This window comes from Streptomyces sp. NPDC046985 (genome assembly GCF_040644415.1).
Lineage (GTDB): Bacteria > Actinomycetota > Actinomycetes > Streptomycetales > Streptomycetaceae > Streptomyces.
Genome location: NZ_JBEYWK010000007.1, coordinates 1 through 112579, shown reverse-complemented (window position 1 = coordinate 112579; position 112579 = coordinate 1). Strand labels below are relative to the sequence as shown.

The window sequence follows — 112579 nt, the reverse complement described above, 5'->3', positions numbered from 1 at the left end:
GGGGAGTTCGGCCGGATGACCGCGCTGCGCGGCACGGAGATCGTGATGGTTCCGCTGGCCGAGGCGGTCGCGACCCTCAAGACGGTGCCCGCCGACCGGTACGCCGAGGCGGACTGCGTGGTCTAGGAATGCGTGGTCCGGGGGCGCGTGGTCTAGGAGCACGTGGCCTGGGGGCCCTCTCCCCCAGGGCCCTGTGCCGCTGTGCTGAGCCGCCCCCGGTCGCCGTCGCGATCGGGGGCGGTTCTAGTCTGGGTCCGGACAGACGGCGGCGGACACGCCCAGCTCTGGTCAGACAGCGCGCAACCCCCACGAATCAGGAGCCGGCGGATGGATCACAGCGGGCATGGCATGACCATGGACCTGCCGCCGTTCACGCTGGGCCGCGGCCTCACCTGGTCCGCCGACCCGTTCTTCCTCGTCGCCTGCCTGCTCGGCCTCGGCCTGTACGGCTGGGGCGTGCTGCGGCTGCGGCGCCGCGGTGACTCCTGGCCGGTCGGCCGTACGATCGCGTACGCCGTCGGCGTGCTGACCGTGGCGCTGGTGACGTGCACCGGGCTGAACGACTACGGCATGGTCATGTTCAGCGTGCACATGGTGCAGCACATGGTCATCAGCATGCTCTCGCCGATCCTGATCCTGCTCGGCGCGCCCATCACCCTGGCCCTGCGCGCCCTCCCGGTGGCCGGACGGGGCCGCAAAGGGCCGCGCGAGCTGCTGCTGGCCCTGCTGCACAGCCGCTTCACGCGCGTCGTGTCGCACCCCGCGTTCACCATCCCGCTGTTCATCGCGAGCCTCTACGCGCTGTACTTCACGCCGATCTTCGACTTCCTGATGGGGTCGCGGACGGGGCACACCGCGATGATGGTGCACTTCCTCGCGGTGGGCGTGGCGTTCTTCTGGCCGATCATGGGCGTCGACCCGGGTCCGCACCGGCCGGGCCACCTGCTGCGGATGCTGGAGCTGTTCGCCGGCATGCCGTTCCACGCGTTCTTCGGCATCGCCCTGATGATGGGCTCCACCCCCTTGGTCGGGACCTTCGCCCACCCGGCCGGCTCGCTCGGCATCGACGCGCTGTCCGACCAGACGGCGGCCGGCGGCATCGCCTGGGCGTTCAGCGAGGTCCCCTCGGTCCTGGTGCTGCTCGCCCTGCTGTACCAGTGGTACCGCTCCGAGCAGCGGCAGGCCCGGCGCACGGACCGGGCCGCGGACCGGGACGGCGACAAGGAGCTGGAGGCGTACAACGCCTATCTGGCCTCGCTCCAGGCCCGCGGGAACTAGCCGCCCCGGCCGCGCCGCCTCCCGGGGCTTCCTCCCGGGCCGCCCTCCGGGGCCCCCTCCCGCGCCGCCCTCCGTACACCCGCCTCCCGGGCCGCCCCCCGCACACCCGCCTCTCACAGCCTCCCGGCCGCCCCCGCGCACCCGGCGCCCCGGCCTCTCACCCTGCACCGGCGCCGCGGCCGGTTTCCGCGACGGCGGTGCCCGGCCCGGGGATCCGGGGCACCATGAGGGGAGGCGATCCGAGGAGGCTGCGGCGATGCCCGGTGCGACGGACGGTTCCACCAAGGCGATGGGGGTGCTCACGACGGGCGCCCTCGTCGTCGTGTCGGCCTACTCGGTGGCCCTCGGGGGCGACGGCTGGCTGTGGTTCGGCTGGGTGGTGCTGGGCCTGATCACCCTGGGCATGGCGGTGATCCGCGGCGCCTGAGCCTCACCGCCCGGCGAGCGGGTCGCGCCGCCCCGTGGAGTGCACGCCCGGCTGGTACTTCGGCAGCCGGACGGTGATCTTCATTCCGGCGCCCGGGGCGGTCTCGACGACCAGGCCGTGGTCGTCGCCGTAGACCTGGCGCAGCCGGTCGTCGACGTTGGACAGTCCGATGCCGCCGGACGGGCTGTCCTCGCCCGCGAGGATGCGGCGGAGCAGGTCGGGGTCCATGCCCGCGCCGTCGTCCTCGATGACCACCAGCGCCTCGGCCCCCGCGTCCTGCGCGGTGAGCCGGATGCGGCAGGCCCCGGCCTTGCCCTCCAGGCCGTGCTTGACGGCGTTCTCCACGAGCGGCTGGAGGCACAGGAAGGGCAGCGCGACCGGAAGCGCCTCCGGGGCGATCTGGAGGGTGACGGTCAGGCGGCTGCCGAAACGGGCGCGCACCAGCGACAGGTAGTGCTCGACGGCGTGCAGCTCGTCGGCCAGGGTGGTGAAGTCGCCGTGCCGGCGGAACGAGTAGCGGGTGTAGTCGGCGAACTCCAGCAGCAGCTCGCGGGCCCGCTCGGGGTCGGTGCGGACGAACGAGGCGATCACCGCCAACGAGTTGTAGACGAAGTGCGGGGAGATCTGGGCGCGCAGGGCCTTGATCTCGGCCTCGATGAGCCGGGTGCGGGAGCGGTCCAGCTCGGCCAGCTCCAACTGCACGGAGACGAACCGGGCGACCTCGGCGGCGGCCCGGACCAGGACGGCGGACTCCCGGGGCGCGCAGGCCACCAGCGCGCCGTGCACGCGGTCGTCCACGGTGAGCGGGGCGACGACCGCCCAGCGCGCCGGGCAGTCAGGGGTGCGGCAGTCCAGCCGGAACGCCTCGCCGCGCCCGGTCTCCAGGGGGCCGGCCAGGCGGTCCATGATCTCGGCGCGGTGGTGGGCGCCCGCCCCGTCCCAGGCCAGCACCCTGCGGTCGTCGGTGAGGCAGAGCGCGCCGGTGCCCAGCAGGGAGCGCAGCCGCCGGGCCGAGCGGCGGGCGGTGTCCTCGGTCAGGCCGGACCGCAGCGGGGGCGCGGCCAGGGAGGCGGTGTGCAGGGTGCGGAAGGTGGCGTGCTCCACCGGGGTGCCGAGGTCGCCGGGGCGCCGCGGGCGGGCGGTGCGCCGGCCGAGCCAGAAACCGGCGGCCAGCAGCGGCAGGGCCGCCCCGCACAGCCCGGCGAGGAAGCCGCTCACGCCCGCACCTCCGCGCGCAGTCGTTCGGGCAGGTGAAGGCGGGCGAGGACGGCCGCCGTGCCGGGCGGGACGCGGCCCGGGGTGGCCAGCGAGACCAGCGCCATGATGAGGAAGCCGAGCGGCGCCGACCACAGGGCGGGCCAGGCGAGCAGCGTGCGCAGCGGTTCGGGGGCGCGCACCCCGGCCATCGTGACGGCGGCCGCGACGAGCGCGCCGCCCCCTCCGGCGAGCATCCCGGCGGCGGCGCCCGGCGGGGTGAGCCCGCGCCACCAGATGCCGAGCACGAGCAGCGGGCAGAAGGACGAGGCGGACACGGCGAAGGCGAGCCCGACCGCGTCGGCCACGGGCAGCGAGCCGGTCAGCGCGCTCACGGCGAGCGGCACGGCCATGGCGAGCAGGACGCCGTAGCGGAAACGCCGCACGCCCCGGGCGGGCAGCGCACCGCGGGAGGGCAGCACGTCCTGGGTGATCACCCCGGCCACCGCCATGGTCAGCCCGGAGGCGGTGGACAGGAACGCGGCGAAGGCGCCGCCCGCGATCAGGGCGCCCAGCAGATCGCCGCCGGGGCCGCCGATCAGCCGGCCGGGCAGCAGCAGGACGGCGGCGTCGGCGTTCCCGGTGAGCGTCAGCTCCGGTGTGTAGAGGCGGGCGAGCGCGCCGTACAGGGGCGGCAGCAGGTAGAAGGCGCCGACCATGCCGAGCACGGCCACAGTGGTGCGGCGGGCGGCGGCGCCGTCCGGGCTGGTGTAGAAGCGGACGACGACGTGCGGCAGGCCCATGGCCCCGAGGAAGGTGGCGAGGATGAGGCCGTACGTGGCGTACAGCGGGCGGTCCGCGCGGCCTGCGGCGAGCGGGCCGGACACCGCGCCGGCGTCGGCGGGCTCGGGGACGGCGGCGCCCGGGGCGAAGGTGAGGCGGGCGCCGCCCTGGACGCGGTGGACGCCGGCGGCCAGCGTGACGGGGCGGTCGCCGTGGTGGCTCCGGCCGTCGACGGTGCCGTCGACGGCAGCGGTGAGCGGTGCGGCCAGCCGCAGGTCGACGGTGGCGCCGACGGTGACGGTGTGCCGCGTGCGGAAGGCGGCCGGTTCGTCGAAGGCGTGCCGGGGCGCGCCGTCGCCCTGCCAGGCGAGGACCAGGAACAGGGCGGGGACGAGCAGCGCGGTCAGCTTCAGCCAGTACTGGAACGCCTGGACGAAGGTGATGCTGCGCATGCCGCCCGCGGCCACCGTGGCCGCCACGACGACGGCGACGATCAGCCCGCCGAGGTCGTCCGGCGCGCCGGTGAGCACCGTCAGGGTCAGTCCCGCGCCCTGGAGCTGGGGCAGCAGGTACAGCCAGCCGACCCCGACGACGAAGGCGCTCGCCAGCCGCCGCACGCCCGGGGAGGCGAGCCGGGCCTCGGCGAAGTCGGGCAGGGTGTAGGCGCCGGAGCGGCGCAGCGGGGCGGCGACGAAGAGCAGCAGGACCAGGTGGCCGGCCGCGTAGCCGACCGGGTACCAGAGCATGCCGGGCCCCTGGACCAGGACCAGTCCGGCGATGCCCAGGAAGGAGGCGGCGGACAGGTACTCGCCGCTGACGGCGGCGGCGTTCAGGCGCGGGCCGACGGTGCGCGAGGCGACGTAGAAGTCGGAGGTGGTGCGCGAGACGCGCAGACCGAACGCGCCGATCAGGACGGTGGCCGCCACGACCAGGGCGACGGCGGGGACGGTGTAGGCGGAGTTCACGGGCGGGGCGTCCTCAGCGGTCCTCGACGAGCCGGACGAAGTCGCGTTCGTTGCGTTCGGCGCGGCGCACGTACCAGCGGGCCAGCAGCAGGAGCGGGGCGTAGAGGCCGAAGCCGAGGACCGCCCACTGGAGGCGGCGGGCGCCGGGGACCGCGGCGAAGACCAGGGGCAGCGGGGCGACGAGCAGCGCCAGCACCGCGAGGGCGGCGAGCGCGGCGCGCAGTTGACTGCGCATCAGGGAGCGGACGTAGGTGTGGCCCAGGGTGGTCTGCTCGGCTATCTCGGTGCGCGGACGGGAGTGCGCCGGGGCCCGGCGGGTCCGGCGCGGCGGCCCGGTGACGACGACGCGGCGTTCGCCGGCGTCCTGCGGCATGGCGTCTCCTCCTAGTGCCGCGGCCGGCGCAGCAGCAGTTCCCTCAGCTCGCGCGCGTGGCGGCGGCTGACCTGGAGTTCCTCGCCGCCCACCCGCAGGCTCACCGCGCCCGCGTCCAGCCGGAGTTCGTCGATGTGCCGCAGCGCGACCAGATGGCGGCGGTGGACGCGGACGAAGCCGCGCGGACGCCAGCGCTCCTCCAGGGCGGACAGCGGTATGCGGACCAGGTGGCTGCCGGTGCGGGTGTGCAGGCGGGCGTAGTCGCCGCGGGCCTCGACGTGGGTGATGTCGTCGACGGGGACGAAGCGGGTCACCCCGCCTAGTTCCACCGGCAGGCAGTCGGGGTCGGGCTCGCTGACGCTGATCCGGGCGGTGGTGCGGCGCAGGTGGGCCGCGCGCCGGACCGCCTCGGCCAGCCGTTCGGCGCGCACGGGTTTGAGCACGTAGTCGACGGCCCCCAGGTCGAACGCCTGGACGGCGAAGTCCTCGTGGGCGGTGACGAAGACGATCAGCGGCGGCTCGGCGAATCCGGACAGCAGCCGGGCGAGGTCGAGGCCGTCGAGGCCGGGCATGTGGACGTCGAGGAAGACCGCGTCGATCGCGTCGGGGCCGCCGGGCCCGGACTCCAGGGCGCGGTTGATGCGGCGCAGCGCCTCGGTGGCGTCCCCGGCGCCCTGCGCGTCGGCGATCCGCGGGTCCGCGCTCAGCAGGTAGAGCAGCTCCTCCAGCGAGGGGCGTTCGTCGTCGACGGCGAGGGCGCGCAGCATGACCCCGGAGTCTCGCGCAGCGCGTACCGGGAGTCCAGGGGGCGTGAGGCGTGCGGGGCGTCGCGGGCCGGTGAACCTCTCCGGTCACCGCGCCGGCTGTCGGGGGCGGCCGGGCCCGCTGGATACAGTGCCCCCATGAACAGCAGGCCGGCGCCGTTCGACGAGCTCGACCGGAAGATCCTCACCGCCTTGATGGCGAACGCCCGGAGCAGTTTCGCCGAGATCGGCGCGGGGATCGGGCTGTCCGCGACGGCCGTGAAGCGCCGGGTGGACCGGCTGCGCGAGACCGGGGTGATCACCGGGTTCACGGCCACGGTGCGGCCCTCGGCGCTGGGCTGGCGGACGGAGGCGTACGTCGAAGTCTACTGCGAGGGCGCGGCGCCGCCCCGGCGGCTGGCCGAGGTGGTGCGCAACCATCCGGAGATCACGGCGGCGATGACGGTGACCGGCAACGCGGACGCGCTGCTGCATGTGCGGGCGCGGGACGTGGAGCACTTCGAGGAGGTGCTGGAGCGGATCCGCACGGAGCCTTTCATCCGCAAGACGATCAGCGTGATGGTGCTGTCCCATATGCTGCCGGAAAGCCCGGAGGCGGGCGCCAGCCAACCAGCCCCCGACGGCGCAGCAGACCTGCGCTGAACGGCGCCTATACGCAGCATCGCTGCTCAGACACGCAGCTATCGTTGCTTGTCGAGCGTACGGCTCGCTTCCTACCGTGGTGTCAGCCCTCACGACGCTCCCAGGAAGCGGAGGAACCCCTCTGTGCCCGAGTCCCGTGTGCCGCGCCGACGGCGCTTCCTCGTCTGCGAACCCAGACACTTCGCCGTGCAGTACGCGATCAACCCCTGGATGCATCCGGAACGTCCCGTGGACGTGCCGCGCGCCCAGGCCCAGTGGAAGGCGCTCGTCGACGCCTACCGCGCCCACGGTCACACCGTGGAGACCGTGGAGCCGCTGCCGGCCCTGCCCGACATGGTCTTCGCCGCGAACTCCGCGGTCGTGGTCGGCGGCCGGGTCTTCGGCTCCCTGTTCCTCGCGCCCGAGCGGCGCCCCGAGTCCCTCCCCTACGACACCTGGTTCAAGTCGGCCGGCTTCGACGTCTACCGGCCGGAGTCGGTGTGCGAGGGCGAGGGCGACTTCGTCCCGGCCGGGCGCTGGCTGCTGGCGGGCGCCGGCTTCCGCACCACTCGCGAGGCCCACCGCGAGGCGCAGGAGTACCTGGGCGTCCCGGTGATCGGCCTGACCCTGGTGGACCCGTACTTCTACCACCTGGACACGGCGCTGTTCGTCCTCGACGACGGGGCGGACGGCGGGGACGGGAACATCGCCTACTACCCCCAGGCGTTCTCGCCCGGCAGCCGCGAGGTGCTCGCCCGGCTCTACCCGGACGCGGTGATCGCCACCCGCGAGGACGCGATGGCCTTCGGCCTCAACTCCGTCAGCGACGGCCGCCACGTCTTCGTCTCGCCCGGCGCCGAGGCCCTCACCGCCCAGCTCGCCGACCTCGGCTACCTGCCCGTGCCCGTCGACCTGTCGGAGTTCCACAAGGCCGGCGGCGGCATCAAGTGCTGCACCCAGGAGATCCGCTGATGACCGCATCCGCGTCCGCCCGCACCTCCGACGAGCTGATCCAGGCCGAGGCGCCGGTCCTGGCGCACAACTACCATCCGCTTCCGGTGGTCGTCTCCCGTGCCGAGGGCGCGTGGGTGGAGGACGTCGAGGGCCGCCGCTACCTGGACATGCTGGCCGGTTACTCGGCCCTGAACTTCGGCCACCGCCACCCCGCCCTGATCGAGGCGGCCCACCGCCAGCTCGACCGGCTCACGCTCACCTCGCGGGCCTTCCACCACGACCGGCTCGCCGGGTTCGCCGAGCGGCTGGCCGCGCTGACCGGGCAGGACATGGTGCTGCCGATGAACACCGGCGCGGAGGCGGTGGAGAGCGGCATCAAGGTGGCCCGCAAGTGGGCGTACGAGGTCAAGGGCGTGCCGGCCGACCAGGCGACGATCGTGGTCGCCGCCGACAACTTCCACGGCCGGACGACGACCATCGTCGGCTTCTCCACCGACGAGACGGCACGCGCCGGCTTCGGGCCGTTCACTCCGGGCTTCCGGGTCGTCCCCTACGACGATCTGACGGCCCTGGAGGCGGCGGTCGACGAGACGACGGCGGCCGTGCTGATCGAGCCGATCCAGGGCGAGGCCGGAGTGGTCGTCCCCGGCGACGGCTACCTCCGGGGCGTCCGCGAGCTGACCCGCCGGGCCGGGTGCCTCTTCGTCGCGGACGAGATCCAGTCGGGTCTGGGCCGCACCGGGCGCACCCTCGCCGTGGACCACGAGGACGTGACGCCGGACGTGGTGCTGCTGGGCAAGGCGCTGGGCGGCGGCATCGTGCCGGTGTCGGCGGTGGTCGGCAGCCGTGACGTGCTCGGGGTGCTGCGGCCGGGCGAGCACGGTTCGACCTTCGGCGGCAATCCGCTGGCCGCGGCGGTCGGCGCCGCGGTGGTGGAGCTGCTGGAGACGGGCGAGTTCCAGCGCCGGGCCGCCGCACTGGGCGGCGTCCTGCGCGAGGGGCTGACCGCGCTGGCCGGCCGGGGCGTGGTGGGATTCCGCGCGCGCGGCCTGTGGGCGGGCGTCGACGTGGACCCGGCCATCGGCACCGGCCGGGAGATCAGCGAGCGGCTGATGGGCGAGGGCGTCCTGGTCAAGGACACCCACGGCTCCACGATCCGGCTGGCCCCGCCGCTGACCATCACCGAGACCGAACTGCGCTCTGCGCTGGCCGCTTTGGAGAAGGTGCTGGCGGGCTGAGCGGGTGAGGGTGCTGTGGGGGCACCGGGGCGCGGGAGCGTGTTCCCGGCGCCCCGGCGCCCCCTGCATGCCGACCGCCCCGGCACCGGCCCTACGCGTGTAGGCACACGTGGGCGTCGCGGCGCGGCGAGGGCGCCGGGGGCGAGAGCCCGCGGCGGGGCGCCGGGGTGAGAGCGTGTTCCCGGTGCCTCCCGCGTGTCGCGGGACCTGCCCTACGCGCGTCGGCTTATACGGTGCGGCGGGGGGCCCGGGGCGCGAGAGCGCGCTCCCCGTGCCTCCCGCGTGCCGACCGCCCTGGGCGTCAGGCGGTTCGTGGGTCGCGCTTGTGCGCGGCGGGCGTCAGGCGTCCGTCGCGCCTCGTTCACTCGTTGGGCCGGGCCGCGCTGATGTCCCCGAGCGCGGACTCGGGATCGCCCTCGATGGCCAGGTCTCCGATGGAGACGATGCCCACGAGATGGCCGTGGTCGACGACGGGGACGCGGCGCACGGAGTGCTCCCGCATCAGCCGCACCGCTTGGACGACGTCGTCGTCGGGACCGACGGTGAACAGGTCGCCGCTGCACGCGGAGGCCGCGGTGCGCTCTCCCTGGTCGCCGCCCTCGGCGAGCGAGCGCACCACCAGGTCGCGGTCGCTGACCAGGCCGCGCACCTCGTCGCCCTCGGTCACCAGGACGATGCCAATGTCCTCGTCGCGCATCTTCTGCGCCACCGCCGTGACCGATGCCTGGGGTTCCACCGTCACCAGCCGACTGGTCATGATGTCGCGTATGTGCTGAGCCATGACGCCTTCCTTCGTCGGGTCCCGCGGTGCAGTTCACCGCCCTGTGCCGCCCGGGTACCCGGGCGGACGGCGGCGCCACACCCGCTAGTTGGTCCCGGATGTCGCGGGTACCCGGGCGGCGACGCACTCTCTGAGGAGATGACTTCCATGCTGCTACTCGGCCTGCTCCTCCTCGCGGCCACGGGCGCCTTCACCGGACTGGCCATCGCGGGCAACCTGTCCGGCGGCCCCGACTACACGGTGTCGATCCTCGGCAACGACCTCGTCACCATGAACACCCTCGCGATCTTCAGCACCGGTCTGGCCCTCGCCCTCCTCTTCTGTCTGGGCCTGTCCCTCCTGACCGGCGGCGCGACGCATCACCGGCACACGCACCGCGTCGCACGGCACTACGGCGCCCGCGGATCCCGGCCGACCAGCCCGCCGGGCGGAGCGGCGGGACCGGACGACCGCCGCTACACGTGACCCGGCGCCGCTGAGCACCACTGACCACCGCGGCACCGGGCGCCTCGGTACGCGAACCGACCCGCCGCCTCGGCGCGCGGACCGGTCCCCCGCCCCTGCCGGGGCCTACCGCTCGCCGAGCAGCCGCTTCATCTCAGCGATCTCCGACGACTGCCCGGCGGCGACCGACTTCGCCAGCGCGGCCGCCGGGCCGTAAGCGCCTTCGTCCCGCTCGGTGCGCGCCATGGCGACGGCGCCCTCGTGGTGGCCGATCATCATGCGCAGGAACGCCCGGTCGAAGGCGTCGCCGGAGAGCTTGCGCAGCCCCGCCATGTCGGCGTCCGGCATCATGCCGGGCGCCGGCGAGCCGGAGCGGCCCGAGCTGGAGCCGTCCGAGCTGGAGTCGTCCGAGCTGGAGGGCATGCCCGGCATGCCCGGCGCCTCGGCGTCCGGCGCCTGCGCGCCCCAGGCCCGTAGCCAGCCGGACATCTCGGCGATCTCCGGGGCCTGGGCCTTCCTGATCCTCTCGGCGAGTTCCCGCACCTGCCGGGACCCGGCGCGCTGCGGCACCAGGGCGGCCATGGCGAGGGCCTGACGGTGGTGAGGGATCATCTGCCGCGCGAACGCCACGTCCTGCGCGTTGTGCCCGGACGGCGCGGCGCCGTCGGCCGTCCGGCTCGCCTGCCAGGCGGACCCGGAAGGCCCTGGGCGCCCCGGCGCGGCGCCGCCTCCTCCGCAGGCGCTCAGCACGACGGCGGCGGTCACGGCGGCGACCGTCACCGCCGTACGACGGAGACGGGCACGGCTCTGGGCGGAACGAGGAGTCGACCTGGTCGGCGTAGTGGGCGTAGTCGGCATAGTCGTCATGAGGGAGCACTCCTTGACTCGCCCGCATGCGGAAGCGCACGGGTTCGTAGGTTCTCGGGTCCGCTACGGACGGAACCCGCGCGCCGAACGGCCCCCATGGGCGTTCGGTGCGCGGGTTCGGTGGTGATGACAGTGGTTCTGGTCTGGCGCCGATGAATGCTCGCGCCCTGGCGCGTGCAGGCGCCGAAGTCGGGAGCCGAGCACTGACCAGGCGTGAGGGCCGACGACGCCGTCGACCTCCCGGCCTTCGCTGGTCTGGAGGCGATCACCGCGCTCCGCGCCGCCGGACCGAATGTACCGTCCACGGTGACGGGATCGGCGGGGCGCGCGGGGGCGGGCGCAGGACCGTCGCACGAGTCGGGTCGCCGACGGCCTTCGAGACGGCCACCGGCCGAGCCGGGTTCCACAGGACCGGGTTCCCGGAGTGCAGGCGGGTACGGCCCTGCTCGTGCCGCACCAGCAGGGACGCCCGCGACACTGGTGTCAGAGGCCAGGTGACCGATCCGCTGACCGCCTCTCGCGCGGCGAACGCCGCCGACACGCGGCACCGCGGCACCGCGACGCGTACCCCCGCGCGGAGCGCGTCGTCGGCGTCCGCCGGTGACCGGCTCGGTCGGGAAGCGCGAACGAGCGGACGAGGCGGGTGGGCGGAGCGAGGCGGGTGGGCAGGACGAGGCGAGCGGCGAGGCGGGGCCCGGCGCGGCTAGCCGGCGAGGTGCGCCTGGATGGCCGCGCCCGTCGCGTCGCGCTCGCGCTTGATCTTCTCCAGGTCGGCGCGGTGCCGGGCGATGTCCCGGACCTGGTACGCGGACTCCACGGCAAACCACACCTGGACCAGGCCGGTCCGCTGCTTGCAGGCGACGTCTGTCACCGCCTGGGCGATCTCGGCGCGCTCGGGTCGCGCGTCGTTGAGTGCGCGCAGGCCGGCCGGAGCCTTGAGCGGATTGGTCGGCAGGTGATAGCCGTGACCGCGCATACAGGAGTTCCAGGCGGCGAAGACACGCGTCACCCGCGGATCGGCGGCGGAGGCGGCGAAACTGTCCGACTTGATCGTGGCGACTATCTGGCCGGGCGCCGTTCCCGGCCCCTGCGGGCTCGCCACGTCGGGGAACAGGTCCTCGCTCTCCGCGGAGCAGCCGCCCGCGGGAAGGGCCTTCCCGCGGAAGCGGGTGACCGCCTCTCGGGTGCGCGGGTCGGTACCACCGAAGACGGTGCTCTGGGCGTCGGTCAACGGGGCCGAGGCACGCGGTGACGCCGACGAGGGCGCGGGACGCGCGAGGTGGTAGCCCCACACCGCCGCGGCCGAGGGCGTGGCGATGCCGTACCGGCGGTTCGTCACGGCGAACTCCTGCCCGGCGTCCGCGCCCGAGGGGGGCGGCCCCTCGTGGGGGTAGCCGAGCCCGAACCGGGCCATGCACGCACGCAGCGCCCGGTCCTGTTCCCAGCCGATCCGCGCGCTTTGCAGCGGCGTCAGCATGTAGGCCTCGATGGGCAGGTGAAGCGCCGAGGCCGGGATGTCCCTCGGGACGGCGGCCTCGATCGGGGGCGGCGCGGCGGCGCCGCTCGTGCTGTTCGTGCACCCGGCGAGGACGCTGATGCTGGTCGCCAGCAGCGCGGCGGTTGCGATGCCTGCGCGGGATGACGCGGCAGCCATGAGTTCTCCGGTAGGGGGTCGTATCGGTGTTTCAGGGCTCACACGTGTTCTTCGGAGCGCGACGGGGGTGACCGACGCGCGGACACGGCGGGCCGGGAGCGCGCGGCGCCCCCGGCCCGGACGAACCGTCGTGTGCCGGTGTCCGACTGTCCGCGCTCAGGGGGTGGAGCAGCCGCTGCGTTTGTCGTCCACGGCGACGGACTGGTTGTGGTTGCGCAGGGCGGGCCCGAGGTTTCCGCCCTTGTGCGGGCTCAGCCAGTCGGAATCGCCGTAGTAGTAGGTGTCGCTCCAGATGGCGACGTTGCAGCCGGTGTTGTTGTCCGCCGAGGCCGCGTCGTTGTAGACCCTGTCACCGACGCCGGCTCCTGACCCGCCGAAGACGAAGCCGTTCAGGTCTTTTTGCTCGGAGTACTTGGTCCCGAACCGCCCCCCTGTGCCGCCGGGCGAGTAGAACAGGCAGATCTTGAAATAGGTCGGGCAGGAGCTGGAGCTGACCGTCCATGCCGAGATGTTCGCGCTGTCCGCGTGCGCAGAAGCCGCGAAGCCCCCCACGGCGAGCGCGGCGCCCGCGGTGAGCACCGCGGACCGGCTCAGCAGTTTCTTCCCGAACCCGGGAGTAATGTTCATGTGCATGCCACTCCGTTCCATGGGACGCGGCGCGTAGGTGCGCCGCGTTCCGGCTAGAGAGTCCAGAGGGCGATGACCGGGTGCGCTCCACGACGGCTTCTGGGCGTCCTGTGCCAGGACGTGCGCCGGGATTCCCGGGGTCTCGACCCTTGCGACAACAGTGCCGACCGTTCCCGCCGCCGTCTTTGCCCGCTGGCGAAACGCCTTTGACGTACCGCGAACCGAAGCGCGCGCAGCGCCCGGCGGGGGCGGGCGCCGGACGTCACGGGCCCGTCGCAGGGACCGACAGGGCCGCTCAGCGGACGTCACCCGCCGCGTCCCTGCGGCGGCACCGGCGGCGCAGCAGGCGCCGGACGATCAGCGCGACCACGAGGACGCCGAGCGCGGCGAGCACGAACACCTCGTACTGCTTGACGGCGGCGTAGACGGAGCCGATGTGCGTGCCCGCGGCGTAGGCGAGGGTCACCCACAGGCCCACCCACAGCGCCGCGCCGAGCGCGTTGAAGGCGAGGAAGCGCAGCCAGTGCATCCCCGTGGCGCCGGAGACGATCCCGTTGGCCTGCCGCAGTCCCTCCACGAAGCGGGCCACCGTGACGATCTTGCCGCCGTGCCGGGCGAAGAACCGTTCGGCCTTCTCGAACCGCTCCGGCGTCAGGAACACGTACCGGCCCCAGCGGTGGACGAAGGGGCGGCCGCCGAAGTGGCCGATCAGGAAGCCGATGTTGTCGCCGAGGACGGCGGCGAAGAATCCGATCACGCCGACGGCCACGACGTTCAACTGGCCGGCGCCCGCGTACACCCCGGCGGCGATCAGAATCGTCTCGCCCGGTGCGGGGATCCCGAAGTCCTCCACGAGGACCACGCCCCCGACGGCCCAGTAGCCGTAGTGGGCGAGCAGCGGCGCCAGGTGCTCGAGCGGACCCGGCAGAGGAGGGGCCATGCGCCCCACCGTACGCGGCCGGACGCCCGGGATCCGGCAGGCGCGGACCCGCCCGGCGCCCGGCGCGGACGCGGCCTCCCCCGCCGCTCGCGTCCCGCCGCGGAAATCAACGCTTCCCTTGCCCCGAGGTCAGCTCACCTGGAGTGCCGGCGGGCGGGGATCCCCTGACGGCTCCCTCCGGCCGCTTCTCCCCCGATGGAAACTGCCCGCGTCCGGGCGGTTGCGGGCCGGCTCGGCGCAAGGTCAGCATGAGCACGGCCGAACAGGGTTACAGATGACACCAGGGATGCCCGTGATCAGGCCGGCCTCGCCTCGGCCCGCCGGCCTGCGGCGGCCCCGGCGCGAAGCGGACCTGTGGAATGAGGGGAGAGTCGTGTTCTACAGCCTTCTCAAGTACGTGCTGCTGGGCCCGCTGCTGAGGGTGCTGTTCCGGCCGCGCATCGAAGGGCTGGAGCACGTGCCGGACTCCGGGGCGGCCATCGTCGCGGGCAACCACCTCTCGTTCTCGGACCACTTTCTGATGCCCGCGATCCTCAAGCGGCGCATCACCTTCCTGGCCAAGGCCGAGTACTTCACCGGTCCGGGGATCAAGGGCAGGCTCACCGCCGCCTTCTTCCGCAGCGCCGGGCAGATCCCGGTCGACCGGTCGGGCAAGGAGGCGGGGCAGGCCGCGATCCGGGAGGGGCTCGGCGTGCTGCGCAAGGGGGAGCTGCTCGGCATCTACCCCGAGGGCACCCGGTCGCACGACGGCCGCCTCTACAAGGGGAAGGTCGGGGTCGCGGTGATGGCGCTGAAAGGCGGGGTCCCGGTCGTCCCGTGCGCGATGATCGGCACCTTCGAGGCCCAGCCCCCGGGCAGGACCGTCCCCCGGCTGCGCCCCGTCGCCGTTCGCTTCGGCGCACCGCTGGACTTCTCGCGCTACGCGGGGAGGGAGGACGAGAAGTCGGTGCTGCGCGCCGTCACCGACGAGATCATGTACGCGATTCTGGCGCTGTCCGAGCAGGAGTACGTCGACCGGTACGCGGCCGAGGTCAAGACCGAGCGGGACACGGTGCGGGGCGTCAGGGAGCGCAGGTTCCCGCGCGCTCCCCTCGGCTGACGACGGGTCCCGATCCCCGCGTCCCGAGCCCCGCGTCCTGACCCCCGGGTCCCGGGTCCCAGGCGCACGCCGGGACGGGCGGCGAAGAGGGGCGGCCGGAGACCTCCGGCCGCCCCTGTCCGCGCGCCTTCGCCGTTACGGCTGCGGGGTCGCGTGCGGAGCGCAGGTGACGTCCGCCCGGTTCACCGCGCCGGTGAGCAGGTAGGCGTCCACCCGGTTGTTGATGCACGGGTTGACCAGCCCTGTGACGCCGTGCGAGCCGGCGCCCTTCTCGGTGATCAGCCGCGAGCCCTTGAAGCGCCGGTGCAGCTCGACGGCGCCCTGGTACGGGGTGGCGGCGTCCCGCGTGGACTGCACGATCAGCACGGTCGGCAGGCCCTTGCCCGTCTTGACCTCCACCGGGGACTGCTGCCGGACCGGCCAGGTGGCGCACGGCAGGTTCATCCAGGCGTTGGACCAGGTGAGGAACGGGTACTGCGCGTTCAGCCGCGTGTTGTCCCGGTCCCACTTACGCCAACTGGTCGGCCACTTGGCGTCGGTGCACTCCACGGCCGTGTAGACGGCGTTGCTGTTCTCCGACGTGATGTTGCCCTTGGTGTCGGACATGTCCGGGGCGGCGGCGTCGACCAGCGCCTGCGTGTCGCCGGCCTCGTACTTGCTGAACACCGTGGCGACCGGCACCCACGAGGAGTCGTAGTACGGGGCGCTCTGGAAGAAGGCGAGCAGTTCGGCCGGGCCGACGACTCCGCCGATCGGGTGCTTCTTGGCGGTGGCGCGCAGCGCGAGCCACTTGGCCTGGACGGCGGCCCGGGTGGTGCCCAGGTGGAAGGCGGCGTCGTTCTTGGCCACCCAGTCCTGCCAGTCCTTCCAGCGGCCCTCGAAGGCGACGTCCTGGCCGAGGTTGGCCTCGTACCAGATGTTCTCCCGGGCCGGGTTGACGACGCTGTCGACGATCATCCGGCGCACGTGCTTCGGGAACAGCGTGCCGTAGACGGCGCCGAGGTAGGTGCCGTAGGAGACGCCCAGGTAGTTGAGCTTCTTCTCGCCGAGCGCGGCGCGGATGACGTCCAGGTCGCGGGCGGTGTTCGGGGTGGTCATCTGCTGGAGCATCGCGCGGCCGGTGCGCTCGTAGCAGCCGTCGGCGTACTCGCGGGCCAGCTTGCGCTGGGCGCGCTTGTCGGCCTCGGAGTCGGGCACCGGGTCCAGCTTCGGCGCCTTGACGAACTCCTGCGGGTCCTCGCAGGAGATGGGCGCGGAGTGGCCGACGCCGCGCGGGTCGAAGCCGACGAAGTCGTACGCCTTGGAGACGTTCGTCCACAGCGGGTTCTTGTTGGTGACCCGGGTCGGGAAGCGCATGCCCGAGCCGCCGGGACCGCCCGGGTTGTAGACCAGGGCGCCCTGGCGCTCCTGGGCGGTGCCGGTGCTGACGACGCGGTCCAGGGCGAGCTTGATCTGCTTGCCGTAGGGGCGGGCGTAGTCGAGCGGCACGGAGACGTAGCCGCACTGGATGGGCTTGGCGAAGCCCCAGTCGGCGGGGCAGTCCTGCCAGTCGATGCCGGTGCTCGCGGCGCGGGCCGCGGCGATCGCCGCTCCGCGGGCCTCGCGGTCCTGGCCGTGGCGGCTGTCCGCGCTGGCGGAGGGGGCGGCCACGGCGCCGGCTATCAGCGTCGCCGTGACCAGCGCGCCGGCCGAACCGAGCGCCATGCTCCGGTTCATCGGTCTCATATCCCTCAAGTGGGGCCTCCCCGTACATGGTTGCGATATGGCACGGGGATCCTCGCGGCTGTGAGCCGTCTGAGAACAGGGGCTGTTGACCTTCTTTGCCAATCCGATAACCGGCGTGCGGCAGTCCGCTCAGCGGGAATCGCGAGAGTGCTCCAGGGTCGCCAGCGCCTCGTCCAGCAGGCGGCGCAGCCGCAGCGCGTCGGGGGCGACCGCGGTGACCAGGGCCGCCGGTCCCGCGAGCGGGACGAGCGCGGCGCCCTCGCCCAGCGTCCGGGGAGCGACCGGCGCCTGTGCGAACTCCGGTTGCACGACGATCAGTTGCCCCACGGCACGGTGTCCGGCGAGCACGGCCGCGCCGTCCCAGCCGCCCGGTGCGCCGGGGCCGCAGGCCAGCTCCTGGTCCAGTACGGTGCGCCCGGCGACGCGGACGGCCAGACGGGTGGTGAGTCGTCCGGGCGGCTCGCCCGCCCGGCCGAGCACCTGCTCCTCGCGCAGCACCAGCCGGGCCGTGGGGGCCAGGTCGGCGCGCGTGGTCACGCGCAGGTCGCTGCCTCGGGCCGAGATCACCGGCTCGGGCAGCCAGTGCAGTTCGGCTCGCTCGCCGACGGTGAGGCGGACGTCGTAGCGGGCCTCGCCCGGATGCTGTCCGGGCAGCGCGAGGGTGGCGGCGGCCGAACCGACCCGGAGCCGGGCACCCTCCCGCGCGTGCGCCTCGACGGTGAACCGGTCGCCGCCGAGCGGTCCGCTCATCGCGCCGACCAGCAGCACCCGCGCCTCGGCGCCGCTGCCGCGCACGCGGCGGAGGGCGAGCGGCCCCTCGCCCCGCAGCACGGGCAGCGCTGTGCCGCCCCGGCCGTCCTCGCGGGCCACGATCCGCGCGGTTGCCCGCACGCCCGCCGTCGCGGCCGGGGCGGCGCCGGTCCCTGCCGCGCCCGTCTCTGTCCCACCGGTCCCTGCGGTGCGGCGGGTCTCTGTCCCGCCGGTCCCCGCCGCGCCCGTCTCTGTCGCGCTGGTACCTGCCACGCCCGTCTCTGTCCCGCCGGTCCCTGCCACGCCGGTCCCTGTCCCACCGCTCCCCGTCGCGGCGGTGGCCGTCACGGTCGGGCCGTCCACTGCGCGAGCCGTGCCCGTACCCAGTCGGCGACGTCCGCCACGCCCGCCTCGGCGCGCAGGGACTGGAAGACCACCGGCAGGCCGCCGCGGGCCGCGTCGGCGTCGGAGGCCATCCTGGCGAGGTCGGAGCCGACGTACGGGGCGAGGTCGGTCTTGTTGACGACGAGCAGGTCGGCGGTGGTCACGCCGGGGCCGCCCTTGCGCGGGACGTCGTCGCCGCCGGCCACGTCGATGACGAAGATCTGCGCGTCGACGAGGCCCTTGGAGAAGGTCGCGGTGAGGTTGTCGCCGCCGGACTCGACGAGGATCAGGTCCAGCGGCCCGACGGCGTCCTCCAGGTCCTCCACCGCCTCCAGGTTCGCCGAGATGTCGTCCCGGATGGCCGTGTGCGGGCAGGCGCCGGTCTCCACGGCGGTGATCCGCTCGGGCGGCAGCACGGCCTCGCGCAGCAGGAACGCGGCGTCCTCGCGGGTGTAGATGTCGTTGGTGACGACGGCGAGCGAGAGATCCTCGCGCAAGGTCCGGCACAGCGCGGCGACGGTGGCGGTCTTGCCGGATCCGACCGGGCCGCCGAGCCCGATGCGCAGGGCGCGGCGGGCGCCGTCGGGCCGGTGGGCGTCGGCGCCGACCGCGGGGGCCGCGGGGTGGGAGTGGTCGAGGTGCATGGGCGGTGGCTCCAGATCTGCGTCGAGGCCGGCGGCCGGCCGCCGGGCCGGTGCACGGGGGCCGTCGCGGCCGGGGGGAAAGGGGGTCGGGGCGGGGCCCCGGGTCAGGACGCGAACAGGCGCACGGGCCAGGCGGCGTGCGCCTCGGCGCCGATCTCCAGCAGCGGGGCGGAGGCCGCGGGCAGCGCGTCCACCCCTTCGGCGGCGGCCCGCCGGGCGCCCGCCACCGCCTGCTCGACCACTTGGTCCAGCTCCGGCGCCAGCCGGGCCAGCACCCCGGTCGCGTCGAACGGGTCGAGGCTGAGCAGGCGCACGGTCGCCGTGGCCGGCCCGCTCACGCTCTCGTACGCGGCGCAGTACGCCGCGTCCGCCGCCGCGAGCCCGGCCGCTCGGGCGGTGAGTCCGAGCACCACCGGCTGGTGGGCGCCTCGGGGGAACGCGTGGGCCAGGGCGTCGAGTTCGGGTGCGGGCCAGGTCGCGCGGGCGGCCCGCAGGAGCTGCCGCCCCAGCTTGCGCGCCGCGGCGCGCAGCGCCGGGGAGGGGGTGCGCGCGTCCGCCGCCGCGTCGAGTGCGGCCGGGTCGTGACCGAGCGCGGCGGCCGCGGCGAGGGCGGCCGCGACCCGGCCCGCCGTGTGCAGCCGTCCCCGGCAGAAGCCCTCCAGGTCCGCCGCCTGGGTGATGCGTCCGGCCCGGACGGCCGCCTCGGCGCCGCCGGAGTGCGCGTGCCCTCCGGCGGGGAAGCGGCCGTCGGCCAGGACGAGCAGCGCCGCGCGTGACATCCTGACGCCCCTCAGAAGAGGAAGTAGCGCTGGGCGAGGGGCAGTTCGGCGGCCGGTGTGGCCTCCACCAGCTCGCCGTCGATGTGCACGGCGAAGCTGTCGGGGTCGATGCGCACGTCGGGCCGCGCGTCGTTCTCCCGCATGTCCGCCTTGGTCACGCCGCGCGTGGACGCGATGGGGACGAGCCGTTTGCCCAGCCCCAGCCGCTCCGGCAGCCCGTCCTCCAGGGCGAGGGGGGCGACGAAGGTGAAGGAGTTGGCGGCCGGGGCGCGGCCCATCGCGCCGAACATCGGGCGCGCGAGGACGGGCTGCGGGGTCGGGATCGAGGCGTTGGCGTCGCCCATCTGCGCGTAGGCGATCTGGCCGCCCTTGACGACCAGGAGCGGCTTGACGCCGAAGAAGGCGGGCTCCCACAGCACCAGGTCGGCGAGCTTGCCGGACTCCACCGACCCGATCTCGCGGTCCAGGCCCTGGGCGACGGCTGGGTTGATCGTGTATTTGGCGACGTAGCGGCGCACCCGGTGGTTGTCGGCGCGTCCGTCGCCCGGCAGCGCGCCCCGGCGCCGCTTCATGACGTGGGCGGTCTGCCAGGTCCGCAGGACGACCTCGCCGACCCGCCCCATGGCCTGGGAGTCGGAGGAGATGATGGAGATCGCGCCGAGGTCGTGCAGCACGTCCTCCGCGCCGATGGTGGAGGGCCGGATGCGCGACTCCGCGAACGCCAGGTCCTCCGGGACCGCCGGGTTGAGGTGGTGGCACACCATCAGCATGTCGAGGTGCTCCTCGACGGTGTTGACGGTGAACGGGCGGGTCGGGTTCGTCGAACTGGGCAGCACGTGCGGCTCGGAGACCACGGTCATGATGTCGGGCGCGTGGCCGCCGCCCGCGCCCTCGGTGTGGTAGGCGTGGATGCCGCGCCCGGCGACGGCGGCGAGCGTGTCGCCGACGAAGCCGGCCTCGTTGAGGGTGTCGGTGTGGATGGCGACCTGGACGCCGGTCCGGTCGGCGACGGTGAGCGCGGCGTCGATGACGGCGGGCGTGGCCCCCCAGTCCTCGTGCAGCTTCAGGCCGAGCGCTCCGCCGCGGATCTGGGAGAGCATCGCCTCGTGCGAGACGGTGTTGCCCTTGCCCAGCAGCCCGATGTTGAGCGGGTACGCGTCCAGCGCCTCCAGGGTGCGGGCCAGGTGCCAGGGGCCGGGCGTCACGGTGGTCGCCTTCGATCCCTCGGCCGGGCCGGTGCCGCCGCCGACCAGGGTGGTGACGCCGGAGGCCAGCGCCTCGTCGGCGATCTGGGGACAGATGAAGTGCACGTGCGCGTCGACCGCGCCGGCGGTGAGGATCCGCCCGTTGCCCGCGATGACCTCGGTCTCCGGGCCGAGCACCAGGTCTGGGTGGACGCCGTCCATGGTGTCGGGGTTGCCCGCCTTGCCGATGCCGGTGATCCGGCCGTCGCGGACGCCGACGTCGGCCTTGACGATCCCCCAGTGGTCGACGATGACGGCGCCGGTGATCACGGTGTCGGGGGCGCCCTCGGCGCGGGTGACGCGCGACTGCCCCATGGACTCGCGGATCACCTTGCCGCCGCCGAACACGGCCTCGTCGCCGGCGCGGCCGGGGCCGCCGCAGAGGTCCTCCTCGATCTCCACGAGCAGGTCGGTGTCGGCGAGCCGGATGCGGTCGCCGGTCGTGGGGCCGAACAGGTCGGCGTAGGCGGCGCGGGAGATCTCAGGCATCGAGGGCGCCTCCCGTCTCGCCGCGCAGGCCGGGCACGATCCGGGCGCCGGCCAGCGGCACGAGGGCGACGTCGACGGGGATGCCGGGCTCGAAGCGCACGGCGGTTCCGGCGGCGATGTCCAGGCGCTTGCCGCGCGCGGCGGCGCGGTCGAAGTCCAGGCCCGGGTTGGCCTCGGCGAAGTGGTAGTGCGAGCCGACCTGGACCGGCCGGTCGGCGGCGTTGAGCACGGTCAGCCGGGTGACCTCGCGGCCCTCGTTGCAGACGATCGGGTCGTCGGCGAACAGGATCTCTCCGGGAATCACGGCGCCCCCTTCAGACGATCGGCTCGTGGACGGTCACGAGCTTGGTGCCGTCGGGGAAGGTCGCCTCGACCTGGACGTCGCGGATCATCTCCGCGACGCCCTCCATGACGTCGTCCCGGGTGAGCAGCTCGCGCCCGGAGGACATGAGTTCGGCGACGGTGCGGCCGTCCCGCGCGCCTTCGAGGAGGTGCGCGGTGATGAGGGCGACCGCCTCCGGGTGGTTCAGGCGCAGTCCTCGGGCCCGGCGCTTCCCGGCCACGTCGGCCGCCACATGGATGAGCAGCCTCTCTTGTTCGTGCGGGGTCAGTTGCACGGGCCCACCTCACAGTCCTCGCTCCGGACCGTGCGGGGTCCGGTTGCCGCAGCCACCGCGACGGGACAGGTCTCGCACAGGGACGAAGCGTCCCATGTCCGGCGATACGGATGGAAAAACCGCAGGTGGCGTGGAAGGCGAGGCTAGTTCGTCGGCGTTTCGGCGACGTTAACCAGACCTCGATCGCCCCACGACCGACGCACGGACTGCTCCATACGGGTCATCACGTGTCATCCGGCGCCTAGGAGAGGCGCACCGCGTGCCGGTCGAGCGCGTGGCGCAGCTCCTCCAGCTCGGTGTCGGACAGGGCCCCGCCCTGGGCGAACTTCAGGACGCGCTCGGCGATCGTGCGCACCTTCGTGTTCGTGCGCTGGGAGACGTCCCGCAGCACCCGCCAGGCGTCGTCGGGGGGTATGCGCGCGAAGGCCACCACGGCGCCGATGGCCTGGTCTATGACGGCGTGCGAGGTCACGGCGCGTCGTAGCTGCTCGATTTCCTCGTGCAGCCGCTCGTGTTCCACCGCCAGATCCGTGACGGACAGCGGCGTGAGGGGATGCCACTGGGAAATCGCGAAGAACGCCATGGAGATCCCCTGGGTCGTCGAGCGGCCGGAGTTCCACCCCCAGCTTGCTTCAGGAGGTCTCCGCGCACGACCGGAGGACGGACGGACGCCGGCCCGCCTCCGGCGGCCGGGAGCGCTCCGCAGGGGCGCCGGCGGAGGGTCCGGGCGGCGCGGACACGCCCTGCGGCGACCAAATGACGTACGGCCTTTCGGTGGAAACGGCGACTCCTTCTCCCCTCGCTCCGGTTGCGCGGCGCGCCTGGGCGGAGGGCGGAACCGGCCGTTCTGCCGCTGGTGGGGGGCGTCGCCGCGCAGGGCGGTGACAGGCGGAAAGCACGGGTGCCCACCCGAACGGGCGACTGGTGAGTAACGTCACACATGCCCGGTTGCGTTGGGATTTTCGGACATCTGTGGGTCAAGATCCCTGTCTGACGACAAGCCCCCGCCACAGCGGCGGGGCGGTCCGGGCGGACGCCGAGTCCTGCCGCCGCGCGGACGACCGGTCGACGGCAGTGGATCGGCAGGAGTGGAGGACCCGAGCACGACGGGTCGCCGGCACGGTCACGCCATGGCCGGGCCTGGCCGCCCTTGGGGTGAAGCCGCGTTTCCCCGCGGCCGGGCTACTTCGCCAGCCCGAACCCGACAGGTCATCCTTCACAGGCGGCTGACGAAGGGTTGCGCATGACTGCGCTCAATCGTGTCCCGTCACTGATGGCCAGGGCCGGTACGGCCTCGGCTCTGACTTTCGCCGCCGTGAGCGGCACCGTGGTGGCGCCCGGCCTCGCCCCCGAGGCCGCCGCCGCGACCATGGCCACCAGGGCGCTCCAGATCGCGGCGTCCAAGCAAGGCGCCGCCTACCAGTGGGGGGCGACCGGACCGCGCCGGTTCGACTGCTCCGGGCTCACCCAGTACTCGTTCGGCAAGGCGGGCAAGAAGCTGCCCCGCACGGCGGCCCAGCAGTACAACGGGACGCGGCATATCTCCGCGAGCAGCCGAAGAGCCGGGGACCTGGTGTTCTTCCACGCGGGCCCCTACGTCTACCACGTCGGCATCTACGCCGGACGGGACAGGCTGTGGCACGCGCCGAGGACCGGGTCCGTCGTGCGGCTGGAGAAGATCTGGAGCCACAGCGTCTGGTACGGGCGGGTCAACTGACCGGCCGCGGCACGGTGGCGGACATCCCGTCCTGCCGTCACCACGGTGCACTCAGGAGGAGGAAGCCTCACGCGCTGACGCTCCCTCAGCGGTTCTGCGGGTCGGTCGTGGTGACCGGACGGTCCCGGAAGGCCCAGGGGAGTTCGATGCAGACCGTCTTGCCGCCCTCGCAGGTGGGCAGCACGGTCAGCCGGCCGCCGCACTCCGCGGTGAGCCAACGGATGATCACCATGCCCCGGCCGCCGTCCTGCCGCAGGGCGGGCGGCAGTCGTCTGGGGAACTGCGGGTGCCCGTCGGTGACGCCGATGCGCAACCGCTCGTCGCGCTCCAGCACGAGGTCCACCGTGAAGGTGGGCGACTGGCCCGAGGTGTGCAGCACGGCGTTCGCGGCGAGTTCGGAGACGATGAGCCGGACCGTGTCGGCGATCTCCGCGTCCGACGGCACGCCCCACTCCGCGAGGGCGCCGACCGCGTAGCTCCGCGCGGCGGGGACCGAGGCGGGGTCGCTCGGCAGCGTGACGGATGCTTCCAGATGGTCTGCCATGGCGACGTCGTCCCTTTCCCGTCGGGTCTCGTCGGACGCCGGATCCCGCCGGATCCGGACCGCGGCCGCCGGATTCCCCGGCGGACGGCGGTTCCGACGCGGTGTGGATGGTGCGCGCGTACGGTCCCGGACTGTGCGTGGCCGTCACCCTGCCACCGCTGGGACGGTCACGGAGGCGATCCGCCGAGAAGTGCATATATCTATCGCTCGATCCGGTGAACTCTGCGACAGGAGACCGTATGTGACGCGGGGCGCCGGAGGCTGCTGTGGTCGGCCCGGCGAAGGAGCGAGGAGCAGTCGATGCGGCACGGTCCCGCGGTGCGCCGCCGGAAACTGGGCGCCGAACTGCGCGCGTTGCGCGCCGACGCCGGTCTCACCAGTGAGGAGGCGGCCCGCCGGGTGGGCTGGCACCAGTCGAAGGTGAGCCGGATCGAGACGGGCGCGAGCGGGGCGAAACCGGCCGACGTACGGCTGCTGATGGACGCGTACGCGGTGCGCGACTCCCGATCGCGCCACTTGATCATGGCCTTGACGGGGCCCGGGGACGGCGAGGAGGGGCGGCCGCACTGGTCGCGCGCCTATCACGGGGTGCTGCCGTCGGCCTACCGGGACTTCATCAGCCTGGAGTCCCAGGCGACCGCGATGCGCACGCTGGAGACCTCCGTGATCCCCGGGCTGCTCCAGACCCGTGCGTACGCGCGGGCGGTGACCCGGGCCGCCGTGGGAGAACTGGACGACGAGCGGCTGGACGCGCTGGTGGAGGTACGGCTGGCCCGCCAGGACGTGCTGCGGGCCGATCCCCCGCTGGAGCTGAACGCCGTGCTGGACGAAGCGGTGCTGCGCCGGGAGGTCGGCGGCCCGGAGACCATGGCGCGGCAGCGGGAGCGGCTGGCCCAGGCGGCGCGGCTGCCGCACGTACGGCTCCAGATCCTGCCGTTCGCCGCGGGAGCGCACATCGGCATCACCGGGCCTTTCGTTATCTTCTCTTTTTCGAACACTTCTGATCTGGATGTGGTCGTTCTCGACCACTTGACGCGTAGCCTCCACCTCGAACGGAAAGAAGACGTGGGGGCCTATACCGGGGCCTTCGACACCCTTCGTTTCCACGCCCTGTCCACCGAGGACTCGTTGGAGTTCATCGCCGCCCTGAGCCGGGGCGGGTGACGGCGCGTACGAGCGCGTAAGGAGGCGCCATGTCCGCTCGACCGCGGAACGTACCTTCCAGCACTGATCTGCACGGCGCGCGGTGGCTGCGCAGCAGTTACAGCACGGGCGCCAACAACTGCGTCGAGACGGCCCGTCCGTCGTCGGGATCCGGCGCCGGACTGCTCGCCGTGCGCGACTCCAAGCACCCGGCCGGTCCCGCGCTGCTGTTCTCCCCGGAGAGCTGGTCTGGTTTCACCGCCGCACTGTCCCGTCTCTGACCGGGGCACGACGGCGGGGATCAGGACATCGACGTGCCGGGCGTGTTGACTCGCAGGGTGGTTCAGGCGGGTCAGCACGCCTCGTGCGGTGGCCGGAAAGGGCGGGCCGGTGCACTTCTCCGGTCACGGCACGAGGCGGCGCCGCGCCCTGCGCCGGCGGGTCAGGGACGCGTCTCGTCGATCACCCGCACGGCGCGTTCGATCTGCGCCTCGGAGAGGTCCGCGCGGGCGGTGAGCCGGATCCGGGAGACGCCGTCGGGCACGGAGGGAGGCCGGAAACAGCCCACGGCCAGGCCCGCCGCACGGCAGTCCGCCGCCCAGCGCACGGCCGCCTCCGGAGACGGCGCGCGCACGGAGACCACCGCGGCGTCCGGGCGCACCGCCGCCAGTCCGGCCGCGGTCAGGCGCGCGTGCAGCCCGGCGGCCACCGCGCGCGCCCGCGCCGCGCGCTCCGGCTCGCGGCGCAGCACTCCCAGCGCGGCCAGCGCCGCGCCCGCCGCCGCCGGGGCGAGCCCGGTGTCGAAGACGAAGGTCCGGGCCGTGTTGAGCAGATGGCCGATCACCCGGGCCGGGCCGAGCACCGCGCCGCCCTGGCTGCCGAGGGACTTGGACAGCGTGACCGTCGCCACCACGTCGTCGGCCCCGGCGAGCCCGGCCGCGTTCGGGGCGCCCCGGCCGCCGGGGCCGAGGACGCCCAGGCCGTGGGCGTCGTCGACGACCAGACCCGCGCCGTGCTCCCGGCACGCGGCCGCGAGCGCGGCGAGGGGGGCCGCGTCGCCGTCGACCGAGAACACCGTGTCGGAGACGCAGATCGCCGCCCCTCCCCCGGCGTGCGCGCCGAGCGCCTTGCGCACGGCCTCCGGGTCGTTGTGCCCGACGACCTGCCGCTCCCCCCGGGCCAGTCGGCAGCCGTCGATGAGCGAGGCGTGGTTGCCCGCGTCGGAGACGATCAGCGAGCCGTGCGGCGCGAGCGCGGTGACCGCGGCGAGGTTGGCGGCGTAGCCGGAGGAGAGGACGAGCGCCGCCTCGAAGCCGCAGAACTCGGCCAGTTCGCGCTCCAGTCGGGCGTGCAGCTCGGTGGAGCCGGTGACCAGCCGGGAGCCGGTGGCGCCGCCGCCCCAGGTGCGCGCCGCCGCCGCGGCGCCCTCGGTGACCTCCGGATGGCGCGTCAGACCCAGGTAGTCGTTGCCCGCGAGGTCCAGCAGCGGCGAGTCGGCCGGGCGGGGCCGCAGCGTCCGGACGAGTCCGGCCCGGCGGCGCAGCTCCGCCTGCTCGTCGATCCAGCCGAACGCCATGGCTCCTCCGGGCAGATGTAGGCAGTGCGCCGACCCTGGTGGGCGGCCCCGTCCGCGACCCTAGTGGGCGGCCCCGTCCGCCCGAGTGTGGCGATACCCACACACCGTGCCGTCCGTCGTTGTGCACACTCTCCTTGGAACGGGGCGGCCCCGTAGGACAGGATCGGCTCTCATGGACCTGCTGAACACGTTGGTGGACAAGGGACTTCGGCGCGAGCCGCCGACGCGCGAGGAGGCGCTGGCCGTGCTGGCCGCCTCCGACGACGACGTGCTCGACGTGGTGGCGGCGGCCGGCAGGGTGCGCCGTCACTGGTTCGGCCGACGGGTCAAACTCAACTATCTCGTCAACCTCAAGTCCGGGCTCTGCCCCGAGGACTGCTCCTACTGCTCGCAGCGGCTCGGCTCTAAGGCCGACATCCTCAAGTACACCTGGCTGGGCCCCGAGGAGGCGTCGGATGCCGCCGCGGCCGGGCTGGCCGGGGGGGCCAAGCGGGTCTGCCTGGTGGCCAGCGGGCGCGGCCCGACGGACCGCGACGTGGAGCGGGTCTCGAAGACCATCCAGGCCATCAAGGACGGCAACGAGGGCGTGGAGGTGTGCGCCTGCCTCGGCCTGCTCTCCGACGGCCAGGCCGAGCGGCTGCGCGCGGCCGGCGCCGACGCCTACAACCACAACCTCAACACCTCCCAGAGCACCTACGGGGACATCACCACCACCCACACCTACGAGGACCGGGTGGACACCGTGCACAAGGCGCACGCGGCCGGGCTGTCCGCCTGCTCCGGGCTGATCGCCGGGATGGGCGAGAGCGACGAGGACCTGGTCGACGTCGTGTACGCGCTGCGCGAGCTGGACCCCGACTCCGTTCCGGTGAACTTCCTGATCCCGTTCGAGGGGACCCCGCTCGCCAAGGAGTGGAACCTGACCCCGCAGCGCTGCCTGCGGATCCTCGCGATGGTCCGCTTCGTCTGCCCGGACGTGGAGGTGCGGATCGCGGGCGGCCGCGAGGTGCACCTGCGCACCATGCAGCCGCTCGCGCTGCACCTGGCCAACTCGATCTTCCTCGGCGACTACCTGACCAGCGAGGGCCAGGCGGGCCGGGCCGACCTGGAGATGATCGCGGACGCCGGGTTCGAGGTGGAGGGCGCCGACCAGGTGACCCTGCCGCAGCACCGCACGGCGGCCGGGGGCGGCTGCGGTGCGCACGCGGGCGCGGACGCGGGCAGCCGCGAGGACGCGGCCGCGGGATGCGGGTCGTCGACGAGCGCCGGATGCGGGTCGCATCAGGGCGCCGGGTGCGGGGTGCACGAGGGCGGCGGGGTGTGCGGAGGGGCGGCCGCACCGGCCGCCGGTGAGAAGTCGGAGACGGCAGAGGCGGCCGGGAAGGCCGAGGCGGCCGGGAAGACGGCGACGGGCCGGGCGGGCGCCGCCGGGGCCCGCACCGATCTCGTGACCGTGCGCCGCCGGGGCGCCGGAACGGACCTCGCCCCCAATGCCTGAGCCCTCCGGCCTCAGCGTGCCCGAGCTGCTGGACCTCGACCGGCGGCACGTGTGGCACCCGTACGGGCCGATGCCCGGCCGCCAGGACCCGCTCGTCGTGGAGTCGGCGAGCGGAGTGCGGCTGAAACTCGCCGACGGCGGCGGTGAGTTGGTGGACGGCATGTCGTCGTGGTGGGCCGCGATCCACGGGTACAACCACCCCGTGCTCAACGAGGCGGCGCGCGAGCAGCTTTCGCGGATGAGTCACGTGATGTTCGGCGGGCTCACCCACGAGCCCGCCGTCCGCCTCGCCAAGCTCCTCGTCGACATGTCTCCTGACGGGCTGGAGCACGTCTTCCTCGCCGACTCGGGCTCGGTCTCCGTCGAGGTCGCCGTCAAGATGTGCCTCCAGTACTGGCGGTCGCTCGGCCGCCCGGAGAAACAGCGGCTGCTGACCTGGCGGGGCGGCTACCACGGGGACACCTGGCACCCGATGTCGGTGTGCGACCCCGAGGGCGGCATGCACGAGCTGTGGACCGGCGTGCTGCCGCGCCAGGTGTTCGCCGGCGCCCCGCCCGCCGCGTACGACGAGGCGTACGCCGCCGGGCTGCACGACCTGATCGCACGGCACGCCGGCGAACTGGCCGCCGTGATCGTCGAACCGGTGGTGCAGGGCGCGGGCGGGATGCGGTTCCACTCCCCCGCCTACCTCCGGGTGCTGCGCGAGGCGTGCGACGCGCACGACGTGCTGCTGGTGTTCGACGAGATCGCGACCGGGTTCGGCCGCACCGGCGCGTTGTTCGCGGCGGAGCACGCGGCCGTGTCCCCGGACGTGATGTGCGTGGGCAAGGCCATGACCGGCGGTTACCTGACGCTGGCGGCCACGCTGTGCACCGCGCGGGTGGCCGAGGGGATCTCGCGCGGCCGGGTGCCGGTGCTGGCGCACGGCCCGACGTTCATGGGCAACCCGCTCGCGGCGGCCGTGGCGTGCGCCTCGATCGGCCTGCTGCTCGGGCAGGACTGGCGGGCGCAGGTCAAGCGGATCGAGTCGGGTCTGCGCGAGGGCCTGGCCCCGGCGGCCGGGCTCGACGGAGTGAAGGACGTCCGGGTCATGGGCGCCGTCGGAGTGGTGCAGCTCGACCACCCGGTGGACACGGCGGCGGCGACCCGGGCCGCGGTCCGCGAGGGCGTGTGGCTGCGGCCCTTCAGGGACCTGGTGTACACGATGCCGCCGTACGTCACGGACGACGCGGACGTCGCACGGATCGCCCGCGCGGTGTGCGCGGCGGCGCGGGAGGGATGAGATGCCGGTACTGGTGATCACGGGCACGGGCACCGAGGTCGGCAAGACGGTCACCACGGCGGCCGTCGCCGCCGCGGCCGTCGCCGCCGGCCGGTCCGTGGCCGTGCTGAAGGCCGCGCAGACCGGGGTGGGGCCCGGCGAGCACGGAGACGCCGCCGAGACGGCCCGGCTGGCCGGGCCGGTGACCGCGGCCGAGACCGCCCGCTATCCCGAACCGCTGGCGCCGGGCACGGCGGCCCGCCGCTCCGGCCGCGCTCCGGTGCGCCCCCTGGAGGTGGCCGAGGCGGCGGCCAAGCTCGCCACGGAGCACGACCTGGTGCTCGTAGAGGGCGCGGGCGGTCTGCTCGTACGGTTCGACGAGGCGGGCGGAACGCTGGCGGACGCGGCGCAGTCGCTCCGGGCGCCGGTCCTGGTCGTCGCCTCCGCCGGTCTCGGCACGCTGAACACCACCGAGCTGACGGCCCGTGAACTGCGCTCGCGTTCGCTGGACCTGCTGGGCGTGGTGATCGGGAGCTGGCCCGCCGAGCCGGACCTCGCCGCGCGCTGCAACGTGGCGGACCTGCCGCTCGTGGCCGGGGCGCCGCTGCTCGGCGTCCTGCCCGACGGGGCCGGCGCGCTCGCCCCGGCCCGCTTCCGCGACCAGGCGCCCGGGTGGCTGGCGCCCCGCCTGCACGGCCGGTGGAACGCGGAGGCGTTCACCGAGGAGCAGGCGCCGCCGTCGTTCCCGTGAGCGGCCGGGCGCTCACCGGCGCCCGCCCGTGAGCGGCGGGGCGCCGTGCGGCGACCGGCCCCGCGGACTCGGGTGCCGCACGGCCCGCGCCGCCCCTTACGGGACGTGACGCGCGTACGGGACATGGCGCACGCGGCCGCGCCTACCCGGCGCCGCCCGCGGGAGTGCCGGGGCGCCGAGGCGCACGCGAGGCCGGTTCGTCCTCACAGGCTCCACTGGCGCAGTTCCCGTGCGATGTCCTGCACCGATGCCTCGCCGGTCTTGACCAGCCGGGCCAGGTCGCGCACCTGTTCGGGCGAGGTGACGACCTTCAGGCCGCTGGCGACCAGGTAGGCGTAGGCGACCGCGGAGGCGAACAGGGCGTTGGAGCGCTCCAGGGCGGGCACGTGCACGAGGAGTTGCAGCAGGGCGGCGGCTCGGGCGTACGGGGTGTCGTAGACGGGGACGTCGAAGATCTCGGCCCGGTGCCGCGCCACCGCCGCGACGAGCGCGCCCCAGTCGGTGACCTGGGGGTCCCCGGGGGTCATCCGCTCCGCGAGCATCAGCAGCCAGGCGAGGTCGATGCGGAGGTCTTTCAACGGATCAGCGCCGGCCTTCGCTCCGGTGACCGCGACGGCCCTCGCGGTCGGCCCCGAACTCGTCGGCGAACACCGACTCGTAGCTCTTCATGAAGTCGGCCGCGGCCTCCACGAAGGTGTGGCCCGCCTCGCCGGTGTCCTGGCGGACCAGTTCCTCGATGTAGCGGTTGACGCTCATGCCGCGGGACAGGGCGCGCTCGCGGGCGGCGCGCGCGGTGCCCTCGTCCACCCTCACGTTCAACTGGGTCTTCGCCATGCCTCGACGCTAGCGCCGAACCGCTAGCGTCGGCAAGGGCGCGCCGTCCCGGGCGGGCGCGCGCCCGCGCGTCCACCATCGGACCCCGGCGCCTCCGCCCCTCCCCCGCCTTCGCCGTCCGCCTCTCAGCCGTCCCCGCTCTCCCCTCGGGCGGCGCCCGGCTCGGCCCATCGGGGGATACCGGCTGTGCGGCCGCTCACACTACGCTCGACGGGGGACAAACCAGTCATGACTCAGCACCGTCAGGGTCGGCGAACCACCGAGGAGGCCCACGTGTCCACATCTGCGGCGGCTGCGGACCGCGCGCCAGGCGGCGGGTCCGCGGCCCGCGCCCGCGGGCTGACCAAGGCCTACGGGTCGGGCGAGACGGCCGTGCTCGCCCTGGACTCCGTGGACGTCGACATCGCGCGCGGCCGCTTCACCGCGGTCATGGGGCCTTCGGGCTCGGGCAAGTCGACGCTGATGCACTGCCTGGCGGGGCTCGACACCGTCTCGGCGGGCCAGGTGTGGATCGGGGACACCGAGATCACGGGGCTGAAGGACGCCGAGCTGACCCGGCTGCGGCGGGACCGGATCGGTTTCATGTTCCAGTCGTTCAACCTGATCCCCACCCTCGACGCGCTGGAGAACATCACACTGCCCATGGACATCGCGGGCCGCGCCCCCGACACGGCCTGGCTGGACCAGGTCATCGACACGCTGGGCCTCAGAGCCCGGCTCAGTCACCGGCCCGCCCAGCTCTCCGGCGGCCAGCAGCAGCGCGTGGCCTGCGCGCGGGCGCTCGCCTCCCGGCCCGAGCTGATCTTCGCGGACGAGCCGACCGGCAACCTGGACTCACGGGCCGGCCTGGAGGTGCTCGGCTTCCTGCGCGACGCCGTGGACAGCCTGGGCCAGACGGTCGTGATGGTGACCCACGACCCCAACGCGGCGGCCCATTCGGACCTGGTGCTCTACCTGGCGGACGGGCGGATCGTGGACGAGATGGCGCGGCCCACGGCGGAGGCCGTCCTGGAGCGGATGCGCCTGTTCGCCGGAAGCCCCTCCAGGCAGAGCGCCGACGTCGCCGTCATGGTCCGCTCCGCGGCTGCGGACGGCGCCCCCGACGGCCGCCCCGACGACCGGTTCGTCGAGGACGGGCGCCTGCTGCGCGGCGGGGACGGCACCGCCGTCGGGGAGGTCTGACCCCCGTGCTCAAGGCGACGCTGCGCACCTTCCTCGCCCACAAGGGGCGGTTGCTGCTCTCGGCCCTGGCCATCGTCCTGTCCGTGGCCTTCGTGGCGGGCAGCCTGATCTTCTCCGACACGGTCACCCGCACCTTCGACCGGCTCTTCGCCTCGACCGCCGCCGACGTCACGGTGTCCCCGAAGCAGGATCTGCGCTCGCCCCTGCGCACCGGCGCGGTGCAGACCCTGCCCGCCGACCTGGCCCGGCGGGTGGCCGGGGTGCGGGGCGTGGCGGCGACCCATGTGGACGCGGCGGTGGAGAACGCGGTGGTCGTCGACCGCCGCAACCGGCCGGTCGGCCCGACCACCGGCGCCCCCACCATCGCCCGCAACTGGCAGACCACCGACAAGAGCCCGGTGAAGCTGTCCTCCGGCCACGTCCCGCGCGGCGACGGCGAGGCGGTGCTGGACGCCGACACGGCCGCGCACCAGCACGTGCGCGTCGGCGACGTGCTGACCGTGCAGGCCCAGCCGGGCGCGTTCCGCGTCCGGGTGGTCGGCGTCGCCACGTTCACCACGACCAACCCCGGCGCCGCCCTGCTGTTCCTCGACACGCCGACCGCGCAGACCAAGCTGCTCGGCGCCGCGGACCGCGCCACCGGCATCTCGGTCGACGCGGTCCGCGGCGTCGGCGACGCCGCGCTGAAGCAGCGCGTCGCGGCGGCCGTCGGCGCCAAGGCTTACGACGTGAAGACCGCCGGTGAGCAGGCCAAGTCGGCCGCGGCGAGCCTGGGCGGATTCCTCAAGATCATCAGGTATGTGATGCTCGGCTTCGCCGGGATCGCGGTGCTCGTCGGCGTGTTCCTGATCGTCAACACCTTCTCCATGCTGATCGCCCAGCGCACCCGCGAACTCGGCCTGCTGCGCGCCCTGGGCGCCGACCGGCGGCAGGTGCGGCGGTCGGTGCTGACCGAGGCGGTGCTGCTGGGCCTGATCGCCTCCACCGTGGGCCTGGCGGCCGGGATCGGCCTCGCGGCCGGCCTCATCCGGCTGATGAGCGCCTTCGGGATGAACCTGCGGACGGCCGAGATGGCCGTCGGCTGGACCACGCCCGCGGCCGCGTACGCCGTCGGCGTCGGCGTCACGTTCTTGGCGGCCTACCTCCCGGCCCGGCGGGCCGCGAGCGTCTCGCCCATGGCCGCCCTGGCGGACGCCGAAGTGGCCGGGGTGGGCAGGCCGCTGCGGGTGCGCGCGTTGGTGGGCGCGGCGCTCGGGGCGGTCGGGGCGGCGGCGCTGGCCGGCTGCGCCGCGGCGACCAGGACGGCGACCGCCGCCTCGCTGCTGGGGGTCGGCATCGTGTTCACCCTGATCGCGACCGTGGCGGCCGGGCCGCTTCTGGTCCGCCCGCTGATCCGGGTGCTGGGCGGCGCGTTCCCCAGGCTGTTCGGCTCGGTGGGACGGATGAGCCAGCGCAACGCCCTGCGCAACCCGCGCCGCACCGGCGCCACCGCGGCCGCGCTGATGGTGGGCCTGGCCCTGGTGGGCGGGATGTCGGTGGCCAGCGCCTCCATCACCCGCTCCCTGGACGACCAGATCCAGCGGACCCTGGGCGCGGACTACATCGTGCAGAACCGCAGCTTCCTGCCGTTCTCCCAGCAGGTCACGGACACGGTGCGGGACACGCCGGGGGCCGGTCTCGTCGTACGGCAGCGGCTGGCGGCGATCGCGCTCTCGCTGCCAGACGGCAAGGAGGTCCAGACCGCCGTCTCCGGGTACGACCGCGGGCTGGACTCGGTCGTCAAGGTCACGTACACCGCCGGGAACACCGCGACCGCGCTGGCCGAGGGACGCATGGCCATGGACGTCGACTTCGCCCACAAGCACGGCGTGCGGCTGGGCGGCGTGCTGCCCGCCCGGTTCCAGGACGGTCGCCGGGGCGAGCTGACCGTGGCGGCGCTGACCGACCAGGACCAGGCGGAGGGCTTCGGGCTCCAGGGCGGGCTGTTCGTCGGCATGGGCACCCTGGCGAAGTACGCGCCCGGCACCCCGGACGCCGCCGTGTACGTGAACGCGGCCCCCGGGACGGCCGGCGGCCAGCTCCGGGCGCGGCTGGAGAAGCGTCTCGCCCCGTATCCGAACGTGCAGGTCCGCGACCAGGCGGACTACAAGAAGCTGGTGCGCGACCAGATCTCGGTGCTGCTCTACCTCGTCTACGCGCTGCTCGGGCTGGCCATCGTGATCGCGGTGCTCGGCGTGGTCAACACGCTCGCGCTGTCCGTGGTGGAGCGCACCCGGGAGGTCGGCCTGCTGCGGGCCATCGGGCTGGCCCGGCGGCAGTTGCGGCGGATGATCCGGCTCGAGTCGGTGGTGATCGCCGTGTTCGGCGCGGTGCTCGGGCTGGCGCTCGGGCTGGTGTGGGGGCTGTGCGCCCAGCGGGTGCTGGCCCTGCAAGGCATCACGGCGCTGGAGATCCCCTGGGGCACGATCGTCGCGGTCGTGATCGGCGCGGCGGTCGTGGGCGTGGCGGCCGCCCTGCTCCCGGCCCTGCGGGCGTCCCGGATGAACGTGCTGGCGGCCATCGCGCACGAGTGAGGACCCACGGCGCGTCCCCGGGCGCCGCGCGCCTGGGGAGGCTTCGTACCGCACGCGTCCCGCTGCTCCGTCACACTGCTCGACCCCGCGAGGACGGCGCCGCGCGCGGAGGACGGCCCGCGCGCCGGGGGCAGCGGGCCGATCCGCGACGCTCACCCGTACAGCCCTCGCCTCACCCTTTGCCGATCTTTTACCGTGTGAGGATCATTCGCTTCTCGGCGAGGGAAGGCGGTGAGCGTCCGGTCATGGGCGAGCCTTCGGGTGTCGCGCGCACCGCCGCGCGCTCCCCCTCGTCGTGCTGGAGCATGGGAGGGGGGTGAGCCGATGACGGAAGTGCTCCTGCTGTGGGCAGCGGTGCTGCTGTCCCTCGCCTGCGGCGCCTTCGTCGCGGCCGAGTTCTCGCTGACGACGGTCGACCGCGGCGCGCTGGAACGGGCGGCCGCCCGCGGCGAGAGCGGCGCCGGCGGCGCGCTGAAGGCCGTACGGAACCTGACGTTCCAGCTCTCCGGGGCGCAGCTCGGCATCACTGTGACGAACCTGCTGGTCGGCATGCTCGCCCAGCCGTCGGTCGCCCGGCTGATCGCCGGGCCGCTCCGGGCACTGGGCCTCTCGCGGTCCGCGGCGACCTCTCTGGCCCTGGTGCTGGGGACGGCCCTGTCCACGGTGTTCCTGATGGTCGTCGGCGAGCTGGTCCCCAAGAACTGGGCGATCTCCTCGCCGCTGACGGTGGCCCGTCGGGTGGGGAGCGGGCAGCGCTGGTTCAGCTCCGCGTTCCGTCCCTTCATCACCCATCTCAACAACGCGGCGAACCGCGTGGTGCTCCGGCTCGGGGTGGACCCCGCCGAGGAACTGGCCACCGCCCGCGGCCCCCAGGAGCTGGCGGCGCTGGCCCGGCACTCCGCCAAGCAGGGGGCCTTGGCCGCGGACACCGCGGAGCTGTTCGTCCGCACGCTCAACCTGGCCGACCTGACCGCGCAGAACGTGATGACGCCGCGCGTCCAGGTCATCGCCCTGGACGCGCGCGCGACCTGCGAGGACGTGGCCAACGCGACCCGGGCGACCGGGCTGTCCCGCTTCCCCGTCTACCGCGGCGCCATGGACTCCGTGGTGGGCACCGCCCACGTCAAGGACGTGCTGGCGGTGCCCGCCGAGCGGCGGACGCGCGTACGGGTCCGCGACATCATGCGCGAGCCGCTGCTCGTCCCCGAGTCGCTGACCGTGGACCGGCTCCTCGACCGGCTCTCGGAGCGGCGCACCATGGCGGTCGTCATCGACGAGTACGGCGGCATGGCCGGGGTGGCGACGCTGGAGGACATCGTCGAGGAGGTCGTCGGCGAGGTGCGCGACGAGCACGACCCGCACGAGACGCCGGACATCGCCGCGGCCGGGGCGGACGAGGAGGGCCGCGCCCTGTACTCGGCCGACGGCGCCGCCCGCGTGGACCAGGTGGCCCGCGTCGGCCTGCGGGCGCCCGAGGGGCCGTACGAGACCCTCGCCGGGCTGGTCGCCGCCCGGCTCGGCCGGATACCGGACGCGGGGGACGTGCTGGAGATCGCCGGCTGGCGGCTGGAGGTGGCCGACGCCGGCGGGCATCGGGCCGCACGGGTGCTGCTGCACGCCCCGCTCAGCGAGGACGCCGCCGAGGCCGCCGACGCCAAGACCGCCGAGGCCCGCGGGCGAGAGCGCGGGCGCGGCCGCGGACCGGGCGGAGGGCGGCGCGGGAGCCGCCTCGACGACGGTGAGGGGGCCGCCCGGTGATCGCCGTGCAGATCCTGATCGCAGTGGCGACCCTGGTCGTCAACGCGTTCTTCGTGGGCGCCGAGTTCGCGCTGATCTCGGTGCGGCGCAGTCAGGTCGAGCCGTACGCCGAGGAGGGCGACCGGCGTGCGAGGGCTGTGCTGTGGGGGCTGGAGCACGTGTCCGCGCTGCTGGCGGCGGCGCAGCTCGGCATCACCCTGTGCACCCTGGTCCTCGGCGTGGTCGCCGAACCCGCCATCGCGCACCTGCTGGAGCCGGCGTTCCACGCGGTGGGCGTGGCGGAGAGCGCGGGGCACGCGATGTCGTTCGCGATCGCGCTGGCCCTGGCGACGTATCTGCACATGCTGCTCGGCGAGATGGTGCCGAAGAACATCGCGCTCGCGGAGCCCGTGCGCAGTGCGCTGCTGCTCGGGCCGCCGCTGGTTGCGCTGTCCCGGGCGCTGCGGCCGGTGATCTTCACGGTGAACGCCTTCGCGAACGGCCTGCTGAAGCTGCTGCGGGTGGAGGCGAAGAGCGAGGTCTCGGCCACCTTCACGGACACCGAGCTGGCCGAGATCGTCAAGGACGCCAGTGAGGCCGGGCTGATCGACGACCGGGCGCAGGAGCGACTGCACGACGCGCTGGAGCTGGGCAGCAGGCCGGTGCGCGACGTCGTGCTGCCGCTGGGCCGGGTGGTCTACGCGCGCCTCGGGGTCACCCCGGAGCAACTGGAGCGGCTGTCGGCCGAGTCCGGCTTCTCCCGCCTCCCGGTGGTCGACCAGCAGCGCCGGATCATCGGGTATCTGCACGTCAAGGACGCGCTGGACGCCTCGCCGCGCACCGAGCCGTTCCGGATGCGGGACATGCGGCCGATCGCGCGGGTCCGGGAGGGCACGCCGCTGGACGACGTGCTCACCGCGATGCGCGGCGGCCGCACGCATCTGGCGGCCGTCCTCGGCGCGGACGGGCGGCTCTCCGGCCTGGTGACGATGGAGGACGTGCTGCGGGAGCTGTTCGGACAGCCTGCGTGAGCGGTGCGGGGCGTGCGGTGACCGGAGGGGCTCACCGGCTCGCGACACCCGGAAGACGTTGCCGGCCATGGGACTGGACCGACCGCTTGGTATGCGGCCGACGCGCCGGGATACCATCGCCCACGCCATGCACACGAACCCCATGCACACCAGCCTGGTCGCGATCGGCGACTCCTTCACCGAGGGCATGTCGGACCTGCTGCCCGACGGCTCCTATCGCGGCTGGGCCGACCAGCTCGCCACGCGGATGGCCGCACGGAGCCCTGGGTTCCGGTACGCGAACCTCGCCGTACGCGGCAAGCTCATCGGGCAGATCGTCGAAGAACAGGTCGCCATGGCGGCGGCCATGCGGGCTGACGTGGTGACGCTGGTCGGCGGGCTCAACGACACGCTGCGGCCCTCGTGCGACATGGGCCGGGTGCGGGCCCTGCTCACCGAGGCGGTGGAGCGGCTGACGCCGTCGTGCGGGCAGCTCGTGCTGATGCGCAGCCCCGGCCGCCAGGGCCCGGTTCTGGACCGCTTCCGGCCGCGCATGGAGGAGCTGTTCGCCTGCGTCGACGCGCTCGCCGAGAAGCACGGCGCCCTCGTCGTCGACCTGTACGGCGCGCCGTCGCTGGCCGATCCGCGACTGTGGGACGTGGACCGGCTGCACCTGACGGCCGAGGGGCACCGCCGGGTCGCGGAGGCGGTGTGGCAGTCGCTCGGCTACGAGGCCGAGGACCCCGAATGGCGCACGCCGATACCGGCGACGGCGCCGCCGGGCTGGACGAGCCGCCGCATAGCGGACGCCCGCTTCGCCCAGCAGCACCTGCTGCCCTGGATAGGCCGCCGGCTGACCGGCCGCTCCTCCGGGGACGGCCGCACAGGCGCCCACTTCAGCGCCGAGCAGGGCAAGGCCTTTTGGATCACCCCGGCGGACCACACGAACCCCGGCCCTGTCACGCACTGGCGCCAGGTGGCGCCCTGACCCGCCCCTCACCCGGCCGCCGGCTTGTGCCGCGCACCGCTGAACCGCGGGGCCTCGCCCATACGACGCCCGCAGCCGACAGGCCGACAGACTGCCGAATGGCCGAACGGCCGAGAGGTCCGCTGCCAGCGCGGCGCTCAGGGCCTCCACGTCGCCCCCCGAACAGGACTGGACGCCCCTCTTCAGCGGCGAACAGTCACCCTGACCAGCCTGACGATGCCCGCTGCAGGCCCCACGTCTGCAAGGCATAGGGCCGCCCCTTCTCCTCCCCCTCGATCAGCGGCACGTCAAGCAGGCTGAAGCCCGCCTTGGTGGCCACGGCGACGCTGGCGGCGTTCTCGGCCTCAAGCTCCAAGATCACTTGCTCCACGCCCAGTCGCCCGAAGGCATAGGCGGCCATCACCCGCACCGCCCTCGCCGCCAGCCCTTGGCCGCGGTGCGCGGGGCCGACCCCGTAGCCGACCTCCATGCCCTCGGGAGCGCGCCGCAGCATCACCTCGCCGAGCGGCGCGCGGCCGTCAACGGTGATGGCGAGCAGGACGGCCGTGTCCTCCGCCCGCATCCGCCGGTCCAGGTCCAGCCGTGCGCGAGCGGCCGCTTCGTCGAAGGGTGAGACGATCGGCGTCCAGTACGCGATGTCGGGATGGTCGAACAAATCCGACATCGCGGCCACGTCTGCTTCCGTCCAGTCACGCAGAACGAGCCCTTCCCCAGTGAGCTGGATCCGATCGGGAAAAGGCGGCGTGCTGCTGCTCATGGTGCGGAACCTTCCTGGCCTGTTGGTCGAAGCAGCATAACGACGCGTTCATCGGCTCATCAGATCTTCTGGTCACCCTCACGCCTGAGCGCCCACCACGCCACCGACCTCCCGAACGGCGCAGGTCGGAGTGGGTCCGGCCGACGCTCTCCGGGCCGCGTGGACACGTCAGAGCCGTCGGGGGCAGCGGGTAGACTCCGTCCACGTGACTTCCGCGCCCGTCAAGCCCCGCATCCCGAACGTCCTCGCCGGACGCTACGCCTCCGCCGAGCTCGCCACGCTCTGGTCGCCCGAGCAGAAGGTGAGGCTGGAGCGACAGCTCTGGCTCGCCGTGCTGCGGGCCCAGAAGGATCTCGGCGTCGAGGTGCCCGACGCGGCGATCGCCGACTACGAGCGCGTCCTGGACACCGTGGACCTGGCGTCGATCGCCGAACGGGAGAAGGTCACGCGGCACGACGTGAAGGCGCGGATCGAGGAGTTCAACGACCTCGCCGGGCACGAGCACGTGCACAAGGGCATGACGTCCCGGGACCTCACCGAGAACGTCGAGCAGTTGCAGATCCGGCTCTCTCTGGAGCTGGTGCGCGACCGCACGGTGGCGGTGCTGGCGCGACTGGGCAGGCTGGCCGCCGAGTACGGCGAGCTGGTCATGGCCGGGCGCTCGCACAACGTGGCCGCCCAGGCCACCACCCTCGGCAAGCGCTTCGCCACCGCGGCGGACGAGCTGCTGACCGCGTACGGGCGGGTCGAGGAACTGCTGGGCCGCTACCCCCTGCGCGGCGTCAAGGGCCCGGTCGGCACGGCGCAGGACATGCTGGACCTGCTCGGCGGGGACGCCGCGGCTCTGGCGGAGCTGGAGCGGCGGATCGCCCACCACCTGGGCTTCGGCCGGGCCTTCACCTCGGTCGGCCAGGTCTACCCGCGCTCCCTGGACTACGAGGTCGTCACCGCGCTGGTGCAGCTCGCGGCGGCCCCGTCCTCGCTGGCGAAGACGATCCGGCTGATGGCCGGGCACGAACTGGTCACCGAGGGCTTCAAGCCCGGCCAGGTCGGCTCCTCGGCGATGCCGCACAAGATGAACACCCGCTCCTGCGAGCGCGTCAACGGTCTGATGGTGATCCTGCGCGGCTACGCCTCGATGACCGGCGAGCTGGCGGGCGACCAGTGGAACGAGGGCGACGTCTCGTGCTCGGTAGTGCGCCGGGTGGCGCTGCCTGACGCGTTCTTCGCGCTGGACGGCCTGCTGGAGACGTTCCTGACGGTGCTCGACGAGTTCGGCGCCTTCCCCGCGGTGGTGTCCCGTGAGCTGGACCGCTATCTGCCGTTCCTGGCGACGACCAAGGTGCTGATGGGCGCCGTGCGGGCAGGCGTCGGCCGCGAGGTCGCGCACGAGGCGATCAAGGAGAACGCCGTGGCCGCCGCGCTCGACCTGCGCGAGCAGGGCGCCGAGCGCAACGAGCTGCTCGACAAGCTGGCCGCCGACGAACGGCTGCCGCTGGACCGCGCGCGGCTGGACGCGCTGATGGCGGACAAGCTGTCCTTCACCGGCGCGGCGGCCGACCAGGTCGCCGCGGTGGTCGGCCGGATCGAGGAGATCGTCAAGCAGCGCCCGCAGGCCGCCGCCTACGTCCCGGGGGCGATTCTCTGACCCGCTACACCCCGGCGGAGCTGGAGGCCGCCCGCGACCGTCTCGTGCCGGACGTGGTCGCGGACGGCCTGCACGTGCTGTTCTGCGGCATCAACCCCGGCCTGATGACGGCCGCGACCGGCCACCACTTCGCTCGCCCCGGCAACCGGTTCTGGCCGGTGCTGCACCGCTCGGGGTTCACCCCGCGGCTGATGAAGCCGACCGAGCAGGGCGAACTGCCCTCGCTCGGACTGGGCATCACGAACGTGGTGGCGCGGGCGACGGCGCGGGCCGACGAACTGACCCCGCAGGAGTACCGCGAGGGCGGCCGGCTGCTGACGCTGAAGGTGGCGCGGCTGCGGCCGCGCTGGCTGGCCGTGGTCGGCGTCACCGCGTACCGGGCGGCCTTCGACGACCGCACGGCCCGCATCGGCCCGCAGGAGCGCACGTTCGGCGCCACCCGGGTGTGGGTGCTGCCCAACCCGAGCGGCCTGAACGCGCACTGGACGGCCGAGACCATGGCGGGCGAGTTCGCGCGGCTGCGGAGTGCGGCAAGCGCTTCCTGACCGGCGGGTCACGGCGAGGTGCGGCAGGTCAGGGCGGAGGGCGCCGCGACTCACGGCAGGGCGCCACGACTCACGGCAGGGGTCCGCCGCTCACTCACGGCGGGCTGCCGCGACCCGCCGCTCACTCACGGCAGGCTGCCGCGACCCGCCGCTCACTTACGAGAGGCTGCCGCGGCTCACGGCGGATCGACGTCCGTGACGACCGCGAGGAGCTGGAACGGCAGCTCGGCGCCCCACCGCGAGACGCCGAGGGCTATCCAGCGGCCCGCCTCCGGCGACCGCCACAGCCGCACGTCCGGCACGTGCCCGCTCAGGGAGTCCCACGGCTCCGCCGTCCGCTGACCCGCCACCGTCCGTTCGAGGACGCTGTACAGGCTGAACCACTGGGGCGGACCCCAGCGCGCGGTCAGCCGCTCCGTCAGCCCGTCCCGGTCGCTGTCGTACTGCTCCTCCGTCTCCCGCCGGCGCGTCCCGTCGTCCTCCCAGAAGTCCTCGCTCGTCGCCAACTCGGCCGTGGACCAGCCGGGTCCGGCCGTGCCGGCGTCCGTCCTGACCGGCTCGGCGGGGAACGCCTCCGCGCACAGCCGGTCGATGACGGCGAGGGCCTTCGCGATGTCCATGCGCTCCAGTAAACCGGCTGCCACTGACAATTGACGGTACGTCAGGCATGCGCTCCGATGAGGCGCGGCGCCGCCCGCCCCTCGCTGCACCGGCCCACGGCGAGTACGATCCGGCCCACACGCGCACGAGCAGGGAGGACCGACGTTGGGGCGGCTGACCGGCGGGGACCCCTCGCTGCTGCGGAGGATCAACTCCGCGGTGGTGCTGCACGCGCTGCGCGGCGCGGACTGCGCGACGCTGACGGAGATCACCCGGGTGACGGGGCTGTCCCGGCCGACGGTCGAAGGGGTCGTGGAAGACCTGATGGCGGCGGGCCTGGTGATGGAGACGGCGGCCGAGGAGGGCGTCGCCCGTCGCCAGGGGCGGCCCGCGCGGCGGTTCCGCTTCCGTGCCGAGGCCGGGCACCTGCTGGGCCTGGAGATCGAGGCCCACCGGGTCGCCGCGCTGCTGTCGGACCTGGACGGCCGGGTGCTCGGCGCCCAGTCCAAGGACGTGGACGAGACGGCGGACGCCGACGAGCGCCTGGAGCGGCTGCGCGCCGCGGTCGCAGAGTTGCTGCGCCGGGCCGGTGTGCCGCGCAGCTCGCTGCGCGCCGTCGGCGTCGGCACGCCGGGGATCGTCGAGGCGGGCGGGGTGGTGCGGTTGAGCACCGCGCTGCCCGGGTGGACCGGACTGCGCCTGGGCGAGCGGCTGAGCCGTTCCTTCAAGTGCCCGGTGCTGGTCGAGAACGACGCCAACGCCGCGGCGGTCGCCGAGCACTGGAAGGGCGCCGCCACCGCGTCCGACGACGTGGTCTTCGTGCTGGCCGGGCTCAGTCCGGGCGCCGGATCGCTGATCGGCGGGCGGCTGCACCGGGGGTTCGGCGGGGCCGCGGGCGAGATCGGCGCGCTGCACCTGCTGGGCCGGGGCGACACCCCGGAGACGCTGCTGTCGACCACGGACCAGCCGCTGCACCCGCTGGACGAGCAGGCGGTGGCCGCGGTGTTCGCCCTCGCCCGCCAGGGCGACCAGCAGGCGCTGGCGGCCATGGACCGTTTCATCCGGCGGCTCGTCCACGACGTCGCGGCGCTGGTGCTCGCCCTGGATCCGGAGCTGGTGGTCGTCGGCGGCTGGGCGGCCGGGCTGGACGGCGTACTGGAGCCGCTGCGGAGCGAGCTGGCCCGCTACTGCCTGCGGCCGCCCGAGGTGACGTTGTCGATGCTGGGCGAGGCGGCCGTGGCGACGGGCGCGCTGCGGCTCGCCCTCGACCATGTCGACGAACAGCTCTTCGCGGTGGAGAGCCCGGTGACGGCCCGGCGCTGAGCGCCGCGGCGGGCCGTGCGCGTCGGCGCCCCGCGCCTCCGGGTGATCCGGTGGCACGGGGTCGCGCGGGCCGCGCACAGTCCTCGGCCCATGCGCAGTCCTCGGCCCGCGCACGGTGCACGGCGCAGACGCAGTGCACGGCTCGCACACAGCCCTCGGCCCGCACGCGGTGCACGGCCCGCACGCAGTCCTCGGCGCACACGCCGTGCACAGCCGCACGCAGTCCTCGGCCCGCGCGCGGTTCGCCGCCCGCGGTCAGGACGCCTGGCGCTCCGGGCCCTGGTCGATCTCCACGCCGCCGGAGTCGCCGAAGGTCAGCCGGCAGGTGTCCGCGCGGTAGGTGGCGACGGACAGGGCGGCGGTGCGGCCCCCGGCGAGGAAGCGCGTGGTGACGACGAGGACGGGCGCGCCGGGCAGCCGGTCCAGCTCTTTGGCGTCGTCCGCGCGGGCGGAGCCCAGTTCGACCGCGCGGTCCTGTCCCTCCAGGTCCAGACGCTGGAGTTCGCGCAGCAGCGCACGCGCGCGCGCCGGTCCGGAGGGCGCGTCGATCGCGGTAAGGTCGGGCACCGAGGAGGCCGGGATGTAAAGCAGTTCGGCCGCAACGGGCTGACCGTTACTCGTCCGGGACCGGCGCACGGTGTGCACGGACTCCTCGCGCCCGGTCTCCAGGGCGTCGGCGACAGCGGCCGGCGGGACTTCCCGCACGCAGTCCGCGGGCTGCCAGGCGTCGTCGGGCGCGCCCGGCCAAGCGTGCTGTTCGGCCCCCACGTCGACGCCCACGCGCGGCGGCGCGACCGTCGTGCCCACGCCGCGGCGGCGCTGAAGCCTGCCCTCCAGCTCCAACTGCTCCAGAGCCTGGCGCAGCGTGGCGCGGGCGACGCCGAAGCGGGCGGCCAGGTCACGCTCGTTGGGCAGGATCTCGCCGACCGAGAACTCCGAGTCCAGTGCCTCGCTGAGCACGGTCTTGAGGTGCAGGTACTTCGGCTCCGGCACCGATTCCAGTTGCGTGGTCCCCACCCTGTCCTCCGCAATCCCCGTGGTCCGGCGGCGTTTTAGCGCCCTTGTTTATTAAAGGTTGTTGTACTTGTCTGCGACCATAGGGCCGCCTACCCCCTTGGTCAAGACCAATCCTCGACCGACTGGGGACCGGATGTCCGCCGCGGCGCTCAGCGTTCACACGGCGTTCGCACCTGGGGGCGCGCGAGACGGCGCGCTGGCGGGCGCACACGACGGCGGCCGGGGGGCGGACGCACCCGGCGACGGGCGGGGCAGCGCACCCGGCGACGGGCGAGGCGGCGCACCCGGCTACAGGCGGGGCAGCGCACCCGGCGACGGCCCCGGGCTCCCCCTCGGGGCTACCGGGCAGTAGCGATTGCTGACAGGCTGTCTACCCGACAGTCCGGCGTCCGTCAGCGATTCCCGATCGAGGAGCCCCCATGTCCGCCACCGTCTCCTGCACGGTCCCCTCCGCCCACGGCCCGCGGACCGTGACCTTCTCCTACGCCCGCGAGGGAAGCGGCGAGCCGCTGCTCCTGCTGCACGGCATAGGTCACCACCGTCAGGCGTGGGACCCGGTGGTGCACCTCCTCGCGGCCGAACGCGACGTGATCAGCGTGGATCTGCCAGGGTTCGGCGCCTCTCCCGCGCTGCCCGAGGGACTGCGGCACGACCTGCCGACGATGAACGCCGCCCTGGCCGCCCTGTGCACGGCCCTGGACATCGACCGCCCGCACGTCGCCGGCAACTCGCTGGGCGGACTGCTGGCCCTCGAACTCGGCCGGGAGCAGCGCGTACGGTCCGTCACCGCCCTCTCACCCGCGGGCTTCTGGTCGCAGGCCGAGCGGCGCTACGCCTTCGTCGTCCTGCGCGCGATGCGGACGATCGCGCGGCGCACGCCGCTGCCGGTGGTCGAGCGCCTGGCCCGGACCGCCGCCGGACGCACCGTCCTGACCAGCACCGTTTACGCCCGGCCGGGCCGCCGGTCACCCGAGGCGGTGGTCGCCGAGACGCTCGCCCTGGCGGGGGCCGCGGGGTTCGAGGAGACGCTTCGCGCGGGCATCGGCGTGCGGTTCACGGACGACGTCCCCGGCATCCCGGTCACCGTGGCCTGGGGCGCCCAGGACCGGCTGCTGGTGCGCAGGCAGGGCGTGCGGGCCAAGCAGATCATCCCGCGCGCCCGGCTGGTCCGGCTGCCCGGCTGCGGACACGTCCCGATGAGCGACGACCCCGCGCTCGTCGCGCGCGTGCTCCTCGACGGCAGCCGCTGACACCCCCTCCCGCGCCCCCGGCGCCGCTCCTCGCGCTCCACCGGCCGGCTCGCGCGCTCACCGGCCGGCCGAAGCGCTCCGTCACGACGGATCCGTGCTTTACCCGGAGGTCACAGAGCGTTCGCGACCAGGCAACACCGTTCCTTCACAGTGGGTGCATGACTCGGAACATGTGTGATGTGACGCGCAGAAGGAACGGCCGCCCAGTGCACCACTGGCGGCGGGACGTGGTGGAACTCGCCGCTCTGTTCACGGCGGTGGCGGTCGCGGACGCGGTGGCCAACCTGATCGGCCACAGGCCCGGCGGACCCGCCCTGCTGCTGATCTCGGCGCTGGCGCTGCTCGCGACGGCGGCGTTCCACACCTGGTGGGCACGGCGCCACGGCCACGCGCCTCCCGCGGACGATACCGGCGCCCGGCCGCTCGCCGCCGGAGGGCGGCAGGCCGGGCCCTCCCCCTCCGCCCCGGCGGAGCACGAGGAAGCGGCGGCGCGTGCGCTGTGGCGGCTGCGGACCACGGTGAAGGACGAGCCGGGTTCGCTGGCCGCTCTCTGCACGGCGCTGGCCGTCCGGCACATCGACATCCTGAGCCTCCAGACGCACCCGCTCGCCGACGGCACGGTGGACGAGTTCCTGGTGCGCGCCCCGGGCGGAGTCGAGGCGCGGGAGATCACGGCGGCGGTCGGCGCCGCGGGCGGTTTCAGCACGTGGATCGAGCGGGCCGACGCCCACGATCTGGTGGACGCGCCCACCCGTGTCCTGGGCCTGGCCGCCCGCACCGCACTGGACGCGGCGGAACTCCCCCTCGCTCTGCGCCAGTTGCTCGGGCGGTGCACCATCCGCTCCTCGCCGTCCGGTCCGGCGGGCAGCGGCCGGGACGCCGAGGAGGTCCCGGTCGAGGGCGTCCTGGAGGAGACGGTGCTGCGGCTGCGGGGGCCGGAGGGCGGAGTGATCACGGTGGAGCGGCCGTACCTGCCGTTCACCCCGGCCGAGTTCGCGCGCGCCCGCGCCCTGGTGGAGCTGGACGCCCGGCTCGGCCCCCGGATGCCGCGCGGCCAGGACGTGCTGACGCTCCCCGAGGGCAACGCGATCACCGTCCGCCGCGCCGACCCGGGCGACCTCGACGCGGCCTGCCGGATGCACGAACGGTGCTCGGCGCGGACGCTGAGCCTGCGCTACCACGGGCCGGTCGGCGACGCCGAGCGCTATCTGAACCACCTGCTCAGCCCCCGCTTCGGCCGCACCCTGGCCGCGCAGACCGCGTCGGGCCGGATCATCGGCCTGGGTCATCTGCTCTGGGACGGCGACGAGACCGAGGTCGCGCTGCTCGTCGAGGACGAGTGGCAGCGGCGCGGCATCGGCGCCGAACTGCTGGACCGGCTGGTGTCCATGGCCGTCGACGCGGGCTGCGCCAGCGTGTACGCGGTCACGCAGGCGTCGAACACTGGCATGGTCGCCGCGATGCGGGGCCTGGACCTGCCGCTGGACTACCAGATCGAGGAGGGCACCCTCGTGATCACCGCCCGCCTGAACGCCCTCCGGGCCGCCAGCGCGCCGTCGCAGGACGCCCACGCCCAGCGGGCCGGTCACAGCGCGGCCAGCCCGCGCGACTGAGCGGCCCGCGCGGCCGACCCGCGTGCGGGTCTGAGCCACGCGACGACCCGGGCGACCGGCCCGCGCAATTGACCTGTCCGTGCCCCGTACTCGCGGGGCACGGACGGTCGGCAGCCAGGAGACGCACGGGCCGCCCGGCAGCGCACCGCGGGACCGCCCGCGATGCGCCCCGGCGCCCGCGCCTTCGCGGCGCCCCCACGCCTTCACGGCGCCCCCGTGTCCCCGTGCCCCCGCGCCCCCCAACCGGATCGCTCAACTCATCGCCCGGTGCGGGTTCTTCACCTCCGGCGCTCCGGGAGTCCGTGCCCCTAGTGCGGTGTCCAGGTCGCTCCACAGGTCCTCGACGTCCTCCAAGCCGACCGACATCCGCAGCAGGCGGTCGCCGACTCCCGCCCCGCGCCGGTCGTCCGGGTCCACGACGCGGTGGCTGATGGAGGCGGGGTGCTGGATCAGGGTGTCGACGCTGCCGAGGCTGACGGCCGGGGTGATCAGCCGGACGGCGCCGATGACCGCGTGCGGGTCGCCGTGCACCTCGAAGGCGACCATGGCGCCGCCGATCGCCGGGTAGTGGACGCGGGCGACGCGCGGGTCCGCGGCGAGCCGGGCGGCCAGGTCCGCGGCGGTGGTGGAGGCGGCGCGCACCCGCACCGGAAGCGTGGACAGGCCGCGCAGCAGCAGGTAGCCGGCGAGCGGGTGCAGCACGCCCCCGGTGGCGAACCGGATCTGCCGCAGCCGCCCGGCCAGTTCCTCGTCGCAGGCGACCACACCGGCCATGACGTCGCCGTGTCCGCCCAGGTACTTGGTGGCGCTGTGCAGCACCAGCCGGGCGCCCAGTTCGACGGGGCGCTGGAGCACCGGGGTGGCGAAGGTGTTGTCGGCGAGCAGCGGAACCGACCCGCAGGCGTGCGCGACGGCCCGCAGGTCCACCTCGGCCAGCGTCGGGTTGGCCGGGGACTCCACCATCACCAGGCCGGTGTCCGGGCGCAGCGCCGCGGCGATCCCGGCCGGGTCGGTCCAGGTCACCTCGCTGCCCAGCAGCCCGGCGGTCAGCAGGTGGTCGCTGCACCCGTACAGCGGGCGCACGGCCACCACGTGCTTCAGGCCGAGGGCGGACCGGGCGAGGAGGACCGCGCTGAGCGCGGCCATGCCGCTGGCGAACGCGACCGCCGCCTCGGCGCCCTCCAGCCGGGCGAGCGCGGTCTCGAAGCGGGCGACGGTCGGGTTGCCGAGGCGGCCGTAGACGGGCGGGCCGTCGAGCGCGGCGCCGTCGCCCGCGAAGGCGTCGATGCGGGCGGCCTCGGCCCGGCTGTCGTAGGAGGGGTAGGTGGTGGACAGATCGATCGGCGGGGCGTGCAGTCCCTGCCGGGCGAGATCCTCGCGGCCGGCGTGCACGGCCTCGGTGGCCAGTGCTCGGGAGGCGGTGCGTACGTCGTCGTACGCGGACGTGCGCGCAGAGTCCAGGGGCTTGTCCATGACGGAAGGGTGAACAGCGGCCGGACAGGCGGCGGAGAACTCCGTGTTACGTTCGGCGCATGGGCGCATCCGTCGTACTGGATCCGGTGGACCTCCATCTGCTGCGGCTGTTGCAGAACGACGCCCGGCTCACGTACCGCGATCTCGCCGCGCAGGTCGGGGTGGCCGCGTCGACCTGTCTGGACCGGGTGGCCCGGCTGCGCCGCTCGGGCGTGATCCTCGGCCACGCGCTGCGGCTCGATCCGGCCGCGCTGGGGCGTGGCCTTCAGGCGCTGCTGTCGGTGCAGGTCCGCCCGCACCGGCGGGAACTGGTGGGACCGTTCGTGGAGCGGATCCGGGCGCTGCCGGAGTCGCGGACGGTGTTCCATCTGACCGGCCCGGACGACTATCTGGTGCACGTCGCCGTGGCCGACATGGCGGATCTCCAGCGTCTGGTCCTGGACGAGTTCACGGCGCGGCGCGAGGTGGCGCGGGTGGAGACGCGGCTCATCTTCCAGCAGTGGGACTGCGGGCCGCTGCTGCCGCCGGGCGCGGTCCCGGGACCGCCCTCGCCCCGGCCGGAGTGAGGCGCCCGGAACCGGACGGCGGCCGGCCCGGAAACCGGGCTGACGCGACCCGCCTCCGCGTACCAGGATGGTCCGCATGTCAGACACAATGAGTCCGCTGCCCCGGCAGGTCGCCGACGCCTACGTCGACGATCTCATCGCCCTCGACCCGATCACCGGTACCTACCTGGGGGTGAAGGAGAGTTCGGGCAGGCTGCCCGACGCCTCGCCCGCGGGCCAGAAGGCCCTGGCGGAGCTGGCCCGCACGACGCTGGCCCGGCTCGACGAGGCCGAACGCCTTCCCGGCGCGGACAGCGGCATCGAGCGCCGGTGCGCCCGCCTGCTGCGCGAGCGGCTCACCGCGGAGCTGGCCGTGCACGACGCCGGCGAGGGCCTGCGCGCGGTGAGCAACATCCACAGCCCGGTGCACTCGATCCGCGAGGTCTTCACGCTCACGCCGACCGACACGGAGGAGGACTGGGCGGCGGTCGCCGAGCGGCTGCGCGCCGTGCCGGACTCGCTGCGCGGCTACCGGGAGTCGCTGGCCCTCGGTCTGGAGCGCGCACTCCACGCCGGCCCGCGGCCCACGGCGACGTTCGTGGAGCAGCTCACCGCGTGGTCGGGGAGCGACGGCCGGGAGCGCGGCTGGTTCGAGGAGTTCGCGAGCGCCGGTCCCGACGCCCTGCGCGCCGAACTGGACGCGGCGGCCGGCGCGGCGACGGCGGCCCTCGTCGAACTGCGCGACTGGATGCGCGACGTGTACGCGCCCGCCGTCGAGGGCTCCCCGGACACGGTGGGCCGCGAGCGCTACGCCCGCTTCTCCCGCTACTTCAACGGCACCGACCTGGACCTGGACGAGGCGTACGCCTACGGCTGGGCGGAGTTCCACCGGCTGCTGGGCGAGATGGAGCAGGAAGCCGAGAAGGTGCTGCCCGGCGCCGAGACCCCGTGGACGGCGCTCGCGCACCTGGACCGGGAGGGCGCCCATATCGAGGGCGTGGACGAGGTCCGCGACTGGCTTCAGGCCCTGATGGACGAGGCGATCGACGCGCTGGACGGCGCCCACTTCGAACTCGCCGAGCGGGTGCGCCGGGTGGAGTCGCGCATCGCACCGCCCGGCGGCGCCGCGGCCCCCTACTACTCGGCGCCGTCCCCGGACTTCTCCCGGCCCGGCCGCACCTGGCTGCCCACCATGGGACGTACCCGCTTCCCGGTGTACGACCTGGTGTCGACCTGGTACCACGAGGGCGTGCCCGGCCACCATCTCCAGCTCGCCCAGTGGGCGCACGTCGCGCAGGACCTCTCGCGCTATCAGGCGACGGTGGGCATCGTCAGCGCCAACGCGGAGGGCTGGGCCCTGTACGCGGAGCGGCTGATGGACGAACTCGGCTTCCTCACCGACCCGGAGCGGCGGCTGGGCTATCTGGACGCGCAGATGATGCGCGCCGCCCGCGTCATCGTCGACATCGGCATGCACCTGGAGCTGGAGATCCCGGCGGACTCGCCGTTCCATCCCGGTGAGCGGTGGACGCCGGAGCTGGCTCAGGAGTTCTTCGGCGCGCACAGCAGCCGGCCGCGGGACTTCGTGGAGAGCGAGCTGGTGCGCTACCTGTCGATGCCCGGCCAGGCGATCGGCTACAAACTGGGCGAACGCGCCTGGCTGCTCGGCCGGGAGAACGCCGCGAAGCGGCACGGCGACGCGTTCGACGCGAAGTCCTGGCACATGGCGGCCCTGTCCCAGGGTTCGCTGGGCCTGGACGACCTGGTGGACGAGCTGTCCCGGCTCTGACCCCCGCACGCGGCCCGGCCGCGGCGGCCGGTCAGCCGCCGCGGCCGGGCCGCCGCTCCCGCCGCGGTCCGCACCCGCGGTCGTCGCCCTCGGCCGGCCCCGTCAGCGGGTCGGCGGCGCGGCGTGCGCCGCCCCGCCGGGTCCCGGTCAGCCGTCGCCGCGCTGGCGGACCGAGGACCCCGCTCTGCCCTTCACGACCTCCAGTTGCGCGTGCACCCGCCGCCGCAGGTCGGCGACGTGGCTGACGATGCCGACGCTGCGGTCGCGTTCGCGCAGCGAGTCGAGCACGTCCAGCACCTCGTCGAGGGTCTGGTCGTCCAGGCTGCCGAAGCCCTCGTCGATGAAGAGGGTGTCCAGGCGGACCCCGCCGGCCTCGTCGGTGACGACGTCCGCGAGGCCCAGCGCGAGCGCGAGGGAGGCGAAGAACGTCTCGCCGCCCGACAGGGTCGCGGTGTCCCGCTCGCGCCCGGTCCAGGCGTCGACGACGTGCAGTCCCAGGCCGCTGCGGCCGCGTCCAGTCCGGTCGTCGGAGTGCACCAGGGTGTAGCGGCCCGAGGACATCCGCGCCAGCCGTGCGGTCGCGGCGGCGGCCACCTGTTCGAGCCGGGCGGCCAGGACGTAGGACTCCAGGCGCATCCGGCGTTCGTTGTCGGCCGAGGTGCCCGCGGTGAGCGCGGCGAGCCGCGCCACCCGGTCGTGCTCCGCGCGCAGCGGCGCCAGGCGCCGTACGCCGTCGGCCGCGCGGGCGGAGAGCCGGTCGAGTTCGACGCAGCGGCGGGCGGCCGCGTCCCGCTCGGAGGCCGCCTCCCGCAGCCGCCTGCCCGCGGCGTCCGCGGCGGCCTGCGCCGTCGCGGGGTCGGCGGCAGGCTGCCGGGCGGCGGCCGCTGCGTCGGCTTCGGCGAGGAGTGCGCGCACCGCGGCCTCCTCGGTGTGCCAGGCGTCCAGGCGGTGCTGGAGCGCGCGGTGGGCGGTGTCGTCGAGCAGTGCGCCCACGGCGTCCTGCGGGGTGTCGAAACCGGCCCGGAAGGCGGCCTCGGCGAGCCGCCCGTCGGCCTCCTTGAGGCGTGCGGCGCTCTGTTCGGCGGCGCGCGCGGCCTCGGCGGCCTCGGTGAGGAGCGCCGCCTGCCGCTCCAGTTCGCCGGCGCGCTCGGCGACGCCGGCGGCGGTCCCCCGAGCCGCGGACAGCTCGGCCTCCAGGTCCGTCTTCTCGCGGTCCAGGTCCTCCCGGCGGCTGAGGCGCGCGGCCGAGCGGACCTCGGCCCGGCGGCGGTCGGCGAGCCGCCGCTCGCGCTCCTGCTCCAGCCCGCGCAGCTCCTCCTGGGCCGGGTGCAGCGCGGCGCCCTCCCGGCGGGCGCGCGCGACCTGGCCCTCCAGCTCCTCGTCCGCCGCGCCGAGCCGTTCGGCGGGGTCGTCGCCGGCCTCCGCGGCGGCCGCGGCCAGCCGCTCGCGCAGGGCGCCGACCCGGCGCTCGTCGTCGGCACGCCGCTCCTCGGCCCTCTGGTGGGCCGCGAGGGCCGCCTCCTCCACCGCGCGGTCCACGTGCCCGGTGACCTTCCGTGCGGGCGCCGGGTGCTCGGTGGCGCCGCAGACGGCGCAAGGCTCGCCGTCTGCGAGGTGCGCGGCGAGTTCGGCGGCGATGCCGTTCAGCCGCTGCTCCTTCAGGCCGAGCCAGTCGTCCCGGGCCCGTACGGCGTCTTCGGCGGACTCCAGGGCCCGCCGCCGCGCCTGCGCGGTCTCCTCGGCCAGCCGGTCGCGCAGCCGGGCCGCGGCGAGCCGGGCCTTGGCCGCCTCGCGGCGCACGGCGAGCTGCTCGGCCCGTACGGCGGCCTCGCGCGCCGCCTCCACGCGCGCCTCAAGGCCCGCGCGGCGGGTCTCCCACTGGGCGAGCCAGCTCTCGGCCTCCCGGAGCGCGTCCTCGTCGGCGCGCTCCTGACGGTCGGCGTCGGCGCGTTCTGCGAGGAGGGCGGTGAGGCGCCGCTCGGCGCGGCGGGCCGAGGACAGTCCGCCCAGTTCCTCGGCGGCCCGGCGGGCGGCGGCGGCCAGTCCGGCCGCTCCGGCGTCGGCCAGGCGCGCGGGCAGCGACGTCCGGGCCCGCCCCTCCGCGTCGGCCGCGCGCCGGTGGGCGGCCTCGGCGGCGTCCCGCAGCTCTGCCGCGGGTGCCACGTTCTCGGCCTTGCGGCCGCGCTCCATCCGGGTGCGGGCCGCCCGGTGCTCTGCGGCGCGCTCCTCCAGGCGTGCGGCGCGCTCGCTGCCCTCGGTGAACCGCCGCTGGAGCCGGGCCAGTTCGCGTGTCTCGAGCACGGCACGCTCGGCGGCGCCCTGGGCCTGCTCGGCGGCGGTGAGCCGGCAGTGGGCGACGGCGAGCTGTTCCCGGGCGGTGCTGCGGGCGACGGCGGCCGCGGTCAGCACGGCGTCGGCGAGACCGGGTTCGCCGGGCGCCAGCTCCGGCGGTCGCATGGCGCCGCCCGCCGCCTGCTGCATGCGGTGCGCGTCGGCCAGCAGCGCGGCGTCGCCCTCGCGCACCCGGGCCTCGGCGGCGCGGCGGCGCTCGGCGAGGCGCTTCTCGGCGTCCGCGAAGCGCTGGGTGTCGAACAGGCGGCCCAGCAGCTTGCCGCGGGCCTCGGCGTCGGCGCGCAGGAAGCGCGCGAAGTCGCCCTGCGGCAGCAGCACGACCTGGCAGAACTGCTCGCGGCTCATGCCGAGCAGGTGGCCGATCTCCTCGCCGATCTCCTGGTGGGAGCGGCTGAGGTCCTTCCAGGCGCCCGCGGCCGCGTCGTACTCGCGCAGCCTGCTCTGCGCCTTCTCCACCGTGGTGCCGGTCCCGCGCCGTTTCGGGCGCTCCCACGGCGGGCGGCGGGTCAGCTCCAGGCGCCGCCCGGCCACGGTGAGGTCGAGGGCGACCTCGGTGGGCGCGTCCGGGGCGGCGTGGTCGCTGCGCAGGCTCATCCCCTGGCCGCTCTGCCGGGCGCCGGGCACGGAGCCGTACAGGGCGTAGCACACGGCGTCGAGGACGGAGGTCTTGCCGGCGCCGGTCGGCCCGTGCAGCAGGAACAGTCCGGCCGCCGACAGGGCGTCGAAGTCGACGCTCTGGGAGCCGCCGAAGGGGCCGAAGGCGGTGACGTCGAGCCGGTGCAGCCTCACCGTGCGGTCTCCCGGAGTGCCGTGTCGGCGCGTACCCCGTCGAACGCCTCGCGCAGCACGGCCTGTTCGCGCGCGTCGGGGCCCGCGCCGCGCACATGGGCGACGAAGTCCTCGGCTATCTGCTCGTCGCTGCGGCCCGCGAGCCGGCGGGCGTAGGAGACGTCGGGGCCGTCCGGGGCGCGTTCGGGGTCGAAGAGGAGGCTGAGGGTGTGCGGGAAGCGCGCGGTGAGGCGGGCCATCGGGTCGGCGGGGCGGACCGGGTCGGTGAGCGTGGCCTCGACCCAGGCGTCCTCGTGGCGGTCGAGGGCGGGGTCGGCGAGCAGATCCTCCAGGGCGCCGCGGATCCGGGCCAGGGCGCGCGGGACCGGGCAGTCGATCCGCTCGGCTGTCACCGCAGCGTCGGCGCCGAGGTCGACGAGCCACATGCTCTTGCGGTGCCCGGCCTCGGAGAAGGAGTACGGCAGCGGGGAGCCGGAGTAGCGCACGCGGTCGGTGAGGGTCTGGCAGCCGTGCAGGTGTCCGAGGGCTGTGTAGTCGGCGCCGTCGAAGACGCCCGCGGGGACGGCGGCGACCCCGCCGACGGTGATGTCCCGCTCGCTGTCGCTGGCCTCGCCGCCGGTGACGAAGGCGTGCGCGAGGACGACGCAGCGGGTGCCGGGAGCACGGGCGGCCAGGTCGGCGCGGACCCGGTCCATGGCGGCGGCGAGCACCGCTTCGTGGGCCGCCTTGTCGACCGCGAACTCGTCCTTGACGAGGGCCGGTTCGAGGTAGGGCAGGCCGTAGAAGGCGACGTCGCCGTGGGCGTCGGACAGCACCACCGGGACGCCGCACGCGGCCGGCTCGGTGCGCAGATGGATGCCCGCGCGGTCGATCAGCCCGGCGCCGACGCCGAGGCGGCGGGCGGAGTCGTGGTTGCCGGAGATCATCACGGTGGGCACGCCGAGCGCGGCGAGGCGGTGCAGGGCGTCGTCGAACAGCTCGACGGCGGCCAGCGGCGGCACCGCGCGGTCGTAGACGTCTCCGGAGACGACCACCGCGTCCACCTGCCGCTCGCGCACGGTGGCGATCAGGTGCGCGATGAAGTCCGCCTGGGCGCCGAGCATGCCGACCCGGTGGAAGGACCGCCCCAGATGCCAGTCGGAGGTGTGCAGCAGTCTCACGAATCCGCTCCGGCCCGCACGCTTGCCCTCTTCTCCCGCTCGCTCCCGCTGTCCCCGCTCGTCCGCCGTGCCCCGCGGGCCGTCTGAGGCCGCGCGGACCCCGCGACGAGCAGCCACCACGCTAACGCCTCTCCGCACCCGCTCAGCACCGAACGGGTCAGCAGACGCCGACCGCGCGGCCCGCGGCGGCCGGACGCCGCCGGTCAGGCGCCGCCGGGCGCGCGGACCGCCGCGGCCGGACCGAGCCGGCCAGACGGCGCCGAACGGCACGACGGCCGGACAGCACCTGCCGGACGGCGCCGGCCGGACAGCGCCGGTCAGACGGCGTCGCCGTACGCCTCCCCGCCCACCTCGAAGCCGGCGGCGCCGGAGGTGGCGTCGGCCAGCCAGGCCCGGAAGGCGTCCACGTCGGCGTCCGGCAGCGCGATCTCGATCGTCACCGCCTCGCCGTAGCGCACGTCCCGCACCTCGCGCCCGGCGGCCCTCAGCTCGTTCTGCACCTTGCCGGCCCGCTGGTGGTCGACGGTCACCGTGGCCAGGCGGAAGCGCCGGCGGGTCAGCGTGCCCAGCGCGTCCAGCGCCTCGCCCACGGCGCCGCCGTAGGCGCGGATGAGGCCGCCGGCGCCGAGCTTCACGCCGCCGTAGTAGCGGGTGACCACGGCGACGACATACCGCATGTCCCGGCGCAGCAGCATCTGGAGCATGGGCACACCGGCGGTGCCGCCGGGCTCGCCGTCGTCGCTGGCCCGCTGGACGCCCGCGTCGGCGCCGACGACGTAGGCCCAGCAGTTGTGCGAGGCGTCGGCGTGCTCCTTGCGCACCGCGGCGACGAAGTCCTGGGCCTGCTGCTCGGTGGCCGCCGGGGCGAGGGCGCACAGGAAGCGGGAGCGGTTGACCTCGGTCTCGTGCACGCCCGCGCGGGCCACTGTGCGGTACTCGTCCTGCATCCGGCCACCCTAAGCGGACCCGCCCGGCCCCCGGCCCTGACCTCCGGACCCTCGCCCGACCCGGGACCCTCGCTCGGCCCCGGCCCCTCGCCCGGCCCGGCCTCCCGGTCTGGGAATCGGCGGGCGCGGCATGCTGTTGCCCGGTCGGCGGTGCTTCCCCCGACACGAGGAGAACCTGTGGTGTACGGCGACGCGGCGACGGTCCGCAAGATCCTGACCGGGCTCGGTGACACCTGGGCCGTGGTGGGCCTCTCCGACAACCGCGAGCGCGCCGCGTACGGCGTGGCGCGGGTGCTTCAGCGGTTCGGCAAGCGGATCGTCCCGGTCCATCCCAAGGCGGAGACGGTGCACGGCGAGCAGGGTTACGCCTCCCTCGCGGACGTCCCGTTCCCCGTGGACGTGGTCGACGTGTTCGTGAACGGCGACCTGGCGGGCGCGGTCGCCGACGAGGCGGTGGCGAAGGGGGCCGCCGCGGTGTGGTTCCAGCTCGGCGTCGTCGACGAGGCCGCCTATGCCCGGACCCGGGCCGCGGGACTCGCCATGGTCATGGACCGCTGCCCGGCCATCGAAATCCCGCGTCTCGACTAGCCTGTGTCACCTCTTACCAGAAATCCGAAACTGAATAGTTATATTCCTAGGGCCTAGTTGACCTGCACAAAGCATCTCGGGTCAAAAATCCGTAAAGGGAATCTCTATAGGCGTCAAAATCGCCCGGACGGCCTTTTGCCGAAGCGGTTCGCATTCCTACTGTGGGCCGCCATCGGCCCTGTACCGATGCAGCGAACAGAACGAGAGGCCCCCGCGACATGGTGAAACTCGACCAAGCGACTCCCGGCGCCCCCGGGAAAACGACCGGCCTGCGGCGCGACGTCGGTCTGATCGGCCTGATGTGGGCCTCGGTCGGTTCCATCATCGGCTCCGGATGGCTGTACGGCGCGCAGAAGGCCGTCGTGATGGCGGGTCCGGCGGCGATCATCTCCTGGCTGATCGGCACCGTGGCGATCGTGCTGCTGGCCCTCGTGCACGCCGAGCTGGGCGGCATGTTCCCGGTGGCGGGCGGCACCGCCCGTTACCCGCACTACGCCTTCGGCGGGTTCGCGGGCATGTCCTTCGGCTGGTTCTCCTGGCTCCAGGCGGCGACCGTGGCCCCCATCGAGGTGGAGGCCATGATCGGCTACGCCGGTCACTGGCAGTTCGCCAAGGGCTTCCAGGACGCCGACGGCACGCTGACGACCAGCGGCCTCATCGTGGCCCTGGTGCTGATGGCCGTCTTCGTCGCGGTCAACTTCCTGGGCGTGCGGGTGCTGGCGCACACCAACAGCGCGGCCACCTGGTGGAAGATCGCCGTGCCGCTGGCCACGATCTTCATCATCGCCATCGGCAACTTCCACCCGCACAACTTCACCGCCCACGGCTTCGCCCCGTTCGGCGCCAAGGGCGTGCTCGGCGCCATCAGCTCCAGCGGCATCATCTTCGCCCTGCTGGGCTTCGAGCAGGCGATCCAGCTCGCCGGCGAGAGCCGTAACCCCAAGCGCGACCTGCCCCGCGCGACCCTCGGCTCGGTCGCCATCGGCGCGACGATCTACGTGCTGCTCCAGGTCGTGTTCATCGGCGCGCTGCCGCTGAGCTCCTTCGCGCACGGCTGGGCCAAGCTCGACTTCCCCGGCATCAGCGGCCCCTGGGCGGGCCTCGCGACCCTGGTGGGCCTCGGCTGGCTCAGCGTGATCCTCTACATCGACGCCGTGATCTCCCCCGGCGGCACCGGCCTGATCTACACCACCGCCACCTCGCGCGTCTCCTACGGCCTGGCCAAGAACGGCTACGCGCCCAAGCTCTTCGAGCAGACCGACGCGCGGGGCGTGCCGTGGTTCGGCCTCATCATCTCCTTCGTCACCGGCGCGGTCTGCTTCCTGCCCTTCCCGAGCTGGCAGGAACTGGTCGGCTTCATCACCTCCGCGAGCGTGCTGATGTACGCGGGAGCGCCGCTGGCCTACGGCGTGTTCGCCGACCGGCTGCCGGAGCGCGAGCGGCCCTACCGCCTGCCCGCCGGCAAGGTGCTCTCCCCGCTGTCCTTCGTCGTCGCCAACCTGATCATCTACTGGGCCGGCTGGGACACCCTGTGGCGCCTCGGCGTGGCGATCGTCCTCGGCTACCTGCTGCTGGGCGGCTACGCCTACTACGCCACGCGCAAGGGCCTGCCCGACGCGCCCCGGATGAACTTCCGCGCCGCCCAGTGGCTGCCGGTCTACCTGCTGGGCATGGGCCTGATCTCCTGGCAGGGCGGCTTCGGCGGCCAGGCCCACATCGCCCTGTGGTGGGACATGCTCATCGTCGCGGCCTTCTCGGTCGGCATCTACTACTGGGCCAAGGCCAGCGCGGCCGGGCCCGAGGAGATCGAGCGCAGCATCGAAGAGGTCGTCGTCACCGACGCGCCCGCGCACTGACCTGATTCCGCAGTTGCCGACGGTGTCCCGCAGGCGCGACCGCTCCCCCGGTCGCGCCTGACGGGACACCGTCATAATGCGCGGGTGACGCACCTCGCCCGGGGCGACGGGATCGGGCTGGCGCGACACTCGGCGAAGGCCCTGCGCGGGGTGGGAGTACCAGGAGTTCTCCCAGCGGCTCTCCGACGTCTGCCACGGCACGTCCGCGGGCGACTCCTACCGCGCGGGCACGACGCTGGCCCGGTGCGCCGCCTGTTCGCCTCCCCCGCCGCCGCGGCCGCCTTCGCGGAGCAGTGCCCGGGAACGGCCGCGTACGGCTGACAGACCGCCGCGCCGGGGATCGGTGGGCCGGGGACCGGTGGGCCGGGGACCGGGGATCGGGGGGCATGACGCTGGCCGACGGCTGACAGCGGGAAGGCGCCTCCCCACCGGGCCAGCCAGCCCCGTCAGTGCACGGGCGGCACCGACACCGCCATCACCATCTCCATGGGCACAGCGCCGTCGTTGGCGTAGGTGTGCGGGACGTCGGCCTCGAAGGACGCGCTCGCCCCTTCGGGCACCCGGTGCCGCACGCCGTCGACGGTCAGGGTCAGCTCGCCCGCCCTGACGTGGACCAGCTCGACCGTGCCCGCCGGATGCGGATCGGAGGGGCTGCCCTCGCCCGGCGCCAGGCGCCAGTCCCACATCTCCAGCGGGCCGGGCGCCTCGACCCCGGCCAGCAGCCGGTTGTAGCTGCCCGCGTCGGTGTGCCAGAGCCGTACCGCCTGCTCGGCGGGGACGACGCGGACCTTCGGGCCCTGTGCGTAGTCGAGCAGGGTGGTGACGCTGATCCCGAGGGCGTCGCCTACCTTGACGACGGTGCCGAGACTCGGGTTGGTGCGGGCCTGCTCGATCTGGATGAGCATGCCGCGGCTGACCCCGGCCCGAGCGGCGAGGACGTCCAGGGTGAAACCGCGCTCGGTGCGCCAGCGCTTGACGTTGCGCGCGAGGGACTGGGTCAGCAGGTCGAGATCCGCCACATTCCGTCCAATATCGTGGATGCGCGAGTTCGCTTGACTGAACTTCAAGGGTTGCACCCGATCGTTCGTCGAACTGTACTGCGAGGCGTCCATGACGACGTTCTGCGCCCCGTGACAGCGTTCCTCCGCAGCCGTTGCGGGGGCCCGCGTGAGCGAGCGCACCGGGCATGGCAGCATGCAGAGCATGAGCACGAAGACCGTCGCCGAGAAGCTGCGCATCACCGCGGGTGCGCGCCTGTGGATCTGGGACCCCGCCCACCTGAGTCTGGTCACCGGTCTCCCGCAGGACGTGGACACGGACGCCGGGCCCGGCGAGGCGGACGTGACGCTCGCGTTCGTCGAGGACGCGGCAGCCCTGCACCGTTGCCTGAGCGAGCACGGCGACGCGCTCCGCCAGGCCCCGGTCAACTGGATCGCCTACCCGAAGGGCAACCGGGCCGACATCAACCGCGACACCTTGGCGCGCATCGCCGGCGACTACGGCCTCCGCCCCAACGCCCAGGTCGCGGTCGACGAGCGATGGTCGGCGCTGCGGCTCCGGGCGCTGCGGCCGGGAGAGGCGCCCGTCGAGCCGGGGGCGGCCCGGTAGCAGGACCGCCGCTCAGCCCTCTGACAGGCGTCGACCCGCCGGGCGAAGAGCCGGCCCACGCCGAGGGAATGCCTCTTCAGTCCGGTGCACCGGAGAGCTTCACCGGCTCGCGACGCCCGGCACGCCTTTCCGGTGACAGCACTCGCTAGGCCGTGTCGGACACGGCCCGTCCCTCCGCTTCCCGTTCTGCCGGGTGGGGTGCGGCGAGGGCGGCCGCCGCCTCCTCGTCCAGGTCCGCCAGCGCGCGCAGTTGCTCCGGGGTGACGCCGTCCGGGACCGGCCTCGGCGCCGGTGTCCGCAGCGGCGGCTGCCAGCCCTCGTCCGGCGTCCAGCGGCGCACCACGCGGGCCGGCGCCCCGGCGACGACCGCGTGGTCGGGCACCTCGCCGCGGACCACCGCGCCCGCCGCGACCACCGCGTTCCTGCCGATCCGCGCACCGGGCAGGATCACCGCGCCGGTGCCGATCCAGCAGCCGGGTCCGATGTCCACCGGTTCCATCCGCGGCCACTGCTTGCCGACGGGCTGGTGCGGGTCGTCGTAGGAGTGGTTGGTGGAGGTGACGTAGACGTACGGGCCGAAGTAGCAGTCGCTGCCGATGGTGACCGAGGTGTCCGCGATGACGTGGCTGCCGCGGCCGAGGACCACGCCGTCGCCGATGCGCAGGATCGGGTCGGGGCCGAGGTCCAGGTCGGGCATCAGGCCGGCGGTCAGCGTGACCTGCTCGGCAATGATGCAGTAGGCGCCGAGGTGGATCCAGGGCTCGCCGAAGACCGTGCCGAGCGGGAAGGCCAGCCGGGTGCCCGCGCCGATCGCGCCGAAGCGGAGCCGCCCGGGACGCTCCGCCGAGACGGAGCCCGCGCGCCGCACCCAGGCCCAGCCCGCGTGGACGGCGCGCTGCGCGAGGCGTCGCCGCCATGAGGAGAAGGCGTTCCGGGGCTTGGGCACCCGCTCACCGTACTCAGGCCGGGCCCGGCCCCAGGAGGCGGAGCGCTGTGATCTTCGCCCCACCGCATGCCGTACGGTTCCCGGGACACGGCGCCCCGCGGCGCGCGGCAGGCGGACGAAGAGCAGAAGAAGAGCAGGGAAAGGCGGGACGAGGATGACGCACAGGGCGCTCATCACGGGCATCGGCGGGCGGGAGCCGCAGGTGGACGAGGGGGCGTTCGTGGCGCCCACGGCCACGGTGATCGGCGACGTGGCGCTCGCCGCGGGCGCGAGCGTCTGGTACGGCGCGGTGCTGCGCGGCGACGTGGAGCGGATCGCCGTCGGCGCGAGCAGCAACGTCCAGGACAACTGCACGCTGCACGCCGACCCCGGCTTCCCGGTGACCGTGGGCGAGCGCGTCTCCATCGGGCACAACGCCGTGGTGCACGGCGCGACCGTGGAGGACGACTGCCTGATCGGCATGGGCGCGACGGTGCTCAACGGCGCGGTGATCGGCGCCGGCTCCCTGGTCGCCGCCCAGGCGCTGGTGCCGCAGGGCATGCGGGTGCCGCCGGGCTCCCTCGTCGCGGGCGTGCCCGCCAAGGTCAGGCGGGAGCTGACGGAGGAGGAGCGCCAGGGCCTGACGCTCAACAGCGCGCTGTACGCGGACCTGGCGCAGGCGCATCGGGACGTGCACGCGTAGCGGTCCTGGGGCGGTGTCCCTCGGCGCCCGGGGCGCGTCGGCGGGAGGGCCGTACGCGGGGCGGGGCGTTGGAGGGAGGAGGGGCGGGCGCGACCGTGCCCGTCAGCCGGGCGGGAGGGCGTCGCCCCAGGCGGTCACTCGCCCGCCGCGACCGGCGCCGGTTCGTCGGTTTCCGCGCGGTCGGCGCCGTGGCTCTTGCGCGTCTTGCGCCGCAGCACCAGCATCGAGGCCAGCCCGATGAGCACGGCCACCGCCAGGCCGAGCCAGGAGAACTTCTTCAGCCAGGACTCGGCGACCACGCCGACGTAGTAGATGACGGCCGTCGTGCCGCCCGCCCAGCAGACGCCGCCGAGCACGTTGGCGACGAGGAACTTCCAGTACGGCATGCGCAGCACGCCCGCGAGCGGACCGGCGAAGATGCGCAGCAGGGCGACGAAGCGCCCGGCGAAGACCGCCCACATGCCCCACTTCTCGAAGGACCGCTCGGCCGTGGCCACCTGTCCCTCGCCGAAGTGCCGGGGGAACCTGGCGCCGAGCCAGGCGAGCAGCGGTCGGCCGCCCTTGCGCCCGATGGCGTAGCCGATCGAGTCGCCGAGGACCGCGCCCGCGGTGGCGCACGCGCCGAGCACGACGGGGTTGACGGCGCTGCCGTGCTGCGCGGACATCAGGGCCGCCGAGACCAGGATGATCTCGCCGGGCAACGGGATGCCCAGACTCTCCAGGCCGATGACGAGGGCCACGACGGCGTAGACGGCCGCCGCGGGTACCGTGTCGAGCCACTCCTGGACGTGCACCGCCGGTTCCTCCCGTTTAGCGTCCGCGTGTCGGGGGCGCCGCGAGAAGCGCCGCGCCTCCCCCTCGGGCAGCCTACCTTTTCGCTGCGGAGAGCCGGGGTGACGCGGATCGGCCGGGGCGCGGGGGGCCCGGGGGTTCGGAGCCCGCTGCCGACGGCGACCGGCCAGCCAGCCAGCCAGCCAGCCAGCCAGCCAGCCAGGGGCCACATACACGCGTGCGCGCTGACTGACACCGACGCCCGGTTCGTCACCGACCCGTTCGCCGGGGCCGCACGCGCGGGCGCGCCAGGGTGCAGCCGGTTCCGCGCGTGCGGCGGCGCGGACCGGCACCAGCACCAGCACCAGCACCAGCACCAGCACCAGCACCGACAGAGGCGCTCAGCCGTTGGGGCGCAGCGTCCAGAGGACTTCCATCTCGGTGGTGACGGCGCCGTCCTCGCGCTGGATCCGCACGGCCACCGGGAACTCGGGGCGCTGACCCGCGTCGAGTTCGGCCACCACCTCGGCGACGGGCCGCCCGAGCGTCGCCGTCGCCTTGACCGGGCCGAGGGCGATCTTCTTGAACGCGATCGTGGCGTTCACCGGCAGCGGCACGGCCCGGGAGAGCTGGTCGCCGAAGGCGGCGAGGACGATCGCCCCGCTCGCGGACTCGCCGAGGGTGAACATCGCTCCGGCGTGCGGGCCGCCGACGTGGTTGCGGTACTCCTCCTGGTCCGGCAGGGACAGCACCGCCCGTTCCGGGGTGGTCTCCAGGTACTCCAGGTTCAGGGTGCGCACCATCGGCACCGTGGCGGCGAGCAACTCGCCGATCGACATCTGGTCTGCGCTCATGACCGTCATGTTACTCACGGGTAGATGCCGCTGACCAGACGTCTCCGACCCTGCCGCGCCACGCGGGGTCTTTCTGGTACGTCCCTGACAAGAGCCGGTGACCGAATCGTGTCCCCGACGCCCTAGGGTTATGGGCCATGTGGCCAGGAGAGCAGCCGCCCGGGGGCGAGCAGAACCCGCAGGAAAACCCGTATCAGCAGCCGGGGCGCCAGCAGCCGAATCCGTATCAGCAGCCCGGCTACCAGCAGCCCAATCCCTACGCGCAGCAGCCGCAGCAGGGGCAGCAGCCGTACTGGGGCGCTCCCACGACCCCGCTGGGCGCGCCGCAGCCGCCCGGCGGCAAGGGCGGCGGCGACCGCACCAAGCTGGTGGCGATCATCGCCGCGACGGCCGTGGTGGCAGCCGCCGGCGTGACCGGGTTCCTGGTCCTGGGCGGCGGCAAGGGCGACAAGGCGAACGGCGGGATCGACGGCAAGGCGAGCGGCGCCGCGTCGCCGTCGGCGGCTTCCGCGGATCCGACCGCCTCCGCGGGGGCGGGAGGGGACGACCCGCGCGGCACGGAGACCGAGAAGCCGACGGTCCCGGGCTGGAAGGTCGTCGTCAACCCCAAGCACGGCACCGCGTTCGACGTGCCCGCGGACTGGGAGGTCGACTCGCCCGGCGTGCTCACGTTCTTCGAGGACGAGAAGAAGGGCGACGGCTCGCCGTACATCGGCTTCTCGGCGCCTGCCTTCCTCCAGAAGAACTGGTGCACCTCCGACGACGACAAGGACGGGACCAAGGAGACCACCTCCCTGGCCGCCGCCGGCACCAAGGGCGAGAACGGCGGCAAGGACACCGCGAGCATCGCGCGCGGGGACGCCGCCTCGTTCGCCTTCGGCGGGTACACCGACCAGAAGGACGCCTCCAAGAAGTACCTGAAGATCGGCAAGCCCCAGCCCTTCACGACGAAGTCCGGGGTGCAGGGCAGCGTCGCCACCGCCTACACGACGGGCGTGCCGAAGAGGCACAAGTGCGACAGCGACGGCAAGGCGGTCAGCTTCGCCTTCAAGGACTCGCAGGGCGACTTCGTCTCCTGGACCCTCTACGGCGCCAAGGGCGTCAAGGACGAGTTCTCCGACGCGACCGTGCGGAAGATCCTCAGCACCGTCCGGCTGCACGGCGACCCCACCGACTGACCCGCCCGAGGCGGGGCGGCGGACCGGGGTTCAGCCGATCCGGAACGCCCCGCCCGGCGGCTCGGGCGACGGCACGGCGTCCTCCTCCGCCACCGGGGAGGCCGCGCCGGTGAACACGCGCAGCGCGGCGCCGTGCTCCACCCGGGCGGGAAAGACGTCGGCGGCGGTGAGCCGGGCCAGTGCCGCCGTGTCGACGGGGCGGTGCGCGGCGACCAGCACCGCGTTGCCGAAGCGCCGCCCGCGCAGCACCGCCGGCTCTGCGATCACCGCCAGCTCCTCGAACACCGCGGAGAAGGTGGCGAGCTGGGAGCGCAGGAAGGCGAAGGGCGCGGCGTCGGCGAGGTTGGCGAGGTAGACGCCGTCGGGGCGCAGCACGCGCTCGGCCGCGCGGGCGTAGGCGAGCGTGGTGAGATGGGCCGGGACGCGGGAGCCGCCGAAGACGTCCGCGACCAACGCGTCGGCGCTGTCGGCGGGGGCGCGCTCCAGCCAGGCGCGGGCGTCGGCGGTGTGCAGCGCGATCCCGCTGCCCCGGGGCAGCGGCAGGCAGTCCGCGACCAGCTCCCCCAGACCCCGGTCGGCCTCCACGACCTGCTGCCGCGAGCCCGGCCGGGTGGCGGCCACGTAACGGGGCAGGGTGAGCGCGCCCCCGCCCAGGTGCAGCACGTCCAGCGGACGGCCGGGTGCGGCCAGCGTGTCCAGCACGTGCCCGAGGCGGCGCGCGTACTCGAACTCCAGGTGCGTGGGGTCGTCGAGGTCGACGTAGGACTGCGGCGCCCCGTTCACCGTCAGCAGCCAGGCTCGCGCCCGGTCGACGTCGGGCATCAGCTTGGCGGTCCCGTGATCCACCGTACGGGTCACGGGTATCGGCTCGGTCACCGGTCCATTGTGCCGTCCCTCCCCTCTCCGCTTCCGCCGCCGGGGGGCGCCGGGGACACGAGCTCTGCGGCGATCAGACAGGCGCGTCAGTTAAGGTCGCGGAATGCTCGATGCCACCACCCGTCCTGGGGGCACCGCCACGGCCTGTCCCCCGGCCGCCGCCGAGGAGCCCGCGCCCGCCGTCCGCACGGCCGCGCCGGTCCGGTCCGCCTTCTCCGCCCGCTGCGTGCGCGTACTGCTCTCTCCCTGGTCGCGTCTGTCGCTGCTGCTCGTCCTGCTCGCCGCGGCCGGGGCGTGCGTGCTGCTGTTCCAGCCGCAGAGACTGCTGACGGACGGCTGGCCGTCGCAGCTCGGCGGGGCCGCCGCGGCGGCCGTGTTCGCGGCGGCGTACGGCCTGTGCACGGTGGCGTTCGTGCCGCGTCCGCTGCTGAACCTCGCCGCGGGCGCCCTGTTCGGCTCGCAGTGGGGCCTCGCGTCGGCGCTGGCCGGAACGGTCCTGGGCGCCGGGGCGGCCTTCGGGCTGGGCCGGGCGCTGGGCCAGGACGCGCTGCGTCCGCTGCTGCGCGGACGGCTGCTGACGGCCGCGGACGGACAGCTCAGCCGGCACGGCTTCCGCTCGATGACGGCGGCCCGCCTCTTCCCCGGGGTGCCGTTCTGGGCGGCGAACTACTGCGCCGCGGTCTCCCGCATGGGCTGGCCGGCGTTCCTGCTCGCGACGGCGCTCGGCTCGGTCCCGAACACCGCCGCCTACGCCGTCGCCGGGGCCCGCGCGGCCGCGCCGACCTCGCCCGCGTTCCTGCTCGCGATGGCGGGCATCGTTCTGCCGGCGCTGGCGGGCGCCGCGGTGGCCTGGCGCAAACGCCATCACCTGCGCGCCCGCTGACGAGGCGTCCGGTCCGGCGCGCGGCCGCCGCCCACTGCTTCTTCCCGCCGGTCGCGCCGGACCGTACCGGCTTCCGGCGCACGCGAGTGGAGGCGGCCTTGGAGAGCGGCGCCGTGCGCCTGGAGACCTGCGCCGCGTGCTGCACCACCGCCCCGCTGTTCCCGGCACTGAGGGCGAGTGTCCGCCGCCGTGATCGCCTTCCGGTCCTGGCACACGGTCCTCGCCCTGGTCATGGCCGGTGTGCCCGCCCCGCGCGGGGCGGCGCCGACAGGCTGAGCGGACGCCTCACCCGCCGGAAACAAGCCGCGATGGCCGACTTCCCCGCCTCCGTGTAGCCGTCCGGTAGCGCAGCGTCAGTGCTTGCCCCTAGGCTTGGGCCATGTCCCCCGATTCCCTGGCCTCTGGTTCCGCGCGGTCCTCCGCCGACCTGAACGAGCAGATCCGTTCGCTCTGGCTGCGTTCCGGCGGATCCCTGTCGTCCCAGGAGCGTGCCGAGTACGAACTGCTGGTGGTCGAGTGGGCCGCCGCCATCCGGTGCGAGGTGATCGAGGCGGCCTGACGAGGCGGCCGGTCCCTTCGCTCCCGGCCGCGGCCCCCTCACAGCACGGCGCCTGCGGAGGACCCACGGCGGCCCTGGTCAGTGGCGGCCGCTCTGCGCTCCTGCGGCGGCCCCTGGTAGGGCAGCGCCGACATCCTGGCCACGTCAACGCTCCGGACGGTTCGCGGCCGCGACAGCTCCCCGACCCCTGACCGGGCTTCAGCGGCCGCCGGACACGCGCAGCACCGCTCCAGAGACGTAGGAGGCGTCCGGAGACAGCAGCCAGGCGACGGCCGCGGCGATCTCCTCGGCCTGGGCCGCCCGCCCCAGCGGCACCGCGGCGGCCATCCGCCGGACCCGGTCCGGATCTCCCATCGCCTCGTGGATGCCCGTGTCGACCAGCCCGGGGGCGACCGCGTTGACGCGGATGCCGTCGGGGCCGAGTTCCTTGGCGAGGCCCACCGTGAAGGCGTCGACGGCCGCCTTGGCAGCCGCGTAGTGCACGTACTCGCCGGGGGCGCCGAGCGTGGCCGCCGCGGACGACACGTTCACGATCGCGCCGTTTCCACGCGGCGCCATGAGCTGGACGGCACGGCGGGAGCACAGCAGGGCGCCGAGCAGGTCGACCTCCACCACGCGGCGCAGGTCGGCGGGGTCGGCGTCGGCGAGGCGACCGAGCGGTCCGGTCACTCCGGCGTTGTTCACCAGTGCCGTGATCGGACCGAGCCGTTTCTCCGCCGTGCCGAACAGGCGGTCCACGTCCGCCTCCACCGAGGTGTCGGCCCGGACGGCGACGCCGCGCGCCCCGGCGGCGACCACGTCGGCTGCGACGGCCTCGGCGGTCTCGGCGTCGTGGACGTAGCCGACCACCACGTCGTGCCCCTCGTCCGCCAGCCGCCGGCACACGGCGGTGCCGATGCCCCGGCCGCCGCCGGTGACGACCGTCACGAGTCGTTTCACGCAGACCTCCACAGCTCGGCCGCACGGCGGCGACCCCCGACCGCCTCGGCGGACCCCACCGTACGCCTCCGGGGTCCGCGACCCGGGCGGCCAGAGGGGGCGCGGCGGCGGGCACGGCGGCCCTTGACGCCAGCGGCACCCGAACACCGAGCAGCACCCTGACACCCGGCTGCCCAGCCGCCCAGCCGCCCAGCCGCCCGCAGGGGTGCCGCCATGCGCACGGCGACTCAGCCCCCGGGCAGGCCCAGTGCCCTGTGACCTGCCGGCGACTGACCTTCCGGGGACGCCTTCACCTCGGCGCCCAGCCGCGCGCCAGCCCGTTCCGGCAGCCCGTGGCGACCGCGAGGGCCGCGCGGCGGCGCGTCCGGAGCGTCCGCGTCTGGAACGGCCTGCGGCGCCCCGGGGGCGGCCGCCGCGGCGAGCGGGCGCCGGGCGCGGCCCGCACACTGGTGTCGTTCCCAGGGGTAACCAGGACGGTGCGCGGGGTAGGAGGCCGCCGTATGAAGACGTTCGGCCGCTGGCTCGCCTCCCCGTGGCGACGCTCGCTGCTCGCCGCCCTCGCGGGGGCCCTGCCCATGCTCGCCTTCCCGGCGCCGTCGCTGTGGTGGTTCGCCTACGTCGCCCTGGTGCCGTGGCTGCTGCTCGCCCGCAGCGCGCCGACCGGGAGGCGGGCCGCGTACGACGGCTGGCTCGGCGGCCTGGGATTCATGCTGGCCGTGCACCACTGGCTGCTGCCCAGCCTGCACGTCTTCACGGTGGTGCTCGCGGCGCTGCTCGGCGCGCTGTGGGCGCCGTGGGGGTGGACGGTGCGGCGGCTTCTGGGCGGGGCGCCGTCGCCGCGGCGCTGCGCTGCGGCCCTGCTCGTGCTGCCCTCGGGCTGGCTCGCGGTCGAACTGGTCCGCTCCTGGCAGGGGCTGGGCGGCCCCTGGGGCATGCTGGGCGCCAGCCAGTGGCAAGTCGCGCCCGCGCTGCGGCTGGCCTCGGTGGGCGGGGTGTGGCTGCTGAGCTTCCTCGTCGTGGCCGTCAACGTCGCGCTCGCCCTGCTCGCCACGGCCCGCGCGACCCGGCGCCCCGCGGCGGCCGGACTCCCCTCGGCGGCCGGGCTCGTCGCGGCGGCCGGGCTGGTCGCCACCGCCGCGGCTGCCTCCGCGGCGTGGGTGTGGGCGCCGCGTCCCACCGTGGACGGCCACGTGCGCATCGCCGTCGTGCAGCCGGGCGTGATCAGCGGGGCCCAGAGCGGACTGCGGCGTTTCGACCGTGAGGAGCGGCTGACCCGCGGCCTGGCCGGGCAGCACGTCGACCTGGCGGTGTGGGGCGAGAGCAGCGTCGGCTACGACCTGGCCGCACGTCCTGACCTCGCCCGGCGGATCGCCGCCCTCTCCCGGGCCGTCGGCGCCGACGTGCTGGTCAACGTGGACGCCCGACGCTCCGACCGGCCCGGGATCTACAAGAGTTCCGTACTGGTCGGCCCCGGCGGCCCGACCGGCGACCGCTACGACAAGATGCGGCTCGTCCCGTTCGGCGAGTACGTCCCGGCCCGTTCGCTGCTCGGCTGGGCGACCTCCGTCGGCAAGGCGGCGGGCGAGGACCGCAAGCGCGGCGCCGGGCAGGTGGTGATGGACGTGGGCCGCGGTCTGCGCGTCGGCCCGCTGGTGTGCTTCGAGACGGCGTTCCCGGACATGAGCCGCCACCTGGCGCGGGACGGGGCCGGGGTGCTGCTCGCGCAGTCGTCGACGGCCACCTTCCAGCGGAGCTGGGCGCCCGAGCAGCACGCGTCGCTCGGCGCGCTGCGCGCCGCCGAGACCGGGCGGCCGATGGTGCACGCCACGCTGACCGGCGTCTCCGCCGTCTACGGCCCTGGCGGCGAGCGCGTCGGCGCCTGGCTCGGCACGGACGCCGCTGCCGCGCGGGTGTACGACGTCCCGACCGCGCACGGCGCCACCCCCTATGTCCGCTTCGGGGACTGGCCGGTGGGCGCGGCGCTGCTGGCGCTGGCGGCGTGGTGCGCCGTGGAGGGCCTGCGGACGATCAGAGCGCGCCGGAGCGTTCCAGCACCGTCCGCACCACGCGCTCGCACAGTTCGTGAGTCTCCAGCGCGTCCCGGGCGCTGAGCAGCCTGCCCGCGCGCACGGCGTCGAGGAACGACAGCACGGCCTGCTCGATGCCGCGCTGGCGGGCCACCGGCACCCAGTCGCCGCGCCGTCGCACGGTCGGCTGGCCCTTGTGGTCGACGGTCTCGGCGAGGTTGACCACCTGCCGCTTGGCGTCCTGGCCGGAGACCTCCAGGATCTCCTCGGCGGAGCCGCTGAGCCGGTTCATCACCCCGAGCGCGGTGAACCCGTCGCCGGCGAGCTGGAGCACCACGTGGTGCAGCAGGCCGTCGCGCATCCGGCCGCGCACGGTGACGTCGTCGACCGGGCCGGGCGCCAGGAACCGCAGCGTGTCCACGACGTGGATGAAGTCGTCGAGGACCATGGTGCGGGGATCCTCCGGCAGCCCGACGCGGTTCTTCTGCAAAAGGATCAGCTCGCGCGGATGCTCGGCGCACTGCGCGTAGCCGGGGGCGTGGCGCCGGTTGAAGCCGACCGCCAGCGACACCCCGCGGTCCTCGGCCAGCGCCACCAAGCGGGCGGAGTCGGCGAGATCGTAGGCGAGCGGCTTGTCCACGTAGGTCGCCACGCCCGCCTCCAGCAGCCGGGCGACGATCTCGGGGTGCGCGCGGGTCGGGGCGTGCACGAAAGCCGCGTCGAGATCCTGTCCGATCAGGGCGTCCAGGTCCTCGTGGCGCTGCGCGGCGGGCAGGCGCAGGCCGTCAGCGACCCGGTGCAGGGTCGCCGGGGTCCGGGTCTGGAGGTGCAGCTCCACCCCGGGCAGGGCGCCCAGCACCGGCAGGTACGCCTTCTGCGCGATGTCGCCCAGTCCGATGCAGCCGACCCTCACGTGTTCTCCCTCGCCCCGCGTGTGCTTCTCGTCGGGCCCGGCGCGCTGGCCGGAACCGGCAGGATCGCCCTGCCGCGCCCGCACGGCAGCATACGGCGGCTGCGACGGCCGCCGGTCGGCGACGACGGCGGCTGCGGCGCGGCGGCGGCTGCGGCTGCGACGCCCCGCAGCCGCGGTCCCGGACTGGCACGTGCTGCCCCTGCTCGCCTCGCTGGACGGGCCGATGTCGTCCTGCGGGGCAGGGACCCTCCCCACCCGGGCGCCGGAAAGCGGCGAGGTGCGTCCCGACCTGCGGGGCTGCCAGCGGGCAGTTCCGGCACGGGAAAACTCCTGGTGTGAGCCGACGGGCGGCGCCAAGATCCGGGACATGACGACGACACGCCAAGAGCCCGCCCTGAACGCCGACGAACGCACCATGCTGGACGGCTGGTTGGACTACCACCGGCAGACGCTGGCGTGGAAGTGCGAGGGCCTGACCGACGCACAGCTTCGGACCGCCTCCGCCGAGCCCTCCGAGCTGACGCTGATGGGTCTGGTCCGGCACATGGCCGAGGTGGAGCGGTACTGGTTCCGCGCGGTGCTCACCGGTGAGGACTCCGCACCGCTCTACTGCGGCGAGCAGGACCCGGACGGCGACTTCCACGTCACCGCGCAGGACACCTGGGCCGAGGCGTCCGCCGTCTGGCAGGCCGAGATCGAGGCCGCCCGCCGCGTCGCGGCCGGCTTGGACCTCGACCGGCTGTCCGAGCGCCTCGACAAGCGCACCGGTGAGCCGTTCAGCCTGCGGTGGATCTACACGCACATGATCGAGGAGTACGCCCGCCACAACGGCCACGCCGACCTGGTCCGCGAGCGGATCGACGGGGCTGCCGGCGACTGAGGGCAGCGATCCGGGCGTCATCCGCGCACGTCGGCCGCACTCCGCACGGGGCCGAAGATCACTCGTGTGGGGGATCGCCGGGCCGTTCGGCGCCCGTGAGGGGGCTGGAGGCAGCAGAGTGGCCGGGTGCACCGAACGACGACCGCCGCCGCGCTCTTGGTCGCCCTCGCCGCCGGGGCCCTCACCGGATGCGTGACGGTCCCCCGCCCGGCGGCCCCCGGCCCGGCGGCGGCTACGTACCGGCCCCAGGCCGCCCACCCCGACGGCAGCGCCGCGCCCCGACCCGTCCAGGCTCCCGCCCGGGAGGCCCTGGAACGCGTGGGCCCGCCCCACGCACCGGCTCCGGCGGCCGCGCGCCACGCTGCCGCCGCCCCGCCGCCCGCGCGGTCGCGCCAACTCCCGCCGCCCCGCACCGCCGGACACAGGCCCGGATACGGGGCGGTGCCGCACAGGGCCGCCCCGCACCGGCCGCCGGGTCCGCCCGGCAAGGCTCCGCACGGAACCGGGCGGCCAGCGGGCAGCCCGGACGTCTGCGCGCTCGGCAGGAAGTACGGCGGCTGGCGCCCGAACGACCCCGCGGCCCGGATCTGCGGCGACGCCTACGGCCACTGACCCGCGCCGCCGGGCGCCGCCGCGTGCCGCTCTCCGCGCTGGGGTGATCTCCAGGACACGCACCTGACACCGCGCCGCACGCCCTCCAGGCGGACCACGGGGGTGCGGGCAAGGCGGGCCGCGGGCGTACAGCGACCAGGTGCGGGAGCGTCTCCCTAGGAGCGCTGGCGAGGCGGTCCCCCGGGGCCGCCTCCTCGATCGGCGCCGCCCTCGCCGAGCCGTAGCGCCAGCCGGTGGATCGCCGCACGCACGCCGTCGCCGTGGCCGTCGCGCGCCAGGGCGACGGCCGCGACGCGGGCGCGGTGGAGGTGGGAGCGGGCGGCCCCGCAGCGGCCGAGTTTCAGATAGGCGCCGGCGAGGCTGAGGTGGAGGGACGGGTAGAAGGCGCGGGCCGCCGACGCGGCCTCGGGCCCGGCGTGCCGGTCGTCCGCCTCCATCAGCTCTTGGGCGGCCGACAGCGCCCGGAGGTCCCAGGCCAGTTCGTCCGAGGGATCGTCCTGCGTGTCCGCCATGTAATGGGCCAGCGTGCAGCGGTGCAGTGGATCGCCGTCCTCGCAGATCTCACCCCACAGATCGAGGAACCGCGTCCGGGCCTCTTCGCGGTCCCCCGCGTGGTGCAGCATGACGCACTGCCCGATCCGCGTCATCACGGCGTCCGCCGCTGTCTGCCCCTGTCGCTCCGTCACCCGGCCTCCCGCGCTGTCCCGACCCGACTCCCCCGACGTTAGGGCCTGTCCGCCCGATCCGGCCGCAGCCACGAAGTCCGGCGCGCGTCCGGCGGCGGCCCGCCCCCCGGTCTGCCTCCGACGCGCACCCCCGTCTTCCTCCGGCGCGCACACCGATCTTCCTTCGGCCCGCGCCCCGGTCCTCCTCCCTCGCGCGCCGCCGTCCGCATCCGGCACGCGCCGCCCCGGGGCCGCCGAACCGCCCGAAGCCGCAGCTCAGCCGTGTCCGCCCGCACCCCTGACCGGCCATGCGCCGCCCGGCCCGGGGACAGCGCTCACCGCAGGTTCGGGATCGTCCAGTCGATCGCCTCGTGTCCCTGGCGCGCCACCGCCTCGTCGATCTGGGTGAAGGGGCGCGAGCCGAGGAACTTCCTGGCCGAGAGGGGCGACGGATGGGCGCCCTTCACCACCGCGTGCCGGCTCTCGTCGATCAGCGGGAGCTTCTTCTGCGCGTAGTTGCCCCAGAGCACGAACACCGCCGGATCGGGACGGTCGGCCACCGCCCGGATCACCGCGTCGGTGAACGTCTCCCAGCCACGCCCCTTGTGCGAGTTGGCCTCGCCGCCGCGGACCGTCAGGACCGCGTTGAGCAGGAGCACGCCCTGCTCGGCCCAGGGCATCAGATAGCCGTTGTCCGGGACCGGGAGGCCCAGTTCCTCGTGCATCTCCTTGTAGACGTTGCGCAGGGACGGCGGGACCCGCACGCCCGGCCGCACCGAGAAGCAGAGACCGTGGCCCTGGCCCTCTCCGTGGTACGGGTCCTGCCCGAGGACGAGCACCTTCACCTTGTCGTAGGGCGTGGCGTCCAGCGCGGCGAAGACCTCCTCGCGCGGCGGGTACACAGGACCCTTCGCCCGCTCCTCCTCGACGAACTCCGTCAGCTCCTTGAAGTAGGGCTGCTGAAGCTCGTCGCCCAGAACCCCGCGCCAGGACTCGGGCAGCATGGCGATGTCGGTCACGTCAACGTCCTCACGGTGTGCGGTCACTTCCCGACCACCGAACTTACAGGCGGCCACTGACAACGCCCCCACGCCCGCCGCGCCGCCCGCCGCCCCGCTGCCCGCCGCCCCGCCGCGCGGGCGCTCGCCTACCAGCTCGTCTTGCGGTACAGCTCCCACATCGTCATGATCGACGACGGGTCGAGCGCCCGCTCGCCGCCGGAGATGTCGTCGCTTGCGGCCACGTACTGCTTGCCCTGCCACAGCGGCAGCAGCCGCGCGTCGTCCACCAGGATCTGCTGGGCTCGCTCGAAGTCCCTCACCACGCCCGCGCGGTCGGTTTCCCGGCGGGACTCGGGCAGCAGCTTCCCGGTGATCTCGGGCGCCGGGTAGGGCGTCCCGAGCGCGTTCCGCGGGCCCACGAACGGGGCGATGAAGTTGTCGGGGTCGGGGAAGTCCGGGGACCAGCCGCGCCCGAAGACCGGGTACTCGCCCTTCTGGTAGCCCACCACGTACGTCTTCCAGGGCCGGCTCCGCAGGGTGATCGTGAACAGTCCGGAGCCCTCCAGTTGCCGCTTGAGCTCCTGGAACTCCCGGGCGGTCTCGGAGCCGTAGCGGTCCGTGGTGTACCAGAGTGTGAGCGGGACCTTCCGGTGGACGCCCCCCTTGGCGAGGATGCGGCGGGCCTTGGCGGCGCTGGGGTCCCCGAAGTCGTCGAAGAAACCGGTGGTGTGGCCCGTCAGGCCCTTGGGGACCATCGAGTACAGCGGGTCGACGGTGTCCCGGTAGACGTCGTGCGCGATGGCCGGGCGGTCGACGATCTGGGCGACGGCCTTGCGCACGGCCGGTCTGGCGGCCCAGGGGTCCTTGGGGTTGAAGACCAGGTAGCTGATGTCGGCGCCCGCGCCCTCGACGAGTTGCAGGTCCTCGGAGGTCTTCGCCTGGAGGGAGACGACGTCGGCGGCGGCCAGGCCCCGGTAGGTCACGTCGATCCGTCTGTCCCGCAGTGCCTTGACCATCGCGGCGGAGTCCTGGAAGTAACGGATGGTCACCGCGTCGTTGCGGCGTGACGCGTATCCCTTGTAGTGCGCGTTCCTGACCAGTTCCGCCTGCTCGTCCTCGTCGTAGGACTTCAGCGTGTAGGGGCCGGAGCCGGAGACCCGGCCGTCGCGGCGCAGCGAGCGGGCCGGGTAGTCGTCGGGGTCGACGATCGACATGGCGGGGGTGGCGAGGACGAACGGGAAGGTGGCGTCGGGCCGGTTGAGGCGGAAGACGACCTCCCGGTCGCTGGTCGCGCGCACCTGGTCGAGGCTGCCGAGCAGTCCGGCGGGGCCGCCTGGCGCGTCGATGGCCCGGATGCGGTCGATGGAGTACTTCACCGCCTGCGCGTCCAGGGCGCGGCCGTCGGCGAACTTCATGCCCGCACGGAGTTCGCAGCGGTAGACGCGGTTCGAGGCGTCGGTGAACGCGCAACTGCGGGCGGCGTCCGGCTGGGGCGTGGTCGCGCCGTTGGGGTAGGCGAGCAGCGTCTGGTAGACGTTGCGGAACAGCTCCCAGGAGCCGTCCCAGGAGGCCGCGGGGTCCAGCGTGCTGGGCGCGCTGGTGGTGCCCACGACGATGGGCCCCCGACTGCTGGAGCCGCCGCCGGTGAGGACGCCGCACCCGGCCGCCAGCGATAAGGACGCGACCGCCGCGGCGGCCCCTAAACAACGGTTCCGGTTGAACACGCGCTCGCTCCTCGATCCGCCGTGCCAAGGTCGGCAGACCATACCGCAGCGCCCAGCCCCCTGATGCCCTTGTGGCACAAGGGATTTGATCAGACGCCCCGCGACCGCGCCGTCGTCTGAACGGGCGTCCGGCGCCCCGGGGCGCGGGCGCCGTTTCCGTCAGAAAAACCCGAGCAGAGGCGCCCGAGCGACCAAGCGGACCGGGCGGCCAGGCGGACCGAGCGACCCAGCGAACCAGGCGGCCAGGCAATCCAGTTGACCAGACGAACCAGGAGAACACGGACGGACGAGGACCTAATGCTGTGGCCGGAAAGATTCACCGGCTCGCGACACCCGGCAAAGCCTTCCGGCCACAGCACTGACCGCGCCTCGGCGTTCGTCCGGCGCCGGAGAACGCCGCGCGCTCCGCCGTGTCAGCCCACTCCGGCGTTGAGGAACAGGCCGCCGTCGACCACGAGCGTCTGCCCGGTGATCCAGTCGGACTGCCCGGAGGTGAGGAAGGCGGCGGCGCCGCCGATGTCGGTCGGCACGCCGAGCCGGCCCAGCGGGTAGGCGGCTGCGGCCTCCTCCTCGCGGCCCTCGTAGAGCGCCTGGGCGAACTTGGTCTTCACCACGGCCGGGGCGATGGCGTTGACCCGCACCCGGGGTGCGAACTCGTGCGCCAACTGCTGGGTGAGGTTGATCATCGCGGCCTTGCTGACGCCGTACGCGCCGATGAACGGCGAGGGCGCGAGGCCCGCGATCGAGGCGATGTTGACGATCGCGCCGCCGTTGTCCTTCTGCCAGGCGTGCCAGGTGCGCTGGGCGAAGCCGAGCGCGGAGACGACGTTGGTCTCGAAGACCTTGCGCGCCACGTTCAGGTCGAGGTCGGCGATCGGGCCGAAGACCGGGTTGGTTCCGGCGTTGTTGACCAGGTAGTCGACCCGGCCGAACGCGGCCATGACGCGCTCGACGGCCTCGGCCTGGTGGGCCTCGTCGTGGGCCTTGCCCGCGACGGCGATGACCCGGTCGGCGCCGAGCCTCTCGACGGCCTCCTTCAGGGCGTCCTCGGTGCGGCCGGTGATGCAGACCCGGTCGCCCCGGGCCACCAGCGCCTCGGCGACGCCGTAGCCGATGCCGCGGCTGGCGCCGGTGACGAGGGCGACCTTGCCGGTCGGTTCCACGGAAGTCATGTGCTCAGTCCCCTGGTCGAGCTAGTTGAGCGGTCCGCCGGCCACGTACAGCACCTGGCCGGAGACGAAGCCGGCCGCGTCGCCCGTGAAGAAGGCGACCGCGTTGGCGATGTCCTCGGGCTCCCCCACGCGCTGCACGGGGATCTGGGTGGCGGCGGCGGCCTTGAAGTCCTCGAAGCCCATGCCGACGCGCTCGGCGGTCGCCTTGGTCATCTCGGTCGCGATGAAGCCGGGGGCGATGGAGTTCGCGGTGACGCCGAACTTGCCCAGCTCCTTGGCGAGGGTCTTGGTGAAGCCCTGGAGACCCGCCTTGGCGGCCGAGTAGTTGGCCTGGCCGCGGTTGCCGAGCGCGGAGGACGAGGAGAGGTTGACGACCCGGCCGAAGCCCGCGTCGACCATGTGCTTCTGCACGGCGCGGGTCATCAGGAAGGAGCCGCGCAGGTGCACGTTCATGACGGTGTCCCAGTCGGAGACGCTCATCTTGAACAGCAGGTTGTCGCGGAGCACGCCGGCGTTGTTGACCAGGATCGTCGGCGCGCCCAGCTCCTCGGCCACGCGGGCGACGGCCGCCTCGACTTGGGCCTCGTCCGAGACGTCGGCGCCGACCGCGACGGCCCGGCCGCCGGCCGCGGTGATCTTCTCCACGGTGTCCTTGCAGGCGGCCTCGTCCAGGTCGATCACGGCGACCGCGCGGCCCTCGGCGGCCAGTCGTACTGCGGCGGCGGCGCCGATGCCGCGCGCGGCGCCGGTGACGATCGCCACCCGCTGCTCAGTGGTGGACATTGATGCTTCTCCTCGCCCTTGAGAGAACCCGGTCTGCGATGAGCGACCGCTTAGTACCTCGGTACAGGTGACGCTAGAAGCCCCGGCATCCGGTGTCAACGACGCGCGGGACCGGTGTGATCCATTACCTCACCAGCAGGTCCAGCAACCGCTGCGTCTCGGCCGCCGGGTCGGCGGTCAGCCCGGTGTGCACGGGGCCCGGCTGCACGATGGTCGAGCGGGGCGCGATCAGCCAGCGGAAGCGCCGTCCGGGGTCGTCCCCGGCCGCCTGCCCGGCCGCCGGGCCGCCCGCGCACACGCTCTCGACGGCGCCGAGCGCGGCCCGCACCCCGGCCGCGTCCGCCCGCGGGTCGAGGGCGAGCAGCCGCGCCGTGTCGAGGTGGGTGCGGGCGCCGACGTAGCCGCGGGCACGGCAGTAGACGACCACGCCCGCGTTGATGCACTCGCCGCGCTCCACGCGCGGCACCACCCGCAGCAGGGCGTACTCGAAGACGTCGCGGTCGCCGCCCTGGCCCGCGCGGGTGATGTGACGCTCGATCACGTGGTCCCCTCGATGCCGGTGATGCGCTCGTGGACGGCGGCGGCCCGCTCCAGCAGCGGCCGCGCGTAGGCCCGGCGCAGCTCGTCCGGGGCGCCGAAGCCGGGCTCGCCGGTCAGCCAGACGTCTGGGACCTGGGCGGTGACCTCCGCGAGCAGGTCCTCGGTGACCCGTGGCGCGAGCTGGGCCGCCGCGGCGGCGACGTCCGGGGCGAAGGGGGCGAGGGCGTGGTCGGAGGCGTCGTAGGGGCGGGCGGCGGACGCGGTCGCGCCGGGCCAGTTGTGGTGCCAGATCATGGTGGCGCCGTGGTCGATGAGCCACAGCTCGCCGCGCCAGCGGAGCAGGTTGGGGTTGCGCCAGGAGCGGTCGACGTTGTTGACCAGGGCGTCGAACCAGACGACGCGCCCCGCCTCTTCGGCGTCCACCGGGAAGGCGAGGGGGTCGAAGCCGAGCGCGCCGGAGAGGAACTCCATCCCGAGGTTGGCGCCCGCGCTGGACCTCAGCAGCTCCTGCACCTGCTCGTCGCCCTCGCCGAGCCCGAGCACCGGGTCCACGCCGACCGCGGCCAGACCGGGCACGCGCAGTCCCAGCCGGCGGGCGAGTTCGGCGCAGACCACCTCGGCGACGAGCGTCTTGCGCCCCTGCCCCGCGCCGGTGAACTTCAGGACGTACGTCCCGAGGTCGTCGGCCTCGACCAGTCCCGGCAGCGAGCCGCCCTCTCGCAGGGGCGTGATGTAGCGGGTCGCGGTGACCTCCTTCAGCATGTTCTCAGGCCACCCGTCTCTTCCACCTTGCACTCCACGGCCGACTTCGGAGGGATGTCGCAGCGGCGATCACCCGTCGACGGGCCTGGGGAGCATCGGGCGAGTTCCGGCAGAATGCCGATCCCCCCGCTCCCCCAGCAGTCCGTCGACGGCGGTGCGCCCCTTGCGTCCGGCCTCCGGCACGAAGTGAGCATAGTAACCGAGGGTGATCGCGGGCGAGGAGCACGACGGCGCCCGGGTCACGACCCGGCGATCCACGGTCGACGAAGGCGCCTGACCGGAAATCACGCGCCCACCGACTGACACGGTCGGCGGACCGTCTCCGGCTCGGTGAGCGGACCGCCTTCGGCTCGGTCAGCGGACGGTCTTCGACTCGGAACCTCGGTCAGTCCGCTGAACGCCTCGCGCGCGGGACCCGTACTCCTGCGCGGATCACCGGTTCCCACGGGTCACCGTGACCGGGTCCGCTCATGGAGTCCGCGCGGAGGGAACATCGGCATGACCAGCGAATCGCTTCAGCCCGAGAGGGCGCCGGGCCGCCGGGCCGTGGTGGCGGCGGGAGCGGCGGGGCTCGCCGCCGCACTGGCCGCGTGCGGGTCGGACGACTCGTCGTCCAGCCCGGCGGGCGGCGGCAGCGGCAGTCAGGGCGGCGGGAGCGGCGGCCAAAGCGGCGGCGGCGCCGTGCTCGCCCGGACGGCCGACATCCCGGAGGGCGGCGGCAAGGTGTTCGCCCAGCACGGCGTGGTGGTCACCCAGCCGGCGAAGGGCCAGTTCAAGGCGTTCTCGTCGAAGTGCACCCACCAGGGCTGCGCGGTGTCGGGCGTGGCGGACGGCGTGATCAGTTGCCCCTGTCACCACAGCGAGTTCTCCGCGGCCGACGGCAGCGTGCGGAAGGGACCGGCGACCCAGCCGCTGCCCGCCGAGAACATCTCCGTCGCCGGGGACGAGATCAGGCTGGCGTGAGACGGGCGGCGGCGGAGCAGGAGAAGGGGAGGGGTAAAAAGGACCCGGGAACCGCAGGGACCAGAGGGGTGGGACGCACATGACCGTGCCGCAGCGCCGGGGACGCAAGATCATGATGACGCCGGGCGAGCTGGACGAGTTCCTCGCCGATCAGCGGACCTGCCGGGTCGCCACGGTGTCGTCCGGCGGCGGGCCGCACGTGAGCGCGCTGTGGTTCGTCTGGGACGGCGTCTCGCTGTGGCTCTACTCCGTGGTGCGCAGCAGGCGCTGGGCCGATCTGCGCCGCGATCCCCGGGTGGCCGTGGTGGTCGACACGGGTGAGGAGTACGGCGAGCTGCGGGGCGTGGAGCTGTCGGGCGCGGTCGAGGTCGTCGGGGAGACGCCGCGCACCGGGGAGCTGTGCGCGGAACTCGACGTGCCCGAGACGCTCTTCGCCCGCAAGTACGCCGGCCTGGAGGAGATGCTGCACGACGGCCGGCACGCCTGGGTGCGGCTGACCCCGGAGAAGACCGTCTCCTGGGACTTCCGCAAGCTGGACGCGCTCTGAGTCCGGCGCCGCCCTCCGCCGCCGCGCATCGCCGGGACCCGCCGCCCGCGCAGGACTGAGACGCCCTCCGGGCCTCATACGTAACCGCGCGCGGGCGCCGGCCCCACCGCCTCCGCGACCGCGTCGGCCAGCCGTTCCGTCTCCTCCTCCCCCAGGGTCGAGACGGTGATCCGGACGCCCGGGGGCGCGCTCAGCCGGAAGCGGGCGCCCGGGGCCACGGCCCACCCGGCGTGCAGCAGCCGGGCGACGGCCCCGGTCTCGTCGGGGACGGGCACCCACACGTTCAGGCCGCTGCGCCCGTGGGCGCCGATCCCACGCCGTGCCAGCGCGTCGACGAGCGACGCGCGGCGCCGGCTGTAGGCGGCGGCCACCGCGCGGGTGTCCAGGTCGCCGTCCTCCCACAGCCGCACCACCGCCCGCTGGAGCAGCAGACTCACCCAGCCCGGCCCCAGCCGCTGCCGTCCGAGCACCCGGTCGACGGTGGTCTCGTCCCCGGTGAGCACGGCGAGCCGCAGATCGGGGCCGTACGCCTTGGCCACCGACCGGATGAAGGCCCAGTGCCGGGTCGTCCCGGCGAGGGGGTGCACGGGGACGTCGACGATGCCGTCCCCGTGGTCGTCCTCGATCAGCAGGGTCTCCGGGTGCGCGCGCAGCACGGCCGCGAGGGCTCGCGCGCGGGAGGCGCCGATCGCCGCGCCGGTCGGGTTCTGCGCCCGGTCGATGACGATCAGGGCGCGGGCGCCGCCGGACAGGGCGCGCTCGACGTCCTCGACGAGCGGCCCGTCGTCGTCGACGCCGACGGGCACGGTCCGCAGCCCCAGCGCGGGAATCAGGTCGAGCGTCCTGCCCCACCCGGGATCCTCCACGGCGACCGTGTCCCCCGGCTTGAGGTGGGCCGACAGGACGCGCTCGACGCCGTCGAGCGAGCCGGAGAGCACCGCGAGCGGCCCGTCCGGCACTCCGTCGGCGGCCAGTTCGGCGCGGGCGACGCGCGCCAGCTCGGGCTCCACGGCTGCCTCCCCGTACAGCACCGGGTCACGGTCGCCCTGGGCCGACGCCGCCGCGAACGCCGGGCCGAGCGGGGGCAGCAGCGCGGGATCGGGGTTGCCGTCGGCGAGGTCCCGCACGCCTTCGGGCACATCGACGCGCAGGTGGTCCCGAGCGGTCGTGGCAGGCGCGGAACGCACCCGGCTGCCCCGGCGCCCGGCGGTCTCGATGACTCCGCGCTCGCGCAGCACGCGGTAGGCGGCCGCCACGGTGTTCGGGTTCACTCCGAGCTGGTCCGCCAACTCCCGCATGGGAGGCAGCGGTTGGCCCGGCTTCAACGCTCCCGCGCCCACCGCGCGCTCGACGTCCGCCGCTATGTCCGCCGCACGCCGCCCTGCGATCCGATATTCTCCTAGCACAAACATGATTATGTACTAGTACAATGGAGACCGCAATGCAGGGGACCCCGCAGCCGACGCAGCCGACGCCTCCGGCGGAGGGTTACGCTCCGACCGCCCGCACCGTGCCCACCCGCTCCCGGGAGCGGGCCGCCTACGACCGGGAACTGGTGCACGCGATACTCGACGAGGCGTACGTCTGCCATCTCGGCTTCGTCCGCGACGGCGCCCCGGTGGTGCTGCCCACGCTCTACGGCCGGGTCGGCGAGCGGCTCTACCTGCACGGCTCCACGGGCTCGCGCCCGCTGCGCATGGCCGGGGCGGCCGACCCGGGGCTGCCGGTCTGCGTGACGGTCACCCACGTCGACGGCCTGGTCCTCGCCCGGTCCGCGTTCCACCACTCGGTCAACTACCGCTCCGTCGTGGTGCACGGCGTCGCCCACCCGGTCACCGACGCCGAGGAGAAGCGGGCGGCCCTGGACGCGCTGGTCGACCACGTGGCGCCGGGCCGGGCCGCCGACTCCCGTCCCGCCAACGCCAAGGAGCTGGCCGCCACCGCCGTCCTCCGCCTCGACCTGCGGGAGGTCTCCGCCAAGCTGCGCACCGGCGGGGTGAGCGACGAGCCGGAGGATTTGTCCCTGCCGCACTGGGCGGGCGTGATCCCGGTCCGCCGGGAGTACGGCGCACCGGTCGCCGAGGCGGACCTGTCGCCCGGCGTCGAACTCCCGGGCTACCTCGCGGAGCTGTGATGCTGATCCGTCTTTGGGAGGCGCCGCGCGACGCGTCGCCTCAGCCGTTCAGAGGACTGGTGCGGCGCCGCGCGTGAGGGACGGAAGCGGGCCCCCGCAGGCAGGGGCCCGCCTCAGACGGCCGGAGGCGGGAGGACGAGCGCGTTCGTGTGCACGATCCTCACCCTAGGCGGCCGTTCCCCACCCTAGGCAGCCGTTCCCCGCACCGACAGCTCCTGTTCGGCCCCGCCGGAGGCCACCGGCGCCGCCGATCCCTTCGCGGGCGCGGAGGACTGGGCGACGAAGGCGCCCAGCAGCACCACGGCGCCCCCCGCGACCTGCGGCGCGGACAGGTGCTCGCCCAGCAGCACCCAGGCCAGCACGGTGGCGATGACCGCCTCCAGGCAGGCCACCACGCCGGCCACCTGCGGGGAGAGACGGCGGACGGAGAGCACGCCGGTGACGTAGGCCAGGACGGTGGCCACCAGCACGATCCAGGCGAGCAGGGCGGCCGCCGGGACCGGGGCGCCGTTGAGGTCCGCGGTGCGGGCGAGGACCCTCCAGTGCAGGGTCCAGGGCCGGGCCACGGCGGTGAGCACGACGGCGCCGACGAGCAGCCCGTACGCGATCACGCCGAGCGGGTCGGGGGCCTCGTCGCCCGCGTCGCCGCCCTGGTCGGACAGGACGAAGTAGCCGACCTGGCAGCAGGCGGCCCCGAGGGCGAGCAGCAGTCCGAGGGCGTCGAAGCGCAGCCCGGACCACACCTCGACCACGCAGGCAAGTCCGCCGGCCGCCAGGACCACGCCGAGGGCGGCGGCCCGGGTGACCGGCCGCCGCTGTACGAAGCGGACCCAGCCGAGCACGAGGGCCGGCGCCAAGTACTCGACGAGCAGGGCCACTCCGACCGGGATGCGGGAGAGCGCGGCGAAGTAGCAGGCCTGGACTCCCGCCACGGCGAGCAGTCCGAACCCGGCGAGCAGCCCGGGACGGCGGCGCGGCAGCGCCCGGCGGCGCACGGCGAGCGGAAGCATCACGAGGGCCGCGCCGACGACCCGGAGCCACACCACGTGCAACGGGCTGAGGCCCGCCTCGATCAGCGGTTTCGCCGCGACACCGGAGCCGCCGAAGGCGACCGCGGACACGAGGGCGAGACCGAGCCCCGCTCCCCTGCCGGACTGACTCTCAGCGCTCCCAGACGTAACCACCGGCACATGATGACAGGCGATGACAGGAGCGTCACTTTCAATGGCGCCTGTCTCAGCGGGTGGACGCGGGCGCAGGGGCCGCGGGGCAGGCGGCGTTCGACGACGCACACGGGTCGCCCTCCCGAGCGGCCCGCGTCCGCCGCGTGCGCGAGGGCGCCCCGCGGATCACTCCACGGGGCGCCCGGACGGGAGAGCCGCCGACGGCGGTGAGGACGGCCCGGACGCCGTGAGCCCCGGCCCGTCCTCGCCAGTCCGCGTCAGCCCGGCTCAGTCCTCACTAGTCCTCATCAGCCCGGCCCAGTCCTCGTCAGTCCTCGTCAGTCCTCGTCGGCGAGGATCAAGTACAGCTTCTTGCGGGCCTCGTTGATGACGCCGAGCGCCTTCTCGCGCTGCTCCTTGCTGCCGGTCTTCCAGACCTGCCCGAACGCCTCCATCAGCGAGGACCCGGCCTGCCGGATCTCGCCCAGGGCCTCCCAGTCGACACCGCGTGAGGCTTCCTCCCACGGTGCGTCCGGCCCCTCGTCGGCGGCGGCGCGGCCCGGCTCGGTGAGCGAGAACAGCTTCTTGCCGCCCTCGGACTCACTGCTGATCAGCCCCTCGTCCTCCAGCAGTTGCAGGGTGGGGTAGACCGAGCCGGGGCTCGGCTTCCACGCGCCCCCGCTGCGTTCGGCGATCTCCTGGATCATCTCGTAACCGTGCATGGGGCGGTCCTTGAGCAGGGCCAGGATCGAGGCCCGCACGTCGCCGCGCCGCGCCCGGCCGCGCGGGCCGCCGCGCCATCGGCCGCCCCAGGGCCCACCGCCGCCGAACCCCGGCCCGGGTCCGGGACCGCCGGGACCGAACCCGGGGCCGCCGGGGCCGAATCCGCGGCCCTCGTGGCCGCCCGGCCCGAAGGGGCCGAAGGCCGCTCGCCGCCCGTCCGCGTCCGCGCGGTCACGCCAGGGACCGCCGTGCCAGTGTCCGCCGTGTCCACGCTCAAATCCGTGGTGTCGCATAGCGCTCATTCCTTTTCGTCATGTGCCGTCGTGAAACCTGTCGCTTCAGTTACTGATCTGTCGCGATGCCTCAACGATATATCGCTGACTTCTCCACGACAAGCCCCTTATCGAGGCGAGCCGCCCCGGTCTCCGTCGCCTTGCTCCCCTTCTCAACTGACCTGCGGCGATTCGCTCTTCGCGGGCCGGGCGCTCTGGTGCGCCGCGGCTGGGGAAAGACGGTGGACACGGATCGCGCGGTCGGCAGACTGGCCCCATGAACGCTTCAGACGCCAAGGCCGACCTGCACGAATACCTGCAGTCCGCCCGCGATGCCCTGCTGTGGAAGCTCGAAGGGCTGTCGGAGTACGACGCCCGCCGCCCGCTGACGCCGACCGGCACCAACCTCCTGGGCCTGGTGAAACACGTGGCCAGCGTGGAGTTGGGCTACCTCGGAGAGACCTTCGGACGGCCGTCGGGCGAGCCGCAGCCCTGGCTCGACGAGGCCGCCGAGACCAACGCGGACATGTGGGCCACGGCCGACGAGTCACGCGAGGACGTCGTGGAGCTGTACCGCCGGGCGTGGGCCCACGCGGACGCGACGATCGACGCGCTGGCGCTGGACACGATCGGCAGAGTGCCGTGGTGGCCCGACGGCAGGAACGAGGTGTCGTTGCACCACGCCGTGGTGCGGGTGATCGCGGACACGCAGCGGCACGCCGGGCACGCGGACATCGTCCGGGAACTCATCGACGGCGCCGTGGGGATGAACGAGCGCAAGGACAGCATGGCGCCGGGCGACGCGGCCTGGTGGGAGGACTACCGGCGCCGGCTGGAGCGCACGGCTCGGGAAGCCGACCGGGACGCGTGACTCGGGCGGGCCCGGGACTCGTAGCTCGGGCGGCCGGGACGCGTGACTCGGCCCCAGCGGGGCGCGCAGCTCACGCCCGCCCGGGTCCGAGGTGCGCGAGCGACTGGCTCCGCGGGACGCGGCCGGTCTGGTCCGCCGGGCGTCCGGGCTCTACCGTCACGGCATGCGGATTCGAATCGTCGACGCCTTCACCGACCGCCCCTTCGCCGGCAACCCGGCGGGCGTCCTCCTCCTGGACGCCTTCCCCGGCGACGACTGGCTCCAGCAGGCGGCACTGGAGGTCAACCACGCCGAGACGGCGTTCGCGCACCCGCTGCCGGAGGGCGGCGAGGCGGACTGGGCGCTGCGCTGGTTCACGCCCGCCGCGGAGGTGGACCTGTGCGGGCACGCCACTCTGGCCGCCGCGCACGTCCTGCACACCACCGGCGCGCACGCCGGGCCGGTGCGCTTCGCCACCCGCAGCGGCGTGCTCACCGCGGCGCCCGGCGCGGACGGCGCGATCACCCTGGACTTCCCCACCGCGCCGCTCACGGCGGTCGAGGTTCCCGACGGCGTCGCCGACGCCCTGGGTGCCCAGCCGCTGGCCGCCCGCGACACCGGGGCCGGCCTCGGGGACCTGCTGCTGGAGGTCGCCGACGAGAAGACCGTCCGCGAGCTGACCCCGGATCACCAGGCGCTGGCCGCCTACGCGTCGCGCGGCGTCACCGTCACCGCCCGCGCGCAGGACCCGGCCCGCGGCTACGACTTCGTCTCCCGCTGCTTCTTCCCGAACGTCGGCGTCGACGAGGACCCGGTGACCGGCAGCGCCCACACCGCCCTGGCCCCCTACTGGTCGCGGCGGCTCGGGCGACCGGACCTCACCGGCCTTCAGGCCTCCGCGCGGTCCGGCCTCGTCCGCACCGCCCTGCGCGACGACCGTACGCTGCTCACCGGCCACGCGGTGACGGTCATCGACGGCGAGCTGCTCGCCTGACCTCGCGGACGGAACCCGCCTGACCTCGCGGACGGAACCCGCCTGACCTCGCGGACGGAACCCGCCTGACCTCGCGGACGGAAGTGGAAGGAGGTAAAAGGAAAAAGGGGGCGTCAGGCCGTCGGCAGCCAGCCCACCTTCCCGGCGAGCAGGGCGTAGCCGACGAACGCGCCGATGTCGAGCAGGCTGTGCGCCACGACCAGCGGTCCGACGCGCCCCCACCGGCGGTAGAGCCAGACGAACACCACGCCCATCGCCATGTTGCCGAGGAAGCCGCCCACGCCCTGGTAGAGGTGGTACGAGCCGCGCAGCACGGCGCTGGCGACCAGGGCGGTGCCCGGCGTCCAGCCGAGCTGCCCGAGCCGGCGCAGCAGATAGCCGACGACGATGACCTCTTCGAGCACCGCGTTCTGCACCGCGGACAGGACGAGCACCGGGATCTTCCACCACACGTCGGGAAGCGCCTCGGGGACCACGGTGAGGTTGAAGCCGAGGCCGCGGGCGGTCAGGTAGAAGGCGATGCCGGTGCTGCCGATGACCGCGGCGATCACGGCGCCGCGGCCGAGGTCCGGCCAGGGGCGGGCGCGGTCGAAGCCGAGGGTGCGCAGGCTCCGCCCCTCGCGCAGCAGAAGGTGCGCGACCAGGGCGACGGGGACCAGCGCACTGGCGATCCCGAAGAGCTGCCAGGCCAGGTCGAGCCAGGGACGGCCCGGTGCGGCGGAGGCGTTGAGCGTCGCCGCCTGGTCTTTCAGGCCGCCGGGTTTGGTGACCGCCCCGACGAAGCTGATCAGGGCGGACACCCCGCTCGCCCCCAGCGAGAGCGCCAGCACGAGCAGCGTCTCGTCCCGCAGCGTTCGCCGCGACAGCCGCTCGTGTGGAGCGGCGTCGTCCGCCAGTCCCTCGTCCACCGCCCGCACCCGTGCCTCCCGTGCCACCGTCCTGGGAGGTCACAGCTTGCCCGATCCCGCCCGCGCGAGCACGGGCGGCCCCGCCGTAGGCGCTGGGCGGAATCCGCCGGGCGCCGTCGGGCGGGGGCGCTCAGCCTGCCGGAACCGGTTCCGGCAGGCCCACCGGCCAGGTGTGCACCGGCTCGTTGAGGCGCATCAGCTCGCAATAGCGGCGGGTCGTGGCGGCCAGCGCCTCGTCCCGGCTGAGCCCCTTCTGCACGGCACGGTGGAAGGTGGCGGCCTGCCACTTGGCGCCGTTGGTCCGTAGTCGGCACCGCTCCTCGATCACGCCGAGATACCGGTCCCGGTCCGCCGCCTCCACGCCCCAGGCGTCCAGTCCGGCCGCGGCGAGCGGCAGCAGCTCGTCCTGGACCAGGCTGACCGCGTCGACCTCGGCGGTACCGGAGTGCCGCCCGCGCCGGGGCCAGGTGAACCGGGCGTCGATCCCGTGCCGGCAGGCCGCCTCGAAGTTGGCGGCGGCGGCCTCGAAGGGCAGCCGGGTCCACACCGGCCGCGACTCCTCGGCGAGCGCGCGGACCAGGCCGTAGTAGAAGACCGCGTTGGCGACCACGTCGGTGACCGTGGGACCCGCGGGCAGCACCCGGTTCTCCACCCTCAGATGCGGGACGCCGTCGGCGATGTCGTAGACCGGACGGTTCCAGCGGTAGACGGTGCCGTTGTGCAGGACGAGTTCGGCGAGCTTCGGGACGCCGCCGGCGTCGAGCACGTCGAGGGGCTCCTCGTCGTCGGCGATCGGCAGCAGCGCCGGGAAGTAGCGCAGGTTCTCCTCGAAGAGGTCGTACGCGGAGGAGATCCAGCGCTCCCCGAACCAGGTGCGCGGCCGTACGCCCTGTGCCTGGAGTTCGGGCGGGCGGGTGTCGGTGGACTGCTGGAACAGCGGCGGCCGCGACTCCGGCCACAGCTCGCGACCGAACAGGAAGGGCGAGTTGGCCCCGACGACGATCTGCGCCGCGCTGGCCGCCTGCGCCGCGTTCCACACGTCCGCGAACCGGTCCGGCGTGACCTGGAGGTGCAGTTGCACGGAGGTGCAGGCGGCCTCGGGCACGATGGACTTCGACGTGCACACCAGGTGCTCCACCCCCTCGATGTCGAGGGTGAACTCCTCGCCGCGCGCCGCGACGATCTGGTCGTTGAGCAGCGTGTACCGATCGACGTCCGACAGGTTGGAGGACACCAGGTCGTCCCGGCCGAGCGTCGGGAGAATGCCGATCATCGCGATGCCCGCGTCGACTTCCCCCGCCTTTCGGTCGGCATATGCCAGCGAGGTTCTCAGCTCCTCGGCCAGCCGGTCGAATACGCGGCCGCCCAGGCGGTGCGGGGCAATGTTGACTTCCAGGTTGAACATGGCGAGTTCTGTTTGGAAGTCCCGGCTCGCGATGCGTTCGAGTACTTGCGCATTCAGCATTTTCGGCAAGCCGTCGGCCCCGACGAGATTCAGCTCGATCTCCAGCCCCATGAGGTTCTTGGGACCGTCGAACCGCTTCTCCTCCAGCAACCGCTCCAGGCCCGTCAGGCACCGCCGGAGCTTGTCGCGGTAGCGGTTGCGATCGGACAGGTCGAACTGGCCTGCCACGACCTTCTCCCCCATCGCAGCATCCTCCTTGGTCGGGCGGACCGGCGATCCGGCCGCCGGGGTCCCGGTCAGGTGGGATGATGCCCCGAGAACGCGATCGATAACGTCCCGCCGCCGCCCGGCACCGACTACGCTGGAAGCGAAGGGCGTCCGGCACATTTCCGAGGCACATTCTCAGGGCACTGGATAGGCACAGGACGAACACCGGAAGACGCGGGTCATTGAGAGCGCTTTCGGCGCCCCGCCGAAGTCGTGAGAAACGCCGACGAGAACGAGCCGACCGCCGCTCGGATCGCACCCGAGGTCATCGCGGCCTCACCGCCGCACAATCGGGATGAAGTCCGCAAAACTCCGGCTGAATGGACTCTTGCCGTTCACACCGAAAACAGCTAGCTGAAACAATGCCTGAACGTTTGTCGTATAAACTCTGCACCACGGCAGAAGACTGGCGCTCGCGGCTCCGCACCTGCCGTGAGGGTGATGTCCGGCATGCTCCCGCACGCCACGCACTCCTCGGCATCCTTCTCTCGGCTTTCTCCACCCCTCCCCCTCCCCTTCTGGATCTCCTGAACCTCCTGAGCCCTCTTCACCGAGCATCGCCACTCGCCCCGGGGCCCCGGCCCCGCCCTTCCTGCCCCGGTAGCCGACAGTGCTGTCCGCCCTACCGCCGCCCCCGCGCCACCTGCCTGTCGAATGAGAGAGGCGACCCACCATGCCCCTGCACGTCCCCCCGGCGCCCGCGCCCGCCCTGCGCTCCGTCCTCACCGCGCTGAACTCCCCCACCGCCGTCCGCGAGGCGCCCACGCCCGCCCTGCGCGCCGCCCAGGACCCCGCGGTCCCGGACCTCCCACTGCCCGTGCACGTCCTGGACCGGATCACCCCCGACGGCATCTCGCAGACCCGGCTGGCCGGATGGCGCTTCCTCATCCGCAGCGGCGAGCAGGCGGTCGCCGCCGCGGAGACCCAGTTGACCGCCGACGGCTGGGCCTTCTCGCACTTCTTCGAGGGCCCCTACGTCACCTCCACCGAACGCGCGCTGCGCCAGGCGGAGACCCTGAGCCAGCCGTACCAGCCGCGCCTGCTCTCCCTGCCCGGCCTATACATGCTGACGCTGTGGCTGCACGGCGACCTGTCCGACGACGGGGCCGGCGGCCACCCCGACGGCGCCGACCTCCTCATCCCGCTGGCCCCGGCGCCGCCCGGGATACCGGCCCACGTGCCGCACCGGGTCGCCGACCTGCTGCCGGTCCTCACCCACCGGGTGACGCCGGTGCGCCTCCTGGGCACCCCCGCCTGAGCGCGGCGCCCCGCCCCCGCACCCCGCCGTCCCGCCCGGCGGCGAGGTACGGGGGCGGCGTGCTGCGCCGGCCTCGTCGCCCGGCGGCGCACCAGGGCGCCGTCGCACGACCTCGCCGCGTTCGGCCGCCCGTCCCGCGGTCGTCACACGGGCCTGCGAGGGTCCCACCGTCATCCTTTCGGGCGGCCCGGCGCCCAATGACCCGATCGGACTAGTGCTATTTGGCCACCGCGAACCATCCGAAGGGGCGGTGGGAGGAAAGTGAACCGCTCAGGCGGGTGACGCGTCTCCTCTGGGTGAGAAGCGGCGCCGCGAAATCCCTGCGGAAACCCGCCCGTGAGGCAACACTGGTTCCAGTCCGACTCGGCTACGGGGGCGGCCACGGCGAGTGCTGCCGGCCGCAGGACGCGCACAACGACCAGCCCGGACCACACGACGAAGCGAAAGATCCCCTCCATGTGCCAGCACCAGCCACCGTGCCCGACAGCCGACTCCGCCGACCGGGAATCCGCCCGCCTCGTGGCGCACCACCCGGAACAGGGCTGGAGCCTGCTGTGCAACGGCGTCCTCCTCTTCGAGGACACCGGTGAGCTGCTGCCGGACGGCAAGATCATCGCTCCGCACCGCCCGATGGGCGCAGGCGCCGGCCGCGTGGTCACCGCCGCCTGAGCGACGCATCGGATCCACCGCGTCCGGGCCCGGACGGACGAGCGACTCCAGGCGCAGATGCGGTCCCTGGCGGACATGCGATCACTGGCGGGGCATGTCGTTGCCGGTGGGACGTGCGGTCTCCGGTGGACGTGCGGTCCCGGATAGCCGGTCCCCGCTGCGGCCGTGTCAAGAACGCAGCGTCCCGCGTCAGAGGGACGTCAAGGGCCGCGCCGACGGCCCGGTCAGGCCCTAGCGTCGTTGTCATGAGGTACCCAGACGACGTACTGCCGGGCGCCGTGACACCCGCCCGGCGCCCCGGCCGGGTGGCGTACGACCGCCACTGGGCGCGGGACGCGCACACCTCGGTCCGCTCCTCGGCGGCCCTGCTCGCCCTGCTGCTGCTCGCCGACTGGGGCAGGGGCGGCCTGACCTGGTGGCGCGGCACGCTGTGGCTGGCGCTCGCGGTGCTCCTGCTGCTGGTGCTCTGGCCGCCCCGGGTGAGCGCGGGCGAGGGCTGGCTGGCCCTGCACGCACCCCTGCGCCGCCGCCGAGTCCGCACCGACCTGCTGGTGTCCGCGCACACCGCCGACGGCGTCTCCCAGCGCCTGGTCCTGACGGACGCCCTCGGCGCCCGCCTGGAGGTCGACATCCGCGTCCTGGAAGACAATCCGGACCTCTGGTACCGCCTCGCGGAGGACGCGCGGACGTCCCGGGCCAGCGGACTCCTGCGCGGCGGCGCGCAGGAGCTGGCCTGCCTCGCCCGGCGCGTGGACCGCGCGACCGCGCTGAGCGTGTTCCGGGTCTCGGGGCTCGACTCCTGACGCTCCGTCGCCGCGGCCGCGTGCCCGCGCCACGGCGTGCCGGACGCGCGGCGCGGGCGGCGGCGTGCCGCGTGACCTGACGACTCGCCGTGCCGCGTGAGGTCTTAACGCAAGTTTGACGCCCGTCCGACCGGCTATCCGTGGGTCCAGGCGTCACGCTCCGCATACGCTGGTGATCCGTCGGCGTGCGGGCCGGATGCCGACGCCGTGCCGTACCTCAGGAGCAAGGCCGATGGCCATCACCGAACAACCCGCCAGCCGTCTGCGCGCCTGGATGCTGGAGGGCCTGTCCGACATGGGCAAGGGCGGCCAGCAGGCGCCGCACGCTCATCCCGAGCCGCCGCACCAGGGGCAGCGGTGGTGGCGCGTGATGTGCCTGACCGGCGTCGACTACTTCTCGACCCTGGGCTATCAGCCGGGCATCGCGGCCCTGGCGGCCGGGCTGCTGTCGCCCGTCGCCACCCTGATCCTGGTGCTCGTCACCCTGGCGGGCGCATTGCCGGTGTACCGCAGGGTGGCCGAGGAGAGCCCGCGCGGCGAGGGCTCGATCGCGATGCTGGAGCGGCTGCTGTCGTTCTGGCAGGGCAAGCTGTTCGTCCTCACCCTGCTCGGCTTCGCCGCCACCGACTTCCTCATCACCATCACCCTGTCGGCGGCCGACGCCTCCACGCACCTGGTGGAGAACCCGCACCTGACCAGCGCGCTGCACAGCCACCAGATGCTGATCACACTGTGCCTGGTGGCGCTGCTGGGCGCGGTGTTCCTCAAGGGCTTCCTGGAGGCGATCGGCGTGGCGGTCGCGCTGGTCGGCTTCTACCTCGCGCTGAACGTCGTGGTGGTGATCACCGGACTGTGGCACGTGGTCACCGCCGGTCACCTGGTGACCGACTGGACCGGCGCGCTGACCGCCCAGCACGGCAGCGTCTTCGCGATGATCGGCGTGGCACTGCTGGTCTTCCCCAAGCTGGCGCTGGGCCTGTCAGGCTTCGAGACCGGCGTCGCCGTCATGCCGCATGTGCGCGGCGACGAGGGCGACACCGAGGAGCGGCCGGCCGGCCGGATCCGGGACACCAAGAAGCTGCTCACCACGGCCGCCGTGATCATGAGCTGCTTCCTGATCGCCACCAGCTTCATCACCACGCTGCTGATCCCGGAAGCGGAGTTCCGGACCGGCGGCCCGGCCAACGGGCGCGCGCTGGCCTATCTGGCCCACACCTACCTCGGCAGCGTCTTCGGCACGGTCTACGACGTCTCCACCATCGCGATCCTGTGGTTCGCGGGCGCCTCCGCGATGGCGGGCCTGCTCAACCTGATGCCGCGCTACCTGCCCCGCTACGGCATGGCCCCGCACTGGGCCCGCGCGGTGCGGCCGATGGTCCTCGTCTTCACCCTGATCGGCTTCCTCGTCACCTGGATCTTCGACGCCAACGTCGACAAGCAGGGCGGCGCGTACGCCACCGGCGTGCTGGTGCTGATCAGCTCGGCGGCGATCGCGGTGACCATCGCCGCCCGCAGGGCCGGCCAGCGCCGCTGGACCGTCGCGTTCGCGGTGATCTCGGTGGTCTTCCTCTACACGACCGTGGTCAACGTCTTCGAGCGCCCGGACGGCGTGAAGATCGGCGCCTGCTTCATCGCCGGGATCATCCTGGTCTCGTTGCTGTCCCGGCTGGCCCGCGCCTTCGAACTGCGGGTCACCAGCGTGACGCTGGACCCGATGGCGGAACGGTTCGTCCGGGACATGGCCAACCGGAAGATCCGTCTCATCGCCAACGAGCCCGACCAGCGGGACAAGGCCGAGTACCGCGACAAAATCGAACAGACTCGCACGGACAACGACATCACGGATCCCGAGGACTTCATCTTCGTCGAGGTGACGATCACCGACCCCTCCGACTTCGAGGGCAGCCTGACGGTGCACGGCGAGGTGCTGCACGACCGGTACCGGGTGCTGACCATGGAGTCCCCCACGATCCCGAACGCCCTGGCCGCCCTGCTGCTGACGATCCGCGACGAGACCGGCCGCATCCCGCACATGTACTTCGAGTGGACCGAGGGCAACCCGTTCCACAACTTCCTGCGCTTCTTCCTCTTCGGCCACGGCGAAGTCGCCCCGGTCACCCGCGAGGTGCTGCGCGAGGCGGAACGGGACCCCGCCAGGCGGCCCCGCGTGCACACGGCCTGAGACATACCGGGTCTGGGACACACCTGGCCCCGAGACACGCACGCGGCCGAGCGCACCGCGAGCGCGCCCCCGCCCGCCCCCCGCGCGGCCTGCTCCCAACCGGCTGCGAGGGGGGCGGCTTTCAAGGGGGCCGTCCCGTCGTCAGGGACGGCCCTCCCCCGGTCCGCGGCGCCCGGCCGCCGGCCTTATCGTGACGGCCATGCAGTCCTACACGATCGGCCAGGCGGCCCGCCTCCTCGGCGTCAGCCCCGACACGGCCCGCCGCTGGGCGGACGCGGGCCGGGTGGCCACGCACCGCGACGACAGCGGACGGCGCCTCATCGACGGCCGCGACCTCGCCGCGTTCTCCGTCGAGCTGGCCGGAACCTCCGGCGGGGAGGAGGACGCGTCGTACACCTCGGTCCGCAACGCCTTCCCCGGGATCGTGACCGCCGTGAAGCTGGGCGACGTGGCCGCCCAGGTCGAGATCCAGGCAGGCCCGCACCGCCTGGTCTCGCTGCTGACCCGGGAGGCGGTGGAGGAACTGGGTCTGGAGGTCGGCGTGGAGGCCACCGCCCGGGTGAAGTCGACGAATGTCCATATCGACCGGACCTAGGGTCGGCATCGACCGGACCTAGGGTCGGCGCAGCGCCTCTCGTGCGCAGGACGCCGGGCTCGCCGGGACGACCCGCACCACAGACGCCGGAGCCGGTCATCGCCCGAGCCGATCGCACCGCAGGAGCGCATATGCGTCCCTGTCAGCCCCTCTGGCCAGCTCATGCGACGCAACCGCATACATACCCCTTGCAGTTGCGGCAGTATCATCGCCGGGCGGCCGGGTGTTCGGCCGTGGCAGGGGGCGACGCCTTCCGCGCACTACGTGAGGAGTAGATCCGTGATGAACCGTTCCGTACGGCGGACCCGGGCACTTCAGGCGGCCGGTGCGTGCGCCGCCGCGCTGCTCGCCCTGAGCGCCTGCTCGTCGTCCGACGACTCCTCCGCGAAGCAGGACTCCTCCCCGTCCGCCTCGCCGAAGCTGTCCGGCGCCGTGACCGTGTTCGCGGCCGCCTCCCTCAAGGAGAGCTTCACCGCCCTGGGCGAGGAGTTCGAGAAGGACCACCCGGGGACCAAGGTCACCTTCGACTTCGCCGGCAGCGACGCCCTGGCCGCCAGCATCACCGGCGGCGCCCCCGCCGACGTCTTCGCCGCCGCCAGCCCCAAGACGATGAAGATCGTGACGGCCAAGGACGACGCCGCCGCCGCGCCCGTCACCTTCGCGCGCAACCAGTTGGAGATCGCCGCCCTGCCCGGCAACCCCCAGCACGTGACCACCCTGAAGGACCTGACCAAGCCCGGTCTGAAGGTCGTCCTGTGCGACAAGACCGTGCCCTGCGGCGCCGCCGCCCAGAAGGCCCTTCAGGCCAGCAAGGTGAAGCTCACCCCGGTCTCCTACGAGCAGGACGTCAAGAGCGCCCTGAACAAGGTCGAGCTGAAGGAGGCCGACGCCGCCTTGGTCTACAAGACCGACGTGCACGCGGCCGGCGACAAGGTGCAGGGCGTGGAGTTCCCCGAGTCCGCCGGCGCCGTCAACGACTACCCGATCGCGCTGCTGAAGAACGCGCCCCACGCGGCCGCCGCCCAAGCGTTCATCGAGCTGGTGCGGTCCCCCGAGGGGCAGCAGGTCCTCACCCAGGCCGGTTTCCTCAAGCCGTGACCGGCGCCGGCGAGGCGGCGGCCGTGCCCCGGAAGGGCGGGGCACGGCGCGGGCGGCTCGGCCGGGGCGCTCCGCTGCCCCTGCTGGCGCCCGCGCTCGTGGGCCTGGCCTTCCTGCTGCTGCCGCTGGCCGCCCTGCTGATCCGCGCCCCGTGGCGCGCGCTGCCGGACCAGCTCACGAGCACGGACGTGTGGCAGGCGCTCCAGCTCTCGCTGATCAGCGCCACCGCGGCGACCGGCGTGAGCCTGCTGCTCGGGGTGCCGCTGGCCTGGCTGCTGGCCCGCACCGACTTCCCCGGGCGCGGCCTGCTGCGCGCGCTGGTCACCCTGCCGCTGGTGCTGCCGCCGGTGGTGGGCGGCGTGGCGCTGCTGCTGGCGCTCGGGCGCGGCGGCGTCGTGGGGCAGTGGCTGGACGCGTGGTTCGGGATCACCCTGCCGTTCACCACGACCGGCGTAGTGGTCGCCGAGGCGTTCGTGGCCATGCCGTTCCTGGTGATCAGCGTCGAGGGCACGCTGCGCGCCGCCGATCCGCGCTTCGAGGAGGCGGCCGCCACCCTGGGCGCCTCCCGCTTCACCGCGTTCCGCCGGGTCACCCTGCCGCTGATCGCGCCGGGCGTCGCGGCGGGCGCCGTGCTGGCCTGGGCGCGGGCGCTGGGCGAGTTCGGCGCGACGATCACCTTCGCCGGCAACTTCCCCGGCCGCACGCAGACCATGCCGCTGGCGGTCTACCTGGCCCTCCAGAACGACCCGGGGGCCGCGATCGCCCTGAGCCTGGTCCTGCTGGCGGTGTCGATCGCGGTCCTGGCGGGTCTGCGGGACCGTTGGATGACGGCCGCCTCGTGACCGGCGAGACCAGCCTCCCGGCCCCGCCGCCCCCGCGCGGCCCCGACCACCCGTCCTCCAGGACACTTCTCCCATGACCGACACGGACCAGACCCCGGGCGACGTCCGCGCCCCCTGCCCGCCGGGCGGGGGACTCGACGCGCGGCTCGTCGTCGAGCGCGGCGCGTTCCGCCTCGACGTGGCTCTGACCGCCGCGCCGGGCGAGGTCGTGGCGCTGCTCGGCCCCAACGGCGCCGGCAAGACCACGGCCCTGCGCGCGCTCGCCGGTCTGATCCCCCTGAGCGCCGGCCACCTGCGCCTGGACGGCGCCGCGCTGGACCGTACGCCCCCGGAGTCCCGTCCGGTCGGCGTCGTCTTCCAGGACTACCTGCTCTTCCCGCACCTGTCCGCCCTGGACAACGTGGCGTTCGGGCCGCGCTGCCAGGGCGTGGGCAAGGCCGCGGCCCGTGAGCTGGCCGCCCAGTGGCTGACCCGCATGGGGCTCGCCGAGCACGCGGGCGCCAAGCCGCGCCGGCTCTCCGGCGGTCAGGCCCAGCGCGTGGCCCTGGCGCGGGCGCTGGCCGTCGGCCCCCGGCTGCTGCTCCTGGACGAGCCGCTGGCCGCGCTGGACGCCCGGACCCGGCTGGAGGTGAGGGCCGGGCTGCGCCGCCACCTGGCCGAGTTCGAGGCCGTCGCCGTCCTGGTCACCCACGACCCGCTGGACGCGATGGTGCTGGCCGACCGGCTGGTCGTCGTCGAGCACGGCCGGATCGTGCAGGAGGGCGCTCCCTCCGAGGTCGCACGGCGCCCTCGGACGGACTACATCGCCCAGTTGGTCGGCCTGAACCTGTATCGCGGTCAGGCCACCGGGCACACCGTGCGGTTGCCGGACGGCCCGGCCGTCGCCGTCACGGAGAAGCTGTCCGGACCGGTCTTCGTGGCGTTCCCGCCGGACGCGGTCACCCTGCACGGGGAGCGACCCGCCGCGTCCCGCGCCCGCAACCTGTGGCGCTGCGAGGTCGCCGGGCTCCAGACGCACGGCGACCGGATCCGCGCCGACCTCACCGGGGAACTGGACCTCGCCGCCGACCTGACGACGGTCGCGGCCGCCGAACTGGACCTACGGCCGGGCGCCGCGGTCTGGGCGACCGTCGAGGCGGCGCGGACGCACGCCTACCCGGCCTGAGCGAGCCTCCGCGATCTGAGCGGTTCTCCCCGGTCTGAGCGGTTCTCCCCGATCTGAGCGGGCTTCTCCGGCCTGAGCGGGCGGGCCTCCCCGGCCTGAGCGATTCTCACGAGTCTGAGCGGGCCTCTCCGGTCTGAGCGGGCGGGCCTCCCCGGCCCTGAGCGGGCGGCCCTCCCCGGTCCGAGCCGGTCTCCAGTCTCCCGGGCAGCGAGGAGACCGTGCGGAAGCACGAGGACCCCGCCTCGGGCCGACCGGGCCGGAGACGGGGTCCTCGTGCGCGCGGTACGAGCCCGCGCGCCGGGATCAGTCCTGGTACGCGTCCAGCGGCGGGCAGGAGCAGACCAGGTTCCGGTCGCCGAAGGCCTGGTCGACGCGGCGCACCGGCGGCCAGTACTTGTCGGCGGCCGAGACGCCGCCCGGGAAGACGGCCTCCGCGCGAGTGTAGGCGTGCTCCCACTCACCGCCGAGCGCGTCCGCGGTGTGCGGGGCGTTGCTCAGCGGGTTGTCCTCCGCGGGCCACGCGCCCGAGCCGACCTTCTCGATCTCGGCGCGGATCGCGATCATCGTGTCGCAGAAGCGGTCAAGCTCGGCCAGGTCCTCGGACTCGGTCGGCTCGATCATCAGCGTGCCGGCCACCGGGAAGGACATGGTCGGGGCGTGGAAGCCGTAGTCGATGAGCCGCTTGGCCACGTCGTCCACGCTGACCCCGGTCTCCTTGGTGAGCGGGCGCAGGTCGATGATGCACTCGTGCGCGACGAGGCCGCCGGGGCCGGTGTAGAGCACCGGGTAGTGCGGCTCCAGCCGCTTGGCGATGTAGTTGGCGCTGAGCACCGCGACCTGCGTGGCGCGCTTGAGTCCTTCGCCGCCCATCAGCCGGACGTAGGCCCAGGAGATGGGCAGGATGCCCGCCGAGCCCCAGGGCGCGGCCGAGATCGGCCCGACTCCGGTGGCCGGGCCGGCCTCGGGCTGGAGCGGGTGGTTGGGCAGGTACGGCGCCAGGTGCGAGCGGACCGCGACCGGGCCGACGCCGGGACCGCCGCCGCCGTGCGGGATGCAGAACGTCTTGTGCAGGTTCAGGTGCGAGACGTCGCCGCCGAAGTGGCCCGGCTTGGCGAGGCCGACCAGGGCGTTGAGGTTGGCGCCGTCGACGTACACCTGGCCGCCGGCCTCGTGCACCTGCGCGCAGATGTCGGCGACGTGCTCCTCGAACACGCCGTGCGTGGACGGGTAGGTGATCATCAGGACGGCGAGCTGGTCGCGGTGCTGCTCGATCTTGGCCCGCAGGTCCGCGACGTCGATCTCGCCGTCCTCGGCGGTCTTGACCACGACGACCTTCATGCCCGCCATCACCGCGCTGGCCGCGTTGGTGCCGTGCGCGGAGGACGGGATGAGGCAGACGGTGCGCTGGTCGTCGCCGTTGGCCCGGTGGTAGCCGCGTACGGCGAGCAGGCCGGCCAGCTCGCCCTGCGACCCGGCGTTGGGCTGGAGGGACACCGAGTCGTAGCCGGTGACCTCGGCGAGCCGGTCCTCCAGCTCGTGGATGAGGGTGAGGTAGCCCCGCGCCTGCTCGGCGGGCGCGAAGGGGTGCAACTGCCCGAACTCGGGCCAGGTGACCGGCTCCATCTCGGTGGTCGCGTTGAGCTTCATGGTGCAGGAGCCCAGCGGGATCATGCCGCGGTCGAGCGCGTAGTCGCGGTCGGCGAGCCGGCGCAGGTAGCGCAGCATCGCGGTCTCGGAGCGGTACTGGTGGAAGACGGGGTGGGCGAGGTAGGCGTCGGTGCGCAGCAGGTCGCCGGTCAGCGCCTCCTCGGCGGCGGCGTCCAGCGCGTCGACGTCGCCGTGCGCGCCGAAGGCGGAGAGGACGGTGCGGAGCTGGGCCCGCGCGGTGGTCTCGTCGCAGGCGATCGAGACGTGGTCGGCGTCGACCAGGCGCAGGTTGACGCCGCCCTCCCGGGCCGCGGCGACGACCTCGGCGGCGCGGCCGGGGACCTCGACGGTGAGCGTGTCGAAGTAGGCGCCGTGGACGAGGCCGAGACCTGCGGAGCGCAGCCCTTCGGCGAGGACGGCGGCGTAGCGGTGGGTGCGCTGGGCGATGGCCTTCAGGCCCTCGGGGCCGTGGTACACGGCGTACATGCCGGCCATGACGGCGAGCAGCACCTGGGCGGTGCAGATGTTGCTGGTGGCCTTCTCGCGGCGGATGTGCTGCTCGCGGGTCTGGAGGGCGAGGCGGTACGCCTTGTTGCCGTCGGCGTCGACGGAGACGCCGACCAGGCGGCCGGGCAGGCTGCGGGCGAACTTCTCGCTGACCGCCATGTAGCCGGCGTGCGGCCCGCCGAAGCCCATCGGGACGCCGAAGCGCTGGGTGGTGCCGACGGCGATGTCGGCGCCCAGCTCGCCGGGGGACTTCAGCAGGGTGAGGGCGAGCAGGTCGGCGGCGACGGTGACCAGCGCGCCCAGCTCGTGCGCCTGGGCTATCACAGGCCCGAGGTCCCGCACGGCGCCGGAGGCGCCCGGGTACTGGAGGAGCACGCCGTTGATCTCGCGCCCGGCGATCTCCTCGGGGATGCCTCCGCTGAGGTCGGCGACGACGACCTCGACGCCGGTGGGCTCCGCGCGGGTCTCGATGACCGCGATGGTCTGCGGGAGCGCGTCGGCGTCGACCAGGAAGAGGCCCTTCTTGTTCTTGCCCATGCGCCGGGAGAGCGCCATCGCCTCGGCGGCGGCGGTGCCCTCGTCGAGGAGGGAGGCGCCGGAGGTCGGCAGGCCGGTGAGGTCGGCGACCACGGTCTGGAAGTTGAGCAGCGCCTCCAGCCGCCCCTGGGAGATCTCGGGCTGGTACGGGGTGTACGCCGTGTACCAGGCCGGGTTCTCCATGACGTTGCGCAGGATGACCGGCGGGGTGAAGGTCCCGTAGTAGCCGAGGCCGATCATCGGGGCGAGGACCTGATTGCGGTCGGCGAGGGAACGCAGCTCGGCGAGGACCTCGGCCTCGGTGCGGGCGCCCGGCAGCTCCAGCGAGTCGGCGTTCTTGATCACGTCGGGCACCGCGGCCGCGGTGAGCTCGTCGAGCGAGCCGTAGCCGACCTGCGCGAGCATCTTGGCGCGCGCGTCCTGGCCGGGGCCGATGTGGCGCTGCTCGAAGGGGGTGCCCTGTTCGAGCTCGGAGAGCGGAATGCGCTGGGCGGTCATAGCGGAGGCCTCCTGGTCTGACACGACCTTCGAGGGACACCACGACACAGGTGCCCCGACGGCCTCCCCCTCTGTCATCTCAACCTGAGAGCTTCACCGGACCGCGTGCGGGGGTCCGGCTTGCACCGTCGGTGAGAGCGGGCGCCGTCGACGCTCGCTCTGCTTTCCAGAGTGACCTCGTCCGTGCGGTACGTGGGCCTGAGAGATTCCGGGGAGGATTTGCTCCTTCGGCGCCCCCAGTGATGCTGGAGGGCTCTCCCGCACGGGGTCAGCAGCCGCTTGCCAGAGTACCAGTGGCCTCCGGGGCCTGGCTCGAGTGGCCGCATGGCCGATTGTGCTCTTTTGTAGTGGCAACGGATGAGTTGCGACCATGTGGAGGTACCGTGCAGACGGAGATCGATCCGCGCAACCTGATCGGCCGCAAGGCGTTCGACCGGAACGGCCACAAGATCGGCACAGTGGACGAGGTCTACCTCGACGACGCCACCGGGGCGCCGGAGTGGGCGGCGATACGCACCGGCCTGTTCTCCCGGGACGCCTTCGTCCCGCTGGAGCCGAGCGAACTGGTCGAGGGCGGCCTGCGCGTCCCGTTCGAGAGGGCGCTGATCAAGGTGGCGCCCGACTTCGGGGTCGGCCGCCACCTCTCCCCGGAGCAGGAGCTTCAGCTCTACCACCACTACGGTCTCGACGTCGCCCCCGCCCCTCCCCCGGCCCTCGCGGACCGCGACTTCGGCAGGCTGGCCGGTTCGGGCTCCGAGGAGTCCTGACCCCGCCCTCCGGGCCGTGACCCGATCCCGGCCCCCCGCACCCCGTCGTGTGCTATTTATCGCTTTCACTGCTCTCGTCGTTCTCCCCGCTCTCACGGCCGCCTCATCCGCCTCATCCGCTGTCGTCCGCGCTCCCGTACGCGTCGTCGAGGGCCCCGCCGGGGCCCTCGGACCGCGTCGTTCGCGCCGGTCTCCCGCGGCGCCGCCGGTCCGGTGTCAGCGCCGGTCCGGTGTCAGTCCGGCGCGGGCGGCCCACCGGGCGCGGCGGCGCCGTCGGCGGCGAGGGGTGCCGGGCCCGCGGTCTCCAGGGGACTGGGGCGGACCAGCGGGAGGGGGTCGGCGGGCTCCAGGGCGGGGTCGTCGAGGCGGAAGGTCTTCACACGCCCCGGCGGAGAGCAGGGGGTCTCGAACCGGACGGTGACCCGGCCCAGGCCGCTGCCCTGCACCCAGCCGTGCCCGAACTCGGTGTGCCGCACGTCGCGGCCGGCCCGCCAGTGCCGCTCGACGGTCTCCGACCGCGGGACCGGCTCCTCCGGCCCCTCCTCCTCGGCGGTCTCCACCCGTGCCCCGGCGGCCTGTGCGAACAGGTCCTCCTGGGTGTAGTCGGCCAGCCCGGACACGCCCACGCCGAGCAGCCGGACCCCGCCGGTGGTGTCCACCGCGTCCAGCAGCCGCGCCGCGGCCTCCCGCACCACCGACAGATCGTCGGTGGGCCCGCGCAGCGTCTCGGAGCGGGTCAGCGTGGAGAAGTCGTAGCGCCGGACCTTCAGCACGATGGTGCGCCCCGACAGACCGGCCGCGCGCAGCCGGCGCACGCACCGGTCGGCGAGCCGCTGGACCTCAAGGCCGACCCGCGGGCGGTCGTGGATGTCCACGTCGTAGGTGTCCTCCACGGAGATCGACTTGGCCTCCCGCTCGGCCACCACGGGCCGCTCGTCGAGCGCCAGCGCCATGGCGTGCAGGGCGTGCCCGTGCGCCCTGCCCAGCAGGCGCACGAGCTCGGCCTCGCCCGCCTCGGCGATCTCCTCGACGGTGTGGATCCCGGCCCGCCGCAGATGGTCGCCCGTGGCCGGCCCGACGCCGGGCAGCGTCCGCACCGACATGGGGCCGAGCATGCCCCGCTCGGTGCCGGGCTCGACGAGCACCAGCCCGTCGGGTTTGGCCTGCTCGGAGGCGATCTTCGCCAGCATTTTCGAGGCGGCCAGCCCCACCGAGCCGGTCAGGCCGGTGACGGCCCGTATGTCGGCGCGCAGCTTGGCGCCCGCCAAGCGGGCCGACGCGCCGTCCCAGGCCGCTCCCCCGGCCTCCAGGTCCACGAAGGCCTCGTCCAGGCTCAGCGGCTCCACGAGCGGCGACAGCGCCCGCAGCAGGCTCATCACCTGTTCGCTGATCGATCGGTAGAACGCGAACCGCGGCACCAGGTACGCGGCGTTCGGCGCGAGCCGCCGCGCCTGGGCCATGGGCATCGCGGAGTGGACGCCGAAGACCCGGGCCTCGTAGGAGGCGGTGGCGACCACGCCGCGCGGTCCGAGGCCGCCCACGACGACCGCCTTGCCGCGCAGGCTCGGCTTGGACGCCTGCTCCGCCTGCGCGAAGAAGGCGTCCATGTCGAGATGCAGGATCGTCGGCGTGGTGCGCACATCTCCGATGCTGCACCACACCACTGACAACGCCCTACGACAGGGCCGCTGCGAGGCGTGCTCGCGGGCAGGGCGCGCCCGGCGGACGGGCGGCTCAGACCGCGCGGTTGCGCCGCCGGGCCAGCTCGTCGCCGGGGTTGTGGCCGAGCAGGGTCTCCCCGGTGTCGACGCGCTCGCCGTGCAACTGGGACAGCGCGCTCTCCACGTCGCGCCAGACCACCCCGACCGCGATGCCGAAGACGCCCTGGCCGCCCTGGAGCAGAGCGTGCACCTCGTCGGGCGAGGTGCACTCGTAGACCGTGGCGCCGTCGCTCATCAGCGTCATGCGCTCCAGGTCGCTGAAGCCGCGCTCCCGCAGGTGCTGAACGGCGGTCCGGATGTTCTGCAACGACACGCCCGTGTCCAGGAACCGCTTGACGATCTTCAGGACGACGACGTCACGGAAGCTGTACAGCCGCTGCGTGCCGGATCCGTAGGCGGGCCGCACGCTCGGCTCCACGAGACCGGTGCGCGCCCAGTAGTCCAGTTGCCGGTAGGTGATGCCGGCCGCCGCGCAGGCCGTCGGACCGCGGTAGCCGATCTCCTCGGACGCCATGGGCGCCGCCCCTCTGCTGCTCGGCACGGCCGTCGGCCGCTGCGGAACCCGTTCGGCCGCAGCGCCGTGAGAGCCGCCCCCTCCCGCGCTCGGGCGGAGCGGGGAGCCTGGGGAAGAGTACGGACCGCGCCCCCCGGCCTCGCGCCCGGGGGCGCTCCCAGCCGTACTGTCGCCGCTGCTTCTCACGCCGACCTCCGTCCTTGACCTGCCTTCTCGACGGTAGGCAGTCACCGGGGGTGCGTCAACGATCGCCACACTCGGCACGCCGAGTGATAGTCACCCTGAGAGTGGTTTCCCGTGCCCCACCGCGGGGAAAGGCTAGCCGAATGTCTTCGCGAGCAGATGCGGGACACCGCCGAGGGCCGCCGCAATACGGGGGCGTCTCACTGGTTGCTGGAGCCGAAGTCCTCGGGCGAGATCTGGTCGAGGAACTCGCGGAACTTCTCGACCTCGTCCTCCTGCTCGTCCGGGATGGCGATGCCGGCGTCGTCGAGCACCGTGTCGCTGCCGTAGATCGGCGTGCCGGTGCGCAGGGCCAGCGCTATGGCGTCGGACGGGCGGGCGCTCACCTCGACCCCGCTCGCGAAGACCAGCTCCGCGTAGAAGACGCCCTCACGCAGGTCCGTGATGCGCACTTCGGTGAGCTCCTGGCCGACGGCTTCCAGCACGTCCTTGAACAGGTCGTGCGTCAGCGGCCGCGCGGGGGCCATGCCCTGCTGTGCGAAGGCGATGGCCGTCGCCTCCCCGGGCCCGATCCAGATGGGGAGGTAGCGGTCGCCTCCCACTTCGCGCAGGAGCACGATCGGTTGGTTGGAGGGCATCTCGACCCGGACACCTACGACATCGAGCTCGTTCACACAGCAACCCTAGGCCGTGCCCGGGACGTTTGGGTAGTCGGGCCGGAATCGGGGAGGCGATCCGGCCGTCGCCGCCGCTGCCCGCTCAGGGCAGCCGCACCCCGAGCGCCTGCCCGCTCAGGGCAGCCGCACCTCGAGCGCGCTGCGCACCAGCGCCGCGTGCAGCCGCACGGTGAGCGCGACCAGCTCCTTGGTGCGGTCCTCCGCGTGCGCCCTGGTCTGCGGGTTGCGGTGCCGTCGGAGCGGCGCCACCACCTGGTCGACGAGCCCGGCCTCCCGGTCCGCGGCGGCCTTCATCGCCCGCAGGTGGCGGGGTTCGATGCCGAAGCGCCCCAGCTCGCGCACGAGCGAGGCCACGGTGACCGCCTCGGCGTCATAGCCGCCGTCCGCCGCCGGGGTGAGGATGCCGTAGGACTCCCACTCCTGGAGGTCCCGCTCGTCGACCTCCGCGGCGGCCAGGAGATCGTCCCGGCCGATCCGGCCCGCCGAGGGCGCCTCGGCCGGCTCCGGCGCCGGTTCGCCGTCGCGCTGGCGTCCGAGCACCGGCAGTTGCACGGCCTCGCCGCGCTCGACCGCCTCCAGATACTCCCGGATCACCTTCAGCGGCAGGTAGTGGTCCCGCTGCATCCTCAGCACCCGGGCCAGCCGCTCGACGTCGTCCTCGCTGAACTTCCGGTACCCCGACGGGGTGCGCCGCGGCTCGACGAGTCTTTCCGACTCCAGAAAGCGGATCTTGGAGATGGTGACCTCGGGGAACTCCTGGCGCAGTGCGTTCAGCACCGCCCCGATGCTCATCAGACCGCCGTCCGCGGCCGTGACGCCGTGGCCGGCGCCACCGTTCGGTGTTCCACGCATGGACCTTCCCTGGGGTGCTCCCCGGACGCCGTCCGGGGAGCGTCAGTAGGCCTGGCGGCTCGAGTAGAAGACCAGCCGGTACTTGCCGATCTGCACCTCGTCGCCGTTGGACAGCGCCACCTGGTCGATCCGCTCGCGGTTGACGTACGTGCCGTTCAGGCTGCCGACGTCGGCCACCGTGAACGAGCCGTCAGGGCTGCGGCGGAACTCCACATGGCGACGCGAGACCGTCACGTCGTCCAGGAAGATGTCGCTCTGCGGATGACGCCCGGCCGTGGTCAGCTCGCCGTCCAGCAGGAAGCGGCTGCCGGAGTTCGGCCCGCGGCGCACCACCAGCAGGGCCGAGCCGAGCGGCAGCGCGTCGACGGCCGCCTGCGCCTCCGGAGAGAGCATCGGCGTCTGACCGGTGGCCTCGGATTCGTACGCCTCCAGACCGGAGATCGAGATCGTGGACGTCGTCTCCGACGGGCGCTCAGGAGCGACGCCCGCCCGCAGCGGCGCACCGCAGTTGGAGCAGAAGCGGCTGTTCTCCGCGTTGCGGTTACCGCACCTCGTACACACCAGGGCCGACATGGACGGATCCTCCTGCCGAGGCTGCCCCGCCGGGGCGTTGGACGCGTACGGGTCGGCGGCAAACCCTCCACCCGTACCTGAGGTTGACGGTTGGCCGAAACCTATGCCGCTCGCCTGGGCAGGGTCAACTGACGGCGCGCCCGGACGGCCGGAAACATCCCCGGCCGGCCCCGGCACCTGGTCGCGGAAGAGCGGGCGCTGGCCTTCCGCGTCGGGCTGTGCGCGGTGGCGGGCGGTCGCGTTCTCGCCGCCCTCTCGCGCGCTCTTGCCGAACAACTTCGCAAACAACTTCACGGGCGATTCCCCTTGACCGAAACAGACCCGCCCGTGGGGCAGGACGAACCCTGACTGCACACACCGGTCGACCCGGACATCCCTATAACGTCCGTATCCTCCGGACAGTGTCCACCACGCACCGCCCAATCGGTGCGCCGACCCCCCGCAACCTCATGCCCCTGCCGGACCGCCGCCATGCACCCCCGGTTCACGGGGAGGACGACCGAGCGTAGTCAGGCTGCTTCGGCGCTCGCAAGGCGTCGACAGTGATCTTGTCCGATCGCTGAACGGCTACGGTGGCCTGCTCCTTCTCCAGCGTCTGCACCACGCCTCCAGGAATGTTGAGCGCCGGTTCGAGGTCCTGCGGCTTGCCGATGACCTGGAAACGATACGGAGCGTTGATCTTGTTCCCGTCGACCTCGACGCTCTTCCCGGAATCCGTCAAATAGGTGTTCACGACCACGCGCACGCCGTTGACCTCGATGGCCTCCGCGCCGGCCGCGCGCAGCTCCTGCACCGCGTCGAGCAGCATGTCCGCCTGGACCGACCTCTTCGGGTCCTGCACCGTCATCGTGATGCCGGGCCCCTGCGCGGCCACCGTGCCCGCCAGGATGCCGAGTTGCCGCTCCTTCTCCAGCGTCTGCCTGCGGGCCTCCTCGGCCTGGTCCGAGCTGTTCTCCAGCTCCTGGCGCTGCTTGTCGAGACCCTGCTTCTCGTCCTCGAGACGCTGCGTGCGGTCGTCCAGTTCGTCGAGGATGCGCACGAGGTCCTCCTGCCGGGCGCCGCGCAGCGCGCTGTCCGTCTCGCTGTGCGAGGCGACCTGGACGGCGAGGCCGAAGCCCAGGCCGAACAGCAGCACGGCGACGACCAGTTGGGCCCGGGTGAAGCGCAGCGGCCACAGCCCTTCGGCCAGCCGGTCCCGGCCGGTCAGCTCGGGCGCGGCCCGCTCCGCGGAGTCCGGCCCGGTCACCGGGTCCGCCCCGGCGCCGGTCGCCCGTGCGGAGGCGTCCCGCGCCGCGGCCGTCTCGTCGGCCCCGCCGGTCCGCGCGGGCGCCTCGGGAGGCAGTTCCTTGCGCAACGTGTGCTCGGGCTGTTCGTCCTGATGGCTCATCGGTCTCACGCCCGGAACACGTGCCGTCGGATCGCCGCGGCGTTGGAGAAGATACGGATGCCGAGCACGACCACGACGCCGGTGGAGAGCTGGGCGCCCACGCCCAACTTGTCGCCCAGGAACACGATCAGCGCGGCGACGACGACGTTCGACAGGAACGACACCACGAACACCTTGTCGTCGAAGATGCCGTCGAGCATGGCCCGCAGCCCCCCGAAGACGGCGTCCAGCGCCGCCACGACGGCGATCGGCAGGTAAGGCTCGACGACTGCCGGAACCTCGGGCCGGACCAACAGGCCGGCCACCACTCCCACGACGAGGCCCAGTACGGCGATCACGATATGCCCTTCTCAGATGTCTCGACGGTCGGCTGTGCGGTGCGCACGATCACGCTCGGCGCGGCGGGCAGCCGGAGGTCGCTCTCCACGGAGATGCCGGTCCGGATCCCGTAGTCGTCTTGCAGCGCGTGCAGATACAGCCCGTCCGAGCTGTTCTGGAAGCGGCTCCTCAGCCGCTGCCCGTCCCCCACCGCGAGCACCGTGTACGGCGGCACCAGCGGCCTGTTGTCGACCAGTATGGCGTCTCCCGCGGCCCGGATGGCCGACAGGGCAGTCAGCCGCTCCCCGTTCACCGACACCGCCTCGGCCCCCGACTGCCACAGCCCGTTGACGACGCGCTGCATGTCCCGGTCGCGCACCCGGCCGGTGTCGGAGAAGCCGGACGTCTCGCGCGGATTGCCGCTTCCGCCCGACGTGGCTTCCTTGGCGTCGTTCACGACCAGCTTCACACCGGGCCCGTGCACCGCCGTGGCGCCCGACACGATCCCCGCCAGCTCGGCGCGGGAGTCGCCGCCGCTGTGCCGCAGCGCCTGGCGCTGCCGCGCGCTCACGTCGTCGCGCAGCGCGTCGACGTCCTTCGCCAGCTTGTCCGCGCCGGCCGTCTCCCGGTCGACGCGGTCGATCAGCTCTTGGCGCTCCTTGGCGACGGCGGGCGCCGCCACCCGCGCCTGGGCCGCGCCCAGGGTCACGACGAGCGCCGCCAGCACCAGGCCGGAGGCGAGGCCCAGTCTCGCCCGGAGGGTCTTCGGCAGCCCGGCGTGGCCCGCGGCCTGCCGGCGCGCCGCGGCCTCGGCGTAGCCGTCGTCGAGGCTGTGGTCCATGACGTTAGTGATCAACGACATGGAGGCGTCGGGACGGGAGGGCCGCGAAGGGGTGCTCCGAATGGGGGATCGCTGCGGCATGCCGCACATCGTCGCACGTCGAGGCCGCATCCTCCGAACGGCCCTACGGCGTGCCGGACGGGCCCCCTTCGGGGGACATGTGTCCGGCACGCCGTAGGCACTGCTGCGGCGGGCTTCCCGCCCTACCGTCCGGCGCTGTCGACGACCGCCGCCCACTCGTCGAGCAGGGCCTGCGCGGAGGCGTCGTCGGGCCCCTCCGCCCACAGATGGGTGACCGCCTCGGCCGGGTCCGGGAGCACCATCACCCAGCGGCCGTCGGCCTCCACGACCCGCACGCCGTCCGTCGTGTCGACGGACCGGTCTCCCGCCGCCTCGACGACCCGCCGCATCACCAGGCCCTTGACGGCCCACGGCGTGGCGAGGTCCCGCTTGAGGACGTGGGCCCGGGGGATCCGGGCGTCGATCTGGCTGAGGGTGAGCTGCGTCCGCGCCACCAGCCCGATCAACCGCACGAACGCCGCCGTGCCGTCGTAGACGCTGCTGAACTCCGGGACGATGAATCCGCCCTTGCCGTCGCCGCCGAAGATGGTGCCCTCCTCGCCGCCGACCCGGGTGAGGTCGTCGGGAGAGGTGGTCGTCCACTCGACCTGGGTGCCGTGGTAGGCGGCGACCTGCTCGGCGATGCGGGTGGTCGTCACCGGAAGCGCCACCCGGCCGCTGCGCCGCTCGGCGGCGATCAGGTCCAGCATCACCAGCAGCGCCCGGTCGTCCTCGATGATCCGGCCCTTCTCGTCGACGAGCGACAGCCGCTCGCCGACCGGGTCGAACCGCACTCCGAACGCCGCCCCGGACGACGCGACGATCTCGCCGAGCCGCACCAGCCCGGCACGCCGGATCTCCGCGGTCTCCGTGGGCCGGGACTCGTCAAGGCCGGGATTGATGGTCAGCGAGTCGACGCCGAGCTTGCCCAGCAGGCTCGGCAGCACGAGACCGGCGCTGCCGTTGGAGGCGTCCACGACGACCTTGAGGCCGGACTCGCCGATCCCGGTCGTGTCGACGTTGCGCAGCAGCGAACCGGTGTACGAGTCGAAGACGCTGGACGGGAAGTACAGGTCGCCGATCTCGCCCGGGAACGCACGCCGGTACTCCTGGCGCGCGAAGACCCGGTCCAGCTTGCGCTGGCTGCCCTGCGACAGGTCGGCGCCCTGCCCGTCGAAGAACATGATGTCGACCGAGTCCGGCACGCCCGGCGTGGTCCGGATCATGATGCCGCCGGCACTGCCCCGCGCGGTCTGCTGCCGCGCCACCGGCAGCGGCACGTTCTCCAGGTCCCGTACGTCGATGGCGCTGGCCTGGAGCGCCGAGATGACGGCCCGCTTCAGCGCTCGCGCGCCTCGGGAGTGGTCGCGCGCCGTGCTGACCGTGGAGCCCTTCTTCAGCGTCGTCGCATAGGCGCCGGCCAGCCGCACGGCGAGTTCCGGGGTGATCTCCACATTGAGGATGCCGGAGACGCCGCGGGCGCCGAACAGATGCGCCTGGCCCCGCGACTCCCAGATCACCGAGGTGTTGACGAAGGCGCCCGCCTCGATCGTCTTGAACGGGTACACCCGCACATTGCCCTGAACGATCGATTCCTCGCCGATCAGGCACTCGTCGCCGATGACCGCGCCGTCCTCGATCCGCGCCGCGCGCATGATGTCGGTGTTCTTCCCGACGACGCAGCCGCGCAGGTTGCTGTGCTGACCGATGTACACGTTGTCGTGCACCACGGCCTTGTGCAGGAAGCCGCCGCTCTTCACGACGACGTTGGAGCCGACCACCGTGTGCTCGCGGATCTCGGCGCCGGCCTCCACCTTGGCGTAGTCGCCGATGTAGAGGGGCCCGCGCAGAACGGCGTCGGGGTGGACTTCGGCGCCCTCGGCGACCCAGACGCCCGGGGAGATCTCGAAGCCGTCGATCTCGACGTCGACCTTGCCTTCGAGGACGTCCGCCTGAGCCTTGACATAGCTCTCGTGCGTGCCGACGTCCTCCCAGTAGCCCTCGGCGACATAGCCGTAGATCGGCTTGCCTTCCTTCATCAACTGGGGGAAGACGTCGCCGGACCAGTCGACCGGCACGTCGGCCTCGACGTAGTCGAAGACCTCGGGCTCCATCACGTAGATACCGGTGTTCACCGTGTCAGAGAAGACCTGGCCCCAGGTCGGCTTCTCCAGGAAGCGCTCGACCTTGCCCTCTTCGTCGACAATGGTGATGCCGAATTCCAACGGATTGGGCACGCGGGTGAGACACACCGTCACCATCGCACCCTTCTCCTTGTGGAAATCAATCAGCTCGGTGAGGTCGAAGTCCGTCAGGGCGTCGCCGGAAATGACGAGGAAGGCATCGTCCTTCAACGCCTCCTCAGCGTTCTTGACGCTTCCGGCGGTACCGAGTGGCTTCTCCTCGTTGGCATAGGTGAGCTCCATGCCGAGCTCTTCGCCGTCACCGAAGTAGTTCTTGACCAGAGAGGCCAGGAACTGGACCGTGACGACGGTCTCGTTCAATCCATGCCTTTTGAGCAGCCTCAGCACATGCTCCATGATCGGCCGGTTGGCCACCGGCAGGAGCGGCTTGGGCATGCTTGAGGTCATCGGGCGAAGGCGAGTGCCTTCGCCTCCGGCCATCACGACGGCCTTCATGTCGGAAGCGTCCTCCTCCAAGAGACGACGATCTAGCCGACTTCATCCCTCGCCCATTGTTCCGCACTTCTCCGGAGCGGGCCATCGGAGCCACGGCGGCAGCGACACAGGGTCTCAGGGCGATCTCAGTCGGCCATGGCGTCTGCCCGAACCAGTCGGCGGACTTGCACCACGTAGAGAACTCCTGCCCACCAATACAGGGTTGTACCCCATCCGGCGAAAGCCCATCCGAAAACAGCGGCGAGTGACGAGATCCAACCACTGCCGTCACTGAGCAGCAGGAGCGGGAACGCGTACATCAGGTTGAACGTGGCGGCCTTCCCCAGGAAGTTCACCTGGGGCGGCGGGTAGCCGTGCCGCCGGAGAACGCCGACGGCCACCAGGAGCATCAATTCCCGGGCGAGGAGAGCCGCGGTCAGCCACACCGGCAGAATCTCCCGCCAGGTGAGCCCGAGCAGGGTGGAGAGTACGTAGAGGCGGTCGGCGGCCGGGTCGAGAAGCCGGCCCAGGCTGCTGATCTGGTTCCACCGGCGGGCGAGCTTGCCGTCCAGGTAGTCGCTGACCCCGCTGAACGCGAGCACCAGCAGCGCCCAGCCGTCGCTCTTCGGGCCTCCGAACTCCGGCCTGAGGATCAGCCACAGGAAAAGAGGCACGCCGACGAGCCGTGCCATGCTGAGGATGTTCGGGATGGTGAGGACTCGGTCCGTCTGGACACGGGTCTCCTGGACCTCCACCCGGGGGCCTCCTGGGGAAACGTACCGATGATGCTCCCTGACCCTACCTCAACGCAAAAAAGCTCCGGCTCCTGGGTTGTTTATCCCAGGAGCCGGAGCTGTAAAAGGAGTTCGGCGGTGTCCTACTCTCCCACAGGGTCCCCCCTGCAGTACCATCGGCGCTGTGAGGCTTAGCTTCCGGGTTCGGAATGTGACCGGGCGTTT

Annotated in this window: 108 protein-coding genes, 1 rRNA gene, 1 pseudogene and 2 riboswitches (1 of these 112 cut by a window edge); of the genes and pseudogenes, 51 read left to right on the top strand and 59 right to left on the bottom strand. The window is 73.7% G+C overall.

What is annotated here, in order from left to right; genetic code table 11:
• From ABZ861_RS11275 to ABZ861_RS11265, 3 genes are all read left to right on the top strand, one after another.
• On the top strand, positions 1–126 hold the 3' end of the coding sequence (locus ABZ861_RS11275) for a 6-phosphofructokinase (RefSeq protein ID WP_361627349.1). 900 nt of this gene lie to the left of the window's left edge; 126 of the gene's 1026 nt are visible here — the last part of the coding sequence; its start codon lies beyond the left edge, outside the window; it ends in the stop codon at positions 124–126.
• Positions 127–327: 201 nt separating this feature from the next.
• Positions 328–1278 (top strand): cytochrome c oxidase assembly protein, encoded by a 951-nt coding sequence (locus ABZ861_RS11270; protein ID WP_361627346.1) that lies wholly within the window; start codon positions 328–330, stop codon positions 1276–1278.
• 256 nt (positions 1279–1534) lie between these two features.
• Positions 1535–1705 carry a hypothetical protein gene (locus tag ABZ861_RS11265; protein ID WP_361627343.1) on the top strand — a complete coding sequence of 57 codons (171 nt, stop codon included), beginning with the start codon at positions 1535–1537 and terminating at the stop codon, positions 1703–1705.
• A 3-nt stretch (positions 1706–1708) separates the two neighbouring features.
• Here ABZ861_RS11265 and ABZ861_RS11260 read toward each other — a convergent pair whose 3' ends face one another.
• The 4 genes from ABZ861_RS11260 to ABZ861_RS11245 are packed head-to-tail and all read right to left on the bottom strand — an operon-like array spanning position 1709 to position 5787.
• Entirely contained in the window at positions 1709–2923 is a 1215-nt protein-coding gene (locus ABZ861_RS11260; protein ID WP_361627340.1) for a histidine kinase, read from the bottom strand.
• The gene (locus ABZ861_RS11255) at positions 2920–4647 is read right to left on the bottom strand and encodes a cation acetate symporter (protein WP_361627337.1); all 1728 of its coding nucleotides are present in this window, start codon (positions 4645–4647) and stop codon (positions 2920–2922) included. The genes ABZ861_RS11260 and ABZ861_RS11255 overlap by 4 nt, the downstream gene beginning before the upstream one ends.
• Positions 4648–4660: 13 nt before the next feature.
• Positions 4661–5020 (bottom strand): hypothetical protein, encoded by a 360-nt coding sequence (locus ABZ861_RS11250; protein ID WP_361627334.1) that lies wholly within the window; start codon positions 5018–5020, stop codon positions 4661–4663.
• An 11-nt stretch (positions 5021–5031) separates the two neighbouring features.
• Positions 5032–5787, bottom strand: coding sequence for a LytTR family DNA-binding domain-containing protein (locus ABZ861_RS11245; RefSeq protein WP_361627331.1), 756 nt, complete (start codon positions 5785–5787; stop codon positions 5032–5034).
• A 135-nt stretch (positions 5788–5922) separates the two neighbouring features.
• Between ABZ861_RS11245 and ABZ861_RS11240 the strand changes: the two genes are divergently transcribed.
• The 3 genes from ABZ861_RS11240 (at position 5923) to rocD (ending at position 8597) form a co-directional block, all read left to right on the top strand.
• A complete protein-coding gene (locus ABZ861_RS11240) occupies positions 5923–6426 on the top strand; it encodes an Lrp/AsnC family transcriptional regulator (RefSeq protein WP_361627328.1) in 504 nt (167 codons plus the stop codon).
• Between the two features lie 123 nt (positions 6427–6549).
• Positions 6550–7377 carry a dimethylargininase gene (ddaH, locus tag ABZ861_RS11235; RefSeq protein ID WP_361627325.1) on the top strand — a complete coding sequence of 276 codons (828 nt, stop codon included), beginning with the start codon at positions 6550–6552 and terminating at the stop codon, positions 7375–7377.
• Positions 7377–8597: an ornithine--oxo-acid transaminase gene (gene rocD, locus ABZ861_RS11230; RefSeq protein WP_361627323.1), complete on the top strand. Its 1221-nt coding sequence runs from the start codon at positions 7377–7379 to the stop codon at positions 8595–8597. The genes ddaH and rocD overlap by 1 nt, the downstream gene beginning before the upstream one ends.
• 361 nt (positions 8598–8958) lie before the next feature.
• On the opposite strand, the gene ABZ861_RS11225 is transcribed toward rocD, so the two are convergent.
• Positions 8959–9378 carry a CBS domain-containing protein gene (locus ABZ861_RS11225; protein ID WP_361627320.1) on the bottom strand — a complete coding sequence of 140 codons (420 nt, stop codon included), beginning with the start codon at positions 9376–9378 and terminating at the stop codon, positions 8959–8961.
• 147 nt (positions 9379–9525) lie between these two features.
• Here ABZ861_RS11225 and ABZ861_RS11220 point away from each other — a divergent pair, with 147 nt between their 5' ends.
• Positions 9526–9843, top strand: coding sequence for a hypothetical protein (locus tag ABZ861_RS11220; RefSeq protein WP_361627318.1), 318 nt, complete (start codon positions 9526–9528; stop codon positions 9841–9843).
• A gap of 105 nt (positions 9844–9948) precedes the next feature.
• Here ABZ861_RS11220 and ABZ861_RS11215 read toward each other — a convergent pair whose 3' ends face one another.
• The 4 genes from ABZ861_RS11215 to ABZ861_RS11200 all read right to left on the bottom strand — a co-directional run bounded on the left by ABZ861_RS11215 (position 9949) and on the right by ABZ861_RS11200 (position 13910).
• Positions 9949–10587, bottom strand: coding sequence for a DUF305 domain-containing protein (locus ABZ861_RS11215; protein WP_361627315.1), 639 nt, complete (start codon positions 10585–10587; stop codon positions 9949–9951).
• A gap of 805 nt (positions 10588–11392) precedes the next feature.
• Positions 11393–12343 (bottom strand): hypothetical protein, encoded by a 951-nt coding sequence (locus ABZ861_RS11210; RefSeq protein WP_361627312.1) that lies wholly within the window; start codon positions 12341–12343, stop codon positions 11393–11395.
• 156 nt (positions 12344–12499) lie between these two features.
• A complete protein-coding gene (locus ABZ861_RS11205) occupies positions 12500–12970 on the bottom strand; it encodes a peptidase inhibitor family I36 protein (protein ID WP_361627309.1) in 471 nt (156 codons plus the stop codon).
• A gap of 295 nt (positions 12971–13265) precedes the next feature.
• Positions 13266–13910 carry a DedA family protein gene (locus ABZ861_RS11200; RefSeq protein WP_361627306.1) on the bottom strand — a complete coding sequence of 215 codons (645 nt, stop codon included), beginning with the start codon at positions 13908–13910 and terminating at the stop codon, positions 13266–13268.
• A 373-nt stretch (positions 13911–14283) separates the two neighbouring features.
• Here ABZ861_RS11200 and ABZ861_RS11195 point away from each other — a divergent pair, with 373 nt between their 5' ends.
• Complete coding sequence (locus tag ABZ861_RS11195; RefSeq protein ID WP_361627303.1) at positions 14284–15009, top strand: lysophospholipid acyltransferase family protein; 726 nt, start codon at positions 14284–14286, stop codon at positions 15007–15009.
• A 135-nt stretch (positions 15010–15144) separates the two neighbouring features.
• On the opposite strand, the gene ABZ861_RS11190 is transcribed toward ABZ861_RS11195, so the two are convergent.
• The 8 genes from ABZ861_RS11190 to ABZ861_RS11155 all read right to left on the bottom strand — a co-directional run bounded on the left by ABZ861_RS11190 (position 15145) and on the right by ABZ861_RS11155 (position 22224).
• Positions 15145–16725: an alpha/beta hydrolase gene (locus ABZ861_RS11190; RefSeq protein ID WP_361627300.1), complete on the bottom strand. Its 1581-nt coding sequence runs from the start codon at positions 16723–16725 to the stop codon at positions 15145–15147.
• Between the two features lie 138 nt (positions 16726–16863).
• Positions 16864–17625, bottom strand: a complete 762-nt coding sequence (locus ABZ861_RS11185) for an urease accessory protein UreD (RefSeq protein WP_361627297.1) — start codon at positions 17623–17625, stop codon at positions 16864–16866.
• 203 nt (positions 17626–17828) lie between these two features.
• Positions 17829–18512, bottom strand: a complete 684-nt coding sequence (gene ureG / locus ABZ861_RS11180) for an urease accessory protein UreG (protein WP_361627294.1) — start codon at positions 18510–18512, stop codon at positions 17829–17831.
• Between the two features lie 104 nt (positions 18513–18616).
• Entirely contained in the window at positions 18617–19291 is a 675-nt protein-coding gene (locus ABZ861_RS11175; protein WP_361627291.1) for an urease accessory UreF family protein, read from the bottom strand.
• Positions 19292–19302: 11 nt separating this feature from the next.
• Entirely contained in the window at positions 19303–21024 is a 1722-nt protein-coding gene (locus ABZ861_RS11170; protein WP_361627288.1) for an urease subunit alpha, read from the bottom strand.
• Positions 21017–21328 (bottom strand): urease subunit beta, encoded by a 312-nt coding sequence (locus ABZ861_RS11165; RefSeq protein WP_361627285.1) that lies wholly within the window; start codon positions 21326–21328, stop codon positions 21017–21019. The genes ABZ861_RS11170 and ABZ861_RS11165 overlap by 8 nt, the downstream gene beginning before the upstream one ends.
• A 10-nt stretch (positions 21329–21338) precedes the next feature.
• Positions 21339–21641, bottom strand: a complete 303-nt coding sequence (locus ABZ861_RS11160; protein WP_361627282.1) for an urease subunit gamma — start codon at positions 21639–21641, stop codon at positions 21339–21341.
• A gap of 241 nt (positions 21642–21882) precedes the next feature.
• Entirely contained in the window at positions 21883–22224 is a 342-nt protein-coding gene (locus tag ABZ861_RS11155; RefSeq protein WP_361627279.1) for an ANTAR domain-containing protein, read from the bottom strand.
• Between the two features lie 441 nt (positions 22225–22665).
• Positions 22666–22881: riboswitch (cyclic di-AMP (ydaO/yuaA leader) on the top strand.
• Between the two features lie 3 nt (positions 22882–22884).
• On the opposite strand from ABZ861_RS11155, the gene ABZ861_RS11150 reads away from it, so the two are divergent.
• A complete protein-coding gene (locus tag ABZ861_RS11150; RefSeq protein ID WP_361627276.1) occupies positions 22885–23358 on the top strand; it encodes a C40 family peptidase in 474 nt (157 codons plus the stop codon).
• A gap of 85 nt (positions 23359–23443) precedes the next feature.
• Here the strand turns inward: ABZ861_RS11150 and ABZ861_RS11145 are convergent, their stop codons facing one another.
• Complete coding sequence (locus ABZ861_RS11145; protein ID WP_361627273.1) at positions 23444–23902, bottom strand: ATP-binding protein; 459 nt, start codon at positions 23900–23902, stop codon at positions 23444–23446.
• A 300-nt stretch (positions 23903–24202) separates the two neighbouring features.
• On the opposite strand from ABZ861_RS11145, the gene ABZ861_RS11140 reads away from it, so the two are divergent.
• The gene (locus tag ABZ861_RS11140) at positions 24203–25066 is read left to right on the top strand and encodes a helix-turn-helix transcriptional regulator (RefSeq protein WP_361627270.1); all 864 of its coding nucleotides are present in this window, start codon (positions 24203–24205) and stop codon (positions 25064–25066) included.
• 29 nt (positions 25067–25095) lie between these two features.
• Positions 25096–25326 carry a DUF397 domain-containing protein gene (locus ABZ861_RS11135; protein ID WP_361627267.1) on the top strand — a complete coding sequence of 77 codons (231 nt, stop codon included), beginning with the start codon at positions 25096–25098 and terminating at the stop codon, positions 25324–25326.
• A 161-nt stretch (positions 25327–25487) separates the two neighbouring features.
• On the opposite strand, the gene ABZ861_RS11130 is transcribed toward ABZ861_RS11135, so the two are convergent.
• Entirely contained in the window at positions 25488–26621 is a 1134-nt protein-coding gene (locus ABZ861_RS11130) for an 8-amino-7-oxononanoate synthase (protein WP_361627264.1), read from the bottom strand.
• A 172-nt stretch (positions 26622–26793) separates the two neighbouring features.
• On the opposite strand from ABZ861_RS11130, the gene bioB reads away from it, so the two are divergent.
• Genes bioB through bioD form a run of 3 tightly spaced genes read left to right on the top strand, consistent with a single transcriptional unit; the run spans position 26794 to position 30131 of the window.
• A complete protein-coding gene (gene bioB, locus ABZ861_RS11125; RefSeq protein WP_361627261.1) occupies positions 26794–28119 on the top strand; it encodes a biotin synthase BioB in 1326 nt (441 codons plus the stop codon).
• Positions 28112–29401, top strand: a complete 1290-nt coding sequence (locus ABZ861_RS11120; RefSeq protein WP_361627258.1) for an adenosylmethionine--8-amino-7-oxononanoate transaminase — start codon at positions 28112–28114, stop codon at positions 29399–29401. The genes bioB and ABZ861_RS11120 overlap by 8 nt, the downstream gene beginning before the upstream one ends.
• Position 29402: 1 nt before the next feature.
• Positions 29403–30131 carry a dethiobiotin synthase gene (gene bioD / locus ABZ861_RS11115; protein ID WP_361627255.1) on the top strand — a complete coding sequence of 243 codons (729 nt, stop codon included), beginning with the start codon at positions 29403–29405 and terminating at the stop codon, positions 30129–30131.
• Positions 30132–30334: 203 nt separating this feature from the next.
• Here bioD and ABZ861_RS11110 read toward each other — a convergent pair whose 3' ends face one another.
• Complete coding sequence (locus ABZ861_RS11110) at positions 30335–30709, bottom strand: fic family toxin-antitoxin system, toxin component (RefSeq protein WP_361627252.1); 375 nt, start codon at positions 30707–30709, stop codon at positions 30335–30337.
• Between the two features lie 4 nt (positions 30710–30713).
• Complete coding sequence (locus ABZ861_RS11105) at positions 30714–30965, bottom strand: antitoxin (protein ID WP_361627249.1); 252 nt, start codon at positions 30963–30965, stop codon at positions 30714–30716.
• A 273-nt stretch (positions 30966–31238) separates the two neighbouring features.
• Here ABZ861_RS11105 and ABZ861_RS11100 point away from each other — a divergent pair, with 273 nt between their 5' ends.
• The 5 genes from ABZ861_RS11100 to ABZ861_RS11080 all read left to right on the top strand — a co-directional run bounded on the left by ABZ861_RS11100 (position 31239) and on the right by ABZ861_RS11080 (position 38455).
• Positions 31239–32147: an ABC transporter ATP-binding protein gene (locus ABZ861_RS11100; RefSeq protein ID WP_361627247.1), complete on the top strand. Its 909-nt coding sequence runs from the start codon at positions 31239–31241 to the stop codon at positions 32145–32147.
• A 5-nt stretch (positions 32148–32152) separates the two neighbouring features.
• Positions 32153–34720 carry an FtsX-like permease family protein gene (locus ABZ861_RS11095; protein ID WP_361627244.1) on the top strand — a complete coding sequence of 856 codons (2568 nt, stop codon included), beginning with the start codon at positions 32153–32155 and terminating at the stop codon, positions 34718–34720.
• A 324-nt stretch (positions 34721–35044) separates the two neighbouring features.
• A complete protein-coding gene (locus ABZ861_RS11090; RefSeq protein ID WP_361627241.1) occupies positions 35045–36478 on the top strand; it encodes a hemolysin family protein in 1434 nt (477 codons plus the stop codon).
• Positions 36475–37488: a hemolysin family protein gene (locus ABZ861_RS11085; RefSeq protein WP_361627238.1), complete on the top strand. Its 1014-nt coding sequence runs from the start codon at positions 36475–36477 to the stop codon at positions 37486–37488. Before ABZ861_RS11090 ends, ABZ861_RS11085 begins: the two co-directional genes overlap by 4 nt.
• Positions 37489–37615: 127 nt before the next feature.
• Positions 37616–38455 (top strand): SGNH/GDSL hydrolase family protein, encoded by an 840-nt coding sequence (locus ABZ861_RS11080; protein ID WP_361627235.1) that lies wholly within the window; start codon positions 37616–37618, stop codon positions 38453–38455.
• Positions 38456–38651: 196 nt separating this feature from the next.
• Here ABZ861_RS11080 and ABZ861_RS11075 read toward each other — a convergent pair whose 3' ends face one another.
• Positions 38652–39212, bottom strand: a complete 561-nt coding sequence (locus tag ABZ861_RS11075; RefSeq protein WP_361627232.1) for a GNAT family N-acetyltransferase — start codon at positions 39210–39212, stop codon at positions 38652–38654.
• A 130-nt stretch (positions 39213–39342) separates the two neighbouring features.
• Here ABZ861_RS11075 and purB point away from each other — a divergent pair, with 130 nt between their 5' ends.
• Both purB and mug read left to right on the top strand, forming a co-directional pair.
• The gene (purB, locus tag ABZ861_RS11070; protein ID WP_361627229.1) at positions 39343–40860 is read left to right on the top strand and encodes an adenylosuccinate lyase; all 1518 of its coding nucleotides are present in this window, start codon (positions 39343–39345) and stop codon (positions 40858–40860) included.
• A complete protein-coding gene (gene mug, locus ABZ861_RS11065) occupies positions 40857–41405 on the top strand; it encodes a G/U mismatch-specific DNA glycosylase (RefSeq protein WP_361627881.1) in 549 nt (182 codons plus the stop codon). The genes purB and mug overlap by 4 nt, the downstream gene beginning before the upstream one ends.
• A 176-nt stretch (positions 41406–41581) precedes the next feature.
• On the opposite strand, the gene ABZ861_RS11060 is transcribed toward mug, so the two are convergent.
• Positions 41582–42025, bottom strand: coding sequence for a hypothetical protein (locus tag ABZ861_RS11060; protein ID WP_361627226.1), 444 nt, complete (start codon positions 42023–42025; stop codon positions 41582–41584).
• A gap of 145 nt (positions 42026–42170) precedes the next feature.
• On the opposite strand from ABZ861_RS11060, the gene ABZ861_RS11055 reads away from it, so the two are divergent.
• Positions 42171–43328, top strand: coding sequence for an ROK family transcriptional regulator (locus tag ABZ861_RS11055; protein WP_361627223.1), 1158 nt, complete (start codon positions 42171–42173; stop codon positions 43326–43328).
• 255 nt (positions 43329–43583) lie between these two features.
• On the opposite strand, the gene ABZ861_RS11050 is transcribed toward ABZ861_RS11055, so the two are convergent.
• Positions 43584–44345, bottom strand: a complete 762-nt coding sequence (locus tag ABZ861_RS11050; RefSeq protein WP_361627220.1) for a GntR family transcriptional regulator — start codon at positions 44343–44345, stop codon at positions 43584–43586.
• Positions 44346–44764: 419 nt separating this feature from the next.
• On the opposite strand from ABZ861_RS11050, the gene ABZ861_RS11045 reads away from it, so the two are divergent.
• The gene (locus ABZ861_RS11045; protein WP_361627217.1) at positions 44765–45595 is read left to right on the top strand and encodes an alpha/beta fold hydrolase; all 831 of its coding nucleotides are present in this window, start codon (positions 44765–44767) and stop codon (positions 45593–45595) included.
• A gap of 170 nt (positions 45596–45765) precedes the next feature.
• A complete protein-coding gene (locus tag ABZ861_RS11040; protein WP_361627878.1) occupies positions 45766–47208 on the top strand; it encodes a GNAT family N-acetyltransferase in 1443 nt (480 codons plus the stop codon).
• Positions 47209–47460: 252 nt separating this feature from the next.
• Here the strand turns inward: ABZ861_RS11040 and ABZ861_RS11035 are convergent, their stop codons facing one another.
• On the bottom strand, positions 47461–48669 hold the full coding sequence (locus tag ABZ861_RS11035) for a PLP-dependent aspartate aminotransferase family protein (protein WP_361627875.1): 1209 nt from the start codon (positions 48667–48669) through the stop codon (positions 47461–47463).
• Positions 48670–48740: 71 nt separating this feature from the next.
• Here ABZ861_RS11035 and ABZ861_RS11030 point away from each other — a divergent pair, with 71 nt between their 5' ends.
• Both ABZ861_RS11030 and ABZ861_RS11025 read left to right on the top strand, forming a co-directional pair.
• A complete protein-coding gene (locus tag ABZ861_RS11030) occupies positions 48741–49247 on the top strand; it encodes an Lrp/AsnC family transcriptional regulator (protein ID WP_361627214.1) in 507 nt (168 codons plus the stop codon).
• A gap of 76 nt (positions 49248–49323) precedes the next feature.
• Entirely contained in the window at positions 49324–51015 is a 1692-nt protein-coding gene (locus ABZ861_RS11025) for a DUF885 domain-containing protein (RefSeq protein ID WP_361627211.1), read from the top strand.
• Positions 51016–51162: 147 nt separating this feature from the next.
• Here the strand turns inward: ABZ861_RS11025 and ABZ861_RS11020 are convergent, their stop codons facing one another.
• The 3 genes from ABZ861_RS11020 to ABZ861_RS11010 form a co-directional block, all read right to left on the bottom strand.
• A complete protein-coding gene (locus ABZ861_RS11020; protein WP_361627208.1) occupies positions 51163–54156 on the bottom strand; it encodes an SMC family ATPase in 2994 nt (997 codons plus the stop codon).
• Positions 54153–55316 (bottom strand): exonuclease SbcCD subunit D, encoded by a 1164-nt coding sequence (locus tag ABZ861_RS11015; protein ID WP_361627205.1) that lies wholly within the window; start codon positions 55314–55316, stop codon positions 54153–54155. Before ABZ861_RS11015 ends, ABZ861_RS11020 begins: the two co-directional genes overlap by 4 nt.
• A 317-nt stretch (positions 55317–55633) precedes the next feature.
• Positions 55634–56263 (bottom strand): YigZ family protein, encoded by a 630-nt coding sequence (locus ABZ861_RS11010; RefSeq protein WP_361627202.1) that lies wholly within the window; start codon positions 56261–56263, stop codon positions 55634–55636.
• Between the two features lie 180 nt (positions 56264–56443).
• On the opposite strand from ABZ861_RS11010, the gene ABZ861_RS11005 reads away from it, so the two are divergent.
• The 3 genes and pseudogenes from ABZ861_RS11005 to ABZ861_RS10995 form a co-directional block, all read left to right on the top strand.
• Positions 56444–56851: a CoA-binding protein gene (locus tag ABZ861_RS11005; RefSeq protein WP_361627872.1), complete on the top strand. Its 408-nt coding sequence runs from the start codon at positions 56444–56446 to the stop codon at positions 56849–56851.
• A gap of 218 nt (positions 56852–57069) precedes the next feature.
• On the top strand, positions 57070–58707 hold the full coding sequence (locus ABZ861_RS11000; RefSeq protein WP_361627199.1) for an APC family permease: 1638 nt from the start codon (positions 57070–57072) through the stop codon (positions 58705–58707).
• 75 nt (positions 58708–58782) lie between these two features.
• Positions 58783–59028: pseudogene (locus ABZ861_RS10995) on the top strand (4-hydroxybenzoate 3-monooxygenase); the annotation flags it as partial.
• Between the two features lie 125 nt (positions 59029–59153).
• Here ABZ861_RS10995 and ABZ861_RS10990 read toward each other — a convergent pair.
• Positions 59154–59726 (bottom strand): XRE family transcriptional regulator, encoded by a 573-nt coding sequence (locus ABZ861_RS10990; protein ID WP_361627196.1) that lies wholly within the window; start codon positions 59724–59726, stop codon positions 59154–59156.
• Between the two features lie 184 nt (positions 59727–59910).
• Between ABZ861_RS10990 and ABZ861_RS10985 the strand changes: the two genes are divergently transcribed.
• Positions 59911–60315, top strand: a complete 405-nt coding sequence (locus ABZ861_RS10985; protein WP_361627193.1) for a hypothetical protein — start codon at positions 59911–59913, stop codon at positions 60313–60315.
• Positions 60316–60460: 145 nt separating this feature from the next.
• Here the strand turns inward: ABZ861_RS10985 and ABZ861_RS10980 are convergent, their stop codons facing one another.
• Entirely contained in the window at positions 60461–61261 is an 801-nt protein-coding gene (locus ABZ861_RS10980) for an acyltransferase (protein WP_361627190.1), read from the bottom strand.
• Positions 61262–61415: 154 nt separating this feature from the next.
• Between ABZ861_RS10980 and ABZ861_RS10975 the strand changes: the two genes are divergently transcribed.
• On the top strand, positions 61416–61943 hold the full coding sequence (locus ABZ861_RS10975; RefSeq protein ID WP_361627187.1) for a gamma carbonic anhydrase family protein: 528 nt from the start codon (positions 61416–61418) through the stop codon (positions 61941–61943).
• Between the two features lie 134 nt (positions 61944–62077).
• On the opposite strand, the gene ABZ861_RS10970 is transcribed toward ABZ861_RS10975, so the two are convergent.
• Both ABZ861_RS10970 and ABZ861_RS10965 read right to left on the bottom strand, forming a co-directional pair.
• Entirely contained in the window at positions 62078–62737 is a 660-nt protein-coding gene (locus ABZ861_RS10970; RefSeq protein WP_361627184.1) for a DedA family protein, read from the bottom strand.
• A 378-nt stretch (positions 62738–63115) separates the two neighbouring features.
• A complete protein-coding gene (locus ABZ861_RS10965) occupies positions 63116–63553 on the bottom strand; it encodes a DUF4442 domain-containing protein (RefSeq protein ID WP_361627869.1) in 438 nt (145 codons plus the stop codon).
• A 152-nt stretch (positions 63554–63705) separates the two neighbouring features.
• On the opposite strand from ABZ861_RS10965, the gene ABZ861_RS10960 reads away from it, so the two are divergent.
• Complete coding sequence (locus ABZ861_RS10960) at positions 63706–64746, top strand: hypothetical protein (RefSeq protein WP_361627181.1); 1041 nt, start codon at positions 63706–63708, stop codon at positions 64744–64746.
• 30 nt (positions 64747–64776) lie between these two features.
• Here the strand turns inward: ABZ861_RS10960 and ABZ861_RS10955 are convergent, their stop codons facing one another.
• Positions 64777–65622: a fused MFS/spermidine synthase gene (locus tag ABZ861_RS10955; RefSeq protein ID WP_361627178.1), complete on the bottom strand. Its 846-nt coding sequence runs from the start codon at positions 65620–65622 to the stop codon at positions 64777–64779.
• A 103-nt stretch (positions 65623–65725) separates the two neighbouring features.
• Here ABZ861_RS10955 and ABZ861_RS10950 point away from each other — a divergent pair, with 103 nt between their 5' ends.
• Together ABZ861_RS10950 and ABZ861_RS10945 are read left to right on the top strand one after the other, a co-directional pair.
• Positions 65726–66505, top strand: coding sequence for a VTT domain-containing protein (locus ABZ861_RS10950; protein ID WP_361627175.1), 780 nt, complete (start codon positions 65726–65728; stop codon positions 66503–66505).
• Between the two features lie 379 nt (positions 66506–66884).
• Complete coding sequence (locus tag ABZ861_RS10945) at positions 66885–67064, top strand: hypothetical protein (protein WP_361627172.1); 180 nt, start codon at positions 66885–66887, stop codon at positions 67062–67064.
• Positions 67065–67262: 198 nt separating this feature from the next.
• Here ABZ861_RS10945 and ABZ861_RS10940 read toward each other — a convergent pair whose 3' ends face one another.
• Positions 67263–68003 (bottom strand): SDR family oxidoreductase, encoded by a 741-nt coding sequence (locus tag ABZ861_RS10940; protein ID WP_361627169.1) that lies wholly within the window; start codon positions 68001–68003, stop codon positions 67263–67265.
• A 500-nt stretch (positions 68004–68503) separates the two neighbouring features.
• On the opposite strand from ABZ861_RS10940, the gene lnt reads away from it, so the two are divergent.
• A complete protein-coding gene (gene lnt / locus ABZ861_RS10935) occupies positions 68504–70114 on the top strand; it encodes an apolipoprotein N-acyltransferase (RefSeq protein ID WP_361627166.1) in 1611 nt (536 codons plus the stop codon).
• Here lnt and ABZ861_RS10930 read toward each other — a convergent pair.
• Complete coding sequence (locus ABZ861_RS10930) at positions 70032–70943, bottom strand: Gfo/Idh/MocA family oxidoreductase (protein ID WP_361627163.1); 912 nt, start codon at positions 70941–70943, stop codon at positions 70032–70034. The two genes, lnt and ABZ861_RS10930, sit on opposite strands and share 83 nt — an antisense overlap.
• A gap of 367 nt (positions 70944–71310) precedes the next feature.
• On the opposite strand from ABZ861_RS10930, the gene ABZ861_RS10925 reads away from it, so the two are divergent.
• Together ABZ861_RS10925 and ABZ861_RS10920 are read left to right on the top strand one after the other, a co-directional pair.
• Positions 71311–71823, top strand: a complete 513-nt coding sequence (locus tag ABZ861_RS10925; RefSeq protein WP_361627160.1) for a DinB family protein — start codon at positions 71311–71313, stop codon at positions 71821–71823.
• A gap of 126 nt (positions 71824–71949) precedes the next feature.
• Complete coding sequence (locus tag ABZ861_RS10920; protein WP_361627157.1) at positions 71950–72435, top strand: hypothetical protein; 486 nt, start codon at positions 71950–71952, stop codon at positions 72433–72435.
• 155 nt (positions 72436–72590) lie between these two features.
• Here ABZ861_RS10920 and ABZ861_RS10915 read toward each other — a convergent pair whose 3' ends face one another.
• From ABZ861_RS10915 to ABZ861_RS10885, 7 genes are all read right to left on the bottom strand, one after another.
• A complete protein-coding gene (locus ABZ861_RS10915; RefSeq protein WP_361627154.1) occupies positions 72591–73121 on the bottom strand; it encodes a hypothetical protein in 531 nt (176 codons plus the stop codon).
• A 314-nt stretch (positions 73122–73435) separates the two neighbouring features.
• Positions 73436–74119: a uracil-DNA glycosylase gene (gene ung / locus ABZ861_RS10910; protein ID WP_361627151.1), complete on the bottom strand. Its 684-nt coding sequence runs from the start codon at positions 74117–74119 to the stop codon at positions 73436–73438.
• 128 nt (positions 74120–74247) lie between these two features.
• Positions 74248–75825: an ABC transporter substrate-binding protein gene (locus ABZ861_RS10905; RefSeq protein WP_361627148.1), complete on the bottom strand. Its 1578-nt coding sequence runs from the start codon at positions 75823–75825 to the stop codon at positions 74248–74250.
• 413 nt (positions 75826–76238) lie between these two features.
• Entirely contained in the window at positions 76239–76997 is a 759-nt protein-coding gene (locus ABZ861_RS10900) for an SDR family oxidoreductase (RefSeq protein WP_361627145.1), read from the bottom strand.
• Between the two features lie 21 nt (positions 76998–77018).
• Positions 77019–77780, bottom strand: a complete 762-nt coding sequence (gene fabG, locus ABZ861_RS10895; RefSeq protein ID WP_361627142.1) for a 3-oxoacyl-ACP reductase FabG — start codon at positions 77778–77780, stop codon at positions 77019–77021.
• Between the two features lie 124 nt (positions 77781–77904).
• The gene (locus ABZ861_RS10890; RefSeq protein ID WP_361627139.1) at positions 77905–78321 is read right to left on the bottom strand and encodes a DUF3037 domain-containing protein; all 417 of its coding nucleotides are present in this window, start codon (positions 78319–78321) and stop codon (positions 77905–77907) included.
• Complete coding sequence (locus ABZ861_RS10885) at positions 78318–79082, bottom strand: HipA family kinase (protein ID WP_361627136.1); 765 nt, start codon at positions 79080–79082, stop codon at positions 78318–78320. Before ABZ861_RS10885 ends, ABZ861_RS10890 begins: the two co-directional genes overlap by 4 nt.
• Positions 79083–79580: 498 nt before the next feature.
• Here ABZ861_RS10885 and ABZ861_RS10880 point away from each other — a divergent pair, with 498 nt between their 5' ends.
• Positions 79581–80045 carry a Rieske (2Fe-2S) protein gene (locus ABZ861_RS10880; protein ID WP_361627133.1) on the top strand — a complete coding sequence of 155 codons (465 nt, stop codon included), beginning with the start codon at positions 79581–79583 and terminating at the stop codon, positions 80043–80045.
• A gap of 79 nt (positions 80046–80124) precedes the next feature.
• The gene (locus ABZ861_RS10875; RefSeq protein ID WP_361627130.1) at positions 80125–80592 is read left to right on the top strand and encodes a pyridoxamine 5'-phosphate oxidase family protein; all 468 of its coding nucleotides are present in this window, start codon (positions 80125–80127) and stop codon (positions 80590–80592) included.
• Between the two features lie 74 nt (positions 80593–80666).
• Here the strand turns inward: ABZ861_RS10875 and ABZ861_RS10870 are convergent, their stop codons facing one another.
• Positions 80667–81998 (bottom strand): aminotransferase class I/II-fold pyridoxal phosphate-dependent enzyme, encoded by a 1332-nt coding sequence (locus ABZ861_RS10870; protein WP_361627127.1) that lies wholly within the window; start codon positions 81996–81998, stop codon positions 80667–80669.
• 35 nt (positions 81999–82033) lie between these two features.
• Here ABZ861_RS10870 and ABZ861_RS10865 point away from each other — a divergent pair, with 35 nt between their 5' ends.
• On the top strand, positions 82034–82726 hold the full coding sequence (locus ABZ861_RS10865; RefSeq protein ID WP_361627866.1) for a pyridoxamine 5'-phosphate oxidase family protein: 693 nt from the start codon (positions 82034–82036) through the stop codon (positions 82724–82726).
• Between the two features lie 185 nt (positions 82727–82911).
• Here the strand turns inward: ABZ861_RS10865 and ABZ861_RS10860 are convergent, their stop codons facing one another.
• Entirely contained in the window at positions 82912–83916 is a 1005-nt protein-coding gene (locus ABZ861_RS10860) for an EamA family transporter (RefSeq protein WP_361627124.1), read from the bottom strand.
• A gap of 311 nt (positions 83917–84227) precedes the next feature.
• Positions 84228–84905: a PadR family transcriptional regulator gene (locus ABZ861_RS10855; protein WP_361627121.1), complete on the bottom strand. Its 678-nt coding sequence runs from the start codon at positions 84903–84905 to the stop codon at positions 84228–84230.
• Positions 84906–85161: 256 nt separating this feature from the next.
• Between ABZ861_RS10855 and ABZ861_RS10850 the strand changes: the two genes are divergently transcribed.
• Positions 85162–85755 carry a DinB family protein gene (locus ABZ861_RS10850; protein WP_361627118.1) on the top strand — a complete coding sequence of 198 codons (594 nt, stop codon included), beginning with the start codon at positions 85162–85164 and terminating at the stop codon, positions 85753–85755.
• Positions 85756–85918: 163 nt separating this feature from the next.
• Complete coding sequence (locus tag ABZ861_RS10845; protein WP_361627115.1) at positions 85919–86728, top strand: PhzF family phenazine biosynthesis protein; 810 nt, start codon at positions 85919–85921, stop codon at positions 86726–86728.
• Positions 86729–86841: 113 nt separating this feature from the next.
• Here the strand turns inward: ABZ861_RS10845 and ABZ861_RS10840 are convergent, their stop codons facing one another.
• On the bottom strand, positions 86842–87636 hold the full coding sequence (locus ABZ861_RS10840) for a type II CAAX endopeptidase family protein (protein ID WP_361627112.1): 795 nt from the start codon (positions 87634–87636) through the stop codon (positions 86842–86844).
• Positions 87637–87766: 130 nt separating this feature from the next.
• Complete coding sequence (locus tag ABZ861_RS10835; protein ID WP_361627109.1) at positions 87767–89284, bottom strand: glutamate--cysteine ligase; 1518 nt, start codon at positions 89282–89284, stop codon at positions 87767–87769.
• A gap of 697 nt (positions 89285–89981) precedes the next feature.
• Here ABZ861_RS10835 and ABZ861_RS10830 point away from each other — a divergent pair.
• The 8 genes from ABZ861_RS10830 (at position 89982) to ABZ861_RS10795 (ending at position 97920) form a co-directional block, all read left to right on the top strand.
• Entirely contained in the window at positions 89982–90566 is a 585-nt protein-coding gene (locus ABZ861_RS10830) for a hypothetical protein (RefSeq protein WP_361627106.1), read from the top strand.
• Positions 90567–91022: 456 nt separating this feature from the next.
• On the top strand, positions 91023–91235 hold the full coding sequence (locus ABZ861_RS10825; protein ID WP_361627103.1) for a DUF5999 family protein: 213 nt from the start codon (positions 91023–91025) through the stop codon (positions 91233–91235).
• Between the two features lie 245 nt (positions 91236–91480).
• Complete coding sequence (locus ABZ861_RS10820) at positions 91481–92038, top strand: hypothetical protein (protein ID WP_361627100.1); 558 nt, start codon at positions 91481–91483, stop codon at positions 92036–92038.
• A gap of 232 nt (positions 92039–92270) precedes the next feature.
• Entirely contained in the window at positions 92271–94220 is a 1950-nt protein-coding gene (locus tag ABZ861_RS10815) for an amino acid transporter (RefSeq protein ID WP_361627097.1), read from the top strand.
• A gap of 199 nt (positions 94221–94419) precedes the next feature.
• A complete protein-coding gene (locus ABZ861_RS10810) occupies positions 94420–94815 on the top strand; it encodes a helix-turn-helix transcriptional regulator (RefSeq protein WP_361627094.1) in 396 nt (131 codons plus the stop codon).
• 282 nt (positions 94816–95097) lie between these two features.
• Positions 95098–95913 carry a molybdate ABC transporter substrate-binding protein gene (gene modA / locus ABZ861_RS10805; RefSeq protein ID WP_361627091.1) on the top strand — a complete coding sequence of 272 codons (816 nt, stop codon included), beginning with the start codon at positions 95098–95100 and terminating at the stop codon, positions 95911–95913.
• A gap of 23 nt (positions 95914–95936) precedes the next feature.
• Positions 95937–96755 (top strand): ABC transporter permease, encoded by an 819-nt coding sequence (locus ABZ861_RS10800; RefSeq protein ID WP_361627864.1) that lies wholly within the window; start codon positions 95937–95939, stop codon positions 96753–96755.
• A gap of 73 nt (positions 96756–96828) precedes the next feature.
• Entirely contained in the window at positions 96829–97920 is a 1092-nt protein-coding gene (locus ABZ861_RS10795; protein WP_361627088.1) for an ABC transporter ATP-binding protein, read from the top strand.
• Positions 97921–98223: 303 nt separating this feature from the next.
• On the opposite strand, the gene gcvP is transcribed toward ABZ861_RS10795, so the two are convergent.
• Positions 98224–101109, bottom strand: a complete 2886-nt coding sequence (gene gcvP / locus ABZ861_RS10790; protein WP_361627085.1) for an aminomethyl-transferring glycine dehydrogenase — start codon at positions 101107–101109, stop codon at positions 98224–98226.
• Between the two features lie 176 nt (positions 101110–101285).
• A riboswitch (glycine riboswitch) is annotated at positions 101286–101380 on the bottom strand.
• A 112-nt stretch (positions 101381–101492) separates the two neighbouring features.
• Here gcvP and ABZ861_RS10785 point away from each other — a divergent pair.
• On the top strand, positions 101493–101876 hold the full coding sequence (locus ABZ861_RS10785; RefSeq protein ID WP_361627082.1) for a PRC-barrel domain-containing protein: 384 nt from the start codon (positions 101493–101495) through the stop codon (positions 101874–101876).
• A 233-nt stretch (positions 101877–102109) separates the two neighbouring features.
• Here ABZ861_RS10785 and ABZ861_RS10780 read toward each other — a convergent pair whose 3' ends face one another.
• The 11 genes from ABZ861_RS10780 to rrf all read right to left on the bottom strand — a co-directional run.
• On the bottom strand, positions 102110–103516 hold the full coding sequence (locus tag ABZ861_RS10780) for a DNA polymerase IV (protein ID WP_361627079.1): 1407 nt from the start codon (positions 103514–103516) through the stop codon (positions 102110–102112).
• A 94-nt stretch (positions 103517–103610) separates the two neighbouring features.
• Positions 103611–104297, bottom strand: coding sequence for a MerR family transcriptional regulator (locus ABZ861_RS10775; RefSeq protein ID WP_361627076.1), 687 nt, complete (start codon positions 104295–104297; stop codon positions 103611–103613).
• Between the two features lie 197 nt (positions 104298–104494).
• Positions 104495–104968, bottom strand: coding sequence for a bifunctional nuclease family protein (locus tag ABZ861_RS10770; protein ID WP_030833746.1), 474 nt, complete (start codon positions 104966–104968; stop codon positions 104495–104497).
• A gap of 117 nt (positions 104969–105085) precedes the next feature.
• Entirely contained in the window at positions 105086–105823 is a 738-nt protein-coding gene (locus ABZ861_RS10765; RefSeq protein ID WP_361627073.1) for a MerR family transcriptional regulator, read from the bottom strand.
• Positions 105824–105865: 42 nt separating this feature from the next.
• A complete protein-coding gene (locus ABZ861_RS10760) occupies positions 105866–106819 on the bottom strand; it encodes an FHA domain-containing protein (RefSeq protein ID WP_361627070.1) in 954 nt (317 codons plus the stop codon).
• 61 nt (positions 106820–106880) lie between these two features.
• Complete coding sequence (locus tag ABZ861_RS10755) at positions 106881–107783, bottom strand: DUF881 domain-containing protein (protein ID WP_361627067.1); 903 nt, start codon at positions 107781–107783, stop codon at positions 106881–106883.
• A gap of 5 nt (positions 107784–107788) precedes the next feature.
• Positions 107789–108121 (bottom strand): small basic family protein, encoded by a 333-nt coding sequence (locus ABZ861_RS10750; protein ID WP_003988855.1) that lies wholly within the window; start codon positions 108119–108121, stop codon positions 107789–107791.
• Complete coding sequence (locus tag ABZ861_RS10745; RefSeq protein WP_361627861.1) at positions 108118–109032, bottom strand: DUF881 domain-containing protein; 915 nt, start codon at positions 109030–109032, stop codon at positions 108118–108120. The genes ABZ861_RS10750 and ABZ861_RS10745 overlap by 4 nt, the downstream gene beginning before the upstream one ends.
• 113 nt (positions 109033–109145) lie before the next feature.
• Positions 109146–111641 carry a mannose-1-phosphate guanyltransferase gene (locus ABZ861_RS10740; RefSeq protein ID WP_361627064.1) on the bottom strand — a complete coding sequence of 832 codons (2496 nt, stop codon included), beginning with the start codon at positions 111639–111641 and terminating at the stop codon, positions 109146–109148.
• A 125-nt stretch (positions 111642–111766) separates the two neighbouring features.
• The gene (locus ABZ861_RS10735; protein ID WP_361627061.1) at positions 111767–112375 is read right to left on the bottom strand and encodes a CDP-alcohol phosphatidyltransferase family protein; all 609 of its coding nucleotides are present in this window, start codon (positions 112373–112375) and stop codon (positions 111767–111769) included.
• Positions 112376–112484: 109 nt separating this feature from the next.
• Positions 112485–112579 (bottom strand): 5S ribosomal RNA (gene rrf / locus ABZ861_RS10730); the annotation flags it as partial.

Coding starts and splice junctions, on each gene's coding strand:
- ABZ861_RS11240 (WP_361627328.1), top strand. CDS start 5,923: ATGAACAGCAGGCCGGCGCCGTTCGACGAGCTCGACCGGAAGATCCTC.
- ABZ861_RS11130 (WP_361627264.1), bottom strand. CDS start 26,621: ATGGCGTTCGGCTGGATCGACGAGCAGGCGGAGCTGCGCCGCCGGGCC.
- ABZ861_RS11080 (WP_361627235.1), top strand. CDS start 37,616: ATGCACACGAACCCCATGCACACCAGCCTGGTCGCGATCGGCGACTCC.
- ABZ861_RS10965 (WP_361627869.1), bottom strand. CDS start 63,553: ATGTCGATCGGCGAGTTGCTCGCCGCCACGGTGCCGATGGTGCGCACC.
- ABZ861_RS10845 (WP_361627115.1), top strand. CDS start 85,919: ATGCGGATTCGAATCGTCGACGCCTTCACCGACCGCCCCTTCGCCGGC.
- ABZ861_RS10925 (WP_361627160.1), top strand. CDS start 71,311: ATGACGACGACACGCCAAGAGCCCGCCCTGAACGCCGACGAACGCACC.
- ABZ861_RS11075 (WP_361627232.1), bottom strand. CDS start 39,212: ATGAGCAGCAGCACGCCGCCTTTTCCCGATCGGATCCAGCTCACTGGG.
- ABZ861_RS10825 (WP_361627103.1), top strand. CDS start 91,023: ATGTGCCAGCACCAGCCACCGTGCCCGACAGCCGACTCCGCCGACCGG.
- ABZ861_RS10795 (WP_361627088.1), top strand. CDS start 96,829: ATGACCGACACGGACCAGACCCCGGGCGACGTCCGCGCCCCCTGCCCG.
- ABZ861_RS11245 (WP_361627331.1), bottom strand. CDS start 5,787: ATGCTGCGCGCCCTCGCCGTCGACGACGAACGCCCCTCGCTGGAGGAG.
- ABZ861_RS10875 (WP_361627130.1), top strand. CDS start 80,125: ATGACCGTGCCGCAGCGCCGGGGACGCAAGATCATGATGACGCCGGGC.
- ABZ861_RS11105 (WP_361627249.1), bottom strand. CDS start 30,965: ATGGCGAAGACCCAGTTGAACGTGAGGGTGGACGAGGGCACCGCGCGC.
- ABZ861_RS11000 (WP_361627199.1), top strand. CDS start 57,070: ATGGTGAAACTCGACCAAGCGACTCCCGGCGCCCCCGGGAAAACGACC.
- ABZ861_RS10885 (WP_361627136.1), bottom strand. CDS start 79,082: ATGCTGAAGGAGGTCACCGCGACCCGCTACATCACGCCCCTGCGAGAG.
- ABZ861_RS11155 (WP_361627279.1), bottom strand. CDS start 22,224: ATGGCGTTCTTCGCGATTTCCCAGTGGCATCCCCTCACGCCGCTGTCC.
- ABZ861_RS11200 (WP_361627306.1), bottom strand. CDS start 13,910: ATGGCCCCTCCTCTGCCGGGTCCGCTCGAGCACCTGGCGCCGCTGCTC.
- ABZ861_RS11060 (WP_361627226.1), bottom strand. CDS start 42,025: ATGGACATCGCGAAGGCCCTCGCCGTCATCGACCGGCTGTGCGCGGAG.
- ABZ861_RS10985 (WP_361627193.1), top strand. CDS start 59,911: ATGAGCACGAAGACCGTCGCCGAGAAGCTGCGCATCACCGCGGGTGCG.
- ABZ861_RS10830 (WP_361627106.1), top strand. CDS start 89,982: ATGCCCCTGCACGTCCCCCCGGCGCCCGCGCCCGCCCTGCGCTCCGTC.
- ABZ861_RS11175 (WP_361627291.1), bottom strand. CDS start 19,291: ATGTCACGCGCGGCGCTGCTCGTCCTGGCCGACGGCCGCTTCCCCGCC.
- ABZ861_RS11265 (WP_361627343.1), top strand. CDS start 1,535: ATGCCCGGTGCGACGGACGGTTCCACCAAGGCGATGGGGGTGCTCACG.
- ABZ861_RS11010 (WP_361627202.1), bottom strand. CDS start 56,263: ATGCAGGACGAGTACCGCACAGTGGCCCGCGCGGGCGTGCACGAGACC.
- ABZ861_RS11140 (WP_361627270.1), top strand. CDS start 24,203: ATGCGGCACGGTCCCGCGGTGCGCCGCCGGAAACTGGGCGCCGAACTG.
- ABZ861_RS10740 (WP_361627064.1), bottom strand. CDS start 111,641: ATGAAGGCCGTCGTGATGGCCGGAGGCGAAGGCACTCGCCTTCGCCCG.
- ureG (WP_361627294.1), bottom strand. CDS start 18,512: ATGCACCTCGACCACTCCCACCCCGCGGCCCCCGCGGTCGGCGCCGAC.
- ABZ861_RS11210 (WP_361627312.1), bottom strand. CDS start 12,343: ATGGCTGCCGCGTCATCCCGCGCAGGCATCGCAACCGCCGCGCTGCTG.
- fabG (WP_361627142.1), bottom strand. CDS start 77,780: ATGTCCACCACTGAGCAGCGGGTGGCGATCGTCACCGGCGCCGCGCGC.
- gcvP (WP_361627085.1), bottom strand. CDS start 101,109: ATGACCGCCCAGCGCATTCCGCTCTCCGAGCTCGAACAGGGCACCCCC.
- ABZ861_RS10900 (WP_361627145.1), bottom strand. CDS start 76,997: ATGACTTCCGTGGAACCGACCGGCAAGGTCGCCCTCGTCACCGGCGCC.
- ABZ861_RS10950 (WP_361627175.1), top strand. CDS start 65,726: ATGCTCGATGCCACCACCCGTCCTGGGGGCACCGCCACGGCCTGTCCC.
- ABZ861_RS10765 (WP_361627073.1), bottom strand. CDS start 105,823: ATGCGTGGAACACCGAACGGTGGCGCCGGCCACGGCGTCACGGCCGCG.
- ABZ861_RS10975 (WP_361627187.1), top strand. CDS start 61,416: ATGACGCACAGGGCGCTCATCACGGGCATCGGCGGGCGGGAGCCGCAG.
- ABZ861_RS10820 (WP_361627100.1), top strand. CDS start 91,481: ATGAGGTACCCAGACGACGTACTGCCGGGCGCCGTGACACCCGCCCGG.
- bioD (WP_361627255.1), top strand. CDS start 29,403: ATGCCGGTACTGGTGATCACGGGCACGGGCACCGAGGTCGGCAAGACG.
- ABZ861_RS10755 (WP_361627067.1), bottom strand. CDS start 107,783: ATGAGCCATCAGGACGAACAGCCCGAGCACACGTTGCGCAAGGAACTG.
- ABZ861_RS11150 (WP_361627276.1), top strand. CDS start 22,885: ATGACTGCGCTCAATCGTGTCCCGTCACTGATGGCCAGGGCCGGTACG.
- ABZ861_RS10960 (WP_361627181.1), top strand. CDS start 63,706: ATGTGGCCAGGAGAGCAGCCGCCCGGGGGCGAGCAGAACCCGCAGGAA.
- ABZ861_RS11220 (WP_361627318.1), top strand. CDS start 9,526: ATGCTGCTACTCGGCCTGCTCCTCCTCGCGGCCACGGGCGCCTTCACC.
- ABZ861_RS11170 (WP_361627288.1), bottom strand. CDS start 21,024: ATGCCTGAGATCTCCCGCGCCGCCTACGCCGACCTGTTCGGCCCCACG.
- ABZ861_RS11135 (WP_361627267.1), top strand. CDS start 25,096: ATGTCCGCTCGACCGCGGAACGTACCTTCCAGCACTGATCTGCACGGC.
- ABZ861_RS11090 (WP_361627241.1), top strand. CDS start 35,045: ATGACGGAAGTGCTCCTGCTGTGGGCAGCGGTGCTGCTGTCCCTCGCC.
- ABZ861_RS11120 (WP_361627258.1), top strand. CDS start 28,112: ATGCCTGAGCCCTCCGGCCTCAGCGTGCCCGAGCTGCTGGACCTCGAC.
- ABZ861_RS11040 (WP_361627878.1), top strand. CDS start 45,766: ATGTGTGATGTGACGCGCAGAAGGAACGGCCGCCCAGTGCACCACTGG.
- ABZ861_RS10865 (WP_361627866.1), top strand. CDS start 82,034: ATGCAGGGGACCCCGCAGCCGACGCAGCCGACGCCTCCGGCGGAGGGT.
- ABZ861_RS10835 (WP_361627109.1), bottom strand. CDS start 89,284: ATGGGGGAGAAGGTCGTGGCAGGCCAGTTCGACCTGTCCGATCGCAAC.
- rocD (WP_361627323.1), top strand. CDS start 7,377: ATGACCGCATCCGCGTCCGCCCGCACCTCCGACGAGCTGATCCAGGCC.
- ABZ861_RS11145 (WP_361627273.1), bottom strand. CDS start 23,902: ATGGCAGACCATCTGGAAGCATCCGTCACGCTGCCGAGCGACCCCGCC.
- ABZ861_RS11190 (WP_361627300.1), bottom strand. CDS start 16,725: ATGAACCGGAGCATGGCGCTCGGTTCGGCCGGCGCGCTGGTCACGGCG.
- ABZ861_RS11030 (WP_361627214.1), top strand. CDS start 48,741: ATGGGCGCATCCGTCGTACTGGATCCGGTGGACCTCCATCTGCTGCGG.
- ABZ861_RS10815 (WP_361627097.1), top strand. CDS start 92,271: ATGGCCATCACCGAACAACCCGCCAGCCGTCTGCGCGCCTGGATGCTG.
- ABZ861_RS10745 (WP_361627861.1), bottom strand. CDS start 109,032: ATGTGCGGCATGCCGCAGCGATCCCCCATTCGGAGCACCCCTTCGCGG.
- modA (WP_361627091.1), top strand. CDS start 95,098: ATGAACCGTTCCGTACGGCGGACCCGGGCACTTCAGGCGGCCGGTGCG.
- ABZ861_RS11270 (WP_361627346.1), top strand. CDS start 328: ATGGATCACAGCGGGCATGGCATGACCATGGACCTGCCGCCGTTCACG.
- ABZ861_RS11225 (WP_361627320.1), bottom strand. CDS start 9,378: ATGGCTCAGCACATACGCGACATCATGACCAGTCGGCTGGTGACGGTG.
- ABZ861_RS10810 (WP_361627094.1), top strand. CDS start 94,420: ATGCAGTCCTACACGATCGGCCAGGCGGCCCGCCTCCTCGGCGTCAGC.
- bioB (WP_361627261.1), top strand. CDS start 26,794: ATGGACCTGCTGAACACGTTGGTGGACAAGGGACTTCGGCGCGAGCCG.
- ABZ861_RS11205 (WP_361627309.1), bottom strand. CDS start 12,970: ATGAACATTACTCCCGGGTTCGGGAAGAAACTGCTGAGCCGGTCCGCG.
- ABZ861_RS11250 (WP_361627334.1), bottom strand. CDS start 5,020: ATGCCGCAGGACGCCGGCGAACGCCGCGTCGTCGTCACCGGGCCGCCG.
- ABZ861_RS11025 (WP_361627211.1), top strand. CDS start 49,324: ATGTCAGACACAATGAGTCCGCTGCCCCGGCAGGTCGCCGACGCCTAC.
- ABZ861_RS11045 (WP_361627217.1), top strand. CDS start 44,765: ATGTCCGCCACCGTCTCCTGCACGGTCCCCTCCGCCCACGGCCCGCGG.
- ABZ861_RS10945 (WP_361627172.1), top strand. CDS start 66,885: ATGTCCCCCGATTCCCTGGCCTCTGGTTCCGCGCGGTCCTCCGCCGAC.
- ABZ861_RS10850 (WP_361627118.1), top strand. CDS start 85,162: ATGAACGCTTCAGACGCCAAGGCCGACCTGCACGAATACCTGCAGTCC.
- ABZ861_RS10880 (WP_361627133.1), top strand. CDS start 79,581: ATGACCAGCGAATCGCTTCAGCCCGAGAGGGCGCCGGGCCGCCGGGCC.
- ABZ861_RS10855 (WP_361627121.1), bottom strand. CDS start 84,905: ATGCGACACCACGGATTTGAGCGTGGACACGGCGGACACTGGCACGGC.
- lnt (WP_361627166.1), top strand. CDS start 68,504: ATGAAGACGTTCGGCCGCTGGCTCGCCTCCCCGTGGCGACGCTCGCTG.